The following is a 115,343-nucleotide window of genomic DNA, read 5'->3' on the forward strand; positions in this document are numbered from 1 at the left end:
TCACTTTAAAATTTATAAAAATAAAAAAAGAAAATTGTAGTTATTATTGAATACCATAGCAGTATTCAATAATAACTTTTAATATAAAAAATATATACTTGAAAAATCTTATTTACCTAATGCAATACAAAAATATAGGTATAATATGATAATAGGTAATTCTACTTTTCCATACCTTCATAATCTTTTAAAAATTTTTCTATTCCTGCGTCTGTAAGCGGATGTTTTATCATTTGAATTATTACTTTATATGGTATTGTGGCTATATTAGATCCCGCCTTAGCACACTCTAACACATGCATTGGATGTCTTATACTGGCTGAAATAATTTCTGCATCTATATTATGAAGCTTAAATATTTCTGAGATATCTTCAATTAATTGGATACCCTTGCTTCCTATGTCATCCAGCCTTCCTAAAAATGGGCTTACATAACTGGCTCCGGCTCTTGCTGCAAGCAATGCCTGCAGTGCAGAAAAAATCAGTGTAACATTTGTTTTTATGCCCTCTTTATGTAAAATTTTTACAGCTTTTAATCCTTCTTCACACATTGGAATCTTTACTATCATATTCTTATGAATTTTAGCTATTTCACGAGCTTCTTTTACCATACTCTCACATTCCATTGAAATAACTTCTCCACTTATTGGGCCATCCACTATTTCAGTTATTTCCTTTATTACTTCATTAAAGTCTCTTCCTTCTTTTGCTATAAGAGAGGGATTTGTTGTTACCCCACATATTACCCCTAATTCACTGGCCTTTCTTATCTCGTCAACATTTGCCGTATCTACGAAAATCTTCATTATTCACGTCTCCTTTAAAAGATAACCTATGAAAATCTGTATGATTTTTTCTAATAAATATCAATTTTTCAATTACTTACATAAACTAATTATAGGTAGATCTAATCTAATTTATATTATCGACTAATTTCCAGTTGTCTATATGATTGATTATACATTATATTCTGTAATTATACTAATCTTATTATTTAAATCTCCTGCCCTTTCCATTTTAATAACAAAGATGAATTTATAATAACTGCAACTGATCCAACATTATGTACCAGCGCACCTACAATAGGATTTAAGATACCTGTTATAGCTAATATTATAGCTATAAAATTAAGCCCCATGGAAAGTATTAAATTCAACTTGATAGTTTTCATTGTCTTTTTTGATAAGCTTAATAAATGTGGAATACAATTTATGTCATCATTTACAAGTGCAATATCTGCTGCATCCACAGCAATATCGCTTCCAATGCCCCCCATTGCAACACCAACATATGCTTTTTTTAATGCAGGAGCATCATTAATTCCATCTCCCACCATACAAACCAGTTCATCTCTATTCTGATATTGGTCAACTGCAGACATTTTATCCTCTGGCAAACAATCTGTTTTCACATCTGATATGCCAACAGCACTAGCAATATGTGAAGCAGCCCTATTATTATCCCCGGTTAATAGTACACTGTTAACACCTATTTTCTGAATATTTTTTATCATTTTTGCGGCACCTGCACGTATCTCATCAGAAAGAGCTATAAATCCTATAGAATTATTATTTATAGCAATATATATAATAGTACATCCTTCATTTATATATGTATTGGCTTTATGGGATATGTTATCGGATATAGAAATAGATTTTTCAGATAACATTCTATTATTGCCAGCAACAATAAAATTATCATCTACTATTGCACTAACACCACGACCTGCAGTCATCTTAAAATCTTTTGCTTCTTTTGGCAGTATATCTGAAATAGATTTAAAATGCTCCACAATTGCTTTTCCAAGAGGATGCTCTGAACGCATCTCTGCTGATACTGCCAATAATAACATCTTTTCAGATGATACATTTTCATCAAAACTCTCTATGGCTGCAACTACAGGTTTACCGTAAGTAAGTGTACCTGTTTTATCAAATGCAATATATTTTACTTTAGCAAGCCTTTCCAATGCATCTCCCTGACGAACAAGAATACCATACTTTGTGACATTACCTATAGCAGCCATAATAGCAGTAGGTGTTGCCAGCACAAGTGCACAGGGACAAAATACAACTAATATGGTTACAGACCTTATGATTTCGCCTGTAAAAAGCCATGTTAAAATGGCAGAAGTCAATGCAATAACTACAATCCGGGTAGCCCATCTGTCAGCTATGCCAACAATCTTTGCTTTGCTGGCATCAGCTGATTCTACAAGTCTAACCATTCTTTGCATTAAACTATCTGAATCAACCTTTGTAGCTTTCATCTCAAAAGTGCCAAATTGATTTACAGTTCCACTGAAAACCTCATCATTAACACTTTTATCTACAGGTAAAGACTCACCTGTCATTACTGCCTGATTAATGGAAGTTTGTCCACTTACAATTACTCCATCTACAGCAATACTTTCTCCTGCAAGAACACGTAAAGTGTCACCAATTTTCACCTCATCAGATGGAATTATATTTTCTACTCCACTTCTAATAATTCTTGCAGTTCCTGGAGTAAGATTCACTAATTTTTCAATTCCCTCACGAGCTTTTGCAACAGTTCTTTCTTCCAATAAAGCTCCAATAGTCATAATTATTGCCACTTCACCAGCAGCAAATGTTTCACCTATAAGTACTGATGCAATTAGAGCTATGGAAACTAAGACGTCAGCCTTTATATCAAATTCAGTAATTAATCCTTCTACAGCTCCTTTTATAATAGGAATGCCACAAAGTATAATAGAAACCCAAGCTATATTAAAGGGTAATCTATCCTGAAAAATATTAAAAAAGCTTATTACAAGAGATAATGCTGACAGTATGATAAATATAATTTCACGTTTTTCTTTGTCTAATATCCATTTTTTCATTATATGTATTCCTCCTTTAATAACTCAATATACCTTATACCCCTATATGGTATATTGAATTATGGTACTTGTCAATACTTGTCTAAAAAAACAAAACCCTTAGCGAAAAATATCACTAAAGGTAATTTACAATTTATTACAAACTATATTTACGGAACTATTTTATTTAATCTAATGTGCTAGCTATCTATAGTACCATCGGTACGAGGAGATTTCAATTTTGTTTATCCCATACGAGAAAAATGTTCTACTGCCTTTGCAAATTCTGCAATAGTCTTTTCTGCATCACCATGTTCAATTCCCTCTCGGACACAATGCTGTAAATGTCCCTCTAAAATTATTTGTCCAACTTTATGCAATGCAGATTTTGCAGCATTGATCTGTACTAAAATATCTTCGCAGGGAACATCCTTATCCACCATTTCAGAAATTCCTCGTACCTGCCCTTCAATTCTTTTTAATCTTGCTTGTACTTTTGGAACATCCATACATTTCCTCATATCTTTATCTCCAATCAAATATCAAATAACTACTATTATATTTATAGATTATATAAATAGCTGTATCTTGTCAATGTTTTGTCCTATTGCTTGCAACTTTCCAATTGCTTTACTATTTGTTATTATAATTTTCGCAGTAAAAAATGTATTTGATTTAGGAAATATATTGCTGCTTTCTTTCAGTTATTGCAACTAACCAAAATCTTTCTTTGTTATTTAAAGATTACTTCAACTGCTTTCTCATAGCCGCCAGATTCCTTAAAGGAATTACTTATCTTTTTAATATTTTCAACATAATTTGAATCTATTAAAACTTTTTCAATAGAAGTTTTTAAGATTTCTGGAGTGAGTTTGTCCTTATCAAGAGAAATAGCTGCGCCAAGTTCTGATGCCCTTTTTGCCATATAAGGTTGATCCCCTCCTATAGGTATTGCCACAAAGGGTACATTATTATAAAGTAAGTCACTAATACTATTCATTCCTGCATGTGTTACGGCCACATCTGCATATTTTAAAATCTGCGATTGTGGAACATAATTTTTAACTATAAAATTTTCAGGTATGTCAAACTTAGAGATATCTATATTGTATGCAGTCATAACTATTACAGCATCACTATCTTCAAAACTTTTAAGAATATATCATAGAGCTTAATATCCATATTGTTAAATACAGTTCCTAAAGAAATATATATAACCTTTTTTCCATGTAACTTTTCAAATGGAAAATCTAAATTTTCTTTTCTATCATATATTGGTGGACCTATGAATTTAAAACTATCATCATAATACTCAATATGTGAAACAAAATATCTGGAAGTATAAGCAATATTTATATCACCTTTATTAAAAAACAATTCACTTATTTCATTTGGTAATTCTGGGTTATAAATTTCTTTTAAGTCCTTTGATATTTTTTTATAGGTGTGAGTAATTGGATGATCTTTTATCAAATCTTCAATGCAATAAGGCTTACCCTCCATACGTTCTTTTGGAGTAATAAATACGGCAAAATAAGAAACGGATGGAGCATCCAATATTTGCCTAATAACATTTCCTATGGGTATTACAGAATCATAAACTATATAATCAAACTTTATACCTTTAGTCTGATATAAAATGTCACTTATAATCTCATTGCTGGAATTAAGGATTTTCTCCACAAAATTCATCAATTTATTGATTCCAGTTTCTTTACCCTTATTATGATGCATTTTTAAAGGATTTGATTCTCCATTGTAAGTTTTAAATACAGCACCTGCACTTTCAATTTTCTCTTTAAATTCTTCTGAAGAAAAATATATAACTTCATTTCCCTGGTTCACTAATTCATTTACCAATCCTAATGTTGGATTAACATGACCATAGGCTGAAATATTTAAAAAAAGTATCTTTGACATAAATTCACGTCCTTCTTCTCATCTTTGTTATTTAAGCTTTACAATTTGATGAAATATAACCATTATATTCAAATTTAAAACACATAAAAAGACTAATTCCTCTTAAAGCACTTTAAGAAAAATTAGTCTCTAGTTTTCTAGTCAACTATAATATTAAAATTTAATTTCATTGTTCTTATTATATTATTCTTATATATTTAGTATGATATATATTATCACTATTTTATCATATTATGTCAATATCATTTTGAGTAAATCCAATATTTACTTAAAAATCACTTTAACAAATTTAATAAAAAATTGAAATTTATATATCCTTTAAACTAAATGTTTCTGGCGTTGTATACTCAACCTTTAATTCCCGTAAATAGGTCATATTATCTCTTTCCTCTGTAACATTGTAGGAAATGGCCACTTCTATTTCAGTATCTATTAAATATTTAATTTTCTCTGGTGTAAATTGAAGAAAACCATAGTCTTTATTTTCTTCATAATCTTCTATTCCATTTTTATTAAATACTGAAATTGCCTTTGAAATATCTTTTCCAAATACCTTAGCCGTCTTTAAATAGTAATCCCTATTTGAAAAAATTACATTTTTCCATGTGGCTTTAGAAATTGTATTCTGCTTATATATCTGACCAGTATGTTTATTTTCCAGTGAACAGTAGTGTGCACCTAATTTTAAATCGTTGTCCAATATAAATTCTAGCAATTTCAAACTTAGAAGTTCACTTCCACATACAGCCAAACCACCAGAATACCAGTAATTATAAAGTACTTTGAAGGGTGGATATTTTAGCTTAAATCCTCTCTTTACATATTCTTCTACATTGTTGTAGGGGAAGCAAAACTCTAAAAGGTTGATTCCATCTACTTTTAATTTTTCTAAATCAAATATTAATTGCTTCATTTCTTCAAAGGTTCCCGGAATAACAGGCATTTCCACAACTACTTTAGGTATGTACTGACGGGCAAGAGCTATTTTTTTTAATACTGTTTTATGTAATTCTAAACTATCTTCTAATTTAATACTGAAACGTATTTCTTTTAATCCTGATTCACCCAATTTTTTAGCAAGTTTTTCATCCAATAAATCACCGGATGTATATAATCTTGTATGTACATTCTTCATATGATTTTTAATATACTTAAAATACTGAAAAGTATCTTCTTTATGTAAAAGTGGTTCACCTCCGGAAAGAGCTATATAATTAATATCTTTTTCTTTCCTCATTATATCTTTTAATTGTGATTTCCAGTCTGTTTTACTATTATTAAATAATTCATAATCTTCCTGATTTTCATTAAAACAATAATAGCAATCTCTATGGCACATTAAGGAAATATATGTGGTTACACTTCCAATGCCTTTAGCACACGCCTCACATGCAGGAGATATAAAATTATTATAAATACTTTTATCATCATTGCGAAAAATGGCTTGTTTTTGTTTTATGCGATTTAATACTTCTTTTGTCTCTATGTTTGTATCTGGGTTTTTATCAAAAGAAATTCCGTATTGTTCAATCTGCTCAATAAAATTCTTTGAAATATCCAGATAAAAGGATGCATATTCTTTAAATACCGGATTTTTCACTACTTTTATTGTGTCCTCATTAATATCTGTTACCATAAAATCTCCCCTTTTATTTTTAAATTGCTATACCCAGTATAATGAATTTTAAAATTCATTACATAAAAAACCCTCTATTATACTTTAAGTGAATTGTTTAGTTAAAGTCAATAAACGTAAGAAGCTAATATTCTATTTTTACTAGTCTAAAATCAATATATAATCTATTGTGAAATATCATATATAGTTTATATATTTTCAAAATCTATAAACTTTAATATAAATTTTAAGTAAATGCTAACTTTTTTTATAATCGTATTGACATAAAATAAAAAAATAATGATAATATAAATATATTAATAAAATAATAATAAGGCATAATATACAAAATGTACCAGTATAATAACTGGTTATTTATTTTAAAATGCCTATATGGAATATTAAAATAAAATTATGTAATTATGGTTGACTAGAAATACTAGAGGCTAATTTTTCTCAAAACAATTTGAGAAAAATTAGCCTTTTTATATTGTTTAAATTAATTAGAAATTAATGTTTACAAAATTTTGTAACAGTTAAACATAATTGATATTTCAAAATTATTTTAAAAGGAGTTGTAATCATGTCAAAAAAAATAAAGGAAATACAAATTTTCAGGCATATCATGCAATTAATCTTATTTTTTCTTTTACCCGGTATATACATATTGGCCTTTAGTGAATTAAAATCAATTTTTCAAATGATTATTAGAGGAAATTTTAATTTTATTCAGGCTCTTCCAGGTTTAATGGAATTTACAGTGGCAATTATTTTTACTATTTTAATGGGAAGATTTTTCTGTGGATGGTTTTGTGCCTTTGGCAGCTTTAATGATTGGGCCCACATGGCTTCAAAAAAAATATTTAAAATTAATTTTAAAATCAATGAAAAACTTGATTCCATACTAAAGTATGTAAAATATGGAATATTAATTCTAATTCTAATCTTTACATTTAGTGGTGGGAATAATATTTTAAATGGTGCAAGTCCCTGGGATGCCTTTGCACAGATAACTAATTTTTCCACTGTGTTGTCCACTCTAGCTATAGGCTTTATACTTTTAATTTTAATACTCATAGGAGATATTTTTATTGAAAGATTTTTTTGCAGATATTTATGTCCTCTAGGTGCTGTGTTTTCTTTAATCTCTAAAATAAGCATATTAAAAATTAATAAACCAACTGAGAAATGCGGCGATTGTAGAATATGTACAAATAATTGTTCAATGGGCTTAAAACTTTACAGTGTAAATAGTGTTCGTGGAGGTGAATGTATAAATTGCTTAAGGTGTGTAGAAACCTGCCATAGAAGAAACCCTCACGTAAATATACTGAATACAGAAGTTAATTCAGCAACAGCAAGTTCTTTTGTAGTAGCTATTTTTGCTGGTATATATGGTTTTACTAATTTTGGAAATTCAATCTCAATTCAGAAGGGATTAGCTTCTTCAAATGCAGCAATCTCCAGTAATGTTTCACAAGGAATCAAATATAAAGATGGAGATTACACGGGAACAGGTATAGGCTTTAATGGCGGTACAACAAAAGTTTCTGTTACTATAAAAGATGGCAAAATTGATACTATTAAAACCGTCTCAACTGAGGATACTCCAGACTTTTATAAAAACGTGGAAAATACTATACCCAATAAAATAATTTTAGCTCAATCAGCAAATTCAATTGATACTGTATCTGGCGCAACTTACAGCAGTAAAGGCCTTATAGATGCAGCTCAAAATGCATTGAATAAAGCTAAGTAAAGCTGATTGAAGCAAGTTCTTAATTCAGGTGGGGATTCTTTTACCCCATCTGAATTTTAGAACTGCGAATGCATGGCTTACTTGGCGTTGAACTCCCACTTGAAGAAGTGGGGACTTACGGCAAGTTAGTCAGGTTAAAATGGTATAGGGTGTATCACAATGTATAAAACTACTTTGTGGTACACCCTTATCTTCTTTCACATAAAGTCTTCTTTATATTTAAACTTTAGGCCTCTTCAAATAAAAGCCTGTTCAGTATATTAATCTATTTTAAATCTTTGACTTACCATTTTCACATGAATTATTGTCAGTAATGTTCTATCATAGCAATTGAATTTCATCCCCTGATTTTATCCACCCATTCCTTAATACTCTGGCAAATATAACTTCTTTTGACATAGTACAAGTGCCTGCTAAATCTCTTATTTTACATCCCTTATAGCATTCCTTTCCTATCTGAGTAATTTCTAAGATAACTTCTCCAATCTTAAGATTTTTCCCCACAGAAAGTTCATCAAAAACTACTCCTTCACTAGTGAGATTCTGCACAAATTTAACATTGCAAAATCCCTTTAATTTTAATTCCTTCATCTTATCTATACTCTCTTGTCCAAGTAAACTTACCTGCCTAGGCCCACTTCCAGCATGAACATCTCCCAATAAGCCATAATCAACTTTAAAATATCCCTTTTCAATAGCATGTTTTGCATCTCCCTTTTTCTCACTTATATTTAATGCAACAATACTAGCCATTATTCGACCCCCTTTAAGGTTAATTATTGGCTTTTTACAATACAATAATCAGAATTTAATTTTTCATCATTATGTGTTATTATTTTTCCAATACTTGAATAATCATAGCCTCCAAGTCTATCCAACTCTTTTAGAAATATATCACTTTTCATAACATTAATTAATTCTTTAATAGTCTCCATTTTCAAATATTCCTCAGGTACTGCAAAATCATATTCTTCATTGCACACTGGAATAAAGTCAAGGCCCATCATTTCCGCTGCTGAATATACTCCAAGGCCACAATCTACATCTCCACTGGCTACTGCTGCGGCTACAGACAGATGAGTAAATTCTTCTCTTTCATACCCATTAATATTATTTGGGGAAATATTTAATTTTTTCAAATAATAGTCTAACAGCAATCTTGTGCCTGCCCCTCTTTGTCTATTTACAAAACGTATACCTTCTTTTGATATGTCTGAAATTTCTCTAAGTGACAATGGGTTACCCTTTTGAACCATAAGCCCTTGAATTCTATTTACCACCTTTATTAGAGCTATATTCTTATCTTTTAAATATTTATTAATGTAAGACACATTGTACTCACCACTTTCCATGTCCAATAGATGAATTGGAGCAATATGGGTTTCCCCATTTTTTAGTGCCATTATTCCACCCATACTTCCTGTATGAGCAGATGATAAATAATAGTCAGGATTTTTTACATGAAGCAGATCAGAAAGCACATCTAATATAGGGTCATGGCTACCTATACAAACCAAGGTATTTTTAATTTCATCTATATTTTTCATAAGGCCTATCTGTACTTTAGTTCCAGCTTCAATGCCCTCTACATTTTGTGGAATTTCCAATATTCCATCTGACCTTACAAGAGACATAGTAGCCCCCGCCCCTCTTGAAAGTGGTGTGGCAATGAGCTTATTTCCCACATATCCAAGCTTCATTCTTACAAATTCTAAATACTTTAGGGAAGACATAACTCTTCTCGATAGAGTAGCCTCTAGCCTTTGCACTTTTTCAGATTTCTTTTCCTGATATCTTTCTATAATTACTTTAATAACCTTATCCATTATAAAATAAGCGGAAACTGGATATCCAGGTATTCCAATCACTGGCTTATTTTCAACTTTTCCCATAACAACTGGTTTACCTGGCTTTATGGATACACCATGTATATAGACTTCTCCTAAGTCCGAAATCACATCACTGGTATAGTCTTCTCTACCGGCAGAAGAACCTGCATTTATTATGACTATATCACATTCTGAAACAGCTTTTTCTACAACAGCTTTTAAAATTTCATAATTATCCTTTACTATATCATATCTTTTTGGTATTCCTCCATATTGAAGAATTTGTGCACTAAATACTCTTGAATTAAAGTCAATTATATCTCCTGTCTTAAGATTGCTGCCTGGATCCACAAGTTCTGTACCAGTTGGAATAATACCTATTAAAGGCTTTTTATAAACTTCAATAGTATTTACTCCTCCAGCTAACATTGCCCCTATATCTACTGGTCTTATAACATGACCAGAAGGTACAATAAGCTGATTTTCAACTATATCTTCACCAAGAGGTCTTATGTGCTGCCAGGGTGCTGCACTTTTATATATTTGAATTTTATCTCTATCTATTTTAACTGTATCCTCAACCATTATTACACAATCATATTCTCTAGAAATTGGATCTCCTGTATCTACCACTAAATAATCCTTGCCTTCCTCTAGCATAATAGGGTTCTTTTCAGAGGCTCCTATAGTCTTTAAACTTTCAACGGCAATACCATCCATAGCAGAACAGTTATAGAAGGGTGAAGATATTTTTGAATAGACTGCTTCTGAAGTAACTCTTCCTAAAGATTCTTCTGTATTTAATAATTCCCTATTTAAAAATGAATGCTTTATTTTTCCCAAATATTCTCTTAATGCTTCTTTCAATTCATAATTTGACAGATATACTTTTTGCACCATAATAATCACCTCTGAAATTTATAGACATACACTTTTTCATTTTCATAAATTCCTTCTACATTTTTATTAATCTTTATGTAACCCCAGGCCTTTGTAAATCCACTGATAGCTGCTGATTTAGTCAGAATTGGTACAGCTGTATATTCCCCTTCTGCTTTATTAATAGTAACAGGAAGGTATTCTTCTCTTCCTTTAGCTTTGTGATAATTCATGCTGAACTTGCATGGAATAGGATAGTCCTCCTCTTCAAATCCCATCATTGCATGCAGAAGATATCTAACTAATATTCTGTAAACCACAGCACAAGAAAGTGGATGACCTGGAAGTCCAAATATAGGTTTATCTTTTATTTTTCCAAGTATAGTTGGCTTACCTGGCTTTATAGATATTCCATGAAATAATATTCCAGGGCTTCCAAGTTCATCAATGACTTTTGCAGTTTCATCTTTTTTTCCTACAGAGCTACCTCCAGATACAAGCACTAAATCACATTCATCTACAGCTTTTTTCACAGTTGTAAATAATGCTTCATAATTATCTTTAATAACCCCATATAATATAGGTTGTCCACTATCTTCAATAACTGAAGAATAAATGAGATAGGAGTTAATATCTCTAATTTCACCAGGACGGGGCTGCTTTTCAGGGGATACAATTTCATCACCAGTGGAAATTATTCCAACCTTTGGTTTGCAAAATACGGGCACTCTAGTAATTCCCAAACTTGATAGCATGCTTATGCTGTAAGGCTTTAGAAGTGTTCCCTGTTTAAGCACAGTTTCTCCCAGTTCTACATCTTCATCTTCATTCAATACATTCTCTCCAAAGGAAATAGACTTATTGGCAAGTACAGTAACATCATCCATTTTATCGATGTATTCTATCATAATTACACTATCCGTGCCTTCCGGTAGCATTCCTCCAGTTGGTATATACATACACTCACCTGGAAACTCTAGTGATTTAACAGGCATTCTACCCATTTTAACTTCTCCTTTTAAATCAAGCATGGAAGGCATACTTTCACTGGCACCCTGAAGATCTCTAAACTTAACAGCATATCCATCTACCATGGATCTTTTAAAACCAGGGATGTTTAAAGGTGATACAATGTCCCTGGATAATACTCTGCCATTACATTCTTTAATATCTATTAATTCGGTATTTAAATTTAACTTAAAATTACAGTTTATAATATTCTTTGCTTCCTCTACAGATACTACATTATAAAAATTCATATTAAGGCCCCCTATTTTGTATATTAATAGTTCTCACTGGTGAAAATTAATATACAATTAAATATATTAAGAGGCTAATTTTTCTTAAATAAATTTAGAAAAAATTAGCCTCTAGTATCTTCTAGTCAACTAAATAATTACTATAATTACATTTTAACATTTCACAGCAATATAACATATTATTCTCATGTGTTTAATACGATATATATTATCACTATTTTTTCATATTATGTCAATATAATTTTAAGTAAATTCTTTATTTATTTAAAATTGTTTTAAATAAATTTTGTAAATTTGTAATTAAATAAAATAAATTTCAGATAAATGCCAATTTTTCTTACAATCATATTGACATAAGGCAAAAAAATAAGGATAATATAAATATATTAAACAAATAAGAATAATATGGAATATATAAATTGCAATTTAAATTATTTATTTAACTGAATTAGGTACTTTACGTAAATACAATTTATTGCAATATATTAAAACAAAGTTGTAAAAATATTGTAGTTGACTAGAAAAACTAGAGGCTAATTTTTTCTTAGAACAATTTAAGAGGAGATTAGCTTTTTATTTTATTTAAATTCAATCACTGTTAAAATGTGTTTTCTAATGTTAATCTTTAATATTTATTTTTTTGTTGATAGAAGTAATTTTGTTACATATAAAGAAGGAGGAAAATTGTTATGTTTAATATTGGCTTTGGTGAATTAATTTTAATTCTATTGATTGCTTTTCTTGTAGTTGGACCTGAGGATTTACCTAAGGTTGCCAGAGCACTTGCCCGAGCCTTGAAGTATTTTCGTGGTATTGTAGATGAAGTAAAACAATCTGTAAATTTGGATTCAGAATTAACTGAAATTAGTAATGTGAAAAGGGAAATTCAACAGACAGTAAAAAATGTGAATCCCTTAAATAATATTCACAGCGAAATAAAAGACGTAAAAGAAGAACTGGAATCAACTGAAAAAGCATTTAAAAAATCTAGCAATTTCTGATTCATATAGTTTTTATAAAAGATTATACGAATTAAAATATAAACTTAATTAACATGAAATAAAAAATATAAATTGAAATAACATGTTTAATCTACAGTAATATTATAAGGAGGAAAATTTATGAGACTTGGAAGAACAGAGATTTTATTACTTTTATTTCTTGCACTAATATTTTTTGGTGGTGGTAAACTTGGTAACGTTGGTAAATCTCTTGGGAAAAGTATAAAAGAATTTAAAGAAGAGATAAGAGATGATAGCAAAGAAACAGTTAAGAAGGCTGAATCTGATGATAAAGAGAAAGCATAGATTAGAAGAACACATCCAGATTTATAAGGGAAAACTTAATAACAATGAATTAGGAACTCCAAAAACTATATTAGATCACTTAAAAGACCTGCGTAAAATGTTATTAATAATTTCTATTTCCATCGGTGTTGCTTTTAATATAATTCTTATCTTTTTTGTAACTTACATAATGGATTTTATTGTTAAGCCTTTAAAAGATATGCATATTGAAATTATCTATACTGGATTGTCTGAATCCTTTACTTCACAAGTTAAGGTCTCTTTAATTGCTGGTGTAATTGTAGTATCACCAATTATTTTTTGGCAAGTTTGGTCTTTCTTAAAGCCAGCTCTTTACCGAAAAGAACGGTTAATATTTGGCAGTTTGTTTATTTTAGGTATTTTCTTATTCATTTTAGGAGTAGTATTTGCCTATATAGTTGTACTGAATTTATCCATTAATTTTTTTGTTTACACCAGTGGTAATTCAGCAACCCCTATGATTTCCATAAGTAAATATGTAGATTTTCTATTCAGTTTTCTACTACCTTTTGGAATAACCTTTGAACTGCCAATAGCAATTATTATTTTAACACGATTAGGTATAATTACTGCCAATGAGCTTTCAAAGTATAGAAAATATGTTATATTCGCTATATTTATTATTGCGGCCATATTAACTCCACCAGATGTAGTTTCTCAAATTTCAATGGCTATACCCATTATAATTCTCTATGAAATTAGTATTTTAGCATGTAAATTAGTGAAAAAAAGAGCCTAATATAATAATCATATCAATTCATCTAAACTTAGTAGGAGTTTGTATTCCCACTAAGTTTAGATGAATATTCATAATTAATTCATTTGGCCAATTTCCTTTCACTACAACATGCCATACAGAGCTCTTCTCCTGTCTCCGGGTTTACAGGTGCACCACACTCTTTACAAATTGCTGACTTAATTTTTGTTTTCACTGGAGAAAATACATTGTGAATATATACTAATTTCATTCCTTCAATCGCCTTATCCATACAAACATTTTCACATACTCCACAGCTGTCACATTTCCACACAGTGTGATTTATAATCCCTGTGCCCCTTTCTCCTACAGAAATATGAATTGCTTTTTGAGGGCATACTTTTTCACAAATTCCACATCCCCAGCATCTACTGCCAAATACAGGTGTATACCATCCAAATTTTCCTTGCTTAATATTTAGATATTCAATATTTTTTAATCTGTTTAATAGTACTTTCCTATAAATCATTCCATCTAATTTAGCACTTGCATCTTCTGGCAGCAAAGTAGTAATGGTAGTTTTTGATTTTTTCAAAATAAATGCAAACATGTCTCGTCTAGAAAAGTGTTTCTGCGGCATTGGAGATCTGCTATCATTAATAATAATGCGCTTACTGTATAATTCCTCTCCTAAAAATTCTCTTACTCGTTTTAGATTTAACTCTATTAACTCTTCATTAGCAGATTTTTCTGAACAACTGTTGCAATTTCTTCTAACAATTATTACTGGCTTTTCTATAGCTAAGCTAGCCAATATCTCCCACGGATAGGAAGCTATACAATGTAATTTTACATCATCAGAGTTTTCTTCCTTATTGCAGCCTAAAATAATTTCCTCTCCTTTTATTTCATAGGTACTTAGAATTTTATTCATAATACTTGAAGAGGAACGTATTGTTCTTGATGGACATACAGAAACACATTTGTTACAATTAATACATTTATACCAGTCTACCTTCTTTAAATTTGCAGATTTTATTATTCCCTCACTGCAAGCCTCCTGACATGCTGTACATATCTTTTTCCTCTGATGTTTATTGATACAACTATCATATTCAATAGTTGGATGATTTTCATCTATTAATTTATTAAATAAATAATTTGTCAATAAATCATTTAACATTACTATACCTCTATTTTAATTCTAAAATATACCCCAAAAATATTTTTGCACCTATTCAATAACCGATTATTTATTATTGGATTCTAAATTTATATTATCTAATATTTCAATAATAATATCATAATCAATGATTAAAAATTCTTTCAGAATATTGGCCATTTCTGGGTAATATAATTTGGAAGTTGATTTTTGCATTGCATTTGCAAAATCGGGAATCCATCTTTGAAGATGATACTGCAGGAAATCTTTTTGATCCTTTAACAGTTGAACTACTATTTCCACATTGTCATTTTCAAATGCTCTTTGCATTTTCTTACTTAAAGAAAAAATAAATTCTAATTCAAGTGCAATATGATCATCTGCTACATGAAGATACCTGTTTGGAATAATACCATGCTGCATATAAATTTTGCGGACTTCTAAAGTGCTTTGCCTGAATAAAATACGTTCTTTTGTTATATACACAGATTCCCAAGGAGGAGCTGGCATTTTTTCTGGTCCAATAAGCAATTTTGTATACTCCGTTTTAAGCTTATCAATGAAATTATCATTTACTTTATAGGTAATAGATTTCAAAAATTCTGCCGCATCCACCATGGCATGATTATCTTCCACATCCAATAACTCCAAAGCATTTATAGTAGTATGACCGGTTACTAATTTTAATTGTTCCTCACTTGGCTCAGCACCAAATATATTATGAAATATTCCATACAAATAGGTTCTGTTTGCAATAAGTATTTCAATACTTTCTCTTTGATCCATCATATTAAATTCTTCCAATCTTAGTAGTTATAAATACTGTATAGAATAAGTATTTGCTTATGATTGCTGATACTATTATAAAGGCAACAGCTAAAAGCTTTGCTTCATTTCCCACTTTTATCAACTTTCTTCCATTATATCTTTTTTCTCCAATGCCTTTCCAAAAGAAAAATATAACTGCAAAAACTGCAAACAAATATTTTAATACAACTAATATACCATTTCCATAAAGCAATTTTTCACTTGCAGATCCTGCTGCTCCTAATGCAGATAAATTGGATCTATAAAGAATTTCACTTACAATTTGTACTATTAATGCCAATAGTATTGCTGCACCAATAAGTTTTTTAGATTTTTCTGTCTGGTGTCTATAATCAGAGGAATAATATAGTATTCCTCCAATTAAAATTACACTAGTATAAAAATTTACAAAGGTTGTTATACCATTCCGGGAAGGAATACCCGTAAATGTATAAACATTTCCAATGATAGCTATATCTATGAGCCCTATAACTGCTGATAGCCATATAAATATATTTTGTGCCAACCTTGAGGAAGGTTTTACAAATGTTATAATGGCATTTACTACAATTAATGCTATTAATATTCCAAAAAATAAAATTTCTTTAGATAATCCAGTAAGTCCTATGGCTACTGCCAATAGTGTAAGTATAATCTGTGTTATCCTTTGGGAGGGTCTTACAAATGTAATAATAGCATTTATTACATTTAAAGTTGCCAATATTCCAGAAAATAAAATTGCCCTGGACAGCCAAGAAGTTTTAATATTTTTTAAAGTATTCACCATTTTAAATGGTTGACCCAAATTCAACCAATATGCAAATACACCAATAATTATAAATGCTGTTGCTATAATAATAGGTAATTTCTTAATACTATCTTTGTTTTTTAATTTAACAATAGCTAAAAATAATATAATTCCCACTGATGATTCAATTCCTATAGAAAATATTAACAATCCTAATTCTGACATATGTTATACCTCTCTTTCAACATAATCCTTTGAATATGCAGACTCTCTTGGCTTAATCAGCACTGATGGATTTGTAATAGAAGCTGCCGGTAAAATTGGTAGTTCACTAACTACATCTTTTCCATATTTTTTCTTTAAATCATCCAATTCACCGAATTCAATACAGCGCATAAGGCATGCATCTACACAAGCAGGATTTTTCCCCTTAGCTACCAGATCCTTACACGCATCACATTTGTTTATAATTCCTTTATCCTCTACATATTGTGGTACCCCGTAAGGACAATTCCAGATACAATATTTGCATCCGATACACATATCAGGATCATAATCTACAATACCATTTTGTTCCACCTTATGTATAGCTCCAGTTGGGCATCCTTCTGCGCACTTAGGATTTTTACAATGATTACAAGTAGTAGAAAGATGATAAATACTTGGATTGGGAAAACTACCTGTTTCAAATGTTTTCACATTACGAAATAAAGTCCCTACTTCTAAACGATTCTTATCCTTACATGCAATCTGACAAGTACGACATCCAATGCATTTTGTCATATCAAAATAAAATCCATATTGACTCATTTTATTTCACACCTTTCTTTAAAATATAATTCGTTGTGGAACATCTACATCGTCTGGTATTGGAGAACCTGTCCACTTCTCTAAGTTCACATTTTGTGTATTCCACCCTGATACTCCTCCACCTGTAGAAATATTGCCGCATAAATAATTATCTGCTCCTCCTTTATCGATGCCATTAGATTCATCTACATCTGCCCAAGCACCATGAGGAAGTCCAATAACACCAGGAGCAACACGTTCTGTTACGTAAGCATGACGAAGTGTTTTACCGTAAGCACTTGTAATTAAAACAGTATCTCCATTTTTAATTCCCTTTTTATCAGCATCCCCTTTTGAAATATAGGCAGGCTGCTTCAAAGCCTCTCTAAGCCATGGAACATTATCGTAAATAGAATGAGAGCGTCTAATATAATGAGGATTAATTAACTGGTAAGGATATTTTCCTTTAGTCTTATCCCAAAAATCCGAATATGTACTTTCATAGCCATCCCTTGGAGGTACATATTTGGGCAAAGGTGAAACTTCATTATAACCCTGGCTATATAAAATATCAGCTTTTGTCTGGGAATAAATCTCAATCAATCCGGTTGTAGAATTTAAAGGATTTTTCACAGGGTCCTTTATAAATTTTTCATAGGCAATATTTCCATAATTATCTCCATCATGTCTCTCTACCTGATAAATGCCATCTGCTAAAAATTTATTTAAAGGGACCCTCCCTGACTGCGGCTTACCATCACATCCCCACGCTGCTATATCTTTAGCTGTAATCTCTACTAAAGGTTCATAACCTGTACCTTCCTTATTTATTACAGTGGAACCTGCCAATTTGTTAAAAAATCTTTGTTTTTGACTAATTGGGTACATATCTTTTTCTGGCACATCCAATAATTTACCCAACTGAATATTTACCCACTCATCATCCTTTGCTTCATAAATTGGCTTTATCACATTGCTGTATACCAGCATAATATCGCGGTTACATCCAGATGAAGGAAAATTGCCTTCACGTTCCCACCAGGTAGTAATAGGAAGAACGATATCTGCATATTTTGAATTTGTAGTTAAAAATGATGACTGGCTTAACACAAATTCTACTTTTCTATGTACCTCTATTCCCTGCTTCATACCTTCACGTGTTTGAAGAAGTGCACTTCCACTATGCCATATCATCTGAATATTAATTGGTTTTCTCTCAACTTTCTTTTTTAAATCTACTTTTGATACTACTTTTTTCCAGTCAGCTGGTTTAGCATTAATAGAAGGAAAAACTGAAGAAGGATTATAACTTCCATCAGAAATTGCCTTCCAGCCTTCTGTATCATTTAGATAAAGAGGCGGATAGGTCTTTGCCTTTGATACCATACCATCACTGCCGGCAACCACCAATGCCTTTCCAAAATTAGCAGCATTGTTCCAGCAGGAGGTACCCGTGGCATGTCCAGATTTACCAATATGCCCTCCCATAGCACCTAGTGTTATAAATAATTGAGGCATTGAATCGCTGTCATGAGTACGTGCAGGTGCCCAGGTAGTTAACAATGCAACTTTTATATTTTTACCTATACGCCTTGCCAACTTACGAATTGTATCAGCTTGTACACCACAAATTTTTTCTGCCCATTCAGGAGTCTTAGGAACATTATCATATCTGCCTAGCAAATAGTCTTTAAAATTTTCATTTACCTCTGCATTTGGAGGCATATGCTCTGCATCAAAACCATAAGTATATCGATTTAGAAAATCCCAATCAATTAATGGATTTGTTACCGGATCATCTTCCTTCAGCATTGTATATGCCAGTGCCAATTGCATTGTCATATCAGTTCCAGGTCTAATTGGAATCCACTCTGCCTCTAAAGTAGCTGCTGTATCTGTATATACGGGATCAATAATTACAAATTTACATCCTTTTTTCTTCATTTCTAAGTAAAAGTGAGTTGCATTCCCCATGGCAGACCAGGCAGGATTTAAACCAAAACCCACAACAAGCTCTGACTTTTGCAAATCAAATCTATCATTTACTGCATCTCGTACTAAAATTCCATCTCCTACTCCTAAAATATGAGGAATTGCATACCATGCCCCATAGGAGCTTGTCCCCCAATGTGAAACATAAGAACCTAATTTATTTAGTAAAGGGCCAGGCTCAGCACTTGTAGAAAAAATAGATTCCACTCCATACTTATTTTTAACCCGTGTAATTTCATCTGCTATGTATTTTAATGCCTCATTCCATGAAATTCTCTCCCATTCATCTTTTCCACGAAGTGATTTATCCCCTCCACCGGGTTCCCAATGTTTACGTTTCATAGGATATTTCAAGCGATCAGCACCCTGTGCCTCAAATTGCTCTGCTCTACCTCTTAAACAAGCTCTTTGCTGAGGATTATCATCGGTATCCTCTCTTAAATCATCTGTTTTTTGGCGTACAACTACCCCCTCAACCACTAATGCCTTAACTAAACATTTTCCTCCACAATTGTGCCAGCAGGCTGCTGCAACCCATTTCCCAGTATCTGTATTAATATGAGCTACATCTTTTTTATCCAGCGTTGTTTCCTTTAATGTATTATCATAAGCTACTAATGGTAAGCCTGCCACCGCCGCTGCCACAGCTGCACTTCCCTTTAGAAATTTTCTTCGGTCTATCTTAGTATTTACTAATTTGTTTATAAAATTGCTCATGGAACTGATATACCCCCTGCTCTTTAAAATTTAAAAATAATTATCAATATTGTTATAGTTAATTTATACATAGTTGCCTTTTTATCTTAAAATTTAAACAATGTAAAAAGACTAATCTCTCTTAAACTATTTTAAGAAAGATTAGTCTCTAGTTTTCTAGTCAACCATACCATTATTATTAATTGTTGTGTTACTCTAATCATTACAAATAATAATACATATTATTTATACCTGTTTACTATTATATTATCGTTAATTTTTCTTTTTATGTCAATATATTATTGAAAAATTAGAACTCTTTTATAATTTATAGTATTTAATTTCAATTTTTCTAAATTTATCTATTCACGTATTCCGTTCAATAATTTTTTAGCTTTGTAAAATAAAATAACGTATGTAGATTTTTATTCAAACCCACATACGTTTATAAATAATTTATCATAATATTTAATCATTAGATATTAATTCTATATTCTAACTTCCCCCACAATTCCTGCTGTCATATCCAAAATAGCTGGCTTTGGAAGTTCTATACCTATAGTTTCTTTTATTACATCTTCAATAGTTTCTACAAGGATGAATTGTAATTCATTTCTAACATCTTCTGGAATATCCATTATATCTTTTTCATTGCCCTTTGGTAAAATAACACGTTTTATTCCTGCACGATGAGCTGCTAATACTTTTTCTTTAATTCCACCTACAGGAAGTACTGCACCTCTTAATGAGATTTCACCTGTCATTGCCAGTTTAGAATCCACTTTATGGCCTGTTACCAGTGAAGCAATAGTTGTAAATAATGCTACTCCTGCAGATGGTCCATCTTTTGGAATGGCTCCTGCTGGTACATGAAGATGTAAGTCATTTTTATCGAATTCAACATTCTTTAAACTAAAGGCTAATCTTGAACGAATAAGACTCTGAGAAATCTTAGCAGATTCTCTCATTACATCTCCTAGTTGGCCTGTAAGAATCAATTGTCCATTTCCCGGCATAAGCACGCCTTCGATGAATAAAATTTCTCCTCCTACGGGAGTCCAAGCAAGTCCTGTTACAACTCCCGGTGGATTATTTTCACCAACCTTATCATGATCAGCAATTTCATGTCCCAGAATATCAAAAAGCATGTCCGCTTTAACCACATAAGGTAAATCTACTTTGGCAAGCACAATTTTTTCAGATACCGCTCTTGCCACTGCTGCCAATTGACGTTTAAGACCTCTTACACCAGCTTCTCTAGTATATTTATCAATAATAGACTTTAGAGCTTCATCTTCAATTTGCAGCTGATCATCATTTAATCCATGTGCTTGCAATACTTCGCTCCACAAATGTTCCTTTGTAATGCGGAACTTTTCCTGACCTGTATAACTATTTATATCTATAATCTCCATACGATCTAGCAAAGGTCCCGGTATATCCCTCAATGAATTTGCCGTTGCAATAAAGAACACATCTGATAGATCATAAGGTACTTCCAAATAGTGATCTGAAAAAGTATTGTTTTGTTCAGGATCCAGAACTTCCAGCAGTGCACTGGCAGGATCGCCGCTTACAGATGCCATCATCTTATCAATTTCATCTAAAATAAATACTGGATTCTTTTCACCTGCACGTTTCATTCCCTGAATAATTCTTCCTGGTAATGCACCAATATAAGTTCTTCTGTGTCCTCTAATTTCTGCTTCGTCTCTAATTCCACCAAGGCTTATTCTAACATATTTACGCTGGAGAGCTTCAGCAATACTTTTACCTAAACTTGTTTTACCAACTCCAGGAGGTCCTACTAATAGTAGAATTGATCCCTGCTTATTTTGTTTTAATTTCATAACTACCAAATGCTGAATTATACGATCTTTAACTTTATCAAGTCCGTAGTGCCTCTCATTTAGTATTTTTCTTGCAGCTTCTATATCTATATCTTTAGCTTCACTTTTCTTCCAAGGAATACTTGTTAGTAAATCAAGATAATTTTCAATAACATTTCCTTCTGAGCTATTAGGACCTTGTCTCTCTAATTTATTTAATTCATCCAGTGCTATTTCTCTAACATCTTCAGGCATATTAGCTTCTTCTATTAATGTCTTATAATCCTTTTTATTTTTATTTTTTGCTCCATTACCTTCTGATTCATTTAGTTCTTCCTGGATAGCCTTAAGCTGTTGTCTCAGCATATTTTCTCTATAATTTTTATTAACTTTATCATTGAATTTTGCTGCCATTTCCATTTGGAATTTTATAGATTCCCTTTGATCTATGAGTATGTCTAAAAATCTCAAGCTTTTCTTTTTCAATGAACGAATCTCCAGGAACTCCTGTTTTTCTTCATAGGATAAATTCATAAATGGAAATACATAGGCAATAATATTTGTAATGTTATTCAATTTATTTATATATTCTACATAAGCTTCTGAACCTCTGAAATTCTCACTAATTTCAGAAACTAAAGTTTTAATGTAATTTATCATTTCTATTTGATTTTTTTCATCTAAATCTATAATATCAGGAATGAGTTTATAGGTTACTTTATAATTTTCACCCTCTGGAATAAATTCATCTACTTCAGCTCTTTCAACTACATCCATAGTAAATTCATAACCATCTTTTGATATTTTTCTATCTTCAACTTTAATTAATGTACCAATGTGATAGAAGTTGTCTTTGCTGTATAAATTTCCATTGATCTTCTCTTTAAGTGCCAATGCAACACCATAGAAACCATCCTGTGCAATTCTATTATAGAATTGATTGCCAATTTCTTTACTTGTCTTTATTGTTACGCTTTTTCCCTGCAATAGCACTGTATTTGGTATAACAACTACAGATAGTTCTTTATTTACATTCCATTCTTTCATTCCAATCATCTCCAATCCTTTTAGCTTAACCTTAATCCTTAATCAGTCAGGCAATTCAGTTTATCATTTGTAAATCTAAGACATCTTTATCTTTTTATTTATTAAGATGTCTTAGTGTTTCTTTAAAATATAAGTTTAATTATACTCCCACAACTGCCTTAACTTCAGGAATCTTATTTTTCAATTCTGTTTCAATTAAATTTTTTACTGTCATCTGGGAAAATGGGCATCCACTGCAGGAACCCTGTAGTTCAACTTTTACAACGCCATCTTCTGTGACGTCTATAAATTTTACATCTCCCCCATCTCTTTGTAATGCTGGACGAATCTCATCTAATGCCTCAATAACTTCATTTCTCATTTTTATTTCCCTCACCTTTTAATGATAAATTTATATATATTGCAATAAATCATGTTCATTATAAATTGATACTATTGATTAAATGTACAATTTTAATTGCAAATTATATATCCTATTATAGTTAGTTTTAATTAACCTAACTACATTCCTAAAAAAATTTGTTTAATACTTTATTTAACTTTTGACAGAAGATCTATTAATGTATTAATTTCATCTTCGTTGAGACTTTCCATGATTCTATCCACTACTCTTTTAGTAGTCAATTCATCGAATCGTGCAATACATTTTCCTCTTTCTGTAAGATGGATATAATAAACTCTACCATCCTTATTACACTTTTGCTTATAAATACAATCTAATTTAATGAACTTCTTTATCATTTCTGTAACTGATGGTTTGGATAAGTCTAAAACTTCAGCCAGCTTACTGGTAGTAATACATTCCTGCTGATCAAATTTTTTTATATACTCAATTTGACGAAGAGTTAATTCCGACATATTCAGTTCGTCAATAAGTTTACAGGAGCACTGCCCCTTTACTTCCATCAATTGTTTATAAGTATCATAAAGCTTTTTGTTAATGTCCACAAGATCACCTCATTAGTTTGTTAGGTTTTCCCTAACTACATAATAAATCACATTATATATTTTGTCAACAAAAAAATCAAACTTTTATTTCTAATTTTCAGAATAATTAAATTTAAATAAAAACTTTCAACGTTATTTATTATAATCTTATCTTGTAGTTATGTTGAAAGTTTAAATCTTTTATTTTAAGGTTTCATACTATTTACTTTTAATCAAACCATAAATACCCTTTGGATTCTGTGCTTTTACAATAGCATAGGCAATTTTTGGAGTAAAGATTTTAGGATGATATACCATATACCTTGATTCCCACTGGGTAGGAGCATATTTTTCTTTAGAATGATGAAGAGTCTTAAAGCTGTATAGATTATTTAAATTTTCATAGATAAATTCAAATAATCTGCCTGTAATTGCGTTCTTGTCATTTTCCCTCACATTTGCAAGAGGAGCCAGTCCCATACTTCCCCATTCTACTCCTTGTGATTTCATTACCATAAATGCTTCATAGATTATTTTTTCTATTACCCCTTGAGGTGCATCGGGTAATCTTCTTGTTACATCTGCAAGATACCCCTTTCCACCTTGAAAAGGTATAAATACTACAAACCCTAACATTTTACCTTTAGCATTCCTTGCAAAAAAGTATCGTCTATCCATAGGATTATCTAATTCTGTTCCTCCCAACATGAAAGACATTTCTCCATGTTTATTTTCTTTCCAAAGCTTTGTGATTTCATTTATTTCATCTTCTATATTAATCTCCTTATGCTTTAATGGTTCATATTCTTCAACTGTTATTCCATATCTGTTTGCATGGTTAATTGCAGCTCTTACCTTAGCTACCCTTCCGCCTTTCAAATTATATTCTGACAACTGGAACATTGCATCTTCCCCGTACTTTACACATCCAAAGCCTGCCTTTTTATATAGCTTTAAAAATTTTTCTGAAACATTTAATAATACAATTTCCAAACCATTCTCTCTACAAAAAATTATAAATTCTAAAATAAAAAACTCTGCACTTTCATCCGGACATATAATATCACCACAACAGACTGCCACATCTGCCACTATAGTAAAGGCTACGGTGCCTTCTACAACATTACTGAAATAGTATCGTTTATCATTATCCAAGGCTAAATAAGACAAGGTATTCTCACCATACTTCATTACAAGTCTTCTTACCTTTTCCTTATCACGCTTTGAAATAATTGGATTGTAGATCAATGGTTTTAGAATAAGTATAAAAGATAGTGAAATACAGATCCAATTAAAAATAATTGCGGACTCTGCAAATAATCTTCCCGCTCTATTTTTGTACTCTATATCCATAAAAAATAACAATTTAACAGCCCTGTACAAAGCATCATTAAAATCATGTATATGTCTGAAATTACCCTTCATAGAAAAAAAACCAATAGCAGTATACAAAATTATTAAGCAAATTGAAAAAAGTGCAATTATAATACCATATTTGACTGTTATTTTATTGGATCTCCTTTTGAAATCATTTCTGTAGATTAGCAAAACAATTAAAATAAAAGCTTCATACAATAAAAGTATTGAAGACAAATTAAATGTTCTGAAAATATGAAGTGTCATTGACATAATCAGCATAATAATCTGCATTATCCAGGCATACCGTATTCTCTTATATAGTTTAAAGACTAGCAATAAAGTCAAAAATCCAATTATTATATTCAAAGTATTATGAATTACTATGGCCTGCGGATATACCCTTGTGTAAAATCCATAAACATAGTGCATGATACCATAATTATGTAGGAAAGGGAAGATTATTTTGGATATTCCTGAACAAATAAGCATAAGAATAGCTATATTTTGTATGATTACTTTAAATCTTTCTTTCATTTCATTTCTCCTATTTACTTCCATTGATAAATGCCTTTATTACCTTAAAGGTTTCACTGGAAGTAATAATATTAAGATGATTTGTACCTTTAACAATATACATATGTGAATTTTTTAGATATCTATTCATATCTATTTGATGCTGTCTGTAAACAAAGTCATATTTTGCAGCCAGTATAAGTATATTTGTATTAATTTTTCTCATTTCACTTTTAGTTATGCCATAATCCTCTATCATTAATTTTATCTTCCAGAAGATAAATTTCATATTGGGTAAAAATTTTTTCACAATACCTAGCACCGATTTTACCAATAAAATTGGCATCCTAATTATCCATTTTACTCCATCCGCATTATAATTACCACAAATTAGAATCATTTTTGGGGCTATACCTGGATATCTATGTGCAATAGCTAGTGCCACATTTGCACCATCGCTGTATCCTATAATAGTTATATTACTTAAAAATTTATTTCTACAAAATTTCATTATATCTTCAGCATATAATTCAATGGAATAAATTTTTTCTCCATTTTCACTCTCTCCATGGCCTCTGCTATCTACAGCTATAACGTGATAAAACTTAGAAAGATAATTAAACATTTTTTTCATCATCATACTGTTCATGTTATTTCCATGAATTAATAATAAAGTTTCACCACTGCCTCTTTCATAATATACAAGCTTAATATCACCAATATTACAATAACTCTTCATATTTTTATAAATCATTTCTATTGCCTTCTTCCTTAAATGATTTTTAAATATATAAACTATTATAAGCCTGTAACTTAATAAAATCACAGGCTTATTAAATATTAACTGATATTTAATTTTAATAAATATGATATTTTAGATAAATCCTCCATTTACGCGAATAGCAAGACAGCCCCATACTACAATATAATTATCTAAACTCTAACCTAATTAAAAATCAAAATTATCCGGATCAGGTCCTACTCTTAAATCCTGATTTAAGCTGTTTATTCTTTCAACCTCTTCTTTAGTTAATTGAAATTCAAATATATTTGAATTTTCAATTATTCTGCCTTCGTTCGTAGACTTTGGAATAGTAACTATGTTATTCTCTAAATCCCAACGTAATATAACCTGAGCAACTGATTTATTATATTTATCAGCAATTTCTTTTAATATTTCATTGTCAAACAATTTACCAACCATTAATGGTGACCAAGCTTCCACTTGAATATTATTTTTTTCACAGAATTCTCTTACCTTACCTTGTGTTAAACGTGGATGAAATTCTATTTGATTTATCATTGGCTTAATTTCTGCATCCTTTAATATATCTTCAAGATGATGCACCTGAAAATTACTTACTCCTATGGTTTTTACACGACCTTGCTTATATAGATATTCCAATGCTCTCCAAGCTTCCTTATATTTTCCCTGTACAGGCCAATGTATAAGATACAAATCCAAATAGTCAAGTCCAAGTTTTTTTAGACTTGTTTCATAGGCTGCTATAGTTGATTCATATCCTAAATCTGCATTCCAAACCTTAGATGTGATAAATAAATCTTCTCTTGAAATCCCAGCTTCTTTAATTCCTTCACGTATTCCCTTACCCATGCTTTCTTCATTACCATAAATTGCTGCACCATCAATACTTCTATAGCCATTCTTTATTGCAGATCTTACTGCATTAACTAATTCCGGACTATCCTCTACCCTGAAAACACCAAGTCCTAATACTGGCATTTTTACACCATTATTTAAAGTTACTGTTTCATTTGAAATATTGCCCATATTAATCCTCCTAAAATTTATTATATATTTATCTTAGAAATCGTTATCCAGGAACGTAACCACCCTTCACTCCCACTTTTACAGAGTACGATGAGAGTGTTAGAGTGGGTAGTCATCTGATAAAATTCATAAATATCTTATCTTCTTTTTTACTTTCCTCTACATGCTCTTTTCCAAAATCAACAATTTTCATTAACCAAGCCATATTTTTGCCTAAGACTCTCATGATTTGATTTCCTTCTTCATCTTGAGCTACTTCTCCTGGTGCTGTACCATAGGCTACATTCCAATAATTTGACGTAGGCATTACCATTTCTGAATAATTAATATAGTTATTCAGTTGACTAAATGTTGAAACACCTCCAGATCTTCTTACCGCAACCACACTGGCACCAACTTTATGTCTAAGCATTCCGTTATTTACAGATGTAACATAAAATGCGCGATCCAAGAATGATTTCATTGTTCCACCTATACCTGAATAGTGAACAGGTGAAGCTAAAATAATTCCATCCGCTTCTTTCATTTTCTGTATCCAATCATTAACCTCATCATTTATTACACATTTTTCATTCATATTTCTGCTGCATCCACCACAGGCCAAACATCCACGTATTACTTTATTCCCTACATGAACAATCTCCACTTCTATATTTTCTTTTTCCAATTCCTCTGCTACAACTTTTATAGCTTCATAAGTATTTCCATTTTTATTAGGACTTCCATTAAAAGCAACTACCTTCATAACATATCCCTCCATATTTTATATTGATCAATGAACTTTATTACTTTACATAAAATCTGCTGTATTGCACGAATTTATTATAGGCTTTTATAAATATAGTAACAAGTACGCACTTTTTAGTTAGATTACTTACTTATTAGTAAGATTTATCATGTCCTCTGCCTTTAACCTAGTTAAATTTGCCGTGATTTTATTATTAGTATATAATTTAATTCAATGTATTTTTAAATTGGTTTAGGCATCTTTCACTTATTATTTATTTTCAGATGCCTTATATAAAATAATTAAAGGCGGTTAGCTCAATGATATACTGTAATGGGAAAAAATATATATGTCTATTAGATTTTGCAATGGATTTTATAAGGGGTAAATGGAAGGCAATTTTGTTATGCCATTTATATAGTGAGCCTAAAAGATTTTTAGAGCTTCAGCGAATAACTAAGGGCATTAGTCAAAAAGTATTAAATGAAAAACTTAAAGAATTAGAAAATGATGAATTAGTAACTAAGACAATCTATCCAGAGATACCACCTAAAGTTGAATATTACCTTACTGATAAAGGGAAAGAACTTACTAAGATTATTAAGGAGATTGAAGATTGGTCCATTAAACATTATCCTCATCTGAATAATAAATGTGAATAAGTTAAATTTTAAATACAGTAATCATAGAATACTTTTTATTTAGATATTTCATTATAAGCTTCATGTTAAAAATGCTTATTATGCAAGAAGCATAATAAGCATTTTTTAAACTGCAAAATCAATAATATTTTATTCAAAAGGATATACAAAACCCCATTGGTTTCTTACTTCGCTTAGTAAGTGAGTAACATCAATTGTCAATTGAAGCTGTTCCTGACCTGTCTTGTTAGTTATATATTCCTGCATATCTTGTACTTCATAGTTTAGAGCTTTTGCTGTTTCTCCTAATTGAAGTTCTTCTGTTCTTCCATCTTCTGTATAAGTTATAGTTGCTTTATCAGCTCTTGGATAATTATTTACTTCAATATATCCCAGTTCCCCTGCAACAACACCACGTTTTGGCTGCTTTGCTCTCATAGTTAAAGCCATAACTGCCATTTGATCACGATCATTTTTCATAATAATACCAGATTGCTCATCTACTCCAGTCTCAAAATATTTTGCTGTAGTAAGAATTACATTTGGTTTGCTCTCCAAGAAATATCTTGCGAAAGAAGTTGCATAAACACCTATATCTAGTAATGCTCCACCAGCTAATTCTTTACTGAAGAAACGATTTTTAACATCATATTCTTTACAGCTTCCGAAATTAACCTGAACCATCTTTACTTTACCTATAGCACCTGAATCAACAATTTCCTTTAATTTTTTGTATAGAGGCATGTGGAACATAGTCATTCCTTCTGTTACAACTAAGTTTTTCTCTTTAGCAATTGCAACTACTTCATCTAACTGTTTTGCATTTACTGTAATTGCCTTTTCACAGAAAACATGTTTCCCATTTTTAACTGACTTTAATAAAAATTCATAATGAAGATTGTGTGGTGTTGAAATATACACAATATCAATATCTGGATTTGCAATCATTTTGTCAGCATCATTATAAACATTTGATACATGAAATTTATTTGCAAAATCCTGTGCTTTTTCTAAATTAATGTCACATACTGCATAGATTTCACCATTTACTTCATTTAATGCAGTTGCCATTTCTCCACCTATATTACCAGTTCCTAAAATAGCCCAATTATATTTTTTCATTTTAAATTCCCACTTTCTATTTTATTTTTAATTTTGACTTCATTCTCATACTGATAATTATTTATTAATAATGAAGTATGTATTATCTCCATTATATTTTTATTGATGCAGTACTAAACAATAAATTTATTACAGTTTGTCATCAGCAATAGCCTGTTCATGTTTACTGATATTTTTATAAGCATCTTCTTTCTTTACTGTTAGGAATAGATACAGAATTTCAATTATCATAGATGCAGATACTCTAGAGAAATAATACTCATCCATAAATAATTTTTCCCTTGTGGCAGTTGTAATATGATAATTACTAGCTTTTGCAATTGGAGACCATTCGTTATTAGTAATGGAAATAGTTGTAGCTTCCTTCTCATTAGCAGCTTCAATTACAGTCAATAATCTTTTGGAAGCTCCAGAATTAGATATTGCAATGACTACATCTTTATCTGTCAAATTATAGGTATAAGCCAATTGTGTTTCCCAAATGGTATTGGATACAGTTGGAATTCCAATTTGATTAAACTTATAAGTTCCATCCAGAGCAACTGGAATAGTATTACCAACTGCTGCAAGTTGAACGGTTTTTGCATTACTGAGTATATCTAATATCTCTTTGAACTTTTCTCCATCTATCATGGAAATTGTCTGTTTAAGTTCTTCTATTTTATTAGCCAAAATATTCTGTAAGGATTGAGTAATATTATTTTGATCAATATCATTTGATACTGGTACAGCATCCACATTTGATTCCACAATTTCTTTTGCAAGACTAATTTTAAGATGATGAAAGCCTTTCATATCACATTTTTTACAGAACCTCGAAATGGTTGCTTCACTAGCTCCACTTGCTGATGATAACTCTGCAATTGTCATTTCTATGACTTTTTCTTTATTATTTATTATATAATTTGCAATCTTCTTTTCTGCATCGAAAAAATCATCATATTTAGAGAATATCACGTCTAATACTGTTTTATTATTTTCCATACTTTGCTCCCTTTCGCAAAATAATATTAGACAAAATATACCTTACTACAGAATACATATTTTATTATTGTCCTTCTATAATCACTATAGTATGAAGTCATAATTTTGTCAACATTTTTTTCATAAAATTTTATTTCATGATAATTTTATATAAATTTAGATACCATTATTATAAGCAATTACCTTTCATATAAACAACTTGAAGAAAAATATTTTTCATGATATGTTATTATTAAAAGCAAAATTAACTTAGGCATGTGAAAATAAATAGTAAGTCAAAGATGCGACGAATATTTTGAATCCTTACAAGGAAACAGGTTCCGATGATAGTTGGCTATTTGAGGGTTCTGTTGACGCAGTAGGATTCAAAATAGGCTAGCATACTGACTAGTTATTCATTTGAATATGCCTTATATGCGTACCAAATTACGCAGATAGGAGGAACAATGAAGGCTGATTTGCATAATCATAGTTTTTTATCTGATGGAATTTTGAGTGTACAGGATATTGTACTTTATTCAAAACAAGTAGGTTTAAATTGCATAGCAATTACAGATCACGATACTATGGCAGGGGTTCTTCCGGCATATACCCTTGGTGAAAAAATAGGTATATCTGTACTACCAGGAGTTGAAATATCCACTACTGACTACGAAACTAAACGTTCCGTCCATATGCTTTGCTATTTTCCAAAGGATATGTTTAAACTTCAGGGATTTTTAAATAAGACTTTAATTAATAGAGAAAACGCCAAAAGGCAAATGGCACAGATGCTAATGGAGGAGTACCCAATTACCATGGAACATATAGAAAAGTACAGTTCCAAAAGCCAATCCATGTATGAAACTCACATAATGCAGCCTATGGCAGATTTAGGCTACACCAACATTGTAATTGGAGATTTTTATAAGAGCTTGCTTTCAAAAAAGGGAAAATACTATGTACAAATTGCCTATCCCAGCGTATATGAAGCATTAGAAATAATAAAGGAAGTAGGCGGCATTGCAGTTATGGCCCACCCTGGCCAATTTAATTCCATCGGACTATTAGAAAAATTGGCAAAAAACAAATTGTTACAAGGTGTTGAATACAATCATCCTAGAAATTCAGAAGAAGTAAAAAAACAAATAAAAGATATTGCTGAAAAATATGGTTTAATTATGACTGGCGGAACAGACTTTCATGGATATTATTCAAATTCACCACATCCATTCGGCTCTTTCACATGTCCAGAAGGTGAAGTGGAAAAATTAATTAAATTGGGAAGTTAATTTCGAAACAACATTTATATTCATCTGTAAAATTTTTCATAAATGTATTTTTCAATTTTAACTTTTTTGCAAAAAAACAAGCCTCATCATAAGACTGAAGCTTGTTTTTCAAATTATTATTTATATTCTAGCAAGATACTTTCCTTTGCCTGCATATTTTCTCCAATATGCAAATTTTGTATTTCATAATTATTTAGATTTGTTATAACCATCATAGTAATATCATCCAATCCTCTTTCTTCAAGTATTTCTTTATTAAATGTTAAAAGAAGTTCTCCTTTTTTTACATATTTTCCCTCTTCGCAATGTAAAGTAAATCCTTCTCCCCTTAAATTTACAGTATCAATTCCAACATGTATAAGAAGTTCTATGCCTTCTTTAGTTCTAAGTCCAATAGCATGTTTGCTTTCTTTCATTATGGTAACAATCAATCCATCACAAGGAGCAAAAATTTTATTGTCACTTGGTTTAATAGCAACACCTTCTCCCATCATCCTTTGCGAGAATACATCATCTTTGACATCACTCAAATCAACACTTATACCATCTGTAAATGCATATAATTCATTTTCTTTTTTATTATTTTTTTTAAATAAATTTCTAAACATACAAACACCCTTTATTTCAATTTTGGCCAATACTCTTTGTTTGCTTCAATCATATCATCTAAAATTTGTTTAGCTACAAAAGCAGATGGAATTGTTTTGTTCATAGTAAATGCCATAAGTGCTTTTTCATAGGAACCTTCTATTGCAGCTTCAACAACTAATTTTTCACAAGCTTCTTGTTGTTCAATTAATCCTTTATAGAAAGTTGGTATTTCTCCAACACGTATTGGTTCTGGTCCATCTTTAGTAATATACGCTGGTATTTCTACCATAGCACCATCTGGAAGATTTTTAATTGCTCCATTATTTTCTACCATTACCAAATGTCTCTTTCTCAAGTCATATGCCAAACTCATGGCTACTTCAACAATAAATTCTCCATGTACTCCTGTAAAAAATTGAGTCAAATCAATTTCGCCAGTAGAATTGTATTTATCTACCGCTACAAATATTTTCTTTTCTCTTCCTTCCATTACTTCATTAGCTCTAGTATGATTTTTGTCCGACTCTTCAACAATCTTATCACCTAAAAGATAATATTGCATGTAGGTATTAGGAAGATATTTAGGAAACATCTTCATTATGTGTTTAGAATTATCAAATGTATGCAGCCATGATGCATCATTATGCCTTACCTCACTTCTGGAATCAGGAGGAATATAACCATGTTTTGATACATACTCCTTTAATTCTTCTGTTCTATCTTCACCACTTACCCTAATTTTAGTAAACCACCCAAAATGATTTAAGCCAAAATAGTCTGCCTCAAGTTCATGTCTATCACAATCTAAAATATTGGCCATATTTCTCATTATTGCAACAGGCATATCACATATATTTAAAATTCTTGCCTTTGGTCTCAGCTTATACATAGCCTTTGCAACAATAGCTGCTGGATTAGAATAATTGACAATCCAATAATTTGGACTTGCATATTTCTCACAAAAATCAATCATTTCTACCATAGGATATATAGTTCTCAGTCCATAGGCCAATCCTCCTGGGCCACATGTCTCCTGTCCAACTACATTATATTTCAATGGAATTTTTTCATCTAATTCTCTAAATTTATATAGTCCAACACGCATTTGAGCAAATACAAAATCAGCATCTTTAAATCCTTCTTCAGGATTAGTAGTAAATATAAGCTTTAAATCTGGATCAAACATTTCTACAACTTTTTTTACTATTACTCCTACTTTATTCTGACGTTCTTCATTTATGTCATATAATCTTAATTCCGATAATTTAAATTCCTCTTTTCTTGAAAGTAAGCTTTTAACAATTCCTGGTGTGTAAGTACTGCCTCCACCTACAATTACTAATTTAAATGTTTTCATTACAATTATTCCTCCCCTATTTCACTCTATTATTAGTTAATTACACAATCTTAATAAGTATTGATTTGTATAAACAGCTAAAATTTATACTTTTATATTTACTCAATTATAAAACCATAGAATGTTAATTTATAATTGATTAACTAAGCATGATTTATTCTGATCTCTCCAAAGCTTCATCTACAATTGTTCTAATTTTATTAACTGAAAGACCATATACAACTTGTATATTATTTGCTTTTCTTACAACTCCAGATGCCCCTGTAGTTTTTAGAGTCTTTTCATCAATTATAGTGTTATCGATTACATCTACTCTAAGTCTTGAAAAACAATTTTCTACAGATGTTATATTATCTTTACCACCCAATGCTTTAATTATTGTTAGCGCTTTTTCTCTATCTTCATTTTCCTTATTTAATTTATCACTACTTTTATTACCTGCTTTAATCTCCTGTTTAACTTTTTTAGCATTTTCATCTAAATCGATTATAATATCTGTATCATCATCTTCTCTTCCAGGAGTTTTTAAATTCATTTTTTCAATCATAAATTTAAATACTACAAAAAGCACACCTATTTCAACTAATCCAACCAATACGTATACAGGCCAATGAGTTTTACCTATACCCGCGGGAAGATTTATAACAAGAAAATCTAAAATACCATTTGTTGCACAGACTCTTACATTAAGTAAATACACCAGCATTTGAAATAATCCATCAATAACTGAATATACAAACCATAATAATGGAGCTGCAAATATAAACGTAAATTCTAATGGCTCAGTGATTCCGGCTATTACAGCTGTTAAAGTTGCTGGTATTAATTGTGCTTTTAGATTAGTACGTTTTACTTTCTTAGCAGTTGAGTAAAATGCTAAAGCTACACCTATTACTCCAAAGGTTTTAACTAAGCCATAGGTCAAAAATCTTGATGAATCTGGCATCATAGTAATTGTATTATCATTAAGTAATGCTAAAAATATAGGTTTTGCACCAATTACATTTTGTCCATTGATGATCATCTGACCACCTACTGGTGAATATAAAAATGGTGACCATATTAAATGATGCAATCCTGTTGGAACTAAAAATCTATTTAAAAATCCATAGACAAATACTCCCGCGGGCCCTGCCGCACTCATAAATCCTGTAAGAGATGTGATACCACTTGCTACAGTAGGCCAAACATAAGTCATGATAATACTGAATACTGCTATTATAGGGATCATGATAACGAATACAAGTTTGCTATTACCATAAGCAGCCATGGCACCCTTAAATTCTACATTTCCATATTTGTTATGCACTAAGGCTACTAAAACCCCTAAAATCATTCCTAGAAAAACACCCATGTCAGTTACATGAAATCCAAGCTGAATTGTCTGACCTGTCCCATATAAAACGCTTGCTGTATCGCCTTTAATCAATTTACTTGATAATTGTAGCCATGCACTATTGGCGCCTAAAAATAAAATATATGACATAATAGCAACAAACGCTGCTTCTGCCTTCTTCTTTTTTGACATCCCCATGGCAATTCCAACACAAAATAAAATACTTAAATTATTCATAATTGGTGATAACATACCATTGAAAAACTTTCCTGTTCTCCAAATTGCCCCACCTTGTGTAACAAAAGCAGTATTAGTAAGAATAGCAGTTAATGCAATTAGCATACCTACTATAGGTAAGAATAAGACAGGTCCAATCATGGCTTTGGCAAATCTTTGCATGCTATTTAAAATCTTATCTTTCATTTAATATACCTCCACATTTAGATATATCTATCTACTATCTTGTAATAAATTTTTCCTTGGTAATTACCTGAATACAGAATAACATCTTTAACTAATCTTGTTAATATGTTTAACTGTTTAAGGAACATGTTGACTAAAATGTAAACATGTTTATGTTTATGTTTATGTTTACGTTTACATATAAATTGATCTTAAACCTACTAAACTAGCCATAGACTAGTCCTTTTTAGCATTAGATAAAGCATTTATTACTTTATCTAATAGATATTCTATAACAATCATTACTCTAGCGTAAAAATAATTAGCGGTAATATTTCTATCATCTAGCTCCTTATCGTCCAGTATAGAAAAATGAAGAGTGGATTGCTTGGCCATATGATCATTATTACTTCCGGTAAAAGTAATAATGTCTAAACTATTTTTAACTGCATAATCTATAACCTTTGTTACGCTTTCAGTTTCTCCACTTTTAGATATTCCAATCACTAAAGTGCCTCCTATCTGATTATTATCATATACACCATAAGAGTTTGTTTTAATACATTTAAATCCTAAAACCAGCATCTTTCTCCAAAGAAATTCTGCAACAGCATCAGAAAAACCGGTAGCTGTAATGAAAATTATGTCATTTCTATGGGTAATTAGCATAGAGACAAATTTTTCTATAATCTGTTTGTCAATATCAGCTATGAAACTAGTAATATCAGATGTATGTTCTTGATTTTCCTTATGATTTTTTATCATGAAATTCAAACGGTATAGCATGTCCACATAACCTGTATATCCTAATTTTTTCGACAATTTAATTATTGTGGCTGCTGAAGTATAATTAATATTGGCAACTTCTCTCACTCCTTTATTCAGCACAGATTCGATATTTTCTAGTATATATTCAAGTATCTGCCTCTCTGTTTCCGTCAATTTATAGTTATCCGCAATTTTATAAATATCAAATTCCACTTTATCCCCTCTTTTAATTTATAACCTTTCAGTCTTTATTGTGTTTAAAGTTCTAATACAAATTATATTATACTTCTTTAAAATTATACCGCCCATACTAAAGTCTCCTTTTCTATATTTATTTTCACAAAATCAATTATAAAAAGTCTTTAATGCAAATAAAAGGCCTATCAGCATAGTAATTCCTGATAGGCCTTCTTTTTTTGCTTGAAAATATTTTATTTAATCTTTCACTAAAAATAAACAATTTCATTTCAGCTCATATATTATTAACATTTAATTTATTATTGGATTATTTACTATTTAAATCTTAGCTTATACTGCATACCTACCTATCAGTGTATTTATTTCTTCTTCATTTCTTTCTATACACTTCGAAAATTCTTCATTAGAGTCATCTATAATTATAGCTAATTTATATAAAAACTCAGGTATTTTTTCCTGAAGAATATCTCCATAATATTTAGCAAGTTTTGTCTTATCTACACCCAGATCTCCTTCTAAATGAAGTTCAAATACATTTCTTAGTTCACCATTAATCTTTTTCATCCTTCCACAGAGTCCAATTTTACCTATCTCATGTACACCACATGAATTTGGACATCCTGATATATGAATTTGCGGCAATACATCTTTAGTAAAATTATTACTTTTAAAATAATCTACTATTTCCTTTAGAGTACGCTGCGTCTCCAAAACACCCATTTGACAGATTGGCACACCAATGCAGGATACTGAATGTTCTAAACGGGTTACTCCACCTATATGCTTTGTTTTTTCAAGAAGTCTTTCTGCTTCTCTTCCATTTAAATTTCTAATATATAAACCTTCAGTTAAGGATAATCTTATTTCCACATCTTCTATATTTTCCGTCTCTTCTAATATAATCTTTAAATCCTCTAAAGATAATTGCCCTCCTATTGGATGAACATATACGCTATACAATCCAAATTGTTTTTGAGAAACTATTCTTGGATTTTCTATTGTGGTTTCAATTCCCTTTTTATTGTAAAATTTTTCTTTAATATCTATTTCTAAATTTTCATTTACTTTTACTTTGTCAAGGTAGCTTTTATAGCAATTTATAAATTCTTCTTTACCCATTCTGTCCATTATATATCTTATACGGGCCTTTCCACTATTATTATAGTCTCCTTCATTTATAAAAAGCTGTGTCATGGCTTCAATATGATATAGAACATCTTTCGGTTCTATAAGCTCATGAAATTCTGCAGATAGCTTAGGATTTCTTCCAAGTCCACCACCTAAATACACCTTAAAATAATTTTTTTCATTTTTCTTTACAGCTAAAAAGCCTAAATCAACTACAGTTACATGGGATAGATCATCATTGTTACTAGAAAATGATACTTTTAATTTTCTTGGAAGTTTATAGGTATATATTTTATTTAAGAAATGTTTACCTACAGCTAGCGCATAGGGTGATACATCAAAGGCTTCTTCCTTTTCCACTCCTGATAATGGAGATATGGCAACATTCCTTGGAAAATTTCCTCCTGCCCCTCTTGAGTATAAACCTTTTTCTATACCTTCTTTCATTGCATCACAAATATCATCAATACTAATACCATGCAATTGAACTGCCTGTCGAGTAGTTAGATGTATTCCCCTTAAATTGTATCTATTGGCAAAATCATATATTAATTTTAAGTTTTCTCTAGAAGCTATACCTGATGGTATTCTAAATCTTATCATGAATTCCTTTTTATTTCGGTGGGCATATACTCCCATACCCCCAGAGGCTTTTTTAAAATCCATTTTACTTATTTCACCTTTTAAAAATTTATGACCAAGACTTCTAAATTCATCAATTTCACTTAGAAGAACCTCATTTAATTCTTTCATTTATCTCACTCCTGTTTTTCTTGCAACATTATTGTGTATATAGTATACTTTTTTTTAACCAATAAGTATAATACAGATTTTTTATTATACCTATTAATATTTTTAATAGATGAGGTGATATTATGATAGAAGAATTAAAAACATTTATTGCTGTGGTAGATAAAAAGAGTTTTACTAAAGCTGCAAATTTTATTAATATATCCCAACCAAGTGTCAGTTCACACATATCAATTCTGGAAAAATATTTTAATACAAGATTAATAGAAAGATCAAATAAACAGAGAAATATATTAATTACGCAGACAGGCAAAATTTTATATGAACGTGCTAAGCAACTGCTTGGATTTTTAGAAGAAACCAAGGAAGAACTAAGTAGTTATCATAATTCCATTTCGGGAACCCTAAAGCTCGGTTCAAGTATGACTATTGGAGAATTTCTCCTTCCCTCCATATTAGGTGATTTTATTAAAGAGTTTCCAAAAATAAAACTGGAGGTTACCATAGAAAATACAAAGCATATCTATGATAAATTCAAAAATTATGATATAGATATAGCTTTAATTGAAGGCACAGTTCCAATACATAATTATGTACATGAAAATTTTTATAAAGATACTATGATCATTGTTGCTCCTAACTCTTTTTGTGGTAATAAGAGCTTAAAACTAAGAGATTATTTATCAAGGCAAACTTGGATACATAGAGAAGAAGGGTCTGGAACAGGGGAAAACTTAAATATTTTTTTAAATAATGAAGGTATATCACCAAAAAACTTTATTGTCTTAGGAAGCAATTATGCCATAAAGGAAGCTGTAAAAAATAATCTAGGGATAACCTTTATTTCATCTTTAGTTGTAAATGAGGCAGTAAAAAACAGAGAAATAGAAATTATTCCTACTAAAACTGAATACAATAGATATTTTTCATATATGGTACATGAAAAAAGCATGTCCAGATTAGCAACCTTATTTATTGAAAAATTGCAGCTGTACAGCAATATATAAAACACTTTCAATATCTACGACATCATTATTTATTTAACATATAAGGCTACGTTTTTAGCATGATCGGCATAAGTTTCAGAAAATACATGTTCATTAGTTTTACTATTTAATACATAGTAAAGATAATTCGTATTTGCTGGATGGATAGCGGCATTTATTGACTTAGTTCCTGGATTACATATTGGTGACGGTGGCAATCCTTTATTCAAGTAGGTATTATATGGTGATGGAACTGCTAAATCTTTATTGTATAGCTTGTCTCTATGTCCAATTACATATAGGATAGTTGCATCTATCTGCAATGGCATATTTTTATTTAACCTATTATAAATAACACTTGCTATCTTTGGTCTGTCTACATCTTTTTCTGCTTCTTTTTCTACTAGAGAAGCTGTTATTACAACATTTCTTATATTTAGTTTGTTCTCGGTTATATAATTTTTACTAGGTTCTATGTTTATTGCAAAAGTTTTAAGCATTTCATTTATAATGGTTTTACTCGATGCATTTTTTGGAAAAGAATATGTGGCAGGATATAAGAATCCATCTAACTTATGCTTATCATTTGGCACCCCTTTTAAAAACCAGTAATTATCATCTGTCCAATTTTCAACTTCATTTATAAAGTCTTTTTCCGTAACTATTCCTGATTTTTGTAGTGCTTGTCCTATTTGTTCATTTGTATACCCTTCAGGTATTGTAACTTTTACTGTATTAACTGTATTAACTTTGCTATATAAACTCCTGCGTTGGTGAAACATTCCATATAAGGCTAAAATAAATATGCTAATTATAAATATATATATAATTTTTTTAAATTTCATAATTATAAGGTTCATATTCAACATAATCCATTAGATTAATACAAACCAATTTCAACCCCTTTTTGTCGTTAAATGTATTTTTTATTAGTATAACATATAAAAAAGGATTATTATTTAAAATTTTGAAAACAATTTTAAGACATATGAAAATAAATAGTAAGTCAAAGATACTGACTAGTTATTTATTTGAATATGCCTAAATAATAATGTCGATATTCAACGATTGGGTAAGGATTATTTTTTCATTATCCAATACACACCTTTGCCTTGTCCTTTTTTAGCTGTAAATTCTAACTGTTTTACAGCTTCAAGAAGCTCTGTTTTGTTACATATATTAGAGAAATCAATGCATATTTGTCCATATTCATCAAATCCTCTTTCCTCAATTCGATCATTAATATATTCTTTTGTAAATTGTACATTATCCATTTATTTCACCTCGTTTTTCCATTAATATATTGTTTATATTATAGCACATATTGCTATGTAAAAAATGTACAAATAGCTCTATTATACAACGTTTTTGTTTATATTTGTGTAATATTGTCTATTTTAATATATGATATCATTTATTTTTATAATTTATAACGCTTTTATACCAGTTTTTGTACTTATTTTAGTTATTTTAATCTTGTAATGTATTAATTTATAGTAAAATATCAGCTATACAATAATATGCACAGCTGATATTTTCCATTTAATATATATATTTTAGTACAAGGATTTATATATTTCATATACTGTTTCCCTAGTAAGTTCCGTATAATTATTTGCCATTAAACGTCCTTGCTTAGTCATGACATTTTCAGTAAATTCTTTTAGTTCTTCTTCTGAGACACCATACTCATGTAATGGTTTTTTAGGAATAAGTACATTTAATAGTTTTTCTATTTCCGTATAGACTTTATCTTCTCTGCAATCTAAAATCTCTGCTAAAAACGCATTTAATTTTGCGATTTTTCCACTGGGCTTTAGAGCTTGATATTTTTTGAAAACTCCGGTAAATATCTCATAATTTGATTCTCCGTGGGGGACATGATAATTAGCCCCTAAAGGATAACTCATGGCATGTACTGCTCCGCAGCCTGCATTACCGAAGGCAATTCCTGCATTGTTACTTGCCAGTAAAAAATTTTTTAGCAGTGGAATTCTTGCCTCTTGTCCATATTTTTCAATTTCCTGATATCCTTTTAAAATCATTTCCATTGCCTTATAGGAAAACATTTCTGTATAACTTGAAGCTTTTGGTGAAACACTGGATTCAATGGCATGAATTAATGCATCAATAGAACTGGTGGCAAAAAATTTAAAGGGTAATTCTTGTAAAAGTTCTGGAATCATAACAGCATAATTAGCATACAATTCATCTACGGCAAGACCAAGCTTTGTATGCCTTGACTTTAATTCAAGAATAGAAATATTAGTTACTTCACTGCCTGTTCCACATGTGGTAGGAATCAATATCAATTCCTTATCCTTTATAAATCCTAATTTATGATCAAACAAGTCAATTACCGGTGAAATTGTTTTTAGTGCAAACAATTTTGAAACATCAAGAACACTTCCTCCACCAATTCCCACTACCCTTTTATAAGAAAGATCTTTTATATCCTTATATATTGCCTCTACCATTTCATCACTTGGTTCTCCATTACCATATTTTCTAATAAAAATCACCTTGGCATCAAGATTAAATTTTTTAAAATATGGCCTGTAGTTGTGTTCACTTGTAATAATCAAATCATCTTTTCCTATTTTAAACTTATTTATAAATTCTTCACATCTGTCAAATGTATAAATCTCTGGCCAAATAGATAATTCCTTCACTTTGTTCCTCCATATTTACAGATTTTCACAAACTTTCTTTAAATGCTTTGTTAATTTTACATTTTCATCATAATCAACTTTACAATCAATAACTACCGGCACTTTCTGCTTAAATGCTTCTTCCAAAGTTGGAATTAAATCCTCTGCCTTTTCTATACTATATCCTTTTCCATACATACTCTCAGCCATTTTTACAAAATCAGGATTGGTAAAATCTACACAGCAGCTCTTTCCATATTGATCCTCCTGTTTCCATTTTATTAAACCATAATTACTATCATTAAAGATTAAAACTACAATTGGAGTTCCTATACGAAGCGCTGTTTCTAGTTCCTGATTATTCATCATGAATCCACCATCGCCAACAATGGCTAATACTTTCTTATCCGGATTAATTAATTTTGCTGCAATGGCACCAGGAAGCCCAATACCCATTGTGGCAAAACCATTTGAAATAATACATGTATTAGGTTTATAACAATTATAATGCCTTGCTATCCACATTTTGTGTGCTCCTACATCTGAAATAACAATGTCATCTTCCTTCATAACTTTCCTAACATCATTTAAAATTTTTTGCGGCTTCATTGGAAAGGCATTGTCATTTGCATAGCTTTCATGTTCAGCTAGCATTTTTGCCTTAATCTCCAGAGCCTTTACTGGTTCTACTTTTCTGGACGTCCTTCTCATTATATCATAAAGAGAATCTGAAATTTCTCCAACTACCTCTACAATTGGCTGATATAACTTATTAATATGTGATGGTCTTGTATCAACATGAACAATTTTAATATCACCGGTTATATTCCATTTTGATGGAGAATATTCTACAATATCATATCCTATGGTAATTACCAAATCTGCTTCCTCTATAATTTTATCCACATAATCCTCTTGAGGAATACCAATTGTCCACATTGAATATTTATTGTCAAAGGGAATAATACCTTTTGCCATCATTGTATTAATTACAGGAATTTTTAACTTATTTGCAAATTCTGTAACGGCTTCTGCACAATTATTACGAATAGCACCTATTCCAGCTAATATGATAGGATTTTTTGCTTTAAAAATTTCACCTGCAGCTTCTTCAATTGCAGATAAATCCGCATGTTCAATTGGTGGAATCTTTTTTTGCAGTGGTTTTTCTCCAATACTTACTGACATTTTTGCAATATTTACAGGTAAATCAATGTGACATGCTCCTGGTTTTTCACTTTCAGCATATTTAAAAGCAATTCTAACAATTTCATTTACAGCATCAGGGCGAACAATTTGTTTACTTCTCTTTGTAATTGGTTCAAACATTTTGCAAAGATCCAAAAATTGATGTGAGGTAATATGCATTCTTTCAGTACCTACCTGACCTGTAATGGCAACAAGAGGAGCGCCATCACCGTCAGCATCTGCTACACCGGTTACTAAATTAGTTGCACCAGGACCTAATGTTGACAGACAAACCCCTGCCTTTCCTGTAAGACGCCCATAGACATCTGCCATAAATGCGGCACCCTGTTCATGACGGGTTGTGATAAATTTAATACTTGAATCTGCAATTGCATTTATTACTTCCAGATTTTCTTCACCTGGAATACCAAAAATATACTTTACTCCTTCAGCCTCTAGGCACTTTACTAACATTTGTGCTGTGTTTAAGTTTACTTCCTGTTTAATTTCTGTCATGATAACAAACTTCCTTTAACCTTTATATTTTTAAATTTTTATTTAAGGCGTCATAAATAAATAACTAGCCATTATACTCGTATACTTAATTTACTATTTATTTTCACATGCTTTAACAAGTTATATTTTAAAAAATCTCATGATATATAATATATTTTTTTCCACCTACTTGTGATGTTGAATTGCCACATCACACTAATAATACTGTTGTTAAAATTGTGAAAGTAATCATTGTTGCTATTAGTTTTTCTTTACAATAATATTCCTCCAATTTTCTTATTTTTTAATTAAAGCATAAGTAAGCTTGTCTTATGTTTATATATTTAAATTATAGTTTGTAGTTACAAAATCCAATAAAAACCTATAAATTATTTTATTAATTTCACAAAAATATTTAAAAAATTTATAAAATAAATAATATAATTAGATATTTATTGTAAAACAACAAAAAAAACAACTTGAGTAATAAGCTCGAGTTGTTCTTAAATTATTATTTATATAATATAAATATTCAAACAAAAATTGGCAGAAATATCTCTATAGTTTTTGAACACCATTCCTAGGCTATTTCTCTTATAGAATTTATATTTTCAACATACTCCTGTCCTTTTACAGAATTATATTTTCCTTCCCATTTTGATATAGCTACTGCTGCTAAAGAATTGCCCACAACATTTACCACAGTTCTTGCCATATCAAGAACACGATCTATTCCTGCAATAAAGGCTACTCCCTCCATTGGAATACCTACAGATCCTAAAGTTGCAAGCAAAACTACAAAGGATGCTCCCGGTACCCCCGCCATGCCCTTTGAGGCTATAAGCAGCACAATCACTAAATTAATTTGGGCAGGAAGAGACATATGAATTCCATATATCTGGGCAATAAATAATGCTGTTATGGATTGATACAATGTAGATCCATCAAGATTAAAGGAATATCCTGTTGGGATAACAAAAGATGTAATGGCCTTTGGGCAGCCGAATTTCTCCATCTTCTCCATGATCTTTGGTAAAACTGCTTCAGAACTTGCAGTGGTATAAGCCAGAATAATTTCATCTTTTAATATTCTAATCATTTTAAATATGCTTGTACCAGCCAGTTTTGCTACAATTCCAAGTACCACCAGTATAAAGAAAATCATTGCACCATAAGTAGTAATAATTAATTTTACTAATGGAATCAAAGAAGCAATTCCAAATTTAGATATTGTAACCCCAATTAGTGCAAATACACCAATAGGCGCAGTTTTCATAACTTGATTCGTTACCCAAAACATTGCATCTGCAATACCTTGACAAAGATTAAGTACAGGCTTTCCCTTTTCTCCTATGGAAGCTACCCCTAAGCCAAACATAACAGAGAAAAATATAATTGGAAGTAAATTTCCTGTAGAAAGTGCTTCAAAGAAATTACTAGGAACAATATTTACAAAAGTATCTGCCAAACCATGATGAGCTGAAGTAGCTGTATTCATATAACTCTTAATGCTTACCTTTGAAAGTTGATGAATATTTACACCGCTTCCAGGATGAAACATATTAGCAGTCCCAAGCCCCAAAATAATAGCAATAGTAGTAATTAACTCAAAGTAAATAATAGTCTTACCACCTAGTCTGCCAAGCTTTTTAATATCACCTACACCTGCCACACCAACTACCAGTGATGAGAAAACAATAGGTATGACTATCATCTTTATAAGATTAAGGAAAATTTGTCCTATGGGTTCAAGATAAGTCTCCACAGCTGGATTTCCGTAAAAAATAGCTCCTACTGTAATACCAAGCACCAGACCAATAACAATCTGCAGAGCTAATCCACATCTAAATTTTTTCATTATAATTTCACCTTTTCTTTTTTATTAATTATTTCCTTTTGACTTCCATCATTTTTTTGATATAAGATTATATTGCTATATTATAATTGCATCTATAAAATACAACGGAAACCTACAAAATGTTTTGATAAATTAATAAAATAGTTTATAATATTTGTTAATTTACTAGAAATAGGCTATATTATTTATCAATAAAGCTTATGCAAAAATACCTTTACAACCAAGGAGTGAATTACTGTTGAAGAAGAACTTTTACATATATGTGCTGTTTATAATACTAATACCCATAGCTGGCGAATTTAAATTTTTTCCTTTTCATGATAGTTTTCGTGTAAGTATGGGTACGCCTATTTTTTTCTTTTTTCTGTTATGGGCTCATAAAATACCCATAATTTTACCAACCCTAATAGTAGGTATAACTGTAGTGGCTTTCCGTGTTTTTTTAGACTTCAATGCAGCAGGAAATTTTCATCTGATACACTCACTTAACATGAACTTTCCTTCCTTTTTCTATTATTTTACTTATTCGCTCTTATTTTATTTAATGAAAGTGAAAAATTTTAAGAATCGTTTAGATATAATCATATTTTTAGCTATTTTCATAGAAATTTGTTCAAATATTGTAGAACTCAGCTTAAGATATTTTATTTTAGACGGTACTATTAATTCACTAATGATAGGTGAAATAATAATTATAGCTATTATCAGAAATATTTTTGTACTTGGAATTTTTAGTATGCTTAAACTTCATGAAGCTGAACTGGAAGTAATTCACCAGCAAAAGCAAAATAGTCACATGATATTTCTAATATCTGGCTTGTATGAGGAAGCTGTAGAACTAAAAAAATCCTTACAAGATGCAGAAAATATTACGAAAAACTGTTATAATTTATATAGAAATATACAAAACAAAGATTTAAATATGAGTACGGAAGAATTATCTAAAAGATTACTGGTTATTGCAGGAGAAGTACATGATATAAAAAAAGATAATCAAAGAATATACGCAGGTATTTCTAAAATGATCTCTGAGGAAAGTAACATAGATTATATGGATATAAATGAAATAGGGAATATTATTATAAATAGCAATAAAAAATATGCAGCTTTACTGGAGAAAAAAATAGAATTTATTTTTAAAGCTGATTTTTCTACTCCTCTGCTTCATATTTATACTACTCTTTCTCTCATTAATAATTTAGTATCCAACTCCATTGAGTCAATTAAAGAAATTGGATTAATAAAAATTATAGTTTACAAAGATAATGAATATATTAAATTTGAAATTCATGATGATGGTTCTGGTATTCCTGAGAAGAAAAGAGATTTAATCTTTAAACCAGGATATACTACAAAGTATGATGATTCTGGTGTATCTTCTACAGGTATGGGGCTTCCCTATGTAAAAAGCGTAATAGAAAATCTTAATGGTACTATGGAAATAAAAAGTATTCCCCTTATAAAGGGCACCATTTTTACTATAAAACTGCCAATTAAAAGCTTGACTAAGATATAATAGTCACTAGCTCTAGCTACAAGTACTTAACATATTAGCATACTCTGAAAATATTTTTTTGAAGATACCTAATGAAAGGATGATATAATGAATTTTTTTATTGTTGATGATGATATAGCAGTTCGCTCTATGATATCAGAAATTATTGAGGATTATGATCTAGGTACAGTAGTTGGTGAAGCAGAAGATGGCTCATTTGTAAATATAGATCTATTAACCTTTAAAAAAGTAGATATTCTCATCATTGATTTACTTATGCCTATTAAAGATGGCATTGAAACAATTAGGGATCTTGGCAGCTCCTTAAATTTCAAGATTATAATGCTTTCACAAATAGAGGATAAAAAAATAATTGGAGAAGCATATTCCATGGCAGTGGAATACTACATAACAAAGCCAATTAATAGAATGGAAGTTATAAAAATAATAGAAAAAGTAATCTCCAATATAAAATTGCAAAATTCCATAAATGATATTCAGAAAACTATTAACCTGCTTGGTTTTCAAGAGTTGAAAGTACCTGTTGAGAAACCTTTAAAAAAGACAATTTCAGAAGCCGCTCAATTTATATTAACGGATCTTGGCATGATAAGTGAAAGTGGCAGTAAGGATATACTAGATATAATTCAGCACCTGGCAAATGCAGATAAAGAATTATACGAATCTGAATTTCCTTCATTAAAGGCTTTATTCACCAATATTTCTATAGAAAAATTGGGAAACTCTTGTACAGAATCGGATATAAAAAAAGAAATAAAAGCTTCTGAGCAGAGAATCAGAAGGGCTATATTTCAAAGCATAAATTATATAGCTTCCTTAGGACTTACAGATTATAGTAACCCTAAATTTGAAGAATATGCATCAAAGTTTTTTGATTTTACTGAAGTACGAAAAAAAATGTTGGAAATAGAAAACAAAACAAATAATTCATTTTCCCATATTCGAATAAATATAAAAAAATTTATAAAGGTACTTTATATTGAAGCTAAAAAACTGTCTCATAGTGCATAGATATGCACTATGAGACAGACTCTTTTAAAACTACACAGCCTTATATTTGAATTGACCATCTTCCTTTATGCTAAAGAAGTCTGAATAGTCTATATTGAAAATGTTCTTATCTATATTTGATATATCTATTTTATTCTTTACAATTTGCTGAAGTACTCCGCAGTAAGATATATCTCCCATCAAAATTGCTCCATACACTATACCGTCTTTATGAATTATTTTCTTATAGACATTTTCTGTCTTAATAATATCCACAACATAGCTGTCATCTGGAGCTTCTATATTCCCTAACGATACACATTCAAGTCCCAAGAAGTTCATGGAATTTCTTAGAGCAAAAGTATCTTCAAGATATTTTTCATGGCCGGTCATATTGTAGGCAGCAACAATACCCTGTTTTACTGCAATAGGCCAAATTGGTGCAGTGAAGGTTACATCTCCCGCAGCATAAACATCCTTAGCTGAAGTACTGCCAGTATTATCTACTACAATACCTCGTTCAACTTTTATGCTTTCATTTTTTATAAAGCCTACATTAGGTCTAACTCCAGCTGCTACCACTATCATGTCACATTCTATTTCAGTTCCATCTGAAAGTTTTACCTTATCTACAAATCCGTTTTCCTTTAATATTACTTCTTCCAATTTTACAGAAGTATAAATATCTATTCCCTTATCCTTTAAAAGCTTTTGGTATCTGTTAGCTGCCTCTTTGTCTAATTGAAGAGGAAGTATTCTATCACCCATCTCTACAATTGACAGCTTTATGCCTCTTTCCATAAGACCCACTGCAGCATCTATACCTACAAGTCCCGCTCCTAATATTACTGCTTTCTTTGACGATTTTATTCCATCTTCAATACTTAGCACATCATCATAGTTTCTTAAAGAATAAACCCCTTTAGCCTCTCTTAGATTTTTAACAGGTGGAATAAAGGAGGAAGCCCCTGAAGCTATTAAGAGCTTATCATATTTTTCTGTGGAATTATCCTCTAAAACAACTTCTTTTTTATCTAGATTAATATCTGTAACATTTTTGTTTCTTATCCAATTCACATTATATTTAGAAACGAAATCTTTATCTATAAAAGATATTTTTTCTAAATTTCTCTTGCCGGCAATCACATGATGAAGCATGCATCTTGAATATACATCAGTATCTTTTGATATAATTGTAATTTCACTGGAACTGTCTAATTCTCTCAGAATTTGTACAGCATTAACTCCAGCAGCGCTGGCTCCTATTACTACATACTTCATTATGCATTCACCTCCTGAACATATATAGCACCAGTTGGGCAGTTTTCTACACATCTTGGTGTTTCTCTATCACCACATAGATCACATTTCACTACAGTCTTTTTAGTTGCCGTATCAGGTTTTAATACTCCAAAAGGGCAGGACATTACACACATAAAGCAAGAAGCACATTTTTCTTTATCATAAGAAACTACACCTGTTTCCTTATTTTTAGTCATGGCACCACTCATACAAGTATTAACACATTCTGGTTCGTCACAGTGACGGCAGAATATAGGCACTGGTTTTCCTGTACTATCTATGGTAATATGATTTCTTCCTTCACTTTTGATATTTTCAAGATCTATATCAAGCAATGACTTACCACTGTCATTGTGCTCTGCAGCACAGGCAATGTAACAGTTTAAACAAGAACTACACAATTCCTTATCTATCATAATTCTCTTCATAAAGGCCACCACCAATCTATAGTCCTAATGCTTTTCTTTTATTAACTACAATTTCTTCAAGTTTATCTGCTGCTTTTACTACATCATCTTCAAGTACAAGTTTTCCACCTGTTAGACCTTCAAGATCCTCTGTAAGAACTTTTGTTACCACTTTACTTCCCGTTATGAATGGAGGTATTGCAAGGTGAAGTGGAAGTCCAAGAGCTAATCCAAAAGCTCCATCAGCTAAAGCTTGCTCTTCTAGCCATTGTGGTGCGGATAATACTAGTGGAAGCTGAGGAATATCTATACCAAGATATGCGGCAAGTTCTGTTGCAACCATTTCAAGTCTTCCTATGGCAAGACATGGTCCAAAGTTTAATACAGGAGGTATTCCAAGACTCTTGCATACTTCTTTTAAATTTTCTCCTGCAAGTTCTGCAGCTGCTGGAGACATTAAACCTACATTTTCAAGTCCACCACTGGAACATCCAGCTGAAAGAACTATTATATCTCTCTTTATAAGCTCTTTAGTTAATTCTACAGTAAATACATCGTGACCTTTAGCAGTAAGATTTGAACAACCAACTACTCCTGCTACTCCTTTAATCTTTCCTGATGCAATTAAATCTACAAGCGGTTTCCAAGTTCCACCAAGAAAGTCTTTAAGAGATTGTTCACTAACCCCAGTTATTACATCATCATAACCGTGATCTTTTGGTATATTCATAGTAATTTTGTCTCTTCTGCCGCTATAACTCTTAACAGCTTCATCTATAATATAATCACTTATCTCTTCTCTGTTTTCAAAGGAATATGGCTTATACTCTGCATTTGCTTTCTTTGCCACATCATCAAGACATATCATTTTAACCATGAATTCATCCACAATAGGTTCAATACCTGGAAGTGTACAGTTAAATTCTGAAACTATTATATCCACTCCACCAGTTGCTATTAATGCTTCACTGGTAAAGTTGTTTCCAGCATGGCCTGAAAATACATCTTTGTAATGTTCTCCTCTTAATTGTAAGTCTTGACCTACGCAAGTACATCCTACAAGTTTAAAGCCCTTTGCACCAACTTTCTTAGCTTTTTCTACTACTTTTTCATCGTTTAATATGTCCTGCAGATGAGATATAGTAGAGTGCTGATGTCCGGTAATCATTATATTTATATAATCAGTATCTACCACCTTGAAGCCTACCTTAGCTGGTCTTATTACAGGCTCTCCAAGCATAACATCGTTAAGTAAGTTTGTAAGAGTAAGTCCATAAAGTCCTGTAGATATTCCAAGATTTAAGCAGTGCAATAACATGTCCACTGGATCACTGCTTAGATTTGTAGATGTCTTAACTACAGCATCAAATACTTCTGCTTTAGCTCCACCAGGCATTATATTTAATTTTTTCCAATTTTCCACTCTAGGTTTATAAGCCATTTTTTCTACAATTTCCATTTTTTCATATCTAGGCTTATATATATCGTTAAGGACTGTTTTAGCTACTAAAACTGCCTTCTTATGTATGTCAGTTTCTTCTATATTTAAAATTTCAGCTACTCTATTTAAAGCGTTAACTCCCTTTATAGTTCCCTTAGTTTCACCAATGGATTTTAGATTTAATGCTGTATTTTCAATAACATGAAGGTAACAGGCAGCTCCTGAGGCTACAGCTCTTAAAAAGTTTCTTGCAACTATAGTATCTGCATTAGCTCCACATACTCCATTTGGTGATTTTGGAGTTATTCTACAAGGTCCATTAGCACATAGTCTACAACAGACACCTTGTTGTCCAAATCCACATTTTATCTTTTGCTTTTCCACTCTATGATGGGAAGTCTCCATATCCATAGAGCCTATAAACCCCTCTAACACTTTATCTGCTGATTGACATGTTGTACAATTTTCACACATTGACATAGTAAAATCCCCCTTAATAGTATACCATTTTGGTATAGTTTTGATTATTAAATTACAAGTAAATGTTGTTCATAATTTATCCCATGACTATCCTCTGTAATATTCACTGAATAATTCATCTAAACTTAGTGAGAATACAAATCCTCCCTAAGTAAGATTTATTAACAATTATAGTAGCTTATGGAATAAAGTATACAAATTCAGTACACTTTTAATATATAACTTTTTAATAATAATGTCAACTAATTATTATTAAAAAGTTATATTTTATTGATAATTTTTGTTCGTTGCATAATTTATATATTGATTTTGCAGCTATTATAATATTCTTATTTCGTGTATTTTTATTTTTAACTACATTTTTAACAACTATATATTTATCAGCTTTTTAACAAACAATGCATGATTGTTTATTTTTTTCAGTAAAAAACTATTTTAAATCATTTGTTCACTTATTTATTTTCCTATATATTTTATTTTGCTCATTATACTTATAAAAATAATTGTGTCCATTATTTTTTTGAATTCCTTCACTTTTACCAAGCACTAAAAATCCATTATTATCTAAGGAATTATAAAAGTTTTTTAAGACCTTCTCCTGTAAACCATCATTAAAATAAATAAAAACATTTCTGCAAAGTATTAGATTAAACTCATTTAATGTTCCGTTACTTAGTAAACTATGCTGAAAAAATAATATATTTTTTTTCAATTCTTCCCTAACTTTAATATAGCTTTTATTAATATCAAAATACTGAATAAAACTTTTTTCTCCTTGGGCATTTCTGTAATTATCTATATCCTTGTCCAAAGTAGTAATTGAATACATACCATTTTTTGCTTCTTCAATAGCATAGGGATTGATATCCGTGGCATAAATTTGAGTTTTGCTAAGCATACCTGCTTCCTTTAGTATTATAGCTAGTGAATATACTTCTTTACCTATTGAACAACCTGCACACCAAATTTTAATGTGATTATAGGAATTTAAATAGGGCAGTATTTTATTTTTAATCATATTAAATACTTCATAATCCCGAAAAAACTCCGTGGTATTTATGGAAAGATCTAAAAATAAGTCATGGAAAATTTTTTGATCCTGTAGTACTTGTTCTCTAAATATGTTAAAATCGTAGATTCTCTCTCTGATCATGGCTATATTTATTCTTCGCATAATACTATCCATTTGGTACTCTGTGTAATCATATCCATAAATATTGTTTATATCTTTTAAGAAAATGTAGATTTCTTCCTGGCTTGGTTTTTCTTTTTCATAAGATATATTATCTTTAGGCTTTTTAAAAGCTAATTTTTCAGTTATATAGTTGCATTTTATTCCCAAATATTGTAAATACGAGAACAAATATCTTTTTAAAACAAAAATATTACATTTTTTATGCTCTTGCAAAATAAAAAGTTTTTCTATAATACTTTTGGGAATTATATTGGCACCTAAAAAAGTCACATTAAAATTTTTAGTTTCTGATATACTTAAAGATTCCACCAATTCAGCTATTTGTTTAGAGTCTTCTAATTCCCCAATTATTGTTAGATATATTTTATCCTGCTTGCAAATAGTCCTAATAGTCAAATTAACCTCCCGAATTTATTAAGCTTTATTAATCCAAGCTTTTATCAATGTTATCAGCACATCATAATCAATTGGCTTGGAGATATAATCATTGGCACCAGCTGCCATACACTTTTCTCTATCACCTTTTAATGACTTTGCTGTTGTAGCTATAATCGGTATATTTTTAATTTTATCTGAACTTCGTATTTTTTTAATTGCTTCATATCCATTCATAACAGGCATCATTATATCCATTAAAATTAAATCTACAGCCTGAGTTTCAAGTTTTCTTAATGCTGCTTCTCCATTTTCAGCTTCAATGATTTCTGCACCATAATCTTCTAAGGCAGCCGCAAGCACAAATATGTTTCGTGGATCATCATCTACAATGAGTATTTTTTTATTAGCTAGATTTAGTACTGTATCTTTATTTATTTTAGAAGTCATAATACTTCTGTACTCTTCTTCATCATTAACTTTATGGAGTATTAAAGTCAGCTCATCTAGCAATCTTTCATCCGAGTTTGCAGTTTTAATAATTATTCTGTCTGCATATAATTTTATCTCTTTTTCTTTTTCAGAAGATATGTCCATACCTGTATAAATAATAACAGGAACATATGTATTTTTCAGTTTTAATTTTTTATTAATTTCTTTCAGCAAAGCTATTCCCTTTATGTCTGGCAATCCTAAATCTAATAAAATGCCATTAATTTCATGTTCTTTTATAAACTTTAGTGCCTCTGCCCCACTATTGGATATTAATGTAGTAAAGCCTATACCTTCGGAGACAGCTTTTATTGACTGTATTAAGTTTTTATCATCTTCAACTATTAGTAGATTTTTTTGTTTTACATCTTTTATTTCTTCTATGTGCACTTCTTTTTTATTTTTAGGCTCTAGACTAATAGCAGCAGCTGCCTCTTGCTTTGTAGAATACTCTTCTGAAAGAGCTAAAGGCAAATACAAATAAAATGTGCTTCCTACTCCAGGTTCACTACTTACTTCTATTTTACCATTCATAAGTTCACAAAGCTTGCTGCTAATAGATAATCCAAGTCCTGTACCCCCATACTTTCTTGAAATGGATCCATCTCCTTGATGAAATTCTTGAAAAATTATATCTAATTTTTCTTTAGCTATACCTATTCCTGTATCAGATACAGAAAATACTAGATTATTTTCATACTGATAATCTTCTGCTATTTTTAGTTTTACAGCTCCTTTATCTGTAAATTTAAACGCATTAGATAAAAAATTTCTAATTATTTGTGAAATTCTATCTCTATCACCATAGAAATTATTTTCAAATTGATCTTCAAATATGAACTGAATATTTTTTTCCTTTGCTGTTTCATCAAAAATATCCCTAAGCTCTTTTATAAGATCCCTTGTATTAAAATAATTATAATTAAGATCTATTTTCCCAGCTTCGATTTTTGATAAATCTAAAATATTATTTATTAAACGAAGTAGATGCTGTCCTGAGTTATATATAACTTTAAATTTTTCTCTTGTACCATTTTCGAACTTATCTTTTCCATTTCTAATCAAGAGATTAGATAATAATATAATTGAATTAAGAGGTGTTCTAAGTTCATGAGAAATATTTGCTAAAAATTGAGATTTATATTTATTTGCAGCTTCTAAGTCTTTTGAACGTACCAAAATTTCTTCTTTAGATTTTTCTAACTCCTCATTTTTAATACTTAGAAGTCTTGACTGCTCTTCTATTTGTACTTGATGCTCTTCAAGCTGAGTGTTAGTTTGCTGTAGTTCTTCACTTTGCTGCTGAAGTATTTGCTGTTGTTCTTCTAGTTGAGAATTAGTTTGTTGGAGTTCCTCAGCTTGAACTTGAAGCTGTCTTTGTTGTTCTTCTAGTTCTTCATTTGCATTTTTAAGTTCACTTGATATTTCGTGAGCTTCTTTAGTTGCCTCTTCACTTTTAACTAATAGTTCTTTAATCCTTTCATTTTGAATTACAGAGTAAAGATTTATGGCAATTGCATTGCATACTTCTTCTATAAATTTCTTTTTTAAGTCATCAAAATACTCAAAAGAAGATAATTCAATAACTCCATAGAGTTCATTCTCATAAATTAATGGAAAGGCATAGACATTAAGTGGTGGACCAAACACGGTTGAAGTGCAAATTGCAGCTTCTGACTCCTTCACTTTTTTGAGATGTATTGGATTTCTCTCTAAAGCTACTTGTCCAACTATTCCTTCACCCATGTCATATGTATTTGATAATCTCTCTCTTTCTGTAAAAGCAAAAGAGGAATTCAAAATAAGTTTATTCTCTGAATTTTTATATATGTAAAAAGTTGCATTTCCAGCATCTAAAGTTTTTGCCAAAAAATTAATAGTCTTTTGCGTTAATTCCTTTACAGAAACGCTGCCAGTCATTTCGTCGTTTAGTGAATTTCGAGCATTGTTTATCCAAAAATCAATTTTTAATTTATTTATCAATATATTATAGTTTTTACCCATTTCCGAAATTTCATCTTTTTGGTTTATTTCATATTCCTCAAAATTCCCTGAATTTGAAATTTTAATCATATGATCTCTTAATCTGTTAATAGGAGCTAAAATACTCGTTGTTATTAACATAAATAATACTAAAAGTATACTTGTTAAAATTGCTAAAGTTAAAAATAAAGTTATTCTTTCTGAAGACTGCAGTGCGTTTGATTGCTGAATTAAACTGGTTTGATTAGTTGAAGAATTTGAATATATATTATTAAGATCAAGTTCAAGCTCACTTACAAAATCTGAGCTTATACCCTTAGATATATTTATGGCATCATCTTTTTTACCTTCTTGCACAGCTTTAATAATTTTGTCTCTCTGTGGTTTCCACCATTTAGAAAGAATATTGTTAGCGTCTTGTAAATTTCTTTTGGAATCAGAATCAACAGAATTTTCTCCTATAGTATCTAAGTTTTTTTGAAAATCACTTTCATATTTGTTAACCTGATCTATCCCTTGTTGAATTTCATCACTACCTGATGATAAAATCACATCATTTATAGCACTGTTAATTTTAACCAAATCCACTTTTGCATTAACCGTAGCATCTGAAACTCTTGATGATTGATTATATAAGCTATTAGTTACTTTCGCCAGGTTATCAAGTTCAATTAAAGCAAAGATGCCAAATCCAATAAATGTCATAAGACAAACAAAAAACAATATTAGAAATCTCTGCTTTATACTGAAATTTTTAAAAATATTCATAAATTCCTCCTTAAAAGTATATGTAACAATTTTCTACTTATTTTTCCACTTAGCTATATATTGGTCTACATTTTCCGGAGTAACTAATTCATTTTGTATATTTATTGTTTTTTCTACATTTTCACCCTTGACTGCTTTAATTGCGGTGTCTATACTGCTCTTACCTAGTTTTGCTGCATCCTGAAATACTGTAACAGCTAGTTTGCCACTCTTTAAATACTGAAGAGATTCAGGAGTAGCATCTATACCACCTACAGTTATCTTTCCAAGTTTTCCCGCTGCTTCTATAGCTTTTAATGCTCCTATTGCCATTTCATCATTGTTGCTGGCTACAGCATCAATCTCTTTTCCAGATTTAAGCCAAGTTTCCATTAGAGCCATCCCCCTAGCTCTATCCCACTCAGCTGATTGCTCCGCAACAATTTTCATATCAGAATATTTTGCTATTACCTCATGATAAGTTTCAGTTCTCACTCTCTGTGCTCTATCATCCATTGGCCCCATTATAATTGCAACGTTACCCTTGTAATTCATTTTCTTTGCAAGGTATTCCATTTCCAATGTGGCAGCTTGTTTTGAGTCCGGAGCTATATAACATGCTGCATCACTTTGATTTTCAAAGGGATTCATAAGACTGATAATTGGAATATTAGCTGCTTTAGCTTTATCAGTTATTTCCTTTGATGAATCTATATAAACTGGGGTAACAATTATTGCATCTACTCTCTGGGATATGAAATCTTCAACCTGCGACAACTGTGTATTAGAATTTTGTTTTGCATCAGCAAATACTACTTCAACATCCTTTAAAGATTTGGAGTAATTCTTCATTTCATTAAGCAAATAAGACCCGTATTTGTCATTACCATTAGCGATACAAACACCTATCTTAATCTTGTTGATATCTTTTGCTGTATCATTTCCTATTTTTACACAACCAATAAATAAACATATTGTCATAACAGTGAGCATCATTAACAAAAATTTTTTCATTAGCTTTATCTCCCTTGTATAGTTTTGTCTCAATAATAATAACCGATATGTATTTACCTTTCCTTGTATCTTATTACTAATTGATGAAAAATCCTTCTAAACTAAAAGTATATATCAGAAAACTCTATATCAATTTTTTTAATTACAGTACTGCTGTTATTCGTACAACAGCCTTGTGCAGCGTTTTCCCCACATCCTTCTCTAATAGGAATTTCAACAATAAATTCACTTCCTTTTTGATACTCGCTTTTAAGTTGTATATTTCCGCCGTGCATTTCAACTAAAGATTTTACAAGATTAAGACCTATGCCACTGCCTTCACAACTTCTTGTAAGAAGGTTGTCCACTTGTTTGAACCTTTGAAAAATCATCTCCTGCTTATCTTTAGGAATTCCTACACCAGAATCCTTTACACTAATTTGAATAAATTTATCTAAAACTTTTACATTAACAAATATACTGCCACCTTTAGGAGTAAACTTTATTGCATTTGATAAAAGATTCAGCACAATTCTCTCAATTGCATCTAAATCACACAAAAAATTTAATTCTTCAACATTGGTATCAAATATTACTTCTATATTTTTTGAAGCCGCAAATTCCACGACAGAGAGTGCAACTGACTCCACCACTTCAATAATATTACAGTTTGATAAATTAAGAGTAAAATTGCCTGAATCCATTTTTGTAATATCTAATAGATTGTTAACTAGCTTTACAAGTCTATAGCAATTTTGAATCTGAGTTTTTACATTTGACTTTATTTTCTCTTTATTTAAAACATTATCATTTCCCAGATAATGCTTTATCATTTGGGAGGATCCTAGAAGAATATTTAGAGGAGTTCTAAATTCATGAGATATGTTTGCAAAAAAGATATTTTTAGCTTCATTGGCTGCCTCAGCCATTTCTTTTGCTCTTTTTAATTCTTTTGTTTGTTCTTGTAATAGTATATTTGTTTTCCTTTCCTTTTCAATTAGCTTTAAATATACATTTATTCTATTTATAAGTAAAAAATCATCAATGGGCTTAGTTAAATAGTCCACAGCTCCTATTTCAAAGCCTCTCTTTTTGAAATCTTCCCCAATATAAGCTCCCGTTAAAAATACAATGGGTATATGCTCTGTTTTTTTTCTTCCCTTTATAATCTGTGCCAGTTCAAAACCATCCATTTCTCTCTTCATCTGTACATCTAAAATAATTAAGTCTACAGGATTTTTTATAAGCTCTTGTAATGCTTTCTTGGGAGTATCTGCAATCAATACATTAGCATCAATATATTCTTTTATAAGAGTTTTTACAGTAAATAAATTATTTTCATCATCATCAACTACTAAAATTGTATACAAACTGCTCATATCCATTTTATTAACCTTCCCTATAAATGTCATTTAAAATTAATAATTTATCAATTATTTCCCATTTTTTACTTTACTATTGAATTATAGCATGGAATTCTATTATTATACAATATATGATGTAAAAATAAGTAAAAAATTTTTTTTCTTTATTTCAACTTTCAATACTTACCCTGACACTATCTGAAATTCAGTTAATACTGTAGTTGAAATATTGCATACTTTTCATTAAAATATAAGTAATGATGATACTATAAAATAGTATTTTATAATTATTCTTATAAAACATTTAAGTTAATATTTACAATTAATTGTGTACTAAAAAACGATTAATTAAATCTCATAAAGGGAGTAGATTGTTATTATGAAAATAGATATTGAAAAATGCATTGGATGTGGACAATGTGTTAAGGATTGTTTCCCAATGGATATAGAAATGGTTGATGGTAAAGCAAAGATCAATAATAAAGTCTGTATTAAGTGTGGACATTGTATTGCAGTTTGTCCAAAAGGCGCAGTATCAATAGATGAATATAGCATGCAAGATGTAAAAGAATATAATAAAGAGAGCTTTTCAATAGATGCAGATACCTTACTAAATTTCATAAAATTCAGAAGAACTGTAAGGCAATATAAAAATAAAGAAGTTGAAGAAGAAAAAATTGCTAAAATTATAGAAGCTGGCAGATTTACTCAAACTGGCAGCAATATGCAGGATGTATCTTACATAGTTGTTAGAGAAGGATTAGCACAACTAAAGGATTTAACTTTTGAAAGTATGAAGACAATGGGAGAATATGTTCTCAATAATCATACTCCTGAAACTAGGCTATATAGAAGATATGCAAAGATGTGGCTTAAAATGTATGAAGAATATAAAGAAAATCCTAAGAATGACAAAATATTTTTTAATGCTCCAGTAGTAATAGTTGTCACAGCTAACTCACAGGTAAATGGAGCGCTAGCTTCCTCAAATATGGAGCTTATGGTTAATGCTCTAGGTCTTGGAACATTTTTTAGTGGCTTCTTTGTAAGGGCTGCCCAGGAAAGTACGAAGATTAAAGATTTCCTTGGAGTCAAAAGAAGAAAAGAAATTGTGACCTGTATGATACTTGGCTATCCTGATGTAAAATATTTGAGAACAGTACCAAGGAAGGAAGCAGATATAAGCTGGAAATAAACTTAAGAATACAATTATTACAATGTCAGTAAAAATTGTATATAGCCAGTAGTTTTTATATAGGTTTATTAACTCATAAAAATGAAAAAAAGGCTTTCCGAAACCCGGAAAGCCTTTTTTGGGCAGGGGCAGTAGGATTTGAACCCACAACCAATGGTTTTGCTTTATTGCAAATTACAGTTTTCTAAAATTTGCTATAACCGTTGGTATTATTGGCTTTTCTAACTACTGCCTTCTGACAGAAACTAGAGTTTTCTAAACCTAATGTGGGAAAAGTGTGGGGAAATTTTATTAAATTAATTTAATTTTTCTAATAATAACACACAACAGGAGTACCTACATCTATATTATCAAATATTGTCTGTGCTAAATTGTATGGTGAATTTACACAACCGTGAGAACCATTTGTCTTGTATATCTCTCCTCCGAACACACTTCTCCATGTTGCATCATGTATTCCAATTCCTCCATTAAACGGCATCCAGTAACTAACAGGAGCACTGTAACCCTCACCTTTTAGAGTGGCATTTCTTTCTTTATCTTTTAATCTGTAAATTCCTGCAGGTGTTGTGTCATTTAGGCTTACGTTACCTGTAACAACATTTCCTTCCACTACCAATAAACCATTTTTATAAAACCATAGATGTTGCTTTGTCATATCTATTTCTACATATGTATTTCCAATATCACTGCTACCATGAGAGACAGTAGTTTGACTGTATGCCGGTTCTTTTGTTATTGTTTGCCCTTCTTTTATCGCTTCACTTAAATCTTGTACTTCTTTATCAATATTAATTTGACTGCCATAGTCACCACCGCTAATATTTATAGTATTTCCTGATGATGTATGAAAACTTCTTGTCTTACCAGCAGTATTATGGGCATTAGCAAGTGACTTTACATATTCTTTTACTTTTCCCTCATCAAGTATAACATTAAAATCACCATCAACTGTAAGCCACTTATTTATTGTTGAACCATCTAAAATTTCTTTACTTTCTCCAAAAGTATAGGTGACTTTTGAAGATACATATTTATTGAGCATGTTCCTAATTTTAATAACTTTTTCAGATTTTGAAGTATACTTGGTCGTTATATAACAATTAGCAGACTCCAGATCTATTGTTGATTCCTGCTTAGATATTGCATCTGCCACACGTTGAATTAAAATATTCTTATCTATCTTGTTACCTTTAATTTCGTCTACAATCCTAAAAGCATTGCCTACATATTTGAAGCTTGGTTCTTTAGGTTCAATTATATTGCTATTAGCAAGACAAGATAGATTATCTACTTGTTTTGTTAATTGACCTTTATCATATGAAATTTCTGCTGTTATGTTGGAATTTTTTGTATCAAAAAACGATAACGGCCATTTCAAAGGATTCTGTTCATCTTTAAGTTTCTTAAATTGTTGGTCGGATTTATACTTTAAATTAATATCACCTGTCTTAATTTGCTCCTGCTTGCCACCCCGTTCTTTTATATTCAAAGAATATGTATGCAGCTCAGATGGCATTTGTGCTTTAATTTCTTCCACTGTTTTACCTGATACATCAGTACCGTTAATTTTAGAACCAAAATATAAATGCTTCATGAAATATATTGAAGTCACAAAATATACAACAAATAAAGTGCAAAGAGAAATTGCTATTCCTGCGATAATTTTATTACGTCTATTTATAAATTTCATAGTATACTCCCCTTTATAACCTAGTTTTTTATAGTTGTTTTCCGCACCACCTTTAAAACCATAATTAGTACAACCGTTAATAATATTGTTCAGTAATTGCCGATACAGATTATGCTCATTAATACTAACTAAAGATTTTTTCTTTTACTATTCAGAAACTTTTATGTTTCTTTTTTTGAAATATATAAACTATTATTAAAATAAGCAATGAGATTATTAATATATGTAGAATTATATTATATGTATTAGCAAAGTATTCATATAACCTTTTAATTTTCTTTCAGTTGCACCAAAGATTGTATAATTCCAATGGGAAGTATAGGTAATAGAATTCTTTTCAATAGATTAAATTACCGTATGTTGTAATATTTACAAAGTAACTATACTACAAATTATATTAGCCTACAGTTTCTTGTCATTCAATCATAGTATAAGTATATACAAACTAATATTGGAGATGGTAAAATTTATGGGAAATTATCAAAATATAAACACTTTAATACCGAAAGGCATTGAGAAGAAAAAAGCGTATTTGGTTGGCGGTGGTATAGCATCTCTTGCAGCTGCTGCATACTTGATTCGTGATGGTCATATGGATGGCAAAAGCATTACTATCTTAGAAGAAACACATATAATTGGAGGCGCTATGGACGGGTCAGGAAATGCAAAGGACGGCTACGTTATTCGTGGCGGAAGAGAAATGGAAGAACACTATGAATGTTGCTGGGACTTATATAGCAGAATTCCTTCACTAAGCAATCCAAAACGAACAGTTCTAGACGAATTTCGTGAGCTGAATATTCTTGATCCTAACAAGTCTACTTGTAGATTACTTCATAATTGCGGTGAAAAAGCTGATTTTTCTTCTCTTGGACTAAACGACCTTCACATCAAACAACTAGCTATGCTTTTTCTTGCAACGGAAGAAGAATTAGGTGCTACCACTGTTGAGCAGTATTTCCACCCTTCTTTTTTTCAAACTGATATGTGGTGTTTCTGGTGCTCCATGTTTGCATTTCAAAATTGGCATAGCGTTGTGGAGATGAAACGCTATATGCAGCGTTTTATGCACTTACTTCCTGGAATGAGCCATTTAAAAAACATTATGTTTACAAAATACAACCAGTATGATTCTATGATTCTCCCTTTAGAAAAATGGTTGAAATCAAAAAATGTAGCCTTTAATCTGAATACAGAAGTTATAGATTTAAATATTGACATAGATGAAAATAAAAAAACTGTTACTGCAATTCACTTGTTACGTAATGGAAAAGATGAAATAATTTATACAAGTGAAAATGATCTAGTATTTGTTACTAATGGATCTATGACAGAAAATTCTGCTCTTGGAAGTATGAACGAACCAGCAAAACTTAATCGTAAATTGGGAGCGTGCTGGACTTTATGGAAAAACATATCAAAGAAGGACCCATCATTCGGAAAACCCGAAGTATTCTGTGGTGACATCGATAAGAGTAAATGGGAATCTTTCACTATAACATGCACAGATTCTAAGATAGCTAACCTTCTTAAGAATCTGACAGATAGAGATCCTTTCTCTGGTAAAGTTGTTACTGGAGGTATTATAACCATTAAGGACTCAAGCTGGCTTTTGAGCGTAACCTGCAGTAGGCAACCTCACTTTATTAATCAACCTCAAAATGTATTAGTTCTATGGGCTTATGGTCTTTTTCCTGACAATATTGGTGATTTTGTGAAAAAGAAAATGTGCGATTGTACTGGTAAAGAACTAGTGACAGAACTTCTATATCATATGGGTATGAAAGACAAAATACCTGAAATTATTAAAACCGTTAATGTCATCCCATGTATGATGCCTTATATCACCAGCCAATTTATGCCACGCGTCAAAGGAGATCGTCCTGACGTTGTTCCTGAAGGTAGTAGCAATCTTGCCTTTTTAGGTCAATTTGCAGAAATAGCAGATGATTGTGTGTTTACAGTTGAATATTCTATTCGTTCAGCAATGATGGCAGTTTATACACTACTTAACCTTGAGAAAAAAGTACCTGAGATATATCCATCTAAATACGATATTCGTGTACTTGCAGCAGCAACAAAGACATTATATAGCGGACGTCCCTTACCTGCCGAATGGATTGTGCGCAAGCTGTTAAAAAATACAACCCTTGAAGGTTTAATTTAAATATCATTAAATCCTAATAAATCATCAATAGTTATAGCCTTATTGTAAAAATAAGCGAGTCTACAAATTCTGTAAACTCACTTATGTAAGCTTTGGTAGTCTCAACTGAAACCGAACCCGTGATTTGATTCTATACATTTTTATTTTTCTGCACTTTCCTATAAATATTGATATTGCTAGCTTTACTTACTTCTGTTTTCTAATCAAAACTAGAGCTATCTGAAACTTTTGTGGGAAAAGTGTGGGGAAATTTAATAAATATTCCAAAACAACCTACAACACTATTTGTTCATATTTTTTCATTATCATTAATTAAATCTATATGTAACCTTTCTTAACAAAATACTTAAATGTATATATAAAACTAATACTTTATATAAGCATCTGTAACTTTAGCTACATAATCATCCATCCCCGAACTTGCTAAAACTATTATAGATTGCTTATCAGTCCCTGATATCTTCGCACAAAATTCCTCTGCTCCATTTATATTTAATACTCCATGTCTTTTCACTTCTATTTCACTTCTATTAGCAACTCCATAATCCTCAAGTATTCCTGCAATTCTATTTTCTACTTCACCTGTAGGACATTCAAGAATTTTAATTCTTTCGATAGCAGCCTCTATTTTTGACATAAGTTCATCTCCTAACAAAGATTAATTTCATATTTATTATCCCCAGTTAATTATCTTTAATTCTTAACTGCCTTTATACTATCTAATCTTTGTAATAAATCAGACTCTTTTCAGAATTAAAAGTTCCTAATTCTTAATATAAAAGCAAACTAAATAAAATAGACAAAACTGTACTTTGAAAATTGAATAATGGAGTATGATATCTATATGAATTAAGTAAAAAATATAAATATTTAATAAAAGACAACTAACTTAGGGAACTATTGTAAAAATTAATAAATAAACAATTTTGTGAAAGAATAGTAATAGAAGTTTGAAATACATTAATGAAAGTTTAAGAGGACAATAGTATGAATGAAAAAATAACCTCATATCAATTTTTAGCAATAATGTTTTTAGTACCCTATGGAACTGCAAGTTTATTTTTTCTAACACCAGACACTAAAAGTGATATTTGGATTGCAATGCTGCTTTATGCATTAGTTTCTATAATTATTCAAATGATTTATATAAGTCTTTTTAATAAATATCCTGAAGATTCTATAGTAACATATTTACCTAAGGTATATGGAAAATATATTGGTTTTATATTAAGTATTATATATATATGGTTTTTTGCATATGATGCTGCTAGAGATTTAAGAGATTTTACTGAGCTTACAACCTCTTTTGCACTAATAAGAACGCCTGCGTACATCACAGCATCAGTCTTTATGATTGTTATTACCTATAGTGTTTATAAGGGTATTGAGAATATAGGAAGCATGGCACAGATAGGCTTTATGATTATGATATTTTCCAGTATTCTTATTTTTATATTATTATTAATGACTAAAGGTGCTCTTAAATTTTATAGCATATACCCAATTTTACATATAGGTTTCATAAAATTGATTTCAAAAGGATGGAAGCTTTCTATGTTTCCCTATGGTGAGTTTATAGCTATGACTATGCTTTATCCTTTTTTAATACAAAAAACCAAATTAAAAAAAGCAGTGATTTTTACATCAATTTTAGAGGGCGTATTCCTTGCCTTAAACAATATTTTATTTATAGTAACTTTAGGGTATGAATTTGCCAGCTCAAATGACTATCCTTTGCTTGAAGCTCTTAGATTGGTACATATTGGAGACTTTCTAAATAGATTGGATCCAATATTTGTAGTGATTTTAATGCTCGGTGGATTTTTTAAAATATCTGTACTAATATATGTATCAGCACTAGGAATTTCACAAATATTTAATGTCAAAAATTAGGGGTTACTATGTACTATATTAGGAGTTCTAGTATTAATTACCTCACTAATAATAGCAAGAAATAATCCAGAGCATATAAATACTGGTTGGAATTTTGCATTAGTATATATTTTCCCTCCTATTATTTTTATAATTCCATTAATAGCTCTTATAATTTATTATTTAAAAAGGCTATTAAAAGTATAGGTATCCTAATATTTAAAATAACATTAAAATCAAAATAAGTTAAATTAAAAATATTTATTAAAATGCCGTATTATTGAATTGTACGGTATTTTTGCATCGCAATTCAATAACTATTATGAGACAACTTTATTCAAAAGGAAGCAAAATCAGTTGCAAGGACTAATGAAATTTTTTTAATCATTTTGAGACAGCCTCGAAAATCTTTAATATTTTTTTATTTCTTCATTCATTAGTTTATTTACAATTTGAGGATTAGCTTTTCCTTTTGTCTCTTTCATTACTTTACCTACAAGGAAACCAATTACTTTAGTTTTACCATTTTTATAATCTTCAATAGATTTAGCATTACTATTTAACACTTTCTTCACCACCTGTAGTATAGCATCCGTATCACTGTTTTGTATTAAGCCTTTTTCATTTACTATTGTTTTAGGTGATTTACCTGTGTTAAACATATCTACTATGACCTTTTTACCAATAGCATTAGAAATTGTACTAGCATTAATAAGCTTTATAAGCTCTGCTAATTGTTCTGGGGTAAATTTTAAATCTTCAACCCAAACAGCATTTTCCTTCATTATCTTTGAAATGTCTCCCATTAACCAGTTTGATGAAGACTTAGCATCGCCACTAATTTCTGCTGTTTTTTCAAAGAAATCTGCCATTGACATTGTAAGAGTTAATACCCCTGCATCATACTTAGGAATCTTGAATTGTTCTATAAACCTTTGTTCCTTTTCATATGGAAGTTCTGGTATAGTTTTTCTTATTTCTTCAATCCATTCATCATCTATATTTAGAGTTACAAGATCTCCTTCAGGAAAATACCTATAATCATTAGCATATTCTTTACTTCTCATTACTACAGTAATATTATTTGTATCATCCCATCTTCTTGTTTCCTGAATTAATGTTTTTCCTGCTTCAATAGCTTTTATATGTCTATCTACTTCGTAATTTATGGCTTTTTCTAATGCTTTAAAAGAATTCATATTTTTAATTTCTGTTCTTACACCAAAAACGTTAGAACCCTTTTTCATAACAGAAACGTTAGCATCACATCTTAAAGATCCTTCTTCCATTTTACAGTCAGAAACACCTACACAAGAAATAATGCTCTTTAATCTTTCAAGATATTGAACTGCTTCTTGAGCACTTCTAAGGTCTGGTTTTGAAACTATTTCTGTAAGAGGAACACCTGACCTATTAAAATCTACTAAAGTTCCGACTGTAGTATGCAGTAGTTTAGCAGCATCTTCTTCAATATGTATTCTTTCTATTCCTATTTTCTTTGTACTTCCATCTTCTAATTCTATTTCTATAAAACCATCTCTGCAAAGAGGAAGTTCATCCTGTGTTATTTGATAATTTTTAGGACAGTCTGGGTAAAAAATACTTTTTCTGTCCATTCTTCCATACTTGGTAATAGAACAGTTTAAAGCGAGACCTGCCTTTATACCATATTCTACAACCTTTTTATTTAAATGTGGTAAAGAACCTGGAAGCCCCATACATACAGGACAAACATGAGTATTTGGCTGCCCTCCAAATTCAGTTTTACATCCGCAATATATTTTAGTTTTTGTTGAAAGTTCAGTATGAACTTCAAGTCCTATAACAACTTCATATTCCATTGCACTAATCCTCCTTACTCAATTACAGCACTTTTTTTATGCCATTCTGTTGCAGATTCATATCCATAAGCTAAATTAAATAATGTATCTTCTCTAAAATAGTTACCAATAAACTGAAGTCCAACAGGAAGATTATTAACAAAGCCACATGGTACAGATATTGCTGGTAATCCTGCAATATTTACAGGTACAGTATAAATATCTGATAAGTACATAGAAAGAACATCTTTAGTTTTTTCCCCGAACTTAAAAGCAGTAGTTGGTGATACAGGAGAAATTATGGCATCAAATTCTTTAAGTACTCTTTCAAAATCTTGTTTTATTAAATTTCTAACCTTTAAGGCTTTTTTATAATAAGCATCATAATAGCCAGCTGAAAGCACATAAGTTCCAAGCATTATTCTTCTTTTTACTTCTCTTCCAAAACCTTCACTTCTAGATTTAAAGTATATATCTATTGCATCTTTAGCTTCTTTAGATCTGTGACCAAATCTTATACCATCAAATCTGGCAAGGTTTGAAGATGCCTCTGCAGAGGATATTATATAGTATGTAGCAAGAGCATATTCAGACAAAGGAAGTGAACATTCTTTAACTTCAGCACCACTATCTCTTAATACTTTAATTACTTCATCAATTGTTTTTCTGACACCATCATCTAAGCCTTCACTAAAATATTCTACTGGTATACCGATCTTTCTACCTTTTAAATCTTTTGTAAGGCTCTTTGTATAATCTTGAATAGGGATATTTACTGTTGTGAAATCTTTATCATCTACACCTGCAATGTTTTGAGTTAATAGGGCACAATCTTCTACATCTCTTCCGATAGTACCTACTTGATCCAAAGTTGAACCAAAAGCAACTACTCCATATCTTGATATTCTTCCATAAGTAGGTTTAAGTCCTACAACAGAACAAAAAGAAGCTGGCTGTCTAACAGATCCTCCTGTCTCTGTTCCAAGAGAAAGGGGAGTTTCAAAAGCAGCAACAGCTGCTGCTGAAGCACCAGAGGAACCACCAGGAACAAACTCTTCATTCCATGGATTTACAACCTTCTCAAAGGCACTATTTTCATTAGATGAACCCATAGCAAATTCATCCATGTTCAGCTTACCAAGTATGATTCCGTTGTTCTCTCTAATTTTTTCAGTTACAGTAGCATCATAAGGTGATGTGTAACCTTGTAAAATTTTTGAAGCACAAGTGTTTTGCATTCCTTTTACACTTATATTATCTTTAATAGCAACAGGAACTCCACCTAAACCTTCTAATATTTTCCCTTTTGCTATTTTTTCATCTAAAGTTTTTGCAGAATTTATAGCTTCCTCTTCTGCTTTATATAGATATGCACCTATCTTTTCGTCATTTTTATGTATTCTATTTAAAAATTCCTTTGTAACTTCTTCTACTTTAACTTCTTTATTTTTTATCATACTTTTTAGCTCATGAGCTTTAAGCTTATGCAATTCCATTAAAAAACCTCCCTATTTAAAGCTGCTATTCTATAATTTTAGGAACAACTACATATTCTTCTAATTTATCTGGCGCGTTATCTAATACTGAACTAAGTTCCATAGAAGGTTCTATCTCATCTTCCCTAAATTTATTTTCAATATAATATGGATTTACTATGATTTCCACATCATCCGTGTCTAATTCATTTAATTTTTCCACATACCCAAGTACACTATTTAAATCTCCAATTAGGTTTTCTTTTTCTTCTTCAGAAAAACTTAATCTTGCTAGTTCTGCAACATATTCAACATCTTTTTTTGAAACTGTCATATTATTTCTCTCTTTCTTTTAAATTATATTTGCAAACCATTAAATATGATATATATATCATATTTTAATTTGTATCTTATCATAGTGCTATATACCTGTCAATAAAAATATGATACTTTTATCACATTTCTTGACCAAATAAAAATTTTCTTTTATAATGTACTTGCATAATAACAACAAGACCATCAACAAAACATTTATTTGTTATGTACAAAAGGAAGATATATTATGGCTAAAGCAGAAATCAGAAAACCACGTCAGGCACGTTCCATAGAAAAGAAAAATAAAATTATTCAGGCAGGTATGAAACTTTTCATGGAAAAAGGTTTCTATAATACAAATACTAATGAAATAGCAAAAGAAGCCGGTGTGTCTATTGGCATTATTTATCATTATTTTCAAGATAAGAAAGCAATTTTTTTAGCATGTATGGATCAAATGACTCCAAAATTTGATTTTAATATGGTTCAACAATTACATTTATCCAAAGATAGAAAAGAATTAGAAGCTTTCCTGTCCGACATCATTGACAAGAATATCCAGTTTCACGCAATGTCTAAGGCGGGCCATGAGGAATTTCAAGCTATGCGCCATTTAGATCCTGATGTGGAACAATATATGAATCAGTTTGAAGATAAGTTTTTATCTGAAATTGCAGATGCATTACCAGCTCTTGGTCTTTCTATTTCTCATCCCCGAGAAAAATTAGATATTATATTCCATATGATAGACCAATACTGTGATGCAGTAGCAATAAATAAACGTGATAAAATTAACTATGATGATATGAAGATACTTCTTATAGAAACTATATTAGATTTATTAAATTTGAATATAAAACCCTTCTAAATGGCTAGATCTTCATTAATTTTGAATACTTTTGATTAAACTTTATTTAAAACCTATAGCAACTAAATTTTAATGGCGCCATAACTCAAAATAACAACAAGAGCATCTCTGCTCTTGTTGTTATACAATATAGGAAGATTATACACTAACTTTTAATCTTAACTTTATAATAAAGTAAAATTTAGATATTTATTTTATTAGGAGTAGCGCCAACATTTCCGATAATATCGGCTCTACCCCTATATTAAATTCTAGAGAATTTTGATTTCACATCGTGAAAAATATATGGTAATTATAAAGTAGTAAAAAAACAAGCACGGACAGACCATCATTATATAAGGATTCCCGTGTTTTATTATTTATTAGTAAAACCTAAATTTGACGCAATTAGTGTAATGGGAGCATTCTCACACGGATATTTCTTCCCACCCATTTTTTAATTTAAAGGGAAAGAGCTCTTAATGCAGTTCATTTATTGTCGGTGAACAAATGTTGTGGCATGGATATATTCTGCCTCGCCAGGAATTGACTCACGGAAAATGGGCTTGGCTTGTAAATGCCTGCTGTTGGCTCCTCTTTCATCTGTGTTTTGGAATTGACTTGATTATTATTTTGTTACCTCTTTTGTTTATCATACCTTTTACCATTCAAAGAACAAAGAATACGACAACAGGGTTAATTGTCCATGCTATTGTTAATGGACCAATGGCAGTAGTCATAGCTTTAGGATTTATAAAGTGATAATTGAGAATAATATACTCTAAGTCATCAACCACCACTTGGGATGAAAAATAATGATGATGTGAGTAGAAGAATTTAAAAATAATTTAATTGAGGATGGTAAAAGTACTAATACTGTCAAAGCTATGTTGGAGATATTTCAGCATTTATAAAATATCTTAGAAAAATGGGAGTAGAATTTGATGGAACATTGTAAAAGGGGTGGAGGGAGCATCTTAAATAAACGAGTTCAACACAATGGTAATTGTGTTAAATTAAAAGGAGCTGTAAATTCAACTCCTTTTAATTCGTAGTATTATTGAATGTTGTATTGTATGGATTCCCACTATTGAAATCCATATAAGAAGTGCTAATGTCACTAATGATTAGTTGTTCATACAGATTTCCTGTAACAATCAAATATGATTTCAAGTTTATCACCTCTCTAAATTTAAATTGCCTTTAATTCGTGCTTTCTTACGTGTACTTCTTTGAAAAACTTAGTATTCGACGGCCTTTTCCTCACAATGGTCGTTTAGCATTTGCCTTTTTCCCCACTGATTGATGATTTCAAGGGCAGGGAGCAATTCCCTGCAACTTTCAGTTAATGAGTATTCTACATGAGGAGGAATCTGATTGTATTCGGTACGGTTTACAAGTCCATGTTCTTCCAAGCCTTGCAATGCACGGGTAAGCATAATGTTAGTAATTCCATTCAGGTGGCGTTTGAGTTCGTTGTATCTCATACTTTCTTGAGCAGAAAGCTCCCATATGATTGGCAGTCTCCATTTCCCTCCAATGATTTCCAAGGCATGAATTACCGCGCATTTATTAAAGTGTACAGGGTTTATTTTTGTTGCTTTCCCAGACATAATGACCTCCAAACTTTAAGGCACAAAAATGTGCGTACTTGCACTTTTGTACTCATTTTCTTATACTCAGTTTAACAGGTAAAAAAATATTTGTAAAGAGAAAAGGAGACTGATTATGGACTTTATAACCCTTGCAAAAGAGAGATATTCTGTACGCAAATTCAGTGAAAAAACCATTGAAAAAGAAAAACTTGATCTTGTTCTGAAAGCAGGACAGCTTGCACCGACTGCCGCAAATTTTCAGCCGCAGCGTATTCTTGTTATTAATAGTGAGACGGCGCTTGCAAAGCTGAAAGAATGTACGCAATATCACTTCAATGCACCGGCGGCACTACTTGTCTGCTATGATAAAAAAGTCAGCTGGCACCGGAAATTTGATGATAGAAACAGCGGTTATGTGGATGCCAGTATTGTAACAACACACATGATGCTGGAAGCTGCGGACATTGGTTTGGGTACCACATGGGTGATGTACTTTGACCCCAAAAAGATCAAAGAAGCATATGATATACCTGACAACTTGGAGCCGGTGGCCTTGCTTGTAATGGGATACCCTGCTGAAGATGCCGCCCCAAGCAAAATGCATGAGCAGCGTGCTGCTATTGATAATACTGTGTTTTATAACAATTTTTCCGGATGGGAGGCGAAAGGAATTGGCGAAGCTGCAAGAGCCGATCACCATTAAAAATATCTCATTAAAAAACCGCATTGTAATGCTCCCAATGGTTACGTTCTCTTTTCACGGAGATAACGGCTCATACTACGGCAGACAGCACATTGAGCATTATACCGAGCGGGCAAAAGGCGGTGCGGGTCTCATTATTGTACAGGCAACAAATGTATTGGGTGCATCAACCTCTACAGAAATGTGGTCGTCCGTTAGTGTGGACGCTTTAACACAAATTGCCGCCAATGTCCATTCTTATGGTGCTGTGGCAATGATGCAGCTTTCCATCTATGATGATATGAACATCAATCTGCTGTCAATTGCTCAAATTCATAAAATACAAGCAGAAATGAAACAGGCGGCCGTCAACGCTTGTAATATGGGCTTTGATGGAGTGGAATATCACTTTGCACATGGTTTTACACTTTGCAGATTTTTAGATGCATCCTATAATCAACGTTCGGACGAATATGGCGGTAGTACGGAAAACAGAGCTAAGATTTTAACAGAAATTCTTGCGAATATCAGGGAAAATACCCATAGTAACTTTATTGTATCTGTCCGGATGGGTGAGTATTTACCTGAGAGCAGGGATGGCATCGATACAGCACAGGTATTCGAAAAGGCCGGAATTGATCTGCTGAATATATCCTTTGGCATGCAGCCGCCAGTTCATCCTGCTCCGGAACATTTTAAATGCAGCTCCATGACATATAGCAGCTATAAAATTAAAAAAGAAGTTAGTATTCCCGTAATTGCAGTAAACGAAATCCGTACGGAAGAACAGGTTCGATTTTTAATTGAAAATGATTATGCAGACTTTGCCGGAATCGGCAGGGCAATGCTTGCCGATGCTGAGTTTGCCAACCATGTGATAAACAGCCAGACGGTGAACAAGTGCTTTGGGTGTAAAAACTGTTTTTGGTTTACCAATCATACAAAGTGTCCTGCTAAAAAGAAATAGCTTTTATTGCTTACGAGGAGGTGTTTTTCTCAAAATCATTGCGTTTAACGGAAATCCGAGAAATAAGATATATATTTATTGTCTCAATACCAGCAAACGTGTCATAAAGAGTAAAGTAAATTCCACCTCAAATTGGATAAAATAAATGTTCTATTTTGATATTTTTCTTTAGCATTATGTCCTATTATTGTTTGGCTCCTGATTTACCTGGTCATGGAAATAGCAAACATGAAGAGTACATATCAACTAGAGACTGTACCGAAAAGGTCATTGAAATTATTGAAACAAACGCATTGTTTAATTTTTAATATGGATCGATTTGTGTTATACTGTCATTTTTATTTTGTATAGTTTTGAATAATGTTGTTTTATATTATTCTATAAGGGGTAAAAAGAGAGGTAAAATTATTTTACCTCTCTTAATTTATGTTGAGTATATTTATAAATATAATTTAAATATTAAATGTATTTGTCTACTTGTCTACTAATACTTGAACTTTCCAATGCCACTTGTTGCTCCTGTCACTAATGCTACTTTATTATGCATATTAAAGCCTCCTTAATCTATAAATCAACAGCTAAATCGAATGTTCATTCTAGTAACCTAAAATAAAAATAAATCTTCTCTTAAAAGTTACATATATATAGTAAATCATAAGCTTACAGTACAATCTCTGTACATCTCCTGTAATTTACACTAATTTAAAATCCTAAACGATCTCCTACAACTACTACAGTAATGCCACTCATACCTGGTTTTTTTCTCATTACAGAATATGTTCTACAAATTCTATTTTTTGCTTGACAATTAACACATGTACCTGTTTTTGTACATGCATTTTGGGTACCAATCCTCACATTATTCATAGGTGCTGCTATAGTTTTTAATCTTTCAAAAGCTGAGGCCTCATCTTTACATACTTTATCAACACTCACTACAATGATTACTTTCTTAGGACCAAAATTCATAGCTCCTATTCTATTTCCCCAAGCATCAACATTTACAAGTACACCATCTAAAGTAATCGCATTGCTGCTGCACAGATATAAATCACTTAACATTTCTTTTCTTGCTATTTCTACTCTTTCCTCTAAAGTTAAGTCTGGAGTACCATGATCTAAGACTTGACCCCCAAGATCTTTAACCTTATCTTGAATTCCCATATTATATATTGTCATTGATCCTGGAAAACCTACTGTAGATTCAGGAGTTACATGCTTCATAATAAAATCAGAAGCTTCTTCCATAGTTGATACATATAAAGCATCAAAATCATTTTTTATTAATGCATCTACTACCTTTTGCCCAACTGTTTCCTTATGCCAATTTTTTATTTCATTTGTATTCATTATTATTCCTCCTATATATACTTTCATACATAAAATAAATTCTTATATCATTTCTTTTTTAAAAATTAATTTTTAATCTCTTATATTTTGAAAATGTATCCCCCCTTAAATACTTTTTAAACTGAATGTTCATTCTAATATGGTTATTTGAACTTTCTAAGCTAACTACAAAGGAGATCAGACCTTTTACATAATTTAATTCTTCTAAATCTCCTATATATCTTGTGAAATTTACAAGTTGTTCTCTTTTTTTATTACGGCATTCCAGCATGCATAAATTGCTGTTTGAATAATATCATCCGTAAGATCTGTATTCCCCTGAAAATATGATTTTAATAAGTAAACTATAGATCCATAATGCATTTGAACCATTAATCTAGGTTCTAATTCAATAAATAACTTTTGCTCAATCGCTTCTGCATAAAGTTTAGAAACTTCTTCACACCAAACTTCATCATATATTTCTTTCTTTACTTCATCAGTAATGTATGGTGAAAATGAATATTGCTCAATAAACTGAAAAGCTTTCGAATAATTCATGCCAAACTGAATGAAATTTTCCCAAATTCGTTGAAATCGAACTTTAATTATTTCATTTGAATTAAAACCTTTTAATATTTGTTCAGAATGAAATCTAACTATTCCCTTAAAAAGCTCATTTATAATAGCCTCTTTGCTATCAAAATAATGATAGATACTTCCAGTTGATATACCTGAAACTTTGGAAATCAAAGACATTGATGTTGCTTGCAGTTCTTTTTCACTTATAAGTTCAAGCGTAGCCTCTAAGACTGCCTTTTCAACTTTATTATACTCTTCAAACATTGTTAATCCTCCGTGCAAACTTGCAAATCTTATTAGATAGAATGTTCATTCTAATTATATTTTAATTTCTATCAGTTGTCAATATTTTATTTATTTCTTTTAAACTTATCAAGTATCAACATATCTGTAAACCCTCTTATTCCAACGTTTTTGGCAGGGGCAGTAGGATTTGAACCCATAACCAATGGCTTTGTTTAAATACAATCATAATTGTCTGTATTTTCCATAAATTTCATCAAATTATTTGTTTTCTCCATAAATAAAAAGCATCAGAATAAACGGATGCCTTCTATTTATGCTCAATATTATATTTCTTCAAACACTATGTTACTCTAAAAATACAATGACCTTTTTTAAACCATTTAAAATCAATGATTTAAATTATCGTTTATATAGCAGAACAACACACTCAAGGTGCTCTGTGTAGGAAAGTAACATAATGTTACCTCACACGAGCCTCTCCCATGTTTCCTGCCTATGGCAACATATTTTCATCATTCACAAACCCAGTATTTTCAATGGTTCTAAGGTTTATATAGCCTTACCACACATTCTACATGTGTTTTGATAGAATGATGATGCTTAAGAACTAGCCCCCTTTTTTTAGTTGAGGGGGCCTATTGTTAGAATGATATTTTTAAACCAACATCATAATTCATTTTCACAATACAATTGTCCGCAAGCAGCACTAATTTCAGAACCAAATTGTGTTCTAACAGTTACACTAATGCCAGCTTCCTTTAATGTACTATAAAATTGTTTGATATCACTTGATGATTGAAATTTAAAAGTTGTTTTGTTCGTAGAATTATAAGGTATCAAATCAATATGGTATAAATGCTCCCATGAACCACGATTTTTCAATAAACCTATAACTGCCTTTGCATGTTCTTTAGAATCATTAATCCCTTCAAGCATAATATACGCAAGAAACACTCTTCGTCCTGTATGAATGATATGTTCATCTAATGTCTTCATTACCTCATGTAATGGAAATCTTTTATTTATAGGCATTAAATCACTTCGTTGACTTTCAAATGGTGAATGAAGCGAAAAAGCGAGATTCACTTGTGGAAATTCTTTGGTCAATCTTTGAATTCCTGGTATAACACCAATTGTTGAAATCGTAATTCTTCGTTGACTTAACCTAAATAAATTTTGATCAGTCAAAATTTTTACTGCACCAAATAACTCTGGATTTGCAAAAGCCTCACCCATTCCCATAAATGAAATACTATTCAAGCTATGTTCATTGAAATAAAAATAAAGTAATTGATCAGTTATCTCATCAGCAGTAAGATTTCGTTTAAATCCAGCACCTCCAGTTGCACAAAAACGACATCCAAAACCGCAACCACATTGAGAAGAAATACAAAACGATTCCCACCCCTGTTTATACTGTAATCGAACAGCCTCTATTCTCTCTCCGTCTGTCAATTCGAATAACAATTTTTCAGCTTGCTTAGAACCTTGTGAAAAAACAGGTATTACACTAGATACATTATTCCCAAACTCATTTACTAAAGCTGTCCTTAATGCTTTTGGTAATATGTGCATATCATCAAAATTATCTATCCTTTGATGAAAAATAGCTTTTGTAAACTGTGTATATCTATAATTTGGTAAATTTAAATTTGATACTATTTGTTTTATTTTTTCATATTTTGTTTTTGTCTGCTTCATGTAGGCTTCCTCCTCGCTATTAATAGTTAGGAAGCAAAGCCAGCATAATTGGCGACTTATACTACTCCATGCAAATGTCGCCTAAAACATCTGGCTTTGCATGGAGCCTATTATGTGTTACTTGTATATTCGTATTAAGCATATTAATCCCATTTCTATCCTTTCAATTTTATCGTTTTTGTTGCAACATTCTCACAAAATGCAATATCATGCTCAACAAACAAAATTGTCGGTTGATATTCAATTAACAATTTCTCAATCTGCATACGAGAAATTACATCGATAAAATTCAATGGTTCATCCCAAATATACAAATGTGCCTGTTCACTCAAACTTTTTGCAATCAATACCTTTTTCTTCTGTCCTCCACTAAAATCCTCCATATTCTTCTCAAACTGCTCTCTTGAAAAATCAAGCTTTCTAAGAATCGATTTAAATAAACTTTCTTCAATACAATGTTTTTCTGCATACTCAGATAAGTTACCATATAAATCTGATGTATCTTGTGAAACATACGAAATGATTAACTGACTATTTTTCCTCACAATTCCATTATGCAGGATGTCTTCTCCATAAATTAATTTCAGTATACTTGATTTTCCACTACCATTCTTTCCTTGAATAGAAATTCTTTCACCTTGCTCTATGGTGAAGCTTACTGCTTCACAGACAATTCTATCATCATATTGAATTGAAACATCCGTAAGTTCCACAAGCTTTTTATCATGGAAAGTAAGCGGTACTATTTTTAAACTTTCGTTAGATTCAATATTTTTAAGAAGCTTTGATTTTTCCTCAATCATGTTCTGTTGTCTAGCTTCTGTATTTTTAGCACGCTTCATCATTTTTGCAGCTTTATGTCCAACATATCCTTTATCTAATTTGCTCCCAGAATTAGTAGTTCCATACTTGCTGCTTTCAACACTATCTGACCATGTAGATGTACGTTTTGCTGAACTGGAAAGCCGGCTAATATCCTTTTTCAATTTTTCGTTTTCTGCTAGTTCAAAACCATCTTGTAATTCTTTGTTTCTCCACCATGAAGAAAAATTTCCTTTCTGTATTTCAATATTAGTTCTATTAATGGCCAAAATATGGTCAACACAATTATCCAAAAAAGACCTATCATGTGAAATCAGAATAAATCCTTTCTTTCTTTTCAAGTAATTACTTAGTTTTTTTCTAGCTTCAGCATCCAAATGATTTGTAGGCTCATCAATAAGTAAGAAGGATTTCTCCTTCAAAAACATAGCAGCTAGCAATGCTTTGGTCTGCTCTCCTTTAGATAGTGTATAAAATTGTCTATATAAAACATCATAATCCATATCTAACAATGATAATTCTTTAATTATTTCCCAATCCATTGAATTTGGACTGATTTCCATTATGATATCTATAGTGAAATTTCCTTGTTCCTGCACCTCATAAGGAAAATATTCAAAAGTCACATCAGCTGAAATATTTCCATTATATTCGTATTTCCCAAGTAAAAGATTTAAAAAAGTAGTTTTTCCTCTTCCATTTCTTCCGGTAAAGGCCAATTTCCAATCTGTATCAATTTGAAAACTTACATTTTCAAAAATATTATCATAACTACCTTCATAAGCAAAGGTTAGGTTTGTAACATTTATTAAAGACATATTTTTGTCCTCCTCTGTAATTAATAGTATAAATAACAAAGTCGGAACAATAGGCGACTTTGTTATTACTCCATATAAATGTCGCCTTCAGTATCCGGCTCTATATGGAGATTATCATGTGTTAGCAAAGTGTCTTTATTTTTCATAATATTAATTATCCTCCTTATTCGAATTATTTATAAAAAATAAGAGCCGCAAGAAATTATTATTCTTACAGCTCATAGATATACTAGTTAAGCTAATCATTATAGCATAACATAAGAGTATATATTAAGAGAAAAGAGAATAACTTTCTTGCATAAGTACGACCAAATAAACAGAACTCATCCGTTTATCTTTTTGTCAATTGTACTTTAAAAATTAGCAAGAAAATTAAATCATCTTTTCACCTCAAATTTCAACTTTTTTATATTATACCACTATACGTTGAAAAAAATCAACAACTACTGAATCAAGAAATACTATTTCTTATCTATCAGCACTACTGTCTCCACGTGCTCTGTGTAGGAAAGTAACATAATGTTACCTCACACGAGCCTCTCCCATGTTTCCTGCCTATGGCAACATATTTTCATCATTCACAAACCCAGTATTTTCAATGGTTCTAAGGTTTATATAGCCTTGCCACGTATTCCACATGTGTTGACGCTATTATAAGAACATAATTTTTCAACCTCGTTGTCATCATGTGAACACAATTCATCACTTCTGTATTTCTCCCTTGCATTTTTTCTTTGAGATTTAAACTTATCACCACTTACACTATTTTTAAGTCCTGTTTTATAAACAAAGGTAATCTTATCATAATGACATGCATTCTATTATTCTATTTGGCCCAAATATATTTGCTTTTTTGGTTCATTTATCATAACGCATAATGAAAATTTAGTATATAAGTTGAATGTAAAAACCCCTGTACGAAATATCGTTCCGGAGTTAATAAAATATCACAAAATCACGTAAAACTATGCTGCTGTTTATAAGAAATTGGAGAACACCCGTAGCGCTCTTTGAAGGCTCTAGAAAAATGTGCTACGTTTTCAAATCCCGTCATAAAGCAGATATCTGTTACTGACATGGGAGTATTCATCAAGAGTTCTTTTGCCCGATCAAGTCTTCTTTCTCGAATCCATTGATGAGGGGACATATTGTAAATAGTTTGAAAGTCTCTTTTAAAACTCGAAAGACTTCTGCCTGATAAGTATGCCAAATCACTTACGGAAATGGGATTAAGAATATTTTCTTCAACAATTTTAGGAATATCTGAACGTGTCTGCTGCTTTAGCTGAAGTAATTGCTGCATAAGATCATTATCAGCGGCAGCTAAATCATATAACAGCTCCAATAATTTGATTTTCATTAAATTTCCACTGATAGTTTCACACTCGTTAAAATACGGTTTTAACGAGTCAAAATATTTTAACAGGCGCTCATTGATTGGCATTACTGAAATAGGTACTGAGGTTCTGGGTTTTGTCAGCTTGACATTTGCCATTTTGGCAAATTCTCTCAAAAGATCATCTTTCAAAAAAAACATTGTATATTCCAGCAGGCTCTTCTCTTCAGGATCTCCAGATTTTTGATACTGAATAACAATAGCCTTTTTCAATAATACCATCTCATTTTTATGAACGACATATATCTTACCTCCATAGCTGATGGAAAAAACCCCATGCTGTACTAATAATATGAGATGGTCCTCTAAAAAAAATGAGCCTCTTGCTTTTTTTATAAAAGTACAGGAACCAACTACGGTAAATCCATTCAATTTCAAAATACTTTGTTTGTTTGGCACTGGGGTTACCCCCTGCGGTGCTCTTATAATTCTCTCGCCCATATCAAACCGTCCTCCATCCTGTTTACGAATTTCAAAGTATAATCTCAACACACATAAACTCTCGTGTATACATAATTAATCTTTATCACATTAAAGGATTTAAGGGAATAGAAATCAATAATATTGGACCAAAATATCAAATGTATTTGGGCCAAATAGAGAAATCGATTGAAATCTATTATGTTATGATTATATAGTAATTTATTTATTAAAATCAAGTATAAAAAGGGGGAATTATAAATTTGAAGTCGAAAATGGGAATTATGAATGCGGAAACGAATTCGCCGTAGGCGAAGATGAAACTATCAATTCACAGAGAGATGTGAACGAATGGGCTCCAGGTTTTGATTTCAATGAACAAAGCAACTATTAGCGCTTGTCACATGTTGCATATAATAAAAGAATTGCAACATGTGACAAATAAAATAACTTTAGGAGGATTAATAAATGAAAACAAATGTAAATTTTGATAGTGCCGGTATAAAAATTGCCGGGAACCTTTACACACCAGATGGCGAATTTAGCGGACCACGCCCTGCAATCGTTGTCGGACATCCCGGCGGTGGTGTTAAGGAGCAAACTGCTGGCCTCTATGCAAAAAGACTGTCTGAACAAGGCTTCGTTACTCTTACCTTCGATGCTGCCTATCAAGGCGAAAGTGAAGGCGAACCGCGTGGATTAGAAGATCCAGCTCAACGCGTCGATGACTTCAAGGCAGCCGTCTCGTTCCTCAGTGTAAACAAAGAGGTCGATCCGAACCGCATAGGTGCTCTCGGAATCTGTGCTTCTGGCGGCTATGTGATTCCTGCTACAGCAACCGACCATCGTATCAAAGCTGTCGCTACTGTCAGTGGTGTCGATATGAGCCGTCAATTTCGTGTCGGTGCCGATGCAAAACAGGACCCCACCGTTATACAGAATATGCTGGATGCCGCAGCAGCAGCCCGTACCTCCGAGGCTCGGGGTGAGGGTGTAGGTGTATTTCAGATTTTTCCGGAGACTGAGGAGCAAGCCCGTGCTGGTGGACAACACGTATTCGAAGGTTGGGAATATTACTGTACTAACCGTGCACAGCATTCGCGCGGAGCTAAAGTCTTTACATGGAATAGCGTTGATCGTATCGTATATTTTGACGCTTTCCGGTTTATTGATCTGATTGCACCGCGCCCGCTACTTATGATCGTTGGAACTCAAGCAGTTACATCTTGGATGACAACCGAAGCGTTTGAGAAAGCACAAGAGCCCAAGGAACTATTCTGGATTGATGGAGCCACTCACGTCGACCTTTACGATAAGGATGAGTACGTTAAGCCTGCGGTTTCAAAGCTCACAGAATTTTTCCATACGAATCTTAACTCATCCGGATCTGCTCGGTAGTTGAATAAAACAAGTAGTTTTATGATATAAACCATATGGAGATATACTTACCTCATAAAGCCCTCCATTTCGGTATAATGCTCCCACTATCCCATGAAGGGATAGTGGGAGCATCCGTGTCACCTAATGCAATTTATTATGTTATATATATTAATAATGTAATAAATGATATCATAAGACGTAAAAGAAATACCTTAGTGCCACTCTATAAATATTAATAAAATATTTTGCTAATAGACCAATACCAGCAAACGTGTCATGAAGTGCAAAGTAACATTAAAAAGCCAGCAAAATAGCCATTTTTGAAGAGTTTTTATTATTACATTTTTTCAATATTTTTAGAAGTGCATATCTATATCAAATCGTTGATATTACTCGTTTTAAACTTTACTTTGCACCTGGTGACAGCTGGTGTTGGCTTCTACGTAGCAGACCGAAGCGCCATGATTGTTCAACCAGCAGACCAAATTGAATGCGGTAGTGGTAATATATATAAAATTATACAAAATTGTTAATTTAGTTCATTTTGTATTTTTTTTATGCTATATTGAGCATAGCAAATCGAGACAATACTAGTGAATCGATTGAAATTAAAATTAGGGAGGAACTAAAAATGTTTAAAGTGATGTCTTTTCTTACGAAAAAAGAAGGGTTGAATACAAAAGAATTTATTGATTATTACGAGAATAATCACGTACCTTTAATTGCAAGTATTGCTCCTGTTCCGGATGGATATAAAAGAAACTATATTATTGGGGGTACAGAAGAAGATTTTGACGTAATAACCGAAATGTCTTTTCAGGATCGAGAGGCTTATGAAGCTTGGGTAGATAAAATGTATGCACCAGATACTGGGGTAATTGAAGATGAGACAAGATTTCTTGATAGGGCAAAAACAAAACCACATTTTATTGAAGAACATAAGACGGATAAGTAATTTTTTTGTTCTGGGTTTAGGTTTTTATGTAATAATTTGATTAGAGTCATTACCAACGACATCCTCTAGGGTGGAAGCCGAGATACGTGCAAAAACCGGTAACTTGATGGAAGGAATTAACATCAAGTTACCGGTTTTTGGGTGAGTAGCCGGCGACTCTTACAAGTGCCGGCCCTCTCAGAACCGGACGTGCCCAATTAAGGCATCCGGCCCCCCATATGAACCTATTTACACATAGGGGTATGGGCAGGGAATAGCGGAAATTGTACGCTAAGCTAAGTAAAACAAACGACCGTTTATTCATAATAAGGTTAATTTACTTTATCCTCATGCAGTTGATTCATCATTTCCAAGCGACCATGCTACAGTAACAATGAGTATTGCATTGGGTATAAACAAATATAATAAAGCTCTTGGAATAGTATTAACAATGTTGTCACTCATAGTGGGATTTTCAAGAGTATATGTGGGTCATCACTTTCCTTCTGATATAGCAGGTGCATATATAATAGTATTTATTACGAGTTACATATATAATGCTAAATTTAAGGGGTACCTGTAGCAATGGAACAATAATAGCAATAGAAACAAAACTACTTTTTTGTTAAATTCACAAAACCAGCATGAAATTGTGAAATTTTATCTTAATTAAGATAATAATAAAATAAACTATTCTATCTATAATTTTTGCGAGAAAAATGTTAAAAAAAAATTGAACCCACAACCAACTAATTAGTTCAAAAGCAGATTATAGATGTTTATAATTTGCTGTAACTATTGATGTCATTTAATTTGTTAACTATTACCTTCTGTCAGAAACTAAAAGTTTCTGAAACTTATGTGGGAAAAAGTGTGGGAAAATAAAAAAATAAGAGAATCTACATTTCTGTAAACCCTCTTATTTCAACGTTTTTGGCAGGGGTAGTAGGATTTGAACCTACAACCAATGGTTTTGGAGTTCTATAATTCATATATATTGAGCATTTCAAAATGTTCTTAAACGTCTGTTTTACTAGCCTTTCAATGTATTACTGTTATTAATCATTTCTTATCATTTCAGTTAATTTTTAAAATATGACAACCAAAAGACAACCAATTTATAGTTCTGAAATAAATAATTTTAGTTTCTCAATTACTGATTTTAGCTTAGAGTTTTCTTTTAATAATTCTTCATTATGTATTTTTAGTTCCTTAATTTCTTCTTTTAGTATTTCAATTTCATTCATTATTTTATCCCCCTCTAACAATAATCCTTATATTATTGTTATATACTTTATATATGTCATTTAAACATAAATATGACAAATTATTTTATATTTTTTATTTAGCGCCTTTTAAATAACAATATTTTACAGAACAAACGTTCGCATCAATTTGTATTTTTATTGTACAACTTTTATTCATATTCTGCAAATTTTTCTATCGAACACATTCGACACCCATAATATAGAAATATTTCTAAGTCTTATTTTAAAACAGAAAATATTAGGTAAATATTTTTTATAATTCATTTATTTCTTAGTTAAATATTTGTACATTTTAAGGATTGGTTAAATAAGATTAAATTAAATATAGAATTTGGAAATAGTTTTATAAAAGGTGTAATTGTATCCAATTAAAAATTACGTATATTGTAATTAAATTACGAAACTAATACAACGAATAACAAATGACGTTACAATCTAAATGAATATGTTGTTAGAGGTGTAACTTTATGATTAGAATATACTTATATAGGTTGTTAGGGGAACGAAAAATGACTCAAAGAGATCTCTCTAGAAAAACTGGAATAAGGCCGGCCACTATAAATGAGTTGTATCACGAATTAGTTGAAAGAGTCAGCTTAGATCATTTAAATAAAATATGTACAGTATTAGATTGCAAATTAGACGAATTGATTGAATTTATACCAGATAAGAAAGATAAAAAGTCCATAAAAATATGGAAGGAGTAACTATATAAGCTACTCCTTTTACTATGTATATAATATGTATTTCGTTACTTAATTTTTTTCATTTCTTTGTAAATTTCAAGGAACACAAAAGGACCAGCAAACATAGCAAAAAATATACCTACACATATACTTACCATTGGTGCGTCGGTAGTGTCTATTTTAAACATTACACAAATAAATATTATAAATAAAATAAGTACAATAACAACAAATGCCATTCCTGGGCTTAATTTATTCGATGGAATTTTTTCCAGTAGTTTACCAAAACTTTTAGCTAAACTATCTACAGCTTTACCAAATCCAAAAACATCCGTTATTGTTTTCTTTTGTGTTTCAGCACTGGATTCACCTATTTCACTGAGAATTAATATCATTTTAATCTCTCCTTCAATAACAATTTATCCATGTGCATTCCAAACATCCCTAGTATAAACATTATTATACCAGCTATAGAAGCTATCTTAGGTAAGAATGGCACTTGTATAAACAATGTAATTGAAAGCAATATACCTAATATAAAAAAAGTTAAAATAAATGTATTATGGTACTTTTCTAATTTCTTATAAACATTACCACTTATTAAATTATCTTGTTTCATATTTATTCCTCCAATCATCCATTCACCTTTTATATCATTTGCCAATATATCATATGCAGTACCTTTAAAAATATGTCCAAAAGGTAGAATTTCCTCATCATAATTGTAATTGTCGTTTTTTAGAGTCTGTATTGTTTGTGTTCCAGAGCCTTTGCATTTATCATTAATTGATGCTCCTGTTCCAGAATAATTTTGTAAACATTCATGTGTAAATTCCATTATTTAGCATCTCCTATACTAGAAAAAAACTTATCAGAACATACACTAATTCTATCTTTAGCATCTTTAAATATACTGTCTAAACTATTACTTGGACTTGGAACATCCTTGTAAAAATCTATATCATAAATAATAAAATAATTTGTTTTTGTTTCTGTTCTCCCGTAACTAACAGTTATATTCTGGTTAATCAATTTAGAAAAGTTATGATTAATTTTATACTCACCATAGCTTGTACCAAAGCCAAAACGAACATCAATTATATCTTCACCATATTCAGAAACACTAATATTATTTTTATTTATAAATTTATTTAAAATTATCTTCTCTATATCTTTTGGATTATCCTTCTCTTCGCCAATAAAAATTCTTATTCCTACTCTCATAAATTGATTAATGTTAAAATTTTCAATTAACATGTTAATTGACTGCATATAATTTTTGTAAATTTCATCTATGTCAATAGGGTCTTGAATATCCATAACCATTCTATTACTGTCTATTAATAAATTGCCTTTAATATTTGGATTGCTAAGATGTAATAAATTTGTAGATGGATTAAAATTAACATTAGGAAATTTAGTCTGATTAGATGTGATTATAAAATTTATTTTATCCATGCTATTTGAAAATTGTAAGTTTAATCCATGCATACATTCAAACACAATTCTTTTCGTTTTTCTCATATTTAATTGCCCCCTAAATATTTATCTTTCGATCTTTAGTTAATTATACTATATAAGCCTAAATATTCCCACGATTAGCAAAAAAATAATTCTAAAAAATAAAAAAATCCTCCCTTTTACAGGAGGATAATTAAAATATTATTTCTGTACTGTAGCATTAATAGTAGTAGATCCAGTATATTTCAAATTATTAACTTCCAAAACAGTCTCCTTAATTACATTAAAAATCTGCTCATCTGTAAGACCTGTCTTGCCTGCTATAATCTCTAAAACTTTACTATGTTTAAAAGTTCCAGTCCAATCAAATTCTTTACCTAACTGCTCTACAGTTTTTACTGTACTCTTAACTATAGCAATATCCTTGTTGTAGAGTTCTATGCCCATTGTCTGCTTAAGAGCTTCTTTCTGTTTATTGATTAAATCCTGCTTAGAATCTAAAAAATACTTCACTTGCCTTCTTCCTATCTCTAATATGGTAGCAACTCCAGCACCAACTACAGGTATAATAATTTCATTTACAATTGTTTGACTTAACATTTCTCATTCCTCCAATATTTTTATATTAAAAAAGGACTATAGTTTCCTATAATCCTATACATTTTCATCAAGCAATTTTGACCAGGTTGCTGGGCCAACTACTCCATCCGGATTTAAACCATGAGATGCCTGCCAATTCTGAACTGATACTTTAGTACCGTTGCCAAATGTTCCGTCTACACTAGCACCAACTCTGAATTGAATGTACCTGGTAGCATATTCATAGTGAGGGTTTGGAACTCCATCTACTGGTCTTGAATAAATCTCTCCTACTGCTCCTGCTGTTTTTGGTCCCCAAATTCCATCTTGCAAAAGTCCCATAATGCCTTGAAATTCTTTAATAGCTGCTGTAGTTACTGGACCATTAAAGCTGTCTACTACTATACCTTTTTTAAGAAGAGTATTAAGTTGCAGCTGAATTATTCTTACTGCTGGATCTCCTTGCTGTACTGGCTGTTGTACCTGTGAAGCTGTTAAAACTACATTATTAGAATCTATTAATACATCATTACTGAATAAGTCTACATCTACATCACCTGTCATTCCAGGTATTCTTCCAGTCCAACTATGCTGTATTCCGGCATAACCTTTGGTATCTGCTGGAGTTGCTCCCGGTTCTGCAATCCATATCTTATTTTTAGGAAGTCCTGATTTATCAGCTACATTGTGAGCAGCATATAACAATAAACCAGAATTAAGGGCCATAAACGCAGTAACGAAATTCATGTCGGGATTAGCTACTTCATAGTCTAAGCAAGGTTTTAAGTCCTGTTCATACTTACCTATAGTATTAATAAAGTGCTGATATTCTTGTGCTGGTGCATTTCTAGCTGCAAAGTGATAGAATCCTACCTTTAATCCTCTGTCCTTAGCATTTTTGTACTGGCTATCCATTAATGGATTTACATAAGTTACACCCTCTGTGGCCTTAATATAAACTACTGCCACCCCATCTGCTTTGACTGCATTCCAATCTGTTATGATAGTTCCGCTGTAAATGTCTATTCCTTTGAATCCCATTGATAATCATATCCTTTCTATTTTTTTAATAAGGTACTTAAAATAAAAATGGAGACTGTGACAAATATGCCAAGCCCCCACATTATTACTGTTATAAAGGTATCCATTTTCTTTATTAGATTTTTAATTTCTGTCCTATTTGCTACTTCATTTTGTTCTAGAATATCAAGCCTTTTAGAATGACTATCTAATCTATCTTTCTGATCTTTTAATTTTGTATCGATGGTCTTGTGTCTTTCCTCACATAGCTTTGCATCATAGCTTTCACTCATACTGCACCTCCTAAAATTTCTATATAAAAAAGCACCCTAAAATTAGGATGCCTGTTTCTCTGATGAAGGCATATCGATTGATTTTAATCTATCAAATTCATAGCCTTTCTGTTTAACTTTTATTTCCCATACAAAAGGTATATCTGCTGTTCCTCTTACAATAAAGTATGTTGGATACATCTCAGCAGGATCTACCCACACGTTACCATTACCATAAGGGCTAACAAATACTTCATACTGCATATTAGCGGTTACAGCTTCTAAAAACATAGGGTCTATATTAATGATACACATACCATTAGTGATATAGTTTCTCTTCATATCTCCAAAATAGCATTCAGTCATTTCATATGCATTAAATGCCCTAACACCATAACTGTCTGTCTTAACTGCTCTATTCTTAGAACCACCTACAACTAAATTACCAGCCATAGTTAAATTACCACTACGACAATTAAATAGGAAAGTCTGTTTAACTAAATTTGTTGGAGGCGAATCGAATGGGGCATCTGAACCTATTGTAAAACTATCCCAACAACTCATAGTTACATTATGTGTAGAATAACTACTACCATCCTTTCCCGTACTCCACATTTTAAATTGATTAGTACCTATACCAATGCCATAATCAAATTCTGTTATATAATTACCAGAATTATTAATATAATGTACATTTTTCAAAGAATGCCCATTCCAATTGCCATCACCGAAAAAGCAGAATTTTTCTGTATTACCACTAGGATTATTACCATAGTTTATTACAAAATCTGTGGTTATATAGCTTCCGTCTGCAGCTTCTTTTCCAAATCCTAAATATCCCTTTGCAGTACCAACACACAAGCCTATGTCACTAGTTTTAGTTAAATCACTTCCATAGGATAAAAACATACCCGCGGCTACCGCTCCAGTATTTTCATAATCCTGAAAACCTATTGAATGGTCGCCCACAACTAGCCCTTGTACACTATTAACTTTTCCTATTATAGAAGCACCGCTTATTGTTAAACTAGAAGTTGAATTTGTACTTGTTATAGTGCTTCCGGAAATAGTAGTTCCTGATATAGTACCCCCAGTTATTGTTCTACCGCTTAGTGTACCTGTATTAATACTAGAAGCACTTAAATTGGTAACAGTAATCTTACTTGCATCTAAAGTACCAGTGGTTATTTTACTAGCATCTATACTTAAAATAGTACCGCTTTGTGCGGTGATAGTATTTGCCTTTAACTTATCTGCTGTTATTGTATTTGAAGCAATCTCATTAGCTGTTACTGCATTTGCAGCTATTTTACTTGTTGTTATTGAATCGTCTTGGATTAGTGTATTACCAACTTTCTTTTTTACTGTTAGATTTGAAATTAATGTTATCATTTTATTTGTATCTGAATCAAGTTGGTTCATTTGAAAGTAAATCCAGCCACCTGTTACATCATCACTACCAGTTACTCCTCCATTTCCTATTGTTACATTCCATACACAATGTGACCAAGACATGTATACAGAATTAGTTACTGGTCCACTTACATTCCACCATGTAGGTGTTGCTGATGTAGTTCCGTTTTTCAATAGTTGAAACCCAGCTGACAATTGACCTCTATCATTTTGATATCTATAAACGTCAGCTTCAATTGTAAATTGATCTCCAGGTCTAAGTGGTATTTGATTTATTCCATCATTAGCTATACTATCTCTTGTAGTTAATGTTAATACAAAAGGTGTTCCAGCGTGTGAATCTGCCCTTACCGCACCTAAACCGAAACCACCCATATTTGTATTCATTGAAGGATTCGGAAAATAGTTTGTAAAATCACCTATCAATATTTTGTCTGTTGTTATTGACATAGCACCTATTCTGTCAGCACTTATTGTACCAGCATTTATTTTAGTAGCATTTAAGTTTGCTATTTTAGCATCTTGAATAGTTCCATTTGCAATTTCTGCATTGGTTATTGTACCATCAGCTATCTGTGCATTGGTTATTGTACTACTTGCTATGCTCGCATTTGTAATTGTGCCACTTGCTATTAGGGCATTGGTTATTGTACCAGTTTTAATACTTGCATTAGTTATTGTTGCATTAGCAATCATTGCATCTGTAATGGCTTCTGTTGCAATTACTCCACTAGTAGCAGTAATTGTGTTTACTTTTAAACTATTTGCATCAATAGATCTTGTATAAATATCTCCACCGTCTATTTTAGTTGTATCACTACTATGTGCCCAGCCACTTAAATAAACTGTTCCGGATATTTGAATCTTACTTGCACTAATGCCTATAGATTCTGGTGATATATTTATAGTCGAAATTACATTATTTCCACCAACTCTATCGTCTGGATTTGCTATCCAGACTGTAGCTGTATTTCCTTTTTCTAATTTTACGCTACCTAAATGTGTTAAATATCCACCTGACGTTGAACTACTTGTAGCACCTTGTACAAAACTTGCATGGCTTAAGTTACTAGGTGTTGTGAATGTAAAGCTTTGAACTGTGTCTGTTTTTGCATAGTCATAATTAAATACAATATTAGAAGTGGTACTGTCTGTTAAATGACATTCTAATTGCGTGTAAATTGAAGTTATGCTTCCTTCTTTTCCTGATTTAAAACTTATTGTGTATTGTGTATTAGCTAAAAGTCCAGGTATTGAACCAGAGCTTATTCCGCAATTAGTTGTTCCATGTCCAATATATAGCATACGTGGAATTGAATAATTAGATGTACCTTGATTTACATATACGAAAACACCGCTTCCCCAAAAACTCCACTTATAAGGGGCAGTTGTTGAACTAGGATTAGTGCCCTGACTAAAATCACCGTTTAATATCAAATTTTCACCAGCATTTACATAATTAGTATCAGCTTTAATTGTTATAGAACTATTTGTACTTATATCCAAACCACTTCCAACACTACTTGCTAACTGACTTGTTGTAATAGTTCCTGCTGATATATTAGTTGCAGTTATTGTTCCACTTGCAATATCGCCTCCAGTAATAGTATTTGCAGCAATTTGATTAGTTGTAATTGTGCTTGCAGCTATTTCGTTTGCTGTTATAGCCCCCGTTACAATCCTATCTGCTGTTATAGTTCTTGAAGCTATCTGAGTTGAGGTAATAGTATTTGCAGCAATATCTGACGCTGTTATGGTATTTGCTTGAATATTATTAGACGCGATAGTATTTGCAGCAATTTTATCTCCTGTTATTGTTGCAGCAGTTATTTTACTTGCTGTAATTGCTCCATCTTGAATTAAAACAGCTGGGGTGACTTTCCTAATAAATACTTTTCTAACTTTAATAGAATTAGCAGCTAAACTACCGCCTAAACCTATATTATAATAAAAAGTTGTGGCCGGGTTGAAGTTAGGCAAACTTACATAACCTGTAAATTTTTGTTCGGTTGTAGTAATTGTAAAAGAACTTCCACCTAATGAAGCATTACTGCTAGAGCCATTGTTTGCAGCCCACGTATGGGAATATAATTGAGTAGTAACATTTGCACCAGTATTACTAACAGCATAAAATTCTACATAATATTGCTCATTTGGACTTCCAGACAATGGCTGAACATCGTCCATAAAGAAAAACCAAGCTGTATTACTATTAGTAGCATACCCATTAGCTATAGTTGTATTTGTCCAAGCATTAGTAACATTTGCACCTATTACTTCATTTAAAGTTGCTAAATTTGTAAAGTCTCCAATCATAATTTTATCTACTGTTATAGAATTTGCTTCAATTCTGTTAGCATTTAGTGTCCCAGTGGTAATATCACCAGCATCTAAAGCGCCTATTACTCCGCTTGCTGAGGTAATTGTACCAGATGCAATCTTGTTTGCTGTGATAGTTCCACCAGCAATTTCATTAGCAGTTATAACACCACTAGCTATTCTATCTGCTGCAATTGTTCTTGAAGCAATCATTGAACTTGTTATTGTGCCTGCATTAATTCTACTTGCACATATATAACCACTTGTTATGTTGCCAGCGTCTAAATTTGCTACTGCTGCATTACCTAACTGAGTTAATGACCAACCTGAACCTGTCCATATGCTAATTCTATTACCATTTGCAGTATCAAACCATGTATCATTTACTTTATAAGTTCCTCCAGTTGGTGTTGTTACTTGTCTATATACCGTACTCTTTCCATCAGCTGTGCTACTTACTGTATCAATTTGTGATTGTACGTCATCTATTGCTGGACTCCAGTCTGTAGCCCTATTCCCACTCTCAAGTTTAGCTTCTTTATATTGAACTGTATCTGATGGTGTAGTTCCTGACAAATGTCTAATAGATATATGCACATTGTATCTATTAGCAGGACACGTTGCTGTGACAGTGACATATCCTTCAGAACCAGCTGATATAACTGTATCGGATAAAAATTGACTATATACTGATTGGTCAGCAGACCTAAATTCCATCATAGCTCTCGCATCTTGATTTGTAGGTTTTAAGTAGATTCTACCAGTAAAAGTGTCTCCTGGATTACATGCAATTTGTGAAAAATAACTATCCCAACCACCAAATGTAACTGACCTAAAATCACTTGAAGTATTTGATAGCAAGTTTACTCCACCAACTTGTAAATTATCAATGCTACTTTGAGCATTGATTGTAGCAATATCAGTTGTACTTACCCAGGCTGAACCATTCCATTGCATTGGTGAAATTCCACCAGTAACTGACTTCATCCATAGATCACCAGTTTTAAATGTTCCTGTAGGAGTGGCTGACCCATAAAAAGTTGTATTCTTACCATTTGCAGTAGTTTGGGCATTTGAAGCATTTGTTAAAGCTGTACTAGCATTAGAATAAGCAGTGTTTATAGTGTTATTTATAGTTGTTGTTAATTCATCTGAGCCAACTTCACCATTCTTTATCTTATCTGCTGTAATTGCTCCAGAAGATATTTGGAGACCATTTATAGTTCCAACGGTTATATTTGCTGCTTTAAGGTTTATAACTTCTATATTAGCAGCATCTATTGTACCGGCGGTAATCTTACCAGCAGTTAATCCAACAATTTTAGCGTCTGTAATACTACCATCAGCTATTTGAGTTGTTTTAACTGCCGCTGTTCCTATAAGGGCATTGGTTATGGCACCTGTTTGTATATTAGCTGTTCCTATAGCTGCACTCCCAATTTGTGCATTACCTATTGTAGCATTAGCAATTTTGGCTCCTGTTATTTGTGCGTCTCCTATTTTTGCAGTAGTAATTTGACCATCAGCAATTAAAGCCGTAGTTATAGTGGCGTCTGCTATAATTCCACTAGCTGCTGTAATAGTACCAGTTCTTATTTTATCAGCAGTTATACTATTTGCTTGTAATACATTAGCTGTTAGAGTTCCAGTAGTAATATTGGAAGCATTGATATTTGATACAGTTATTTGGCTAGCATCTATTGTACCAGCAGTAATTTTGTTGGCATTCAAACTGGCAATATTTGCATCAGTTATTGTTGCTAATGCAATTTTAGCAGTAGTAATTGTAGCATCTTTTATAGAAGCATTAGTAATAGTTCCATTTTTTATATTAGCATCATCTATTGTTGCACTTGCTATATTAGCTGATGTTATTGTTGCACTAGCAATTTTAGTACTGGTAATTTGTGCGTCAGCTATATGAGCAGTTATAATTTGCCCACTTCCTATAAGTGCACTTGTTATAGAAGCAGTTTTTATATTAGCTGTATCTATTGCAGCTGAACCTATCTTTGCGTTAGTAATAGCTGCATCTTTTATCCATGCAGTATCAATGGCAGCTAAAGCAATTTTAGCACTTGTTATAGTTGCATCTAATATTTTTGCAGAAGTAATTTGAGCATCAGCTATTTTGGCAGTTACTATGGATGCATCTACTATCTTTGCACTAGTTATTGAAGCATTTTCTATTTGAGCTGTACCAACCACTAAATTATCTATTTTAGCATTAGTGGCAGTTAAGTTATCTATAGTTGCATAAACAGTACTTAAATTATCTATTCTTGCATTGGTAGCAGTTAGATTATCTATTGTAGCTGAAGTAGCGTATAAATTATCAATCCTAGCATTAGTAGCAGTTAAATTATCAATAGTAGCAGTATTGGCAAGTAAATAATTTATATTAGCCTGCTCTACCACCATTCTATCCACAGTATTTTTTAAACTTCCACTAGAACTGAATTCCTGGGATGTTTCAGTTTTTCCAACAGCAGAACAACTTCCAGTTATAGCACCTTTGTAAGTAATCTTATTATCCATTACCAAAGTAATATAAACATTGTTATCTACATCAGTTATAGTAATTTTATCTCCTGCCTGTAATGCCTGGTTTCCTTGCCAATCCATACTGTAAGGCATGTAGGATAAATTCTTAAGCACATTATAAATGTTATTTAATTGTGTCTGCGTCATTATAGGATTTTCAAATTGTATTTCATTGCCACTGGATCCCGCTGTTAATATATTATCAACTGCATTTCCCTCAGAATCTTTCTTTTGGCCAGCCTTACAGGACAGCCTACCTATAGTAAATGCATTTTGGTTTGTATTTAATTTAAAATAATTATCCCCGGTTACACTAAATCCAGTATCTACATAAGAAATTATTTCAAGCTTTCCAGCTCTATTAAATCTGCAAAAGCCACCTAAAAAAGAAGCTATAAATCCAATAGCTTCCCTATAGGTATACCCTTCTATTTTATTTATTTGTGTGCTTGGAAGAGTTGTGGCAAGCTGAACTCCAGCCTTAGAACATATCTCCTGTGCCACAGAATTAATATTGGATGGATAACTCAAATCACTAAAATAAGCCTTTTCAAGTTTTACCATGTTGTCATAGCATGTTATTTTTACAGTATTTTTCTCAACGTCTATATCATCTACCGTAAAAACTCCTAATGGAACATCTTCATAATTACCATTAACAAGTAAACTTATTGTAGCTGTTACTGGAGCATCCTCTATAATAAGACTACCTGGAGGATTGACTACAGCAACTTCAAGTTTAGCACTGCCAACCCCACCAAGCATAAAAGTGTCAGACGGATTTACATTCTCTTCTAAATCTATATCAATTATACTGTTATCATCAAATACAGTGCTCCTTATAGTTACAGAAGCCTTAAAAGTTCTTCCATTTTGTTTTATATTATTTAAAAAGTTTTGTGATACATTATACATCTAGCATACCTCCTTACGAGGTTTATTTTTCATCAATCATGTATTCAATAGCTTGCAGTTCTACAGGAGATATATTGAAACCATTTAATTCATTTATAGAGAATTTATGAACTTCAATTTCATTTTCTATATCCAATAAAGCCTTTATATCTTTATCCCATTCATCTTTATCCTTAAATTTAATTTGTCCTTTCTCATCTGCAATTGCCTTGCCTTTTTCATCTTTCTCCGCATATTTTTCTATTAATTTTTGTCTTTCCTTATCATATACCTTAAGCTCTGATTCAATTTTAGAGATATTTTTAGATATGGCGTAACTGACCTTTACAGGAAGTTGCTTTTGAGCAACCCCACTTAATTTTTGTATATTTTCTATTAACTTTTGATTACTTATTTTCATTTAAAATCATCCTCTCAGTTTATATTTTATTGCGCTGCACCAAATATTACATATCCTAATGATTTAGCTTTTGTTTTAACTGCTGTTTCAAACTGTGTGTATTGCTCTGCTACAGTTTCACCAGCTACATTAGCCGCACCTTCCTGTGTAAGTAAAGCCTTATTATAGGTATTAACATTTATAGATAGATTCATATTACTAGCATCTAAGCTATTAACGCTTAAATTAGCTACCACAGTGTCATTGTTGTTAGCATCTTTCACTGTTATGTTTGCACTTAAATTAACTGTTTCGTTTATATTCATTATTAATCACCATTCCTTATATTATTTTTTGTATTAAAAAAGAACCTATCTCTAAGCTCTATTTAAGCTATCTATGCTTGTTGAACTACAATTTAAATCTGAAATATCTGCCTTTGAAGCTACTATATTTTCTATTTTACTAGCATCTATTGTGCCACTTGTAATATTGTCTGCCGCTGTAGATGCAGACAAATCGCATATTGTTGCTTCATAGTTAGATGTATGAATGAATCCTTTTTTATTAACGGTATCAATTATTTCATTAATCTTGTTAATAACCTCTGGTACAGTACTACGTTCATTTAATTTTTCTATCATAATATTGTCCTCCTTATTTATACTTCTATTAAATCAAATTTCAAACCCAGCCACAGATCCTTATTAAAGTCATACTTAGGTGCTGATCTATCTCCGGCATAAAATGTTCTTGTCTGATCATTCCCTGTGTATGGATCCGGATAGACTACTGGAAAATTTACTGGATTCACAGCCTGCAATATTGTACTTATCTCGGCATTGGTTAAAGGCCCCCATTCACATTCCAGCTTTCTCATTTGCCTTAATCTATCACGCATCAAGACACCTTTAGCATTTCTCTGTGTAGTATCTGAATCTAGGTCAACCAGGTCAACTTGAAAAGTTTTAGGAGCAGCAACCGCCACTCCATTTATTGATAAAGCCATGTCACCACTCCTATATATCTAACGGTATTCTACCGTATTGTTTCTTTATTTTATTTAAGGCTTTGATTACCGCTTTTCCAAAGTCAGTATCGCCAATTCTGATTAATAAATCTAAGTTAATATCAGGAATAGGCTGACTATTTCCTCCAGGAGAATCACCTTTTATATTTTTAATAGCTTCAACTAATTCCTTAATTTCTGCTATTAATTTATTTATTTCATTAGAAGTATCAGAGCTGCTAGTTCCTGTCATAGAAAGCTGTGGCTGCTGTATAGTACTTATTCTCTGTGATAACATACTAGCAAGCATATTAAGCCCTTGGGTGTTATTTTTTAATGGGACTACTGCTTCAGGACCAGCTTCACCGATCATTGCAGTAGTCGGCTTATCTACTATACCACCCTGAGCTAGATATGGAATTCTAGGTATATCAATACCGAAACTTCTTCCACCAAATTCAGGAACCCAATCTGGAATAGTAACATGAAGTCTATTTAAAGCACCTATAGCAGCGTTAACAAGTGATATTACAGCATTTAAAGGTGACTTCACTATAGCCGCTAATCCACTCATTATACCGTCAAAGATTTCTCTAACTCCCTGCCATGCTCTTGACCAGTTTCCTGTGAATACACCAGCTACAAAATCAATAATTCCTCCAAAAATTTGCCTTACTGCATTAAATATATTTCTTATATTAGCTAGAAAACCGTTTAGTATATCTCCCATCCAACCAAACTTTTGTGACCAATCAGTTGAGAATACAGAACCTAACCAGTTTTTAAATGCATCAAATGTATTTTTTACACCGTTCCACACTTCTGTAGCTTTGGCTTTTATAGTATCCCAGTTTTTATATAGTAGAATTCCTATTGCTATAGCAGCAGCAATTCCAATTACCCATATGCCAACTGTTGATGTGCAAAATCCAATTGCTGTTTTCATTGCTATAGTTGCTATTTCAACTATATTCTGCATTGCTACATAAGCTTTTATAGCAATTGTAACCGCTCCCCATGCCAAAGCAAAACTGCCTAATACAATTATTATGATATCCAATATAGGTTTACCACTCCCCATAAGCCAATTAATAACACTGCTCAACTTATCAAAAAGTTTGCCAAGTACATTAAGTACTGGGGCAATGGCTGGCGCTATCATATTTACAAACCAGTTAACAAAAGGCGCTACAAAATTTGTGAATATAAATAGTGCTAGCTCTCCGACTTTAAGACCTAGTCTAACGAGGCCCTCAAAGGCATGTTGACCACCATTAGCCCAAATTAATCCTAGCTTTTGAGTTATATTTTCTATAACACCACTACCAGCTTGTAAAGCCTGCATAAACATATTAGCAAATGTAGGGCCTTCTTGCCCCCATACTCTTCTTACAGACTGTAACATTTTATCTATAAGAGAAAGCACATTATTAAGTGCATTGGCTAAAGATTGTATAACCTGTGTTCCTATACCGCCTTTATTCCAAGCATTAGCAAAAGTTACTCCTATATCTCCAATAATATTTAAGATATCCTGGAGAATCTTTAAAAGGTTAACGAGTATCCTTTCTCCGGTACCGTTAGTCCATACAATATAAAAGCTTCTCCCTATGGCTCCAAGTAAATCTTCAATACCTTGCAAAGCATGTCTAGCAGCATTAATAGTATTCTGTCCTTCTGCTGCCCATGCCTGTTGGAACGGTTTCCACAGATTAGCTAATATATTTTTAAATCTATCAGCCCATCCACTTGTTGCCGCTTCAATAGGTGCCATATTGGCCATAGGAGTTATTGGAGTAGTTACTCCGCTGCCTGCTGGTGTTGGTGTCTTAGGTGTAGTATCTTTATTCATCTGCAATTTATTTATTTGGTCAAAACCTGCTAGAGCACCTTGAATTTCCTTAGATGCTTTTTTAGTTGCATCTGCTGAATTGGTAGCAGACTTTCCTACTCCACCCAGACTATTAGCAGCTTTCTGTGCTTGTTTATCAGCAATGGTCATTGCACCTATTTGGCTTTGCATTGCCTGTGCAGCTGTAAAACTTTGTTGATATGTTTTACCAAATAATTGGCTTATAAAGCTTGCAATATAAGCCGTAGCAGTAGCTAGTGAACTCATTAGACTATTTAGTGCTGGAAGAATAGCTTCATATATAGGCATAAACGCTGTGTAAAGGTTGCTTTTAATCTGATTCAAACTATTTGCAAACTGTGCATTTACCATTAGGGTAGAACCAAGAAACTTACCGAGAGAAGTAATACCCCCGATTATCATAGGGAATATTAGCCCCCATGTAAACATGCTGTTTATAAACATACCTATACCTCCATAGGCATGATTCATATTGTTGTTCATTTCCTTGGTGGAATTACTCATATTATGCATATGAGTGTTGGCTTTACTTGCTGAGTTTCCAACATCTCTTATTTTTTTATCAGCTTCACTCATACCTGAACCTGCATTCTTAGCAGCACTACCTAACATTTCAAATTGTTTATCTAGATCAGCTAATTGAAATCCTAATCTATCAGATTGGCCAGTAAGCTTATTTATTGCAGCTTCCGTATTTAAAATTTGTTCTAAAAGCTTATTTTTTCTAGCTCCGTCAAAAGCTTGACTATACGACAATTTTAAATCTGATAGTTTAGCCTGCTGCTGTTCTATTTTTGCATTAACTATATCTAAGCTTTGAGCTAGATTATCAATCGTAGCTTTCAAAACCTCTGGATTACCCATATCTATTTTAGGCATCTTAGATGTAGGAATATTAGGTGCTGGTGGCCCTCTAGGCTGTGGTATTTGTGTATCCATATTTTGATTAGGCATAGGCATATTACCTGGTATATCAAATTCTACCGGAATTCTTATTGCCTTCATATTAGCCAAAGCCGCTTCAAGCGCTTTAGATAATCTTTGCTCTATGATCTGCTGCATAGTTTCCATAGATCTCTCTATAGAACTTGTCATTTGTTTGCCTATATTGTCACCAAGTCCTTTGAAACTTAGATTACCTAAACTTTCAAGAGAAGCTTTTAGTTGATCTCCTATTTTATTAGCTGCCTGTTCTATCTGCTTACCTAAGTCGCTTGTTAGCTCCATATCAAGACTGATTTTACCTACTGAATTGTTATCTGCCACAGTTACACCTCCTTTTAGGCATAATAAAAGCACCTAGTAATTAACTAAGTGCTTGATATGCATATTATAAAATTTATGGTTTCCATTTATGCCCACAGTTTAAGCATGTTATTATTATTTTACTTGAACCTATAAAGCCCGTCATAAGTTTCCATCCACGCTTTTCCGCATGAATATTAGTGCTTTTACACTTAGGGCAGAAAGGAACGTGATCTTTTTTGAGCTGCTCTAATCTTTCTTTTTGGTACTCTTTCTCTGCTTTTTTAGCATCTTGTTTATCTTTTTCCTTTTGTGCCATAGCACCAAAAGTATATTTTTTCCTTTCCTTTTTTACATCATCCCAGAATCCCACACAAATACCCCCTCTTTTTAGCACAATTATACTATATTTTTAGGAGTATTTGTATAGATTAGCCAAAAGCTTTCGCAAATAATTCCTCTATTTCTTTAACCTTAGCTTCTTTCTCTTCATCTGTCATGGATTCTATTTGTCTATTTCTCCACTCATCCCTAATACGATTCTGTTCAGGTGTAAAGTTTTTAAGCATATCCTTATCCTCTTCACTTCTAATACTAACTATTTGACCAAGTGGAGTTTTGGGCATTATTCCAGCTAGAAGAGTACAGAATTCATCCCAAGACATATCAGGTTCATTTCTAAGTCTTATTCCATATTGAGCTGTAAATGAAGCTTCAATAAGCCCCCAATCATCATATATATCGTACCACTCTGTTACTTTTTTTTATTCTTTTCTTCCTCAGCTACTTTCTCTATTTCCTCTAACTCTGATCCATTTAGTGCCGCCATTATAACATTAACAATTGCTTCGTAACTGGACATATTAAGCTCAAGACTTTCTATATATTCAAAAGCTTTTTCTCCCAATGCTACTTTAATTGTTTTATCAAGTTTTTCAAAACTATCTAAGGATTCATCTTTGTACAAACTGTTTATTTCTAATCCTACAGCTTTATGAGTATTTATCTTAAACTCATGATCTGCATCAATTTTCACTGTTGATTTTGTATTATCCATTCGATTGGATATATCATAAAATTTTCCCATTTATATTATCTCCCCTCTATTATGGTCCTACTGGTGCTGCTGTATATGTTGGTTTACCATCACATTTTGCGTCAAATTCAAGTCCTGATGCACTCGCACTATCACCACCACCTGGATTAGTTACATCAATAATGCAAGGAAATTCTAATTTACTTCCGTCTGGGAAGTCTATTTCAAACTTAGAGCTGCAATCAAGACCATCTTTCCACGCTACCCCAGCAATATAGTCATTACCGGGGTCGCCCACACTTCTTTTTCCTTTTAAAGTTATTGTTAGATCTTTAGATGTCATTAGATGTCTAGCCCATCCCCCTGCATCCAAAGGATTCCAATCTTCTGTTTTACCGGATATCTTAAATGTTAGAGTTTCCATGTCTTTAATACCGACCATGTCAGCTTCTGCGCTTGCAAGACCATTTTTTCCAACTTTAAATCCTATCCCATAGACGGGATATACTCCACTCGTAACTGTTGCCATTATTCATTACCTACCTTTCATAAATTATTGTTGTTTCTATTACAAATTCATAAATACCATTATCATCTGTTCCTACTCCTATAGGCTCTGGGGTTCTCATATCAAACATAATAACTCTCTTGCCTGCTATCACATCACTTTGACCAAAGAGTACGTCATATACTGCCTGTGCCTTTTGCTCTGCCGGAGTAGTTTGATTGCCCCAATGGATTAGTATTGATATAGATTTTTTAGCATAAGATGTATTATCTAGCCCACCTACAGCTATGTTAGGCTTTCCACCTGGTATAGAGTAGATTCCTATACATTGGTCTACACTTCCATCTATCTTACTTACATACCAATTAGGGCAATCTGTTATTTTAGTTTTAAGCCAGTCTTTTATTTCACTTAATAACATTATCCAACCAGCCCCTTACTTAATTGTTTAAAGAATTTCATGTAAGTATCTTTTATAAAATCTTTTTTATCCCCATCAATATAAGCCTGCATCCATTTACCCTGGGCATTTGCATTTTTATCATGCCTAAAATTATATTCGGGGTGCCAGTACAGCCTACGTGCGTATGGTGTATCAAATACTATAGATACTATCATATCTCTTAGTCTTGATGTGTCTACATAGCCACTAGTTTCAAGTGGATTATTTCGTTTTGGTACTACTGCACTTGTTTTTATATCACTTAAAACAGCATCCATAGTCATTTCTAGTGCCTGTTGCTGTGCTTTTTCCAAGGTACCTATAGCAGAATTATTAAGCTTTATTTTTATTCTAGCTTTCATTACATCAAATCCAATTCAGTAGAAAAGACTGTGCCATCAGGATTCTTTGGTCTTGAAGATCTAAATATATCCCTCTTAACCTCACCTATCTGGACACAGCCCTCTATTATTTTCCCCGGATTAATGTCACCTGGTACTATTACTTTACCTGAAAGAGTTACAAGCTTTCTATCTTTATCCAAGGTTTGCCTTGTTTTTTCCTCATAGAAAGCTTTATCATCAAATAAAATAGTTTCCTCAGGCCCACCATCTTCACCAGTTTTAGTTTGAAATATCTTAAGGTCAGTATTTAATATCCACTTTGGAAATGGTAATTTACCTTTCATATAACCACCTCACAATATCCTGCAGGTTAATCCTGTTTGCTGAAGATAATGCACTACACTATTAGGTGTCTTTACTCCATTAGTGCTATTACCAAAACTTACATTAACACTTCCAGCGCTGTAGCTATCTACAGGTAAGTCCATATAATCTCCATATTGATAATTAAATTCAGCTTGAATACATACAGCTTTCTTGATTTTATCCTGCTGAAATGGTGTAAGATTATCAAAATCTAATCCTATAATTCTGTTATAAGTTAGGGAGTTTATATCATCACTGGCAAGCTCTAATTTATTATCAAGCTCACCATCTGGGATAAGAATACCTTTGTAAGTGTTCTTATAATAATCTGAATCTACATAAGCCATAACTATTTACCCTCAGGATCAGGAGTTGAATCCTTTATCTTTTTTAAAATATCATCCTTCTTAGTTAATCCAGTAAGCTCTATTCCTTTACCTTCTGCATAAGCTTTTAATTCATCTACTGTCATATCATCTACACTCTTTACATCATCTTTTATTTCTTCAACTTCATATTTATGATCTTTAAACCAAGGAATTAATTCCTTTCTACCAGTTAAACCAACACCATTACTAAAAGCTACACTAGCAGAAACACCAGTGTAGTCTTTATTAGGTGAACTTATCTTAAACATAAATCATCCCTCCTACTGTACTTTTATTTTACGCATTACTCCAGCACTCTTTGTAGCCTTTAATGCTACTGCTGCAACCATTTCAACTTCACCAGTTTTTACAGCTCCACTTGTAGTGAAATCAGGAAGCCAAGTATTTACAGGTGATTGACCAGCCATTGAAACACCATGGAATCCATCTAATCCAAGTCTCGCAACATAAAGTGAGGTTTCACCAGTTGTACCATCTGTAGAAACAACATTGGTATTTGATCCTGCTTTAGCTCCAAAATCAACTAATGGGATATTATTATAAGATTCTATTTGTGAACCAAAATCATTTTTAGTTACCTGATACATACCTGCTCTTCTTGCACATGCTCTTATCTTGGCAATTAGCTTTAAGTTACCGCCAATAAAACTTGGTGCTCCATCAAGCCCCATTAAGAATTCATCTAATTCATCAATGAAAACCTCATAGTTTGTATCAATTGCGGCAGATGTAGATAAATCAAGTGTAGCTGCTGGAGTGTATTCAGTACTAGAACCCGCTAAAGCTTTTTCTAATCCATCAAAGGCTTTGGCATCTACAGCACTATCTCCATTTATTACAGTATCATTAAACAGTGCTTGAGCTGCTTTAATCTTCTGCTGCATTTGTAATGTAACTTCATTTATAATTCCACCCATACCAGCTATAATTCTATCTAATTGAAAACTTCCACCAAATACCTTTAAATCACATGAAGCTCTTTCTTTAGTAACTTCTTGTGGAGTATATTCGGTGTTTACATCTCTGAATTGGGCTGTTGGCTGGGTTAATAATCTTGTATATGAATAAGTTAATGTTGCTCCGCCACCTGTAGGTGATATTGCATCATCAAAAGTAAGAGCATTAAGTAAGAAATTTGACTTTCTAAACTCATCAATAACACCCATTTGTAAATCATCTTGTACGTTTTTACTTGCTTCTGCTAATGTTATAGGCATAATTCATCATCCTTTCTATTTTTGTGTATTTGCCATATTTTGAAAATGTGCTGCTACAGCTCCAAATAAATTGGTTGGTTTTGAAGTTTCTGTTTTACTTTTACCATCTCCACCAACATGAAAGCCTGGTAATGGATCTGTATTTGTTTTTGTTGTATCTTCCTGCTTAAATAAGAAAGCCTTAGATTCTTTCAATCCATTAAGCTGTTCATCAAGTCCAGTAACCTTGCCATCATCACCTAAAATAAGCTTTGATTTATCTATAAGTCCTGAAACTATATCCTCATCCTGGACCTTACCAGCTATGGATAACTTAATAGCGCTACTTAATTGTAAGTCCTTAAATTGTTCCTGGTATTTTGTTTCTTTCTCTTGATTCTCAGTCTGTAAATTATCTATCTGATTTTTAAGCTCTTCATTATCCCCAGCAGACTTCTTAAGATTTTCAAGTTGAGTAGCATTTTCCTTTACGGTGGTTTTGAGGTTCTTATTTTCCTCTGAAACAGTATCAAACTTTTGTTTTTCAACATAAGCCTTCAATTCCTCCTGTGAAGCTTCTGCCGCCTTTTTAGCCTGTTCCTCTGTAAGCCCTAGTGCTATAAATTGTTCTTTATTCACTTATGAATCAATCCTTTCATATAAATTTAAACAGTTTATAGTCTTATTCAGGACAAAATAAAAAGCCTTATTACTAAGACTCTACAAGTTCATAAGTTTTCTCAAATACATCAGGTTTACATGGATAAAACTCTCCGTTTACACCCTTTATGATGTAATCTCCTATATTTGCTGTCATATCTCCCTCGAGCGTCTGGATTATAACTTTTTCTTTATCTGCACGAACCCAGTCTTTAGATCCTTTGCAGAAATCCACTATACTCCTACAGTTTTCACCCGTAAATTGTACTGCTTCTATTACAACTGGTTTTTTTCTATATTTAGCCATTTATCTCACCCCTTATTTTCAGACATAATAAAAGCACCTACTATCTTTACTTAGTAAGTGCTTTTATATTACTTCTATAGACTCTATTTCATTTTCATACAACTCATAACTCAATTTGTCTGTTTCTAATCCTATGCTATCAATTTCGGGTTCATTATCTAATGCTTGCGTAAAGTCTGTGCATTTACCTTCAAATACTTTACCACTTAAACATCTCACCCTTATTCTTTTACCTACATACTCCCATAAATTCATTTAATCACTCCCTTATCATAGGCACTATATGAACACCTTTTTTAGAATAATGTAGTTTAAACCTATTCGTTGTTGATTCTACTTTTGTAATGTTATTAACATTAACTCCTATGTCTTTATTTACCGTTATAATTTCTTTTTTATCCCACTTACCATTTTGGTTTAGTCTTATAGTTCCTTTACCAGCATATTTGTTTACAAGTTCCTGCACTTCTTTTTCAGGGATAGTCAAATAACTTCTACCTTCTATATAATTATTATGGCCAAGAATGTGTTTACCTTGCTTACCATGTTCAATATTTAATGGCTGCTTACCTGACTTAATTAAATCTCTTATTTCTTTTATCTTAGCATTTTCAGTATTAGTTTTCAATGTTTCCCTATTTACTTTTACATCTTTATTACTTATTCCTGGTCCAGGTTTTTCCCTTGAATAATCCCTTCTAAGCTGAGGATTATCCTTTAAGTGCTGTCTTAGCTTATCCTGTAATTCTTTAACCTTATCACTAGCCATCTGCACATTCTTATCGTCTAACGAACCAGCTTCACGTCTTTTCCATCTTCTTATTTCTCTTTCAATGGCTCTCTGCTGCTGTTCTGCCTTATAATTAGCATTAATTACATCATCCTTAGGTACCTTTGGCAGTTTTGTTATACCTGGGAAGTAAGTTGCTAATGTATGTCTACAGTTAGGGTGCAAAAGTCCTGCTTTCATAGCTTCACTAAGTAATGGATAATCACCATCTGCCTTAGTTCCATTACTGAATACATCATCAATTAAGATTTTTCCCTGCCAAGGTACACATAACTTACAGGTATTTGCATGAGCTGACACAACAACTAAATGCAAGCCCCATTCATCACGCTTTTTCCCTTCTCCTAGGAAGGTTGCCCTTTGGCTTGCTGTTCTAAGAGCCATTTCAGCATATGATGCAATATTTACCCTCTTACCATCTTTATACACTATTGAGTTAATACCTTTGTCTAAGAAGTCCTTAGTGGCCATATCTATAGCCTGGTTTAAACTTGTAGCTCCACTCTGCATATATACTTGTGTCTTAAATATTGTCTGCCTGTATACATCATCCATTTTTCTTAAAACTGAATGCTGAGCTACATTGATATCATGCTGTACTGAATCTGTAAGAGCTTTAAGCTTTTTGTCATTCATCCCAAAGAAATTATTTTCCTGTGGTGGTGGATTGTTCTTAGGATTATTTATTACCCTTGATACAATATCCTTTAACTTTTCCATACCTTGTGGGCTTGTATTCTTTGAAATATCTGTAGGAAACTCAATTACAGCTTCTTTCTTAATATACTTAACTAACCAACTCTTTATTTGATTTATAAGCTTTATTACTCTATTTTCCCCAGCTTTAAAGCTTTCCTGCAATACTGAATCTATAGCATTTTGTATAGGCTCACTGTACTTATCAACCAATTCTCTGTTTGCTTTTCTAAACTTCTCAATATTTCTAAGCTTTGACAGCTGCCACTGTTCCCACTGAAATCCTTCTTTTAATTCTTCATTCTTATGCCTATAGAAATTCCTTTTCAGTGAAGCAATAAGGTCCAATTCCATTCGTTGAAATATCTCTCTAAGGTCATAAGGACTTTTAATTTCATCAGCCATAACTATTCACCCGCAGGTGGAACTATATCTTCAGGTGGAGGATCAGCACCATTTACCGCTGGTGGATCTACGGTTGTTAATCCCTGCTCTTCTTTCAACCTTTGTACTTCAAGGGCCTTGTCTTCATCTGTCCAAGTATCTCCATACAACTCTTCAACACACTGCTCTATGGACATAATTCCATTCAATTTAGCTTTACCTACAGTATCAACTACAGTATCAAAGGAAGGTGAAGCATATTCACCAAAGTTAATTGTAGCTTCATATTCTCCTGGAGCTTTGCTATGAAGTAAATCATTAACCTGTAATGCTATTGAAACTACATTAGGAATAACCTCTGTTAATACATCAATTATTTTTCCCCTGGTGTATAATGTGGTCTTTTCCTTTTCTCTTTGTGCTTCAGCATTATCTGTCTTTTTTAAATCAATACCAAGGGTTGCAGGACTTATTATACCTTGCAAGCACATATCCAAGTTACTGGCATAGGTCTCAACAAAAGCACTGTAATTTATTTCAGCTTGAACTACATCCATCTTATCAATTGCATTTTCGCTTAAAACAGTTTTTCTTGAAATGAATTGATTATCAAAAGGATTAGGTTCCAAAACTTCACCTGTAGAAGGATTTATAGGAAGCAGCTCCTTAGGGATATATTTCTGTACTCTTCCAGCTCTAATAGCATCTACCCACTGGCTTATAGTTTCATCCAGTGCATCAAAGGAATCACTCTTACTGTCAAATATTGACTTACCTCTACCATCAAACTTTTGACTTTTAAAGAACATCATAGGCACCGCCATAATAAAGTTTCCATCAAAGGTTGTGTCTTTTAATTCTGCCGTCTCTTCCACAGTATTAATAGGTACTTCTTTGCCACTATCATCATACAGTAAATACTTTATATATCCCTTACCAAAAGTTTCTTGTAGAGTATAATTCCTATTCTCTTTGGCATAACTAGTATAAAATATTATCTCCTGAATCCTGCCACGCTTTACTGTGTAATCTACTCTTTCACCACCATAATAATCGATAATAGGATATATTGTTATATCGGTATCTACAGTTATCTTGAAAGCTCCATCACCGGTTACAAGAGTTTCAACTATAGCCTCACCAATAACTTTATTAAAATTATTATTGGCGCTTATTTCTTCAAATAGGGTATTTAATTCATCTGAACCAACATCTATGCCCTCAATATCTGCTACGATAATATCTCCTAGTCTTTCTACTATCATAGCTGGAATTCCTGAATGTATCTTTCTTATATTTAATTTATTGCTAGGTACTGCACTCCAAAACCTTGATTGGCTAACTAAATCTCTTGCAGACTGTTTAAAAAATTGGTCCAGCTCTGATGGATCACCGCGGTACCATATTCTGTTTTTAAGCACATTCCCTTGAAAACTTAAAGGCTCTATTATATTTATTGTTTTATCAGGTGCAGGTCTTATATTTAATAGTTTCATTACTTTTGTTGCCATATTCTTTAACCACCCCATTCTTAACCTCCTAACATAATCATTGTTTCCGCTACTCCTGTAGTTGCATCTGGAGCATCATCATGTTTGTTGTCTCCTTCTCTTTGGTAAGTTGTCATAGCCTTATAATAATCAGGCCATCTGTCTCGCCAATTCACAGGATAATAAATATGGTCCATTACCCAGGTACTGTGTGAAAGTATTCTTGCATTTTTATTCTTGGATTGATGAAACCATTTAACACTGGTTCTAAAGTTCTTAAAGATTTCCTCCATTATTCTTATAACAGCCCTTGCAAAACCACTACCACCGTTATTACCTTCTACCCTACTCCTATTTACTTCATGCTTTGTAAGAGCTTCAGCAACTGCCTTCTCAGTAACACTCATAGGATTTTTAGTATATATAACATCAAGTACATAGGCTTCATGATTATATGCACCCCATATAATATTGCATAGATAGTCAGCTCCTTCATCTGCTGTATCTGTGTAGCTGAATATTTCAGTAAATAAAGGGTTGCCACTATGATCCTTAGGTATTTCAATATAGGTTTTAAAATCCTCGTACAATTTACCTTTTAGATCTATAGGTATCTGCTGATAGTTTGCACTGGCAATATCCTCACCCATAGCCCTTATTTTTGACTTATAAGTTCTAAGTGATAATATTTCATTGCAAAGCATAGTTCCATCATCTTGAAGGGCTTTCATGCTTATATGCTTTATTTTCTTACCTTCTTCAATGAAGTGTTCTAATGCTCTTCCTGCTAAATCTCCAGTGGCCCATCTAGTCATAATAATTATTATTTTGCCACCTTCTTCAAGCCTTGAAAGCATAGTATTAGTAAACCAATCCCAGTGCTTTTCTAAGGTGTTTTCATTGTTGGCTTCCTCAGAGTTTTTAATTAAGTCATCTATAATCATTAAAGAACAACCAAACCCTGTTGCAGTACCTGTAGGTGAAGTAGCAAGGTAATTGTTGTAACCATCTTCTAAAGACCACAGATTCATAGCTCCATCACCTTTTTTAATATTTACACCTGGGAATATATCTGAATAAACTATTTTATCCTTATCAGCTTTTCCCTCAGATATACCATTCCTAACAGCCTTTGAGAATGATGTTGATAGAGTTTCATTATATGATCCTGTCATTACCTTTTCATTTTGGTTATTACCAAATACCCATTCCACAAAGTTTGAAGCTGTTCTTGACTTTCCATGTCTAGGTGGAAGGTTTAATACGAGCACTTCATCATCAGATTCATAAAACTTCTGCATATCATTGCATAACCCTATAAGATATTTTCTATCTCTCTTATAGAAGTCAGGAGCCATTAAATTGCAAAAAGAAAAGAACTCACGTCTTGCGAGTTCTAACTTTGCACCTAAGGCTATTTCCTTTTTATCCATCATCATCACCAAGAGCTGCTAGTTTCTTAAGCTCTTCTGTAGACAAATCTTTATATGGATTATTTACTGTTACATTTCCGCTATGTTCTACCTTATCAATAGGTTTTAATCCAGTTCTATCAAGAATATCTTTAGCAGCATAATACCTTACCATTTCACTTCTGGCCTTTAAAAGCTTAGTCATGGTTTTAGCTGCATCCTTGGAAGCATAATCAATACTTTCCTTTAAACATCTATCATATTCATTTTTAAATTCTACATCTCTTTTCCATTTAGAAATGCTTTGTTCAGACACTTTAATTTCTTCTGCAATTTCCTTCTGTTTTAAATCAGTCTCAACCATTAATTTTATGCACTTTAGCTGCTTTTTAGATAGCATGATTACACCTCCCTTTTATTAAACTAAATTAAACTTTTTAATATTGTTCTATCTGTTCTAATATCTTAATTTCTCTTTTAGTTAGACTAATGTCTTTTTCTAACTGGTCAAATTGTTTACCTAATTCTAAAATTTCTTTAGTATTTTCTTCAAAACTCGGACTACTGCCAGTTGTTCCATAAGCAACTCTGTCTTCAATTTTTAGTCTAATCGTTTTTTCTATTAAATCAGTTTTTTGCTTTTCTATTTGCAATATTTTGTTCTCTTTTTCTTTTATTAATTCATTAGCTACTTTTTTTGTTATTTCATCTTCATTTTCTATATACATAAATATCACCTCCTTTTGCCTTATATTTCTACAAAAGAAGATAATACCCTTCATAATTTATTAAAATATTTTCTATTTCTTAACTTTTTTATATAAATCTTTAAATATATGTTTTTCTAGGAATTCACTTAGCCACATTGCTTTTTTCTTAGCCATGATACTCAACTCCTTATGTATAATAAAAAAGCACCCAGTAATTAAACTAGATGCTTTTTTATACAAGATATTTTATTTTTATTGTTACCATTCTTTACTATAGCGATTGATTAATTGTAATCCCCACTACGCTTAAATCATTTGCCCTTAGTAATTTTTGGTACAATACTATATTAACATGGATTTATAGGAAAAATAATTCATCTTTAATGCAAATTTAATGCACGATTTTTGTCCATGCTTCCCAATTAGCTATATTATCTACTAGCCTTTGCCTTTTTCTTGTCACTTTGCTTTGTGACATATTTAAATTAAGTCCTACCTCCCAGTCTGGTAACTCTTTATCATATTTAGATTTTAAGAATTCAATATCTTCTTTTCTAAGTAACTTTATATTTTCCTCAATAATTATATTATCAGCTTCTATATTTCTTATTTCTTCTTCTATCTCTGATATCTCATCAAACTTCCTTGATTCTTCTTTTATTAACCTATCTGTTATCCTTAATGCTGTTCTTTCTGCATAGCTTTCACCTGTGGAGCTTGTTTGTACTCTTTCCTCAAATGTCATACTTTTAGATTCTTCTGGAATGGATATATCGGTATGCTTTAATTTATACTCTATTTGATCTATATGTTTATTTAGCAAGGTTATTTTTTGCTTTAAGCTATTTATCTTTTTATCCTTTTTAAAGTAGTTATAAAGCTTCTTTTCTGTCTTTCTAAAGGTTTCTTTATCTATCACTTATATCACAACCTATTTACCATAATTTTTTATTATATTCTCTACAGCAACAATCAATTGATCTCTATTCATTTTTGTATAGCCTTTTACCTTATTCTTTTTACATGCATATCTAAGTTGAGTTATATTCCATTCTTTAACACTGGGCATATGGATTATTATAGGTTCTTCCATATTATTCACTCTCCTTTCACATTCTCTGTTAAACTAACACTTGCAATATCTCCGTTATCTGCTACAAAAGAAACCATTACTCCATCCTTTAAGTGCTGACATTCAACTTTCAACCCTTTATTTAAAGCTTGTTTGATTAAATCACTCAATTTAATTTTGTAATAAACAGGATCATCTGTTCTCAATGCCATTTTAATTCCTCCCATCTCTTTTAAATTATCCTATAATAGAGCAATCATCTTTATCCACACTCTTAAACTCCTTACCTACTTTAACTATATAAGTTATACTTGTTTGATCTACTACTGTATATCTTTCTCCTGGTTTATACCAGCTATCTTTATTTTTAGTTTTCATTATCATTAATTTCATGAAGAATCACCTATTTTAAAAGTTTATCTTTGGCTTTTTCAAGTAATTTGATAAGACTTTCTATTCCTTTTTCTGACTTTGGAATTGCTACATAATTTTCTGAATCCTCATCATTATCTATATCCTCAATTATTAGCCAGTTATAATTATCTTCTGAAGATGATATTTTTAATTCTAGTTCATCATCACTAACAATATTTGTCACAAGTACTTCACCACAATAATTCTCAATTTTTTCTCGTAATTAATCATTTTCTTTCCCTCCAAACATACTAATCTGACCTTCTTCCAACTCTGCTATCCTTTTCTTCAAGTCCTTCTGGTGCTTTTTAGATATACTGTACTTTAGAGAGAGTTTTAATCTCTCTAAAGTAGTTAATTCCTTAATATCCATTGTTTTGACGCTCATAGTTCACCTTGTTTTTAGCTAAATAAGCCTGTTCCATTTCTTCAAAAGTTAAATCTAGATATATACCTACACTTAAGGTATTTGAAATTACATTTTTAAGGTTAGATACTTGACTAAATGCTAATTCAAATGCAGACATTCTCATTGCTTCTTTAGCATTTAAATCATATCCAACCAATATTTTTTTAACATCTTCAATTATGGTAATTAAGTCTTCATAACCATATTTTTTAGCTTGATGTAATTCATTCTCTAAACTAAGGGCAAAAGAAAGGCAATCTGCAAATTCTTCTAGTAGCTTATCTCTGTTTATATCCTTATGTTTCTTCCAGTGCTTAAAGCCTTTCCACTCATTAGCCAATTCACCCAGTTCTACCAATAGAGCTAGTTTTATATTCTCTAAAGGATATTCCTTAATTCCTGCATTATCTAATATAGTTTTATCTAATTCCTTTTGCATATCTAAAAGCTTTTTTAAATCTAACATTATTCCTGTACCTCCCAAGCCTTCTCTTTTATCATTTCGCCAATTTGTTCATTTGATAAATTCGATAGGTCATATATTGCTTCTTCCAATGTATCGTAATTATCCCATGATTTATATTTGAATTTTGCACCTGTCTTTATAGCTTCAATAAAAGTCATATATTCTTTTTTTATTTCAATCCATATTCCTTCAAATAGTGCTAAATCAAAATAATTTAAATCCATTTTCATGCCTTTATTATTTCTTAGAATAAAATGTTCAATTTCATTGCTAGCTATAGTATTAATAAGAAAATCATTTCCATATCCACTACCCTTAACAAGTTTAAATGTTTTATGATGATCTTTTTTAAGTTCTACAAGTATTTCACTTGTTGAATATAATAATGGATTTTTGGTAAGCATTTTATTTGTAAATATATACTTACTGTTGTCAATATCTAATTTATAGCCATCATCAACAACCTTTTTTATAACTGCTTTTTGTCCTACATAATTGCTCATTTCTGTGACAAAATAATAATCTTCATATATCTCGCCTGCCATTAAGTCTTTCTTAATATAAACTTCATCTCCGACTTTATATTTCATAATAAAATCACTCCCCTATATTGCTATATACTCTCAATAAACTTTGAAGGGCATTAGTTTCTACCTGTATAGAATTTAACTTATCTCTACATGCCTTATATTCAAATTCTGCTAAGTTTCGGTCAAATAGTTCTTTTGATAGATTCCCTCGGGCTACATCACTTATCAATGAAACAGGGATTTTTGCATCCCTAAGTTTCATTATTTCTATACTAAGAGCTTTTCTATATTTACTTTCTTCTTCTGCATATTTCTTAGCATGGTCAGCTAATAAATCAGCTCCTTTGTCTAGCCTTTTATTGTTATTCCAGATTGCTTGTGCTATGTCTGTTGTTTCTACTGCCATTTAATTTACCTCTCTTGTGTAAAAATCTGCTATAGGGCCATCTTCATAATTTGATTCGTCACATTCATGACCACAATGATAACAAGGACAGAAATCCGCTGTACAACCAATATCATTGCTATCATATGGACATATATGGCAATAACTATAAATACAATCTTCCATGTTATTCACCTTCTTCATCAAAAATGCCTATTTGTGGATTAGTTACTGGAACTTCTACAAATTCACCATTATTATTTTTCTTAAGCTCTTTTTCTCCGTAATATTCGCCTTTGGTTTTACCAACCTTCTTAAGAGTAGTAGTTATATCATTTTTAAAATGCAATGCTTTGTATTTATACTCCTTGACAACATCTTCTCCTATTTCATTAACTGCTGGAAACTCTTTAATATAGCTTGGAACAGATAAAGTGAATTTTAAAGATATATCTCCACTTGCAAATTCTCCATCATAAACCTTTTTAATTACTTCCACTATCTGCTCATTTAATTCACCAAGTACATTAGCAAATATTGGGCTATTTATATCTACACCCAAAACTCTCTT

109 protein-coding genes and 3 pseudogenes (1 of these 112 running past the window's edge) are annotated in these 115,343 nt (G+C 31.7%); 20 read left to right on the forward strand and 92 right to left on the reverse strand.

Going from position 1 to position 115,343, the window contains the following annotated elements; genetic code table 11:
* Window positions 1-161: 161 nt before the first annotated feature.
* The 5 genes and pseudogenes from fsa to ABF633_RS02455 form a co-directional block, all read right to left on the reverse strand.
* The gene (gene fsa / locus ABF633_RS02435; protein WP_415521667.1) at window positions 162-806 is read right to left on the reverse strand and encodes a fructose-6-phosphate aldolase; all 645 of its coding nucleotides are present in this window, start codon (window positions 804-806) and stop codon (window positions 162-164) included.
* A 188-nt stretch (window positions 807-994) separates the two neighbouring features.
* On the reverse strand, window positions 995-2,863 hold the full coding sequence (locus ABF633_RS02440; protein WP_415521669.1) for a heavy metal translocating P-type ATPase: 1,869 nt from the start codon (window positions 2,861-2,863) through the stop codon (window positions 995-997).
* 224 nt (window positions 2,864-3,087) lie between these two features.
* Entirely contained in the window at window positions 3,088-3,363 is a 276-nt protein-coding gene (locus ABF633_RS02445) for a metal-sensing transcriptional repressor (protein ID WP_415521671.1), read from the reverse strand.
* A 212-nt stretch (window positions 3,364-3,575) separates the two neighbouring features.
* A pseudogene (locus ABF633_RS02450) lies at window positions 3,576-4,762 on the reverse strand (macrolide family glycosyltransferase).
* Between the two features lie 307 nt (window positions 4,763-5,069).
* Entirely contained in the window at window positions 5,070-6,398 is a 1,329-nt protein-coding gene (locus ABF633_RS02455; protein WP_415521673.1) for a radical SAM protein, read from the reverse strand.
* A 562-nt stretch (window positions 6,399-6,960) separates the two neighbouring features.
* Here ABF633_RS02455 and ABF633_RS02460 point away from each other — a divergent pair.
* Window positions 6,961-8,136, forward strand: a complete 1,176-nt coding sequence (locus tag ABF633_RS02460; RefSeq protein ID WP_415521675.1) for a 4Fe-4S binding protein — start codon at window positions 6,961-6,963, stop codon at window positions 8,134-8,136.
* A gap of 321 nt (window positions 8,137-8,457) precedes the next feature.
* Here ABF633_RS02460 and ABF633_RS02465 read toward each other — a convergent pair whose 3' ends face one another.
* From ABF633_RS02465 to ABF633_RS02475, 3 genes are read right to left on the reverse strand one after another with little or no spacing between them, the layout of a single operon-like run.
* Window positions 8,458-8,889 carry an MOSC domain-containing protein gene (locus ABF633_RS02465; protein ID WP_415521677.1) on the reverse strand — a complete coding sequence of 144 codons (432 nt, stop codon included), beginning with the start codon at window positions 8,887-8,889 and terminating at the stop codon, window positions 8,458-8,460.
* Between the two features lie 23 nt (window positions 8,890-8,912).
* A complete protein-coding gene (locus tag ABF633_RS02470; protein WP_415521679.1) occupies window positions 8,913-10,865 on the reverse strand; it encodes a molybdopterin biosynthesis protein in 1,953 nt (650 codons plus the stop codon).
* 5 nt (window positions 10,866-10,870) lie between these two features.
* Entirely contained in the window at window positions 10,871-12,103 is a 1,233-nt protein-coding gene (locus ABF633_RS02475; protein ID WP_415521681.1) for a molybdopterin molybdotransferase MoeA, read from the reverse strand.
* 689 nt (window positions 12,104-12,792) lie between these two features.
* Here ABF633_RS02475 and tatB point away from each other — a divergent pair.
* From tatB to tatC, 3 genes are all read left to right on the forward strand, one after another.
* Entirely contained in the window at window positions 12,793-13,104 is a 312-nt protein-coding gene (tatB, locus tag ABF633_RS02480; RefSeq protein ID WP_415521683.1) for a Sec-independent protein translocase protein TatB, read from the forward strand.
* A 120-nt stretch (window positions 13,105-13,224) separates the two neighbouring features.
* Window positions 13,225-13,410 (forward strand): twin-arginine translocase TatA/TatE family subunit, encoded by a 186-nt coding sequence (locus ABF633_RS02485; protein WP_415521685.1) that lies wholly within the window; start codon window positions 13,225-13,227, stop codon window positions 13,408-13,410.
* A complete protein-coding gene (tatC, locus tag ABF633_RS02490) occupies window positions 13,391-14,170 on the forward strand; it encodes a twin-arginine translocase subunit TatC (protein ID WP_415521687.1) in 780 nt (259 codons plus the stop codon). The genes ABF633_RS02485 and tatC overlap by 20 nt, the downstream gene beginning before the upstream one ends.
* 79 nt (window positions 14,171-14,249) lie before the next feature.
* Here the strand turns inward: tatC and ABF633_RS02495 are convergent, their stop codons facing one another.
* The 12 genes from ABF633_RS02495 to ABF633_RS02550 form a co-directional block, all read right to left on the reverse strand.
* Window positions 14,250-15,311 (reverse strand): 4Fe-4S dicluster domain-containing protein, encoded by a 1,062-nt coding sequence (locus ABF633_RS02495; RefSeq protein WP_415521689.1) that lies wholly within the window; start codon window positions 15,309-15,311, stop codon window positions 14,250-14,252.
* 66 nt (window positions 15,312-15,377) lie between these two features.
* Window positions 15,378-16,079 carry a TorD/DmsD family molecular chaperone gene (locus ABF633_RS02500; protein WP_415521691.1) on the reverse strand — a complete coding sequence of 234 codons (702 nt, stop codon included), beginning with the start codon at window positions 16,077-16,079 and terminating at the stop codon, window positions 15,378-15,380.
* 1 nt (window position 16,080) lies between these two features.
* Window positions 16,081-17,070, reverse strand: a complete 990-nt coding sequence (locus tag ABF633_RS02505) for a DmsC/YnfH family molybdoenzyme membrane anchor subunit (RefSeq protein WP_415521693.1) — start codon at window positions 17,068-17,070, stop codon at window positions 16,081-16,083.
* Window positions 17,071-17,073: 3 nt separating this feature from the next.
* Window positions 17,074-17,655, reverse strand: a complete 582-nt coding sequence (locus tag ABF633_RS02510) for a DMSO/selenate family reductase complex B subunit (RefSeq protein WP_415521695.1) — start codon at window positions 17,653-17,655, stop codon at window positions 17,074-17,076.
* 18 nt (window positions 17,656-17,673) lie between these two features.
* Window positions 17,674-20,343: a molybdopterin-dependent oxidoreductase gene (locus tag ABF633_RS02515; protein ID WP_415521697.1), complete on the reverse strand. Its 2,670-nt coding sequence runs from the start codon at window positions 20,341-20,343 to the stop codon at window positions 17,674-17,676.
* Between the two features lie 467 nt (window positions 20,344-20,810).
* The gene (gene lon / locus ABF633_RS02520) at window positions 20,811-23,198 is read right to left on the reverse strand and encodes an endopeptidase La (protein WP_415521699.1); all 2,388 of its coding nucleotides are present in this window, start codon (window positions 23,196-23,198) and stop codon (window positions 20,811-20,813) included.
* Between the two features lie 139 nt (window positions 23,199-23,337).
* A complete protein-coding gene (locus ABF633_RS02525) occupies window positions 23,338-23,559 on the reverse strand; it encodes a NifU family protein (protein WP_415521701.1) in 222 nt (73 codons plus the stop codon).
* A gap of 170 nt (window positions 23,560-23,729) precedes the next feature.
* Window positions 23,730-24,146, reverse strand: a complete 417-nt coding sequence (locus ABF633_RS02530; RefSeq protein ID WP_415521703.1) for a MarR family winged helix-turn-helix transcriptional regulator — start codon at window positions 24,144-24,146, stop codon at window positions 23,730-23,732.
* A gap of 198 nt (window positions 24,147-24,344) precedes the next feature.
* Window positions 24,345-26,018: a phosphatidylglycerol lysyltransferase domain-containing protein gene (locus ABF633_RS02535; protein WP_415521705.1), complete on the reverse strand. Its 1,674-nt coding sequence runs from the start codon at window positions 26,016-26,018 to the stop codon at window positions 24,345-24,347.
* Window positions 26,019-26,028: 10 nt separating this feature from the next.
* A complete protein-coding gene (locus ABF633_RS02540; protein ID WP_415521707.1) occupies window positions 26,029-26,736 on the reverse strand; it encodes an alpha/beta fold hydrolase in 708 nt (235 codons plus the stop codon).
* Between the two features lie 210 nt (window positions 26,737-26,946).
* Window positions 26,947-27,789, reverse strand: a complete 843-nt coding sequence (locus ABF633_RS02545) for an aldo/keto reductase (RefSeq protein WP_415521708.1) — start codon at window positions 27,787-27,789, stop codon at window positions 26,947-26,949.
* Between the two features lie 112 nt (window positions 27,790-27,901).
* On the reverse strand, window positions 27,902-28,534 hold the full coding sequence (locus tag ABF633_RS02550) for a flavodoxin family protein (RefSeq protein ID WP_415521710.1): 633 nt from the start codon (window positions 28,532-28,534) through the stop codon (window positions 27,902-27,904).
* 302 nt (window positions 28,535-28,836) lie between these two features.
* Here ABF633_RS02550 and ABF633_RS02555 point away from each other — a divergent pair, with 302 nt between their 5' ends.
* Window positions 28,837-29,178, forward strand: a complete 342-nt coding sequence (locus ABF633_RS02555; RefSeq protein ID WP_415521712.1) for a winged helix-turn-helix transcriptional regulator — start codon at window positions 28,837-28,839, stop codon at window positions 29,176-29,178.
* A gap of 129 nt (window positions 29,179-29,307) precedes the next feature.
* On the opposite strand, the gene ABF633_RS02560 is transcribed toward ABF633_RS02555, so the two are convergent.
* Together ABF633_RS02560 and ABF633_RS02565 are read right to left on the reverse strand one after the other, a co-directional pair.
* Window positions 29,308-30,279: a Gfo/Idh/MocA family protein gene (locus ABF633_RS02560; protein ID WP_415521714.1), complete on the reverse strand. Its 972-nt coding sequence runs from the start codon at window positions 30,277-30,279 to the stop codon at window positions 29,308-29,310.
* Between the two features lie 129 nt (window positions 30,280-30,408).
* Window positions 30,409-31,263, reverse strand: a complete 855-nt coding sequence (locus ABF633_RS02565) for a MurR/RpiR family transcriptional regulator (RefSeq protein WP_415521716.1) — start codon at window positions 31,261-31,263, stop codon at window positions 30,409-30,411.
* Between the two features lie 446 nt (window positions 31,264-31,709).
* Here ABF633_RS02565 and ABF633_RS02570 point away from each other — a divergent pair, with 446 nt between their 5' ends.
* On the forward strand, window positions 31,710-32,534 hold the full coding sequence (locus ABF633_RS02570; RefSeq protein ID WP_415521718.1) for a PHP domain-containing protein: 825 nt from the start codon (window positions 31,710-31,712) through the stop codon (window positions 32,532-32,534).
* A 116-nt stretch (window positions 32,535-32,650) separates the two neighbouring features.
* On the opposite strand, the gene ABF633_RS02575 is transcribed toward ABF633_RS02570, so the two are convergent.
* From ABF633_RS02575 to ABF633_RS02595, 5 genes are all read right to left on the reverse strand, one after another.
* Complete coding sequence (locus ABF633_RS02575; protein WP_415521720.1) at window positions 32,651-33,142, reverse strand: PTS sugar transporter subunit IIA; 492 nt, start codon at window positions 33,140-33,142, stop codon at window positions 32,651-32,653.
* An 11-nt stretch (window positions 33,143-33,153) separates the two neighbouring features.
* Window positions 33,154-34,482 carry a 6-phospho-alpha-glucosidase gene (locus tag ABF633_RS02580; RefSeq protein ID WP_415521722.1) on the reverse strand — a complete coding sequence of 443 codons (1,329 nt, stop codon included), beginning with the start codon at window positions 34,480-34,482 and terminating at the stop codon, window positions 33,154-33,156.
* Window positions 34,483-34,636: 154 nt separating this feature from the next.
* Window positions 34,637-36,241 (reverse strand): PTS transporter subunit EIIC, encoded by a 1,605-nt coding sequence (locus ABF633_RS02585; protein WP_415521724.1) that lies wholly within the window; start codon window positions 36,239-36,241, stop codon window positions 34,637-34,639.
* Window positions 36,242-36,457: 216 nt separating this feature from the next.
* A complete protein-coding gene (locus ABF633_RS02590; RefSeq protein WP_415521726.1) occupies window positions 36,458-37,201 on the reverse strand; it encodes a MurR/RpiR family transcriptional regulator in 744 nt (247 codons plus the stop codon).
* A 315-nt stretch (window positions 37,202-37,516) separates the two neighbouring features.
* Complete coding sequence (locus ABF633_RS02595; protein WP_415521728.1) at window positions 37,517-39,067, reverse strand: nitrite/sulfite reductase; 1,551 nt, start codon at window positions 39,065-39,067, stop codon at window positions 37,517-37,519.
* Between the two features lie 122 nt (window positions 39,068-39,189).
* Between ABF633_RS02595 and ABF633_RS02600 the strand changes: the two genes are divergently transcribed.
* Window positions 39,190-40,071: a LysR substrate-binding domain-containing protein gene (locus tag ABF633_RS02600; protein ID WP_415521730.1), complete on the forward strand. Its 882-nt coding sequence runs from the start codon at window positions 39,190-39,192 to the stop codon at window positions 40,069-40,071.
* A gap of 29 nt (window positions 40,072-40,100) precedes the next feature.
* Here the strand turns inward: ABF633_RS02600 and mltG are convergent, their stop codons facing one another.
* The 5 genes from mltG to ABF633_RS02625 form a co-directional block, all read right to left on the reverse strand.
* Window positions 40,101-40,895 carry an endolytic transglycosylase MltG gene (gene mltG, locus ABF633_RS02605; RefSeq protein WP_415521732.1) on the reverse strand — a complete coding sequence of 265 codons (795 nt, stop codon included), beginning with the start codon at window positions 40,893-40,895 and terminating at the stop codon, window positions 40,101-40,103.
* 234 nt (window positions 40,896-41,129) lie between these two features.
* Complete coding sequence (locus tag ABF633_RS02610) at window positions 41,130-41,324, reverse strand: hypothetical protein (RefSeq protein WP_415521734.1); 195 nt, start codon at window positions 41,322-41,324, stop codon at window positions 41,130-41,132.
* A gap of 282 nt (window positions 41,325-41,606) precedes the next feature.
* Window positions 41,607-42,722, reverse strand: coding sequence for a 4-hydroxybutyrate dehydrogenase (locus ABF633_RS02615; RefSeq protein WP_415521736.1), 1,116 nt, complete (start codon window positions 42,720-42,722; stop codon window positions 41,607-41,609).
* 15 nt (window positions 42,723-42,737) lie between these two features.
* Entirely contained in the window at window positions 42,738-44,405 is a 1,668-nt protein-coding gene (locus ABF633_RS02620) for an acetolactate synthase large subunit (RefSeq protein WP_415521738.1), read from the reverse strand.
* A gap of 559 nt (window positions 44,406-44,964) precedes the next feature.
* Complete coding sequence (locus ABF633_RS02625) at window positions 44,965-46,242, reverse strand: cation:dicarboxylate symporter family transporter (protein WP_415521740.1); 1,278 nt, start codon at window positions 46,240-46,242, stop codon at window positions 44,965-44,967.
* A gap of 238 nt (window positions 46,243-46,480) precedes the next feature.
* On the opposite strand from ABF633_RS02625, the gene ABF633_RS02630 reads away from it, so the two are divergent.
* Both ABF633_RS02630 and ABF633_RS02635 read left to right on the forward strand, forming a co-directional pair.
* A complete protein-coding gene (locus ABF633_RS02630; RefSeq protein ID WP_415521742.1) occupies window positions 46,481-47,758 on the forward strand; it encodes an ATP-binding protein in 1,278 nt (425 codons plus the stop codon).
* Between the two features lie 87 nt (window positions 47,759-47,845).
* Entirely contained in the window at window positions 47,846-48,769 is a 924-nt protein-coding gene (locus tag ABF633_RS02635; protein WP_415521744.1) for a response regulator, read from the forward strand.
* A 30-nt stretch (window positions 48,770-48,799) separates the two neighbouring features.
* Here the strand turns inward: ABF633_RS02635 and ABF633_RS02640 are convergent, their stop codons facing one another.
* From ABF633_RS02640 to ABF633_RS02670, 7 genes are all read right to left on the reverse strand, one after another.
* A complete protein-coding gene (locus ABF633_RS02640) occupies window positions 48,800-50,029 on the reverse strand; it encodes an NAD(P)/FAD-dependent oxidoreductase (protein WP_415521746.1) in 1,230 nt (409 codons plus the stop codon).
* On the reverse strand, window positions 50,029-50,478 hold the full coding sequence (locus tag ABF633_RS02645) for a 4Fe-4S dicluster domain-containing protein (protein WP_415521748.1): 450 nt from the start codon (window positions 50,476-50,478) through the stop codon (window positions 50,029-50,031). The genes ABF633_RS02640 and ABF633_RS02645 overlap by 1 nt, the downstream gene beginning before the upstream one ends.
* A 16-nt stretch (window positions 50,479-50,494) precedes the next feature.
* Entirely contained in the window at window positions 50,495-52,378 is a 1,884-nt protein-coding gene (cooS, locus tag ABF633_RS02650) for an anaerobic carbon-monoxide dehydrogenase catalytic subunit (protein ID WP_415521749.1), read from the reverse strand.
* Between the two features lie 448 nt (window positions 52,379-52,826).
* On the reverse strand, window positions 52,827-53,969 hold the full coding sequence (locus tag ABF633_RS02655) for a CheR family methyltransferase (RefSeq protein ID WP_415521751.1): 1,143 nt from the start codon (window positions 53,967-53,969) through the stop codon (window positions 52,827-52,829).
* Between the two features lie 18 nt (window positions 53,970-53,987).
* Window positions 53,988-57,191, reverse strand: coding sequence for a response regulator (locus ABF633_RS02660; RefSeq protein WP_415521753.1), 3,204 nt, complete (start codon window positions 57,189-57,191; stop codon window positions 53,988-53,990).
* 33 nt (window positions 57,192-57,224) lie between these two features.
* On the reverse strand, window positions 57,225-58,184 hold the full coding sequence (locus tag ABF633_RS02665; RefSeq protein ID WP_415521754.1) for a sugar ABC transporter substrate-binding protein: 960 nt from the start codon (window positions 58,182-58,184) through the stop codon (window positions 57,225-57,227).
* Window positions 58,185-58,285: 101 nt separating this feature from the next.
* Window positions 58,286-59,548, reverse strand: a complete 1,263-nt coding sequence (locus ABF633_RS02670; RefSeq protein ID WP_415521756.1) for an ATP-binding protein — start codon at window positions 59,546-59,548, stop codon at window positions 58,286-58,288.
* 355 nt (window positions 59,549-59,903) lie between these two features.
* Here ABF633_RS02670 and ABF633_RS02675 point away from each other — a divergent pair, with 355 nt between their 5' ends.
* A complete protein-coding gene (locus ABF633_RS02675; protein WP_415521913.1) occupies window positions 59,904-60,722 on the forward strand; it encodes a nitroreductase family protein in 819 nt (272 codons plus the stop codon).
* A 310-nt stretch (window positions 60,723-61,032) separates the two neighbouring features.
* On the opposite strand, the gene ABF633_RS02680 is transcribed toward ABF633_RS02675, so the two are convergent.
* Window positions 61,033-62,415 carry a L,D-transpeptidase family protein gene (locus tag ABF633_RS02680; RefSeq protein ID WP_415521758.1) on the reverse strand — a complete coding sequence of 461 codons (1,383 nt, stop codon included), beginning with the start codon at window positions 62,413-62,415 and terminating at the stop codon, window positions 61,033-61,035.
* A gap of 469 nt (window positions 62,416-62,884) precedes the next feature.
* Here ABF633_RS02680 and ABF633_RS02685 point away from each other — a divergent pair, with 469 nt between their 5' ends.
* The gene (locus ABF633_RS02685) at window positions 62,885-64,582 is read left to right on the forward strand and encodes an oleate hydratase (protein ID WP_415521760.1); all 1,698 of its coding nucleotides are present in this window, start codon (window positions 62,885-62,887) and stop codon (window positions 64,580-64,582) included.
* A gap of 364 nt (window positions 64,583-64,946) precedes the next feature.
* On the opposite strand, the gene ABF633_RS02690 is transcribed toward ABF633_RS02685, so the two are convergent.
* A complete protein-coding gene (locus ABF633_RS02690) occupies window positions 64,947-65,219 on the reverse strand; it encodes a hypothetical protein (protein ID WP_415521762.1) in 273 nt (90 codons plus the stop codon).
* Window positions 65,220-65,569: 350 nt separating this feature from the next.
* On the opposite strand from ABF633_RS02690, the pseudogene ABF633_RS02695 reads away from it, so the two are divergent.
* A pseudogene (locus ABF633_RS02695) lies at window positions 65,570-66,661 on the forward strand (GerAB/ArcD/ProY family transporter).
* A gap of 203 nt (window positions 66,662-66,864) precedes the next feature.
* Here the strand turns inward: ABF633_RS02695 and gatB are convergent.
* From gatB to gatC, 3 genes are read right to left on the reverse strand one after another with little or no spacing between them, the layout of a single operon-like run.
* Window positions 66,865-68,295 carry an Asp-tRNA(Asn)/Glu-tRNA(Gln) amidotransferase subunit GatB gene (gene gatB, locus ABF633_RS02700; protein ID WP_415521764.1) on the reverse strand — a complete coding sequence of 477 codons (1,431 nt, stop codon included), beginning with the start codon at window positions 68,293-68,295 and terminating at the stop codon, window positions 66,865-66,867.
* 14 nt (window positions 68,296-68,309) lie between these two features.
* Entirely contained in the window at window positions 68,310-69,770 is a 1,461-nt protein-coding gene (gatA, locus tag ABF633_RS02705) for an Asp-tRNA(Asn)/Glu-tRNA(Gln) amidotransferase subunit GatA (protein ID WP_415521766.1), read from the reverse strand.
* 25 nt (window positions 69,771-69,795) lie between these two features.
* Window positions 69,796-70,083 carry an Asp-tRNA(Asn)/Glu-tRNA(Gln) amidotransferase subunit GatC gene (gene gatC / locus ABF633_RS02710; RefSeq protein ID WP_415521768.1) on the reverse strand — a complete coding sequence of 96 codons (288 nt, stop codon included), beginning with the start codon at window positions 70,081-70,083 and terminating at the stop codon, window positions 69,796-69,798.
* Between the two features lie 228 nt (window positions 70,084-70,311).
* Between gatC and ABF633_RS02715 the strand changes: the two genes are divergently transcribed.
* On the forward strand, window positions 70,312-70,932 hold the full coding sequence (locus tag ABF633_RS02715) for a TetR/AcrR family transcriptional regulator (protein WP_415521770.1): 621 nt from the start codon (window positions 70,312-70,314) through the stop codon (window positions 70,930-70,932).
* Window positions 70,933-71,421: 489 nt separating this feature from the next.
* Window positions 71,422-71,673, forward strand: a complete 252-nt coding sequence (locus ABF633_RS02720; protein WP_415521772.1) for a type II CAAX prenyl endopeptidase Rce1 family protein — start codon at window positions 71,422-71,424, stop codon at window positions 71,671-71,673.
* Between the two features lie 479 nt (window positions 71,674-72,152).
* Here the strand turns inward: ABF633_RS02720 and ABF633_RS02725 are convergent, their stop codons facing one another.
* The gene (locus ABF633_RS02725) at window positions 72,153-72,524 is read right to left on the reverse strand and encodes a winged helix-turn-helix transcriptional regulator (protein ID WP_415521774.1); all 372 of its coding nucleotides are present in this window, start codon (window positions 72,522-72,524) and stop codon (window positions 72,153-72,155) included.
* Between the two features lie 115 nt (window positions 72,525-72,639).
* Here ABF633_RS02725 and ABF633_RS02730 point away from each other — a divergent pair, with 115 nt between their 5' ends.
* Window positions 72,640-73,209 carry a nitroreductase family protein gene (locus ABF633_RS02730; protein ID WP_415521775.1) on the forward strand — a complete coding sequence of 190 codons (570 nt, stop codon included), beginning with the start codon at window positions 72,640-72,642 and terminating at the stop codon, window positions 73,207-73,209.
* Window positions 73,178-74,155 carry an NADH:flavin oxidoreductase gene (locus ABF633_RS02735; RefSeq protein WP_415521777.1) on the forward strand — a complete coding sequence of 326 codons (978 nt, stop codon included), beginning with the start codon at window positions 73,178-73,180 and terminating at the stop codon, window positions 74,153-74,155. Before ABF633_RS02730 ends, ABF633_RS02735 begins: the two co-directional genes overlap by 32 nt.
* 702 nt (window positions 74,156-74,857) lie before the next feature.
* Here the strand turns inward: ABF633_RS02735 and ABF633_RS02740 are convergent.
* The 5 genes from ABF633_RS02740 to ABF633_RS02760 form a co-directional block, all read right to left on the reverse strand.
* Window positions 74,858-75,505, reverse strand: a complete 648-nt coding sequence (locus ABF633_RS02740) for a lactate utilization protein (RefSeq protein WP_415521779.1) — start codon at window positions 75,503-75,505, stop codon at window positions 74,858-74,860.
* A gap of 231 nt (window positions 75,506-75,736) precedes the next feature.
* Window positions 75,737-76,330, reverse strand: a complete 594-nt coding sequence (locus ABF633_RS02745; RefSeq protein WP_415521781.1) for a TetR/AcrR family transcriptional regulator — start codon at window positions 76,328-76,330, stop codon at window positions 75,737-75,739.
* A gap of 648 nt (window positions 76,331-76,978) precedes the next feature.
* The gene (locus tag ABF633_RS02750) at window positions 76,979-78,013 is read right to left on the reverse strand and encodes a Cfr family 23S rRNA (adenine(2503)-C(8))-methyltransferase (RefSeq protein WP_415521783.1); all 1,035 of its coding nucleotides are present in this window, start codon (window positions 78,011-78,013) and stop codon (window positions 76,979-76,981) included.
* 155 nt (window positions 78,014-78,168) lie between these two features.
* Complete coding sequence (locus tag ABF633_RS02755; RefSeq protein WP_415521785.1) at window positions 78,169-79,653, reverse strand: Lsa family ABC-F type ribosomal protection protein; 1,485 nt, start codon at window positions 79,651-79,653, stop codon at window positions 78,169-78,171.
* A gap of 955 nt (window positions 79,654-80,608) precedes the next feature.
* Window positions 80,609-81,490 carry a helix-turn-helix domain-containing protein gene (locus ABF633_RS02760; RefSeq protein ID WP_415521787.1) on the reverse strand — a complete coding sequence of 294 codons (882 nt, stop codon included), beginning with the start codon at window positions 81,488-81,490 and terminating at the stop codon, window positions 80,609-80,611.
* A gap of 447 nt (window positions 81,491-81,937) precedes the next feature.
* On the opposite strand from ABF633_RS02760, the gene ABF633_RS02765 reads away from it, so the two are divergent.
* The 3 genes and pseudogenes from ABF633_RS02765 to ABF633_RS02775 form a co-directional block, all read left to right on the forward strand.
* A complete protein-coding gene (locus tag ABF633_RS02765; RefSeq protein WP_415521789.1) occupies window positions 81,938-82,867 on the forward strand; it encodes an alpha/beta hydrolase in 930 nt (309 codons plus the stop codon).
* 613 nt (window positions 82,868-83,480) lie between these two features.
* Complete coding sequence (locus ABF633_RS02770) at window positions 83,481-83,804, forward strand: EthD domain-containing protein (protein ID WP_415521791.1); 324 nt, start codon at window positions 83,481-83,483, stop codon at window positions 83,802-83,804.
* Between the two features lie 289 nt (window positions 83,805-84,093).
* Window positions 84,094-84,366: pseudogene (locus ABF633_RS02775) on the forward strand (phosphatase PAP2 family protein); the annotation flags it as partial.
* 535 nt (window positions 84,367-84,901) lie between these two features.
* On the opposite strand, the gene ABF633_RS02780 reads toward ABF633_RS02775, so the two are convergent.
* Window positions 84,902-85,030, reverse strand: coding sequence for a hypothetical protein (locus ABF633_RS02780; RefSeq protein WP_415521793.1), 129 nt, complete (start codon window positions 85,028-85,030; stop codon window positions 84,902-84,904).
* A 488-nt stretch (window positions 85,031-85,518) separates the two neighbouring features.
* Here ABF633_RS02780 and ABF633_RS02785 point away from each other — a divergent pair, with 488 nt between their 5' ends.
* A complete protein-coding gene (locus ABF633_RS02785) occupies window positions 85,519-85,758 on the forward strand; it encodes a helix-turn-helix domain-containing protein (protein WP_415521795.1) in 240 nt (79 codons plus the stop codon).
* 44 nt (window positions 85,759-85,802) lie between these two features.
* Here ABF633_RS02785 and ABF633_RS02790 read toward each other — a convergent pair whose 3' ends face one another.
* From ABF633_RS02790 to ABF633_RS02990, 41 genes are all read right to left on the reverse strand, one after another.
* Window positions 85,803-86,132 carry a hypothetical protein gene (locus ABF633_RS02790; RefSeq protein WP_415521797.1) on the reverse strand — a complete coding sequence of 110 codons (330 nt, stop codon included), beginning with the start codon at window positions 86,130-86,132 and terminating at the stop codon, window positions 85,803-85,805.
* Window positions 86,129-86,575: a hypothetical protein gene (locus tag ABF633_RS02795; protein WP_415521799.1), complete on the reverse strand. Its 447-nt coding sequence runs from the start codon at window positions 86,573-86,575 to the stop codon at window positions 86,129-86,131. The genes ABF633_RS02790 and ABF633_RS02795 overlap by 4 nt, the downstream gene beginning before the upstream one ends.
* The gene (locus tag ABF633_RS02800) at window positions 86,575-87,261 is read right to left on the reverse strand and encodes a hypothetical protein (protein ID WP_415521801.1); all 687 of its coding nucleotides are present in this window, start codon (window positions 87,259-87,261) and stop codon (window positions 86,575-86,577) included. Before ABF633_RS02800 ends, ABF633_RS02795 begins: the two co-directional genes overlap by 1 nt.
* Before the next feature lie 138 nt (window positions 87,262-87,399).
* On the reverse strand, window positions 87,400-87,798 hold the full coding sequence (locus ABF633_RS02805; RefSeq protein WP_415521803.1) for a hypothetical protein: 399 nt from the start codon (window positions 87,796-87,798) through the stop codon (window positions 87,400-87,402).
* 54 nt (window positions 87,799-87,852) lie between these two features.
* Window positions 87,853-88,818 carry a GH25 family lysozyme gene (locus ABF633_RS02810; protein WP_415521805.1) on the reverse strand — a complete coding sequence of 322 codons (966 nt, stop codon included), beginning with the start codon at window positions 88,816-88,818 and terminating at the stop codon, window positions 87,853-87,855.
* 17 nt (window positions 88,819-88,835) lie between these two features.
* Window positions 88,836-89,090, reverse strand: a complete 255-nt coding sequence (locus ABF633_RS02815; RefSeq protein WP_415521807.1) for a hemolysin XhlA family protein — start codon at window positions 89,088-89,090, stop codon at window positions 88,836-88,838.
* A 42-nt stretch (window positions 89,091-89,132) separates the two neighbouring features.
* The gene (locus ABF633_RS02820) at window positions 89,133-96,260 is read right to left on the reverse strand and encodes a hypothetical protein (RefSeq protein ID WP_415521808.1); all 7,128 of its coding nucleotides are present in this window, start codon (window positions 96,258-96,260) and stop codon (window positions 89,133-89,135) included.
* A 22-nt stretch (window positions 96,261-96,282) separates the two neighbouring features.
* Window positions 96,283-96,660 carry a hypothetical protein gene (locus tag ABF633_RS02825; protein WP_415521810.1) on the reverse strand — a complete coding sequence of 126 codons (378 nt, stop codon included), beginning with the start codon at window positions 96,658-96,660 and terminating at the stop codon, window positions 96,283-96,285.
* Between the two features lie 26 nt (window positions 96,661-96,686).
* Entirely contained in the window at window positions 96,687-96,965 is a 279-nt protein-coding gene (locus ABF633_RS02830; RefSeq protein ID WP_415521812.1) for a hypothetical protein, read from the reverse strand.
* A 51-nt stretch (window positions 96,966-97,016) separates the two neighbouring features.
* Entirely contained in the window at window positions 97,017-97,283 is a 267-nt protein-coding gene (locus ABF633_RS02835) for a hypothetical protein (protein ID WP_415521814.1), read from the reverse strand.
* A gap of 17 nt (window positions 97,284-97,300) precedes the next feature.
* On the reverse strand, window positions 97,301-97,648 hold the full coding sequence (locus ABF633_RS02840) for a DUF6711 family protein (RefSeq protein WP_415521816.1): 348 nt from the start codon (window positions 97,646-97,648) through the stop codon (window positions 97,301-97,303).
* Window positions 97,649-97,658: 10 nt separating this feature from the next.
* Window positions 97,659-100,787: a hypothetical protein gene (locus tag ABF633_RS02845; protein ID WP_415521818.1), complete on the reverse strand. Its 3,129-nt coding sequence runs from the start codon at window positions 100,785-100,787 to the stop codon at window positions 97,659-97,661.
* 73 nt (window positions 100,788-100,860) lie between these two features.
* Entirely contained in the window at window positions 100,861-101,139 is a 279-nt protein-coding gene (locus tag ABF633_RS02850) for a hypothetical protein (protein ID WP_415521820.1), read from the reverse strand.
* Between the two features lie 58 nt (window positions 101,140-101,197).
* Complete coding sequence (locus ABF633_RS02855; RefSeq protein ID WP_415521914.1) at window positions 101,198-101,506, reverse strand: Gp15 family bacteriophage protein; 309 nt, start codon at window positions 101,504-101,506, stop codon at window positions 101,198-101,200.
* Between the two features lie 14 nt (window positions 101,507-101,520).
* Window positions 101,521-101,853 carry a hypothetical protein gene (locus ABF633_RS02860; RefSeq protein WP_415521822.1) on the reverse strand — a complete coding sequence of 111 codons (333 nt, stop codon included), beginning with the start codon at window positions 101,851-101,853 and terminating at the stop codon, window positions 101,521-101,523.
* 19 nt (window positions 101,854-101,872) lie between these two features.
* On the reverse strand, window positions 101,873-102,331 hold the full coding sequence (locus ABF633_RS02865) for a phage tail tube protein (RefSeq protein WP_415521824.1): 459 nt from the start codon (window positions 102,329-102,331) through the stop codon (window positions 101,873-101,875).
* Window positions 102,332-102,341: 10 nt separating this feature from the next.
* Window positions 102,342-102,731: a minor capsid protein gene (locus tag ABF633_RS02870; protein WP_415521826.1), complete on the reverse strand. Its 390-nt coding sequence runs from the start codon at window positions 102,729-102,731 to the stop codon at window positions 102,342-102,344.
* Entirely contained in the window at window positions 102,731-103,114 is a 384-nt protein-coding gene (locus tag ABF633_RS02875) for a hypothetical protein (RefSeq protein ID WP_415521828.1), read from the reverse strand. Before ABF633_RS02875 ends, ABF633_RS02870 begins: the two co-directional genes overlap by 1 nt.
* Complete coding sequence (locus tag ABF633_RS02880; protein WP_415521831.1) at window positions 103,114-103,440, reverse strand: hypothetical protein; 327 nt, start codon at window positions 103,438-103,440, stop codon at window positions 103,114-103,116. The genes ABF633_RS02875 and ABF633_RS02880 overlap by 1 nt, the downstream gene beginning before the upstream one ends.
* Before the next feature lie 9 nt (window positions 103,441-103,449).
* On the reverse strand, window positions 103,450-103,809 hold the full coding sequence (locus tag ABF633_RS02885; RefSeq protein ID WP_415521833.1) for a hypothetical protein: 360 nt from the start codon (window positions 103,807-103,809) through the stop codon (window positions 103,450-103,452).
* Between the two features lie 2 nt (window positions 103,810-103,811).
* On the reverse strand, window positions 103,812-104,099 hold the full coding sequence (locus ABF633_RS02890) for a hypothetical protein (RefSeq protein WP_415521835.1): 288 nt from the start codon (window positions 104,097-104,099) through the stop codon (window positions 103,812-103,814).
* A gap of 12 nt (window positions 104,100-104,111) precedes the next feature.
* Window positions 104,112-105,068, reverse strand: a complete 957-nt coding sequence (locus tag ABF633_RS02895) for a major capsid protein (protein WP_415521837.1) — start codon at window positions 105,066-105,068, stop codon at window positions 104,112-104,114.
* A 15-nt stretch (window positions 105,069-105,083) separates the two neighbouring features.
* On the reverse strand, window positions 105,084-105,686 hold the full coding sequence (locus ABF633_RS02900; protein WP_415521839.1) for a phage scaffolding protein: 603 nt from the start codon (window positions 105,684-105,686) through the stop codon (window positions 105,084-105,086).
* A 73-nt stretch (window positions 105,687-105,759) separates the two neighbouring features.
* On the reverse strand, window positions 105,760-106,014 hold the full coding sequence (locus tag ABF633_RS02905) for a hypothetical protein (protein ID WP_415521841.1): 255 nt from the start codon (window positions 106,012-106,014) through the stop codon (window positions 105,760-105,762).
* A 63-nt stretch (window positions 106,015-106,077) separates the two neighbouring features.
* Complete coding sequence (locus tag ABF633_RS02910) at window positions 106,078-106,269, reverse strand: hypothetical protein (RefSeq protein ID WP_415521843.1); 192 nt, start codon at window positions 106,267-106,269, stop codon at window positions 106,078-106,080.
* 4 nt (window positions 106,270-106,273) lie between these two features.
* A complete protein-coding gene (locus ABF633_RS02915; RefSeq protein WP_415521845.1) occupies window positions 106,274-107,905 on the reverse strand; it encodes a phage minor capsid protein in 1,632 nt (543 codons plus the stop codon).
* Window positions 107,906-107,907: 2 nt separating this feature from the next.
* Window positions 107,908-109,413 carry a capsid protein gene (locus tag ABF633_RS02920; RefSeq protein WP_415521847.1) on the reverse strand — a complete coding sequence of 502 codons (1,506 nt, stop codon included), beginning with the start codon at window positions 109,411-109,413 and terminating at the stop codon, window positions 107,908-107,910.
* Between the two features lie 2 nt (window positions 109,414-109,415).
* Complete coding sequence (terL, locus tag ABF633_RS02925) at window positions 109,416-110,807, reverse strand: phage terminase large subunit (RefSeq protein WP_415521849.1); 1,392 nt, start codon at window positions 110,805-110,807, stop codon at window positions 109,416-109,418.
* Window positions 110,800-111,186 carry a phBC6A51 family helix-turn-helix protein gene (locus ABF633_RS02930; protein ID WP_415521851.1) on the reverse strand — a complete coding sequence of 129 codons (387 nt, stop codon included), beginning with the start codon at window positions 111,184-111,186 and terminating at the stop codon, window positions 110,800-110,802. Before ABF633_RS02930 ends, terL begins: the two co-directional genes overlap by 8 nt.
* A 37-nt stretch (window positions 111,187-111,223) precedes the next feature.
* Window positions 111,224-111,514: a hypothetical protein gene (locus ABF633_RS02935; RefSeq protein WP_415521853.1), complete on the reverse strand. Its 291-nt coding sequence runs from the start codon at window positions 111,512-111,514 to the stop codon at window positions 111,224-111,226.
* A gap of 373 nt (window positions 111,515-111,887) precedes the next feature.
* A complete protein-coding gene (locus tag ABF633_RS02940; protein WP_415521855.1) occupies window positions 111,888-112,415 on the reverse strand; it encodes a hypothetical protein in 528 nt (175 codons plus the stop codon).
* Window positions 112,416-112,427: 12 nt separating this feature from the next.
* Complete coding sequence (locus ABF633_RS02945; protein WP_415521857.1) at window positions 112,428-112,589, reverse strand: hypothetical protein; 162 nt, start codon at window positions 112,587-112,589, stop codon at window positions 112,428-112,430.
* 5 nt (window positions 112,590-112,594) lie between these two features.
* On the reverse strand, window positions 112,595-112,780 hold the full coding sequence (locus ABF633_RS02950; RefSeq protein ID WP_415521859.1) for a hypothetical protein: 186 nt from the start codon (window positions 112,778-112,780) through the stop codon (window positions 112,595-112,597).
* Between the two features lie 25 nt (window positions 112,781-112,805).
* Window positions 112,806-112,961 (reverse strand): hypothetical protein, encoded by a 156-nt coding sequence (locus ABF633_RS02955; protein ID WP_415521860.1) that lies wholly within the window; start codon window positions 112,959-112,961, stop codon window positions 112,806-112,808.
* A gap of 10 nt (window positions 112,962-112,971) precedes the next feature.
* Complete coding sequence (locus ABF633_RS02960; RefSeq protein ID WP_415521862.1) at window positions 112,972-113,166, reverse strand: hypothetical protein; 195 nt, start codon at window positions 113,164-113,166, stop codon at window positions 112,972-112,974.
* A gap of 39 nt (window positions 113,167-113,205) precedes the next feature.
* Window positions 113,206-113,355 (reverse strand): hypothetical protein, encoded by a 150-nt coding sequence (locus ABF633_RS02965; RefSeq protein WP_415521864.1) that lies wholly within the window; start codon window positions 113,353-113,355, stop codon window positions 113,206-113,208.
* Window positions 113,345-113,857: a dUTP diphosphatase gene (locus ABF633_RS02970; protein ID WP_415521866.1), complete on the reverse strand. Its 513-nt coding sequence runs from the start codon at window positions 113,855-113,857 to the stop codon at window positions 113,345-113,347. The genes ABF633_RS02965 and ABF633_RS02970 overlap by 11 nt, the downstream gene beginning before the upstream one ends.
* Complete coding sequence (locus tag ABF633_RS02975; protein WP_415521868.1) at window positions 113,857-114,447, reverse strand: hypothetical protein; 591 nt, start codon at window positions 114,445-114,447, stop codon at window positions 113,857-113,859. The genes ABF633_RS02970 and ABF633_RS02975 overlap by 1 nt, the downstream gene beginning before the upstream one ends.
* A 7-nt stretch (window positions 114,448-114,454) precedes the next feature.
* Window positions 114,455-114,793 carry a hypothetical protein gene (locus ABF633_RS02980; protein ID WP_415521870.1) on the reverse strand — a complete coding sequence of 113 codons (339 nt, stop codon included), beginning with the start codon at window positions 114,791-114,793 and terminating at the stop codon, window positions 114,455-114,457.
* Entirely contained in the window at window positions 114,794-114,958 is a 165-nt protein-coding gene (locus ABF633_RS02985; RefSeq protein ID WP_415521872.1) for a hypothetical protein, read from the reverse strand.
* A 1-nt stretch (window position 114,959) separates the two neighbouring features.
* Window positions 114,960-115,343 carry the 3' portion of a hypothetical protein gene (locus ABF633_RS02990; protein ID WP_415521874.1) on the reverse strand. Its footprint extends 33 nt past the window's final position, so the window shows 384 of its 417 coding nt (coding positions 34-417); the start codon falls outside the window, past its right edge; its stop codon occupies window positions 114,960-114,962.

Source organism: Clostridium sp. (assembly GCF_047718555.1).
GTDB lineage: Bacteria > Bacillota > Clostridia > Clostridiales > Clostridiaceae > Clostridium_I.

What these genes read in the sequence shown, in the direction of transcription:
- fsa (WP_415521667.1), bottom strand. Translation starts at nt 806, where the DNA reads ATGAAGATTTTCGTAGATACGGCAAATGTTGACGAGATAAGAAAGGCC.
- ABF633_RS02440 (WP_415521669.1), bottom strand. Translation starts at nt 2,863, where the DNA reads ATGAAAAAATGGATATTAGACAAAGAAAAACGTGAAATTATATTTATC.
- ABF633_RS02445 (WP_415521671.1), bottom strand. Translation starts at nt 3,363, where the DNA reads ATGAGGAAATGTATGGATGTTCCAAAAGTACAAGCAAGATTAAAAAGA.
- ABF633_RS02455 (WP_415521673.1), bottom strand. Translation starts at nt 6,398, where the DNA reads ATGGTAACAGATATTAATGAGGACACAATAAAAGTAGTGAAAAATCCG.
- ABF633_RS02460 (WP_415521675.1), top strand. Translation starts at nt 6,961, where the DNA reads ATGTCAAAAAAAATAAAGGAAATACAAATTTTCAGGCATATCATGCAA.
- ABF633_RS02465 (WP_415521677.1), bottom strand. Translation starts at nt 8,889, where the DNA reads ATGGCTAGTATTGTTGCATTAAATATAAGTGAGAAAAAGGGAGATGCA.
- ABF633_RS02470 (WP_415521679.1), bottom strand. Translation starts at nt 10,865, where the DNA reads ATGGTGCAAAAAGTATATCTGTCAAATTATGAATTGAAAGAAGCATTA.
- ABF633_RS02475 (WP_415521681.1), bottom strand. Translation starts at nt 12,103, where the DNA reads ATGAATTTTTATAATGTAGTATCTGTAGAGGAAGCAAAGAATATTATA.
- tatB (WP_415521683.1), top strand. Translation starts at nt 12,793, where the DNA reads ATGTTTAATATTGGCTTTGGTGAATTAATTTTAATTCTATTGATTGCT.
- ABF633_RS02485 (WP_415521685.1), top strand. Translation starts at nt 13,225, where the DNA reads ATGAGACTTGGAAGAACAGAGATTTTATTACTTTTATTTCTTGCACTA.
- tatC (WP_415521687.1), top strand. Translation starts at nt 13,391, where the DNA reads ATGATAAAGAGAAAGCATAGATTAGAAGAACACATCCAGATTTATAAG.
- ABF633_RS02495 (WP_415521689.1), bottom strand. Translation starts at nt 15,311, where the DNA reads ATGTTAAATGATTTATTGACAAATTATTTATTTAATAAATTAATAGAT.
- ABF633_RS02500 (WP_415521691.1), bottom strand. Translation starts at nt 16,079, where the DNA reads ATGATGGATCAAAGAGAAAGTATTGAAATACTTATTGCAAACAGAACC.
- ABF633_RS02505 (WP_415521693.1), bottom strand. Translation starts at nt 17,070, where the DNA reads ATGTCAGAATTAGGATTGTTAATATTTTCTATAGGAATTGAATCATCA.
- ABF633_RS02510 (WP_415521695.1), bottom strand. Translation starts at nt 17,655, where the DNA reads ATGAGTCAATATGGATTTTATTTTGATATGACAAAATGCATTGGATGT.
- ABF633_RS02515 (WP_415521697.1), bottom strand. Translation starts at nt 20,343, where the DNA reads ATGAGCAATTTTATAAACAAATTAGTAAATACTAAGATAGACCGAAGA.
- lon (WP_415521699.1), bottom strand. Translation starts at nt 23,198, where the DNA reads ATGAAAGAATGGAATGTAAATAAAGAACTATCTGTAGTTGTTATACCA.
- ABF633_RS02525 (WP_415521701.1), bottom strand. Translation starts at nt 23,559, where the DNA reads ATGAGAAATGAAGTTATTGAGGCATTAGATGAGATTCGTCCAGCATTA.
- ABF633_RS02535 (WP_415521705.1), bottom strand. Translation starts at nt 26,018, where the DNA reads ATGAAAGAAAGATTTAAAGTAATCATACAAAATATAGCTATTCTTATG.
- ABF633_RS02540 (WP_415521707.1), bottom strand. Translation starts at nt 26,736, where the DNA reads ATGAAGAGTTATTGTAATATTGGTGATATTAAGCTTGTATATTATGAA.
- ABF633_RS02545 (WP_415521708.1), bottom strand. Translation starts at nt 27,789, where the DNA reads ATGGGCAATATTTCAAATGAAACAGTAACTTTAAATAATGGTGTAAAA.
- ABF633_RS02550 (WP_415521710.1), bottom strand. Translation starts at nt 28,534, where the DNA reads ATGAAGGTAGTTGCTTTTAATGGAAGTCCTAATAAAAATGGAAATACT.
- ABF633_RS02555 (WP_415521712.1), top strand. Translation starts at nt 28,837, where the DNA reads ATGATATACTGTAATGGGAAAAAATATATATGTCTATTAGATTTTGCA.
- ABF633_RS02560 (WP_415521714.1), bottom strand. Translation starts at nt 30,279, where the DNA reads ATGAAAAAATATAATTGGGCTATTTTAGGAACTGGTAATATAGGTGGA.
- ABF633_RS02565 (WP_415521716.1), bottom strand. Translation starts at nt 31,263, where the DNA reads ATGGAAAATAATAAAACAGTATTAGACGTGATATTCTCTAAATATGAT.
- ABF633_RS02570 (WP_415521718.1), top strand. Translation starts at nt 31,710, where the DNA reads ATGAAGGCTGATTTGCATAATCATAGTTTTTTATCTGATGGAATTTTG.
- ABF633_RS02575 (WP_415521720.1), bottom strand. Translation starts at nt 33,142, where the DNA reads ATGTTTAGAAATTTATTTAAAAAAAATAATAAAAAAGAAAATGAATTA.
- ABF633_RS02580 (WP_415521722.1), bottom strand. Translation starts at nt 34,482, where the DNA reads ATGAAAACATTTAAATTAGTAATTGTAGGTGGAGGCAGTACTTACACA.
- ABF633_RS02585 (WP_415521724.1), bottom strand. Translation starts at nt 36,241, where the DNA reads ATGAAAGATAAGATTTTAAATAGCATGCAAAGATTTGCCAAAGCCATG.
- ABF633_RS02595 (WP_415521728.1), bottom strand. Translation starts at nt 39,067, where the DNA reads ATGAAAGAATTAAATGAGGTTCTTCTAAGTGAAATTGATGAATTTAGA.
- ABF633_RS02600 (WP_415521730.1), top strand. Translation starts at nt 39,190, where the DNA reads ATGATAGAAGAATTAAAAACATTTATTGCTGTGGTAGATAAAAAGAGT.
- mltG (WP_415521732.1), bottom strand. Translation starts at nt 40,895, where the DNA reads ATGAAATTTAAAAAAATTATATATATATTTATAATTAGCATATTTATT.
- ABF633_RS02610 (WP_415521734.1), bottom strand. Translation starts at nt 41,324, where the DNA reads ATGGATAATGTACAATTTACAAAAGAATATATTAATGATCGAATTGAG.
- ABF633_RS02620 (WP_415521738.1), bottom strand. Translation starts at nt 44,405, where the DNA reads ATGACAGAAATTAAACAGGAAGTAAACTTAAACACAGCACAAATGTTA.
- ABF633_RS02625 (WP_415521740.1), bottom strand. Translation starts at nt 46,242, where the DNA reads ATGAAAAAATTTAGATGTGGATTAGCTCTGCAGATTGTTATTGGTCTG.
- ABF633_RS02635 (WP_415521744.1), top strand. Translation starts at nt 47,846, where the DNA reads ATGAATTTTTTTATTGTTGATGATGATATAGCAGTTCGCTCTATGATA.
- ABF633_RS02640 (WP_415521746.1), bottom strand. Translation starts at nt 50,029, where the DNA reads ATGAAGTATGTAGTAATAGGAGCCAGCGCTGCTGGAGTTAATGCTGTA.
- ABF633_RS02645 (WP_415521748.1), bottom strand. Translation starts at nt 50,478, where the DNA reads ATGAAGAGAATTATGATAGATAAGGAATTGTGTAGTTCTTGTTTAAAC.
- cooS (WP_415521749.1), bottom strand. Translation starts at nt 52,378, where the DNA reads ATGTCAATGTGTGAAAATTGTACAACATGTCAATCAGCAGATAAAGTG.
- ABF633_RS02660 (WP_415521753.1), bottom strand. Translation starts at nt 57,191, where the DNA reads ATGAATATTTTTAAAAATTTCAGTATAAAGCAGAGATTTCTAATATTG.
- ABF633_RS02665 (WP_415521754.1), bottom strand. Translation starts at nt 58,184, where the DNA reads ATGAAAAAATTTTTGTTAATGATGCTCACTGTTATGACAATATGTTTA.
- ABF633_RS02670 (WP_415521756.1), bottom strand. Translation starts at nt 59,548, where the DNA reads ATGGATATGAGCAGTTTGTATACAATTTTAGTAGTTGATGATGATGAA.
- ABF633_RS02680 (WP_415521758.1), bottom strand. Translation starts at nt 62,415, where the DNA reads ATGAAATTTATAAATAGACGTAATAAAATTATCGCAGGAATAGCAATT.
- ABF633_RS02685 (WP_415521760.1), top strand. Translation starts at nt 62,885, where the DNA reads ATGGGAAATTATCAAAATATAAACACTTTAATACCGAAAGGCATTGAG.
- ABF633_RS02690 (WP_415521762.1), bottom strand. Translation starts at nt 65,219, where the DNA reads ATGTCAAAAATAGAGGCTGCTATCGAAAGAATTAAAATTCTTGAATGT.
- gatB (WP_415521764.1), bottom strand. Translation starts at nt 68,295, where the DNA reads ATGGAATATGAAGTTGTTATAGGACTTGAAGTTCATACTGAACTTTCA.
- gatA (WP_415521766.1), bottom strand. Translation starts at nt 69,770, where the DNA reads ATGGAATTGCATAAGCTTAAAGCTCATGAGCTAAAAAGTATGATAAAA.
- gatC (WP_415521768.1), bottom strand. Translation starts at nt 70,083, where the DNA reads ATGACAGTTTCAAAAAAAGATGTTGAATATGTTGCAGAACTAGCAAGA.
- ABF633_RS02715 (WP_415521770.1), top strand. Translation starts at nt 70,312, where the DNA reads ATGGCTAAAGCAGAAATCAGAAAACCACGTCAGGCACGTTCCATAGAA.
- ABF633_RS02720 (WP_415521772.1), top strand. Translation starts at nt 71,422, where the DNA reads ATGTTGTGGCATGGATATATTCTGCCTCGCCAGGAATTGACTCACGGA.
- ABF633_RS02725 (WP_415521774.1), bottom strand. Translation starts at nt 72,524, where the DNA reads ATGTCTGGGAAAGCAACAAAAATAAACCCTGTACACTTTAATAAATGC.
- ABF633_RS02730 (WP_415521775.1), top strand. Translation starts at nt 72,640, where the DNA reads ATGGACTTTATAACCCTTGCAAAAGAGAGATATTCTGTACGCAAATTC.
- ABF633_RS02740 (WP_415521779.1), bottom strand. Translation starts at nt 75,505, where the DNA reads ATGAATACAAATGAAATAAAAAATTGGCATAAGGAAACAGTTGGGCAA.
- ABF633_RS02745 (WP_415521781.1), bottom strand. Translation starts at nt 76,330, where the DNA reads ATGTTTGAAGAGTATAATAAAGTTGAAAAGGCAGTCTTAGAGGCTACG.
- ABF633_RS02750 (WP_415521783.1), bottom strand. Translation starts at nt 78,013, where the DNA reads ATGAAGCAGACAAAAACAAAATATGAAAAAATAAAACAAATAGTATCA.
- ABF633_RS02755 (WP_415521785.1), bottom strand. Translation starts at nt 79,653, where the DNA reads ATGTCTTTAATAAATGTTACAAACCTAACCTTTGCTTATGAAGGTAGT.
- ABF633_RS02760 (WP_415521787.1), bottom strand. Translation starts at nt 81,490, where the DNA reads ATGGGCGAGAGAATTATAAGAGCACCGCAGGGGGTAACCCCAGTGCCA.
- ABF633_RS02765 (WP_415521789.1), top strand. Translation starts at nt 81,938, where the DNA reads ATGAAAACAAATGTAAATTTTGATAGTGCCGGTATAAAAATTGCCGGG.
- ABF633_RS02770 (WP_415521791.1), top strand. Translation starts at nt 83,481, where the DNA reads ATGTTTAAAGTGATGTCTTTTCTTACGAAAAAAGAAGGGTTGAATACA.
- ABF633_RS02780 (WP_415521793.1), bottom strand. Translation starts at nt 85,030, where the DNA reads ATGAATGAAATTGAAATACTAAAAGAAGAAATTAAGGAACTAAAAATA.
- ABF633_RS02785 (WP_415521795.1), top strand. Translation starts at nt 85,519, where the DNA reads ATGATTAGAATATACTTATATAGGTTGTTAGGGGAACGAAAAATGACT.
- ABF633_RS02790 (WP_415521797.1), bottom strand. Translation starts at nt 86,132, where the DNA reads ATGATATTAATTCTCAGTGAAATAGGTGAATCCAGTGCTGAAACACAA.
- ABF633_RS02795 (WP_415521799.1), bottom strand. Translation starts at nt 86,575, where the DNA reads ATGGAATTTACACATGAATGTTTACAAAATTATTCTGGAACAGGAGCA.
- ABF633_RS02800 (WP_415521801.1), bottom strand. Translation starts at nt 87,261, where the DNA reads ATGAGAAAAACGAAAAGAATTGTGTTTGAATGTATGCATGGATTAAAC.
- ABF633_RS02805 (WP_415521803.1), bottom strand. Translation starts at nt 87,798, where the DNA reads ATGTTAAGTCAAACAATTGTAAATGAAATTATTATACCTGTAGTTGGT.
- ABF633_RS02810 (WP_415521805.1), bottom strand. Translation starts at nt 88,818, where the DNA reads ATGGGATTCAAAGGAATAGACATTTACAGCGGAACTATCATAACAGAT.
- ABF633_RS02815 (WP_415521807.1), bottom strand. Translation starts at nt 89,090, where the DNA reads ATGAGTGAAAGCTATGATGCAAAGCTATGTGAGGAAAGACACAAGACC.
- ABF633_RS02820 (WP_415521808.1), bottom strand. Translation starts at nt 96,260, where the DNA reads ATGTATAATGTATCACAAAACTTTTTAAATAATATAAAACAAAATGGA.
- ABF633_RS02825 (WP_415521810.1), bottom strand. Translation starts at nt 96,660, where the DNA reads ATGAAAATAAGTAATCAAAAGTTAATAGAAAATATACAAAAATTAAGT.
- ABF633_RS02830 (WP_415521812.1), bottom strand. Translation starts at nt 96,965, where the DNA reads ATGAATATAAACGAAACAGTTAATTTAAGTGCAAACATAACAGTGAAA.
- ABF633_RS02835 (WP_415521814.1), bottom strand. Translation starts at nt 97,283, where the DNA reads ATGATAGAAAAATTAAATGAACGTAGTACTGTACCAGAGGTTATTAAC.
- ABF633_RS02840 (WP_415521816.1), bottom strand. Translation starts at nt 97,648, where the DNA reads ATGGCTTTATCAATAAATGGAGTGGCGGTTGCTGCTCCTAAAACTTTT.
- ABF633_RS02860 (WP_415521822.1), bottom strand. Translation starts at nt 101,853, where the DNA reads ATGGGAAAATTTTATGATATATCCAATCGAATGGATAATACAAAATCA.
- ABF633_RS02865 (WP_415521824.1), bottom strand. Translation starts at nt 102,331, where the DNA reads ATGGCAACAGTTACGAGTGGAGTATATCCCGTCTATGGGATAGGATTT.
- ABF633_RS02870 (WP_415521826.1), bottom strand. Translation starts at nt 102,731, where the DNA reads ATGTTATTAAGTGAAATAAAAGACTGGCTTAAAACTAAAATAACAGAT.
- ABF633_RS02875 (WP_415521828.1), bottom strand. Translation starts at nt 103,114, where the DNA reads ATGAAAGCTAGAATAAAAATAAAGCTTAATAATTCTGCTATAGGTACC.
- ABF633_RS02880 (WP_415521831.1), bottom strand. Translation starts at nt 103,440, where the DNA reads ATGAAAGGTAAATTACCATTTCCAAAGTGGATATTAAATACTGACCTT.
- ABF633_RS02885 (WP_415521833.1), bottom strand. Translation starts at nt 103,809, where the DNA reads ATGGCTTATGTAGATTCAGATTATTATAAGAACACTTACAAAGGTATT.
- ABF633_RS02890 (WP_415521835.1), bottom strand. Translation starts at nt 104,099, where the DNA reads ATGTTTAAGATAAGTTCACCTAATAAAGACTACACTGGTGTTTCTGCT.
- ABF633_RS02895 (WP_415521837.1), bottom strand. Translation starts at nt 105,068, where the DNA reads ATGCCTATAACATTAGCAGAAGCAAGTAAAAACGTACAAGATGATTTA.
- ABF633_RS02905 (WP_415521841.1), bottom strand. Translation starts at nt 106,014, where the DNA reads ATGGCTAAATATAGAAAAAAACCAGTTGTAATAGAAGCAGTACAATTT.
- ABF633_RS02910 (WP_415521843.1), bottom strand. Translation starts at nt 106,269, where the DNA reads ATGAATTTATGGGAGTATGTAGGTAAAAGAATAAGGGTGAGATGTTTA.
- ABF633_RS02915 (WP_415521845.1), bottom strand. Translation starts at nt 107,905, where the DNA reads ATGGCTGATGAAATTAAAAGTCCTTATGACCTTAGAGAGATATTTCAA.
- ABF633_RS02920 (WP_415521847.1), bottom strand. Translation starts at nt 109,413, where the DNA reads ATGGGGTGGTTAAAGAATATGGCAACAAAAGTAATGAAACTATTAAAT.
- terL (WP_415521849.1), bottom strand. Translation starts at nt 110,807, where the DNA reads ATGGATAAAAAGGAAATAGCCTTAGGTGCAAAGTTAGAACTCGCAAGA.
- ABF633_RS02930 (WP_415521851.1), bottom strand. Translation starts at nt 111,186, where the DNA reads ATGCTATCTAAAAAGCAGCTAAAGTGCATAAAATTAATGGTTGAGACT.
- ABF633_RS02935 (WP_415521853.1), bottom strand. Translation starts at nt 111,514, where the DNA reads ATGTATATAGAAAATGAAGATGAAATAACAAAAAAAGTAGCTAATGAA.
- ABF633_RS02945 (WP_415521857.1), bottom strand. Translation starts at nt 112,589, where the DNA reads ATGGAAGAACCTATAATAATCCATATGCCCAGTGTTAAAGAATGGAAT.
- ABF633_RS02950 (WP_415521859.1), bottom strand. Translation starts at nt 112,780, where the DNA reads ATGGCATTGAGAACAGATGATCCTGTTTATTACAAAATTAAATTGAGT.
- ABF633_RS02955 (WP_415521860.1), bottom strand. Translation starts at nt 112,961, where the DNA reads ATGAAATTAATGATAATGAAAACTAAAAATAAAGATAGCTGGTATAAA.
- ABF633_RS02965 (WP_415521864.1), bottom strand. Translation starts at nt 113,355, where the DNA reads ATGGATATTAAGGAATTAACTACTTTAGAGAGATTAAAACTCTCTCTA.
- ABF633_RS02970 (WP_415521866.1), bottom strand. Translation starts at nt 113,857, where the DNA reads ATGTTAGATTTAAAAAAGCTTTTAGATATGCAAAAGGAATTAGATAAA.
- ABF633_RS02975 (WP_415521868.1), bottom strand. Translation starts at nt 114,447, where the DNA reads ATGAAATATAAAGTCGGAGATGAAGTTTATATTAAGAAAGACTTAATG.
- ABF633_RS02980 (WP_415521870.1), bottom strand. Translation starts at nt 114,793, where the DNA reads ATGGCAGTAGAAACAACAGACATAGCACAAGCAATCTGGAATAACAAT.
- ABF633_RS02985 (WP_415521872.1), bottom strand. Translation starts at nt 114,958, where the DNA reads ATGGAAGATTGTATTTATAGTTATTGCCATATATGTCCATATGATAGC.